The organism is Afipia clevelandensis ATCC 49720 (assembly GCF_000336555.1).
In the GTDB taxonomy this organism is placed as follows: domain Bacteria; phylum Pseudomonadota; class Alphaproteobacteria; order Rhizobiales; family Xanthobacteraceae; genus Afipia; species Afipia clevelandensis.
Map to the genome: position 1 here is coordinate 687803 of NZ_KB375281.1, position 110413 is coordinate 798215.

General features: G+C 61.8%; 112 protein-coding genes, 3 tRNA genes and 1 pseudogene (1 of these 116 only partly in view). 74 read left to right on the forward strand and 42 right to left on the reverse strand.

What is annotated here, in order from left to right:
• From HMPREF9696_RS21915 to gmk, 3 genes and pseudogenes are all read left to right on the forward strand, one after another.
• Nucleotides 1-188: pseudogene (locus HMPREF9696_RS21915) on the forward strand (endolytic transglycosylase MltG); the annotation flags it as partial.
• Between the two features lie 96 nt (nt 189-284).
• Nucleotides 285-1172, forward strand: a complete 888-nt coding sequence (locus HMPREF9696_RS03115) for a YicC/YloC family endoribonuclease (RefSeq protein ID WP_002711490.1) — start codon at nt 285-287, stop codon at nt 1170-1172.
• An 8-nt stretch (nt 1173-1180) separates the two neighbouring features.
• Nucleotides 1181-1837 carry a guanylate kinase gene (gmk, locus tag HMPREF9696_RS03120; RefSeq protein WP_002711491.1) on the forward strand — a complete coding sequence of 219 codons (657 nt, stop codon included), beginning with the start codon at nt 1181-1183 and terminating at the stop codon, nt 1835-1837.
• A 29-nt stretch (nt 1838-1866) separates the two neighbouring features.
• Here gmk and HMPREF9696_RS03125 read toward each other — a convergent pair whose 3' ends face one another.
• Nucleotides 1867-2964, reverse strand: a complete 1098-nt coding sequence (locus HMPREF9696_RS03125; protein WP_002711492.1) for a hypothetical protein — start codon at nt 2962-2964, stop codon at nt 1867-1869.
• Between the two features lie 144 nt (nt 2965-3108).
• Between HMPREF9696_RS03125 and HMPREF9696_RS03130 the strand changes: the two genes are divergently transcribed.
• Nucleotides 3109-3786, forward strand: coding sequence for a spermidine synthase family protein (locus HMPREF9696_RS03130; RefSeq protein ID WP_002711493.1), 678 nt, complete (start codon nt 3109-3111; stop codon nt 3784-3786).
• Between the two features lie 116 nt (nt 3787-3902).
• Here the strand turns inward: HMPREF9696_RS03130 and HMPREF9696_RS03135 are convergent, their stop codons facing one another.
• The 7 genes from HMPREF9696_RS03135 to HMPREF9696_RS21750 all read right to left on the reverse strand — a co-directional run bounded on the left by HMPREF9696_RS03135 (nt 3903) and on the right by HMPREF9696_RS21750 (nt 11690).
• Nucleotides 3903-4961 carry an alcohol dehydrogenase gene (locus HMPREF9696_RS03135; RefSeq protein ID WP_002711494.1) on the reverse strand — a complete coding sequence of 353 codons (1059 nt, stop codon included), beginning with the start codon at nt 4959-4961 and terminating at the stop codon, nt 3903-3905.
• Between the two features lie 14 nt (nt 4962-4975).
• The gene (rsmA, locus tag HMPREF9696_RS03140) at nt 4976-5842 is read right to left on the reverse strand and encodes a 16S rRNA (adenine(1518)-N(6)/adenine(1519)-N(6))-dimethyltransferase RsmA (RefSeq protein WP_002711495.1); all 867 of its coding nucleotides are present in this window, start codon (nt 5840-5842) and stop codon (nt 4976-4978) included.
• Nucleotides 5839-6843 (reverse strand): 4-hydroxythreonine-4-phosphate dehydrogenase PdxA, encoded by a 1005-nt coding sequence (gene pdxA / locus HMPREF9696_RS03145; RefSeq protein ID WP_002711496.1) that lies wholly within the window; start codon nt 6841-6843, stop codon nt 5839-5841. The genes rsmA and pdxA overlap by 4 nt, the downstream gene beginning before the upstream one ends.
• A gap of 37 nt (nt 6844-6880) precedes the next feature.
• Nucleotides 6881-7813: a peptidylprolyl isomerase gene (locus HMPREF9696_RS03150; protein ID WP_002711497.1), complete on the reverse strand. Its 933-nt coding sequence runs from the start codon at nt 7811-7813 to the stop codon at nt 6881-6883.
• A gap of 157 nt (nt 7814-7970) precedes the next feature.
• Nucleotides 7971-10346 carry an LPS-assembly protein LptD gene (locus HMPREF9696_RS03155; RefSeq protein ID WP_002711498.1) on the reverse strand — a complete coding sequence of 792 codons (2376 nt, stop codon included), beginning with the start codon at nt 10344-10346 and terminating at the stop codon, nt 7971-7973.
• Between the two features lie 101 nt (nt 10347-10447).
• Entirely contained in the window at nt 10448-11536 is a 1089-nt protein-coding gene (gene lptG, locus HMPREF9696_RS03160; RefSeq protein WP_002711499.1) for an LPS export ABC transporter permease LptG, read from the reverse strand.
• 13 nt (nt 11537-11549) lie between these two features.
• On the reverse strand, nt 11550-11690 hold the full coding sequence (locus HMPREF9696_RS21750) for a hypothetical protein (protein ID WP_169332499.1): 141 nt from the start codon (nt 11688-11690) through the stop codon (nt 11550-11552).
• Nucleotides 11691-12022: 332 nt separating this feature from the next.
• Here HMPREF9696_RS21750 and HMPREF9696_RS03165 point away from each other — a divergent pair, with 332 nt between their 5' ends.
• The 3 genes from HMPREF9696_RS03165 to HMPREF9696_RS03175 all read left to right on the forward strand — a co-directional run bounded on the left by HMPREF9696_RS03165 (nt 12023) and on the right by HMPREF9696_RS03175 (nt 14883).
• The gene (locus HMPREF9696_RS03165) at nt 12023-13525 is read left to right on the forward strand and encodes a leucyl aminopeptidase (protein ID WP_002711501.1); all 1503 of its coding nucleotides are present in this window, start codon (nt 12023-12025) and stop codon (nt 13523-13525) included.
• A 122-nt stretch (nt 13526-13647) separates the two neighbouring features.
• Nucleotides 13648-14100 (forward strand): DNA polymerase III subunit chi, encoded by a 453-nt coding sequence (locus HMPREF9696_RS03170; RefSeq protein ID WP_002711502.1) that lies wholly within the window; start codon nt 13648-13650, stop codon nt 14098-14100.
• Nucleotides 14101-14343: 243 nt separating this feature from the next.
• Entirely contained in the window at nt 14344-14883 is a 540-nt protein-coding gene (locus HMPREF9696_RS03175) for a hypothetical protein (protein WP_002711503.1), read from the forward strand.
• A gap of 4 nt (nt 14884-14887) precedes the next feature.
• On the opposite strand, the gene HMPREF9696_RS03180 is transcribed toward HMPREF9696_RS03175, so the two are convergent.
• The 4 genes from HMPREF9696_RS03180 to HMPREF9696_RS03195 all read right to left on the reverse strand — a co-directional run bounded on the left by HMPREF9696_RS03180 (nt 14888) and on the right by HMPREF9696_RS03195 (nt 17948).
• Nucleotides 14888-16756, reverse strand: coding sequence for an ABC-F family ATP-binding cassette domain-containing protein (locus HMPREF9696_RS03180; RefSeq protein WP_002711504.1), 1869 nt, complete (start codon nt 16754-16756; stop codon nt 14888-14890).
• A 110-nt stretch (nt 16757-16866) separates the two neighbouring features.
• Nucleotides 16867-17073 carry a hypothetical protein gene (locus tag HMPREF9696_RS03185; RefSeq protein ID WP_002711505.1) on the reverse strand — a complete coding sequence of 69 codons (207 nt, stop codon included), beginning with the start codon at nt 17071-17073 and terminating at the stop codon, nt 16867-16869.
• A gap of 215 nt (nt 17074-17288) precedes the next feature.
• Complete coding sequence (locus HMPREF9696_RS03190) at nt 17289-17534, reverse strand: hypothetical protein (protein WP_002711506.1); 246 nt, start codon at nt 17532-17534, stop codon at nt 17289-17291.
• A gap of 153 nt (nt 17535-17687) precedes the next feature.
• Nucleotides 17688-17948: a hypothetical protein gene (locus HMPREF9696_RS03195; protein WP_002711507.1), complete on the reverse strand. Its 261-nt coding sequence runs from the start codon at nt 17946-17948 to the stop codon at nt 17688-17690.
• A 311-nt stretch (nt 17949-18259) separates the two neighbouring features.
• Between HMPREF9696_RS03195 and ndk the strand changes: the two genes are divergently transcribed.
• The gene (gene ndk / locus HMPREF9696_RS03200; protein ID WP_002711508.1) at nt 18260-18682 is read left to right on the forward strand and encodes a nucleoside-diphosphate kinase; all 423 of its coding nucleotides are present in this window, start codon (nt 18260-18262) and stop codon (nt 18680-18682) included.
• Between the two features lie 38 nt (nt 18683-18720).
• Nucleotides 18721-19560, forward strand: coding sequence for a TerC family protein (locus HMPREF9696_RS03205; RefSeq protein ID WP_002711509.1), 840 nt, complete (start codon nt 18721-18723; stop codon nt 19558-19560).
• A gap of 81 nt (nt 19561-19641) precedes the next feature.
• Here HMPREF9696_RS03205 and HMPREF9696_RS03210 read toward each other — a convergent pair whose 3' ends face one another.
• Nucleotides 19642-20727 carry an autotransporter outer membrane beta-barrel domain-containing protein gene (locus tag HMPREF9696_RS03210; protein ID WP_002711510.1) on the reverse strand — a complete coding sequence of 362 codons (1086 nt, stop codon included), beginning with the start codon at nt 20725-20727 and terminating at the stop codon, nt 19642-19644.
• A 315-nt stretch (nt 20728-21042) separates the two neighbouring features.
• Here HMPREF9696_RS03210 and HMPREF9696_RS03215 point away from each other — a divergent pair, with 315 nt between their 5' ends.
• Nucleotides 21043-21246 (forward strand): cold-shock protein, encoded by a 204-nt coding sequence (locus tag HMPREF9696_RS03215; protein WP_002711511.1) that lies wholly within the window; start codon nt 21043-21045, stop codon nt 21244-21246.
• Between the two features lie 157 nt (nt 21247-21403).
• On the opposite strand, the gene HMPREF9696_RS03220 is transcribed toward HMPREF9696_RS03215, so the two are convergent.
• Nucleotides 21404-22258, reverse strand: a complete 855-nt coding sequence (locus HMPREF9696_RS03220; RefSeq protein ID WP_002711512.1) for a LysR family transcriptional regulator — start codon at nt 22256-22258, stop codon at nt 21404-21406.
• A 111-nt stretch (nt 22259-22369) separates the two neighbouring features.
• On the opposite strand from HMPREF9696_RS03220, the gene HMPREF9696_RS03225 reads away from it, so the two are divergent.
• Entirely contained in the window at nt 22370-23377 is a 1008-nt protein-coding gene (locus HMPREF9696_RS03225) for a zinc-dependent alcohol dehydrogenase family protein (RefSeq protein ID WP_002711513.1), read from the forward strand.
• Here HMPREF9696_RS03225 and purN read toward each other — a convergent pair.
• Both purN and purM read right to left on the reverse strand, forming a co-directional pair.
• Nucleotides 23370-24023 (reverse strand): phosphoribosylglycinamide formyltransferase, encoded by a 654-nt coding sequence (gene purN, locus HMPREF9696_RS03230; protein ID WP_002711514.1) that lies wholly within the window; start codon nt 24021-24023, stop codon nt 23370-23372. The two genes, HMPREF9696_RS03225 and purN, sit on opposite strands and share 8 nt — an antisense overlap.
• 1 nt (nt 24024) lies before the next feature.
• Nucleotides 24025-25098, reverse strand: a complete 1074-nt coding sequence (gene purM / locus HMPREF9696_RS03235) for a phosphoribosylformylglycinamidine cyclo-ligase (RefSeq protein ID WP_002711515.1) — start codon at nt 25096-25098, stop codon at nt 24025-24027.
• Between the two features lie 176 nt (nt 25099-25274).
• On the opposite strand from purM, the gene HMPREF9696_RS03240 reads away from it, so the two are divergent.
• The 6 genes from HMPREF9696_RS03240 to HMPREF9696_RS03265 all read left to right on the forward strand — a co-directional run bounded on the left by HMPREF9696_RS03240 (nt 25275) and on the right by HMPREF9696_RS03265 (nt 33009).
• Nucleotides 25275-25823 (forward strand): CDP-alcohol phosphatidyltransferase family protein, encoded by a 549-nt coding sequence (locus HMPREF9696_RS03240; RefSeq protein WP_002711516.1) that lies wholly within the window; start codon nt 25275-25277, stop codon nt 25821-25823.
• A 42-nt stretch (nt 25824-25865) separates the two neighbouring features.
• Nucleotides 25866-26549 carry a P-loop NTPase family protein gene (locus tag HMPREF9696_RS03245; protein ID WP_002711517.1) on the forward strand — a complete coding sequence of 228 codons (684 nt, stop codon included), beginning with the start codon at nt 25866-25868 and terminating at the stop codon, nt 26547-26549.
• A gap of 128 nt (nt 26550-26677) precedes the next feature.
• Nucleotides 26678-28864, forward strand: a complete 2187-nt coding sequence (locus HMPREF9696_RS03250; protein ID WP_002711518.1) for an RNA degradosome polyphosphate kinase — start codon at nt 26678-26680, stop codon at nt 28862-28864.
• Nucleotides 28865-28883: 19 nt separating this feature from the next.
• Nucleotides 28884-30410 carry an exopolyphosphatase gene (gene ppx, locus HMPREF9696_RS03255; RefSeq protein ID WP_040301131.1) on the forward strand — a complete coding sequence of 509 codons (1527 nt, stop codon included), beginning with the start codon at nt 28884-28886 and terminating at the stop codon, nt 30408-30410.
• A 2-nt stretch (nt 30411-30412) separates the two neighbouring features.
• Nucleotides 30413-31981, forward strand: a complete 1569-nt coding sequence (locus HMPREF9696_RS03260; protein WP_040301781.1) for a hypothetical protein — start codon at nt 30413-30415, stop codon at nt 31979-31981.
• A 92-nt stretch (nt 31982-32073) separates the two neighbouring features.
• Nucleotides 32074-33009, forward strand: coding sequence for a glutaminase (locus HMPREF9696_RS03265; protein WP_002711521.1), 936 nt, complete (start codon nt 32074-32076; stop codon nt 33007-33009).
• 137 nt (nt 33010-33146) lie between these two features.
• On the opposite strand, the gene HMPREF9696_RS21150 is transcribed toward HMPREF9696_RS03265, so the two are convergent.
• The gene (locus tag HMPREF9696_RS21150; protein WP_002711522.1) at nt 33147-33320 is read right to left on the reverse strand and encodes a DUF2735 domain-containing protein; all 174 of its coding nucleotides are present in this window, start codon (nt 33318-33320) and stop codon (nt 33147-33149) included.
• A gap of 450 nt (nt 33321-33770) precedes the next feature.
• On the opposite strand from HMPREF9696_RS21150, the gene HMPREF9696_RS03275 reads away from it, so the two are divergent.
• From HMPREF9696_RS03275 to alkB, 3 genes are all read left to right on the forward strand, one after another.
• Complete coding sequence (locus HMPREF9696_RS03275) at nt 33771-34805, forward strand: glutamine synthetase beta-grasp domain-containing protein (protein ID WP_002711523.1); 1035 nt, start codon at nt 33771-33773, stop codon at nt 34803-34805.
• Nucleotides 34806-34989: 184 nt separating this feature from the next.
• On the forward strand, nt 34990-35730 hold the full coding sequence (locus tag HMPREF9696_RS03280; RefSeq protein ID WP_002711524.1) for a 2OG-Fe(II) oxygenase: 741 nt from the start codon (nt 34990-34992) through the stop codon (nt 35728-35730).
• Nucleotides 35731-35766: 36 nt separating this feature from the next.
• On the forward strand, nt 35767-36420 hold the full coding sequence (gene alkB / locus HMPREF9696_RS03285) for a DNA oxidative demethylase AlkB (protein ID WP_174309444.1): 654 nt from the start codon (nt 35767-35769) through the stop codon (nt 36418-36420).
• A 107-nt stretch (nt 36421-36527) separates the two neighbouring features.
• Here alkB and rnd read toward each other — a convergent pair whose 3' ends face one another.
• The gene (gene rnd, locus HMPREF9696_RS03290) at nt 36528-37676 is read right to left on the reverse strand and encodes a ribonuclease D (RefSeq protein ID WP_002711526.1); all 1149 of its coding nucleotides are present in this window, start codon (nt 37674-37676) and stop codon (nt 36528-36530) included.
• Between the two features lie 186 nt (nt 37677-37862).
• Between rnd and HMPREF9696_RS03295 the strand changes: the two genes are divergently transcribed.
• The 5 genes from HMPREF9696_RS03295 (at nt 37863) to HMPREF9696_RS03315 (ending at nt 43929) form a co-directional block, all read left to right on the forward strand.
• On the forward strand, nt 37863-38123 hold the full coding sequence (locus tag HMPREF9696_RS03295) for a hypothetical protein (RefSeq protein ID WP_002711527.1): 261 nt from the start codon (nt 37863-37865) through the stop codon (nt 38121-38123).
• Nucleotides 38124-38231: 108 nt separating this feature from the next.
• The gene (locus HMPREF9696_RS03300) at nt 38232-39089 is read left to right on the forward strand and encodes a VOC family protein (RefSeq protein ID WP_002711528.1); all 858 of its coding nucleotides are present in this window, start codon (nt 38232-38234) and stop codon (nt 39087-39089) included.
• 181 nt (nt 39090-39270) lie between these two features.
• Nucleotides 39271-41043, forward strand: coding sequence for an aspartate--tRNA ligase (gene aspS, locus HMPREF9696_RS03305; RefSeq protein WP_002711529.1), 1773 nt, complete (start codon nt 39271-39273; stop codon nt 41041-41043).
• Between the two features lie 72 nt (nt 41044-41115).
• Entirely contained in the window at nt 41116-43425 is a 2310-nt protein-coding gene (locus tag HMPREF9696_RS03310) for an NADP-dependent malic enzyme (RefSeq protein ID WP_002711530.1), read from the forward strand.
• Between the two features lie 48 nt (nt 43426-43473).
• Entirely contained in the window at nt 43474-43929 is a 456-nt protein-coding gene (locus HMPREF9696_RS03315) for a DoxX family protein (protein WP_002711531.1), read from the forward strand.
• Here HMPREF9696_RS03315 and HMPREF9696_RS03320 read toward each other — a convergent pair.
• From HMPREF9696_RS03320 to HMPREF9696_RS03340, 5 genes are all read right to left on the reverse strand, one after another.
• Entirely contained in the window at nt 43926-44471 is a 546-nt protein-coding gene (locus HMPREF9696_RS03320) for a dihydrofolate reductase family protein (RefSeq protein ID WP_002711532.1), read from the reverse strand. The two genes, HMPREF9696_RS03315 and HMPREF9696_RS03320, sit on opposite strands and share 4 nt — an antisense overlap.
• Nucleotides 44472-44520: 49 nt before the next feature.
• A complete protein-coding gene (locus HMPREF9696_RS03325) occupies nt 44521-45495 on the reverse strand; it encodes a polysaccharide deacetylase family protein (RefSeq protein ID WP_002711533.1) in 975 nt (324 codons plus the stop codon).
• Between the two features lie 142 nt (nt 45496-45637).
• Nucleotides 45638-46210, reverse strand: coding sequence for a glutathione peroxidase (locus HMPREF9696_RS03330; protein ID WP_002711534.1), 573 nt, complete (start codon nt 46208-46210; stop codon nt 45638-45640).
• Between the two features lie 76 nt (nt 46211-46286).
• The gene (locus HMPREF9696_RS03335) at nt 46287-47930 is read right to left on the reverse strand and encodes a hypothetical protein (RefSeq protein WP_002711535.1); all 1644 of its coding nucleotides are present in this window, start codon (nt 47928-47930) and stop codon (nt 46287-46289) included.
• A 55-nt stretch (nt 47931-47985) separates the two neighbouring features.
• Nucleotides 47986-49716, reverse strand: coding sequence for a L,D-transpeptidase (locus HMPREF9696_RS03340; RefSeq protein WP_051053208.1), 1731 nt, complete (start codon nt 49714-49716; stop codon nt 47986-47988).
• Between the two features lie 189 nt (nt 49717-49905).
• Here HMPREF9696_RS03340 and HMPREF9696_RS03345 point away from each other — a divergent pair, with 189 nt between their 5' ends.
• The gene (locus HMPREF9696_RS03345; protein ID WP_002711537.1) at nt 49906-50439 is read left to right on the forward strand and encodes a CreA family protein; all 534 of its coding nucleotides are present in this window, start codon (nt 49906-49908) and stop codon (nt 50437-50439) included.
• A gap of 85 nt (nt 50440-50524) precedes the next feature.
• On the forward strand, nt 50525-51271 hold the full coding sequence (locus tag HMPREF9696_RS03350) for a glucose 1-dehydrogenase (RefSeq protein ID WP_002711538.1): 747 nt from the start codon (nt 50525-50527) through the stop codon (nt 51269-51271).
• Here HMPREF9696_RS03350 and HMPREF9696_RS03355 read toward each other — a convergent pair.
• From HMPREF9696_RS03355 to HMPREF9696_RS03365, 5 genes are all read right to left on the reverse strand, one after another.
• Nucleotides 51268-51516: a DUF6719 family protein gene (locus HMPREF9696_RS03355; RefSeq protein ID WP_002711539.1), complete on the reverse strand. Its 249-nt coding sequence runs from the start codon at nt 51514-51516 to the stop codon at nt 51268-51270. The genes HMPREF9696_RS03350 and HMPREF9696_RS03355 overlap by 4 nt on opposite strands.
• 8 nt (nt 51517-51524) lie before the next feature.
• Complete coding sequence (locus tag HMPREF9696_RS21755) at nt 51525-51674, reverse strand: hypothetical protein (RefSeq protein WP_002711540.1); 150 nt, start codon at nt 51672-51674, stop codon at nt 51525-51527.
• A gap of 19 nt (nt 51675-51693) precedes the next feature.
• Entirely contained in the window at nt 51694-52023 is a 330-nt protein-coding gene (locus tag HMPREF9696_RS03360; RefSeq protein ID WP_002711541.1) for a DMT family transporter, read from the reverse strand.
• Nucleotides 52024-52090: 67 nt separating this feature from the next.
• On the reverse strand, nt 52091-52282 hold the full coding sequence (locus HMPREF9696_RS21155) for a hypothetical protein (protein ID WP_002711542.1): 192 nt from the start codon (nt 52280-52282) through the stop codon (nt 52091-52093).
• Between the two features lie 162 nt (nt 52283-52444).
• Nucleotides 52445-52906 carry a winged helix-turn-helix transcriptional regulator gene (locus HMPREF9696_RS03365; protein WP_002711543.1) on the reverse strand — a complete coding sequence of 154 codons (462 nt, stop codon included), beginning with the start codon at nt 52904-52906 and terminating at the stop codon, nt 52445-52447.
• Between the two features lie 60 nt (nt 52907-52966).
• Between HMPREF9696_RS03365 and HMPREF9696_RS03370 the strand changes: the two genes are divergently transcribed.
• Nucleotides 52967-53575, forward strand: a complete 609-nt coding sequence (locus HMPREF9696_RS03370) for an NAD(P)-dependent oxidoreductase (protein WP_002711544.1) — start codon at nt 52967-52969, stop codon at nt 53573-53575.
• Between the two features lie 107 nt (nt 53576-53682).
• On the opposite strand, the gene HMPREF9696_RS03375 is transcribed toward HMPREF9696_RS03370, so the two are convergent.
• Entirely contained in the window at nt 53683-54330 is a 648-nt protein-coding gene (locus HMPREF9696_RS03375; RefSeq protein ID WP_002711545.1) for a hypothetical protein, read from the reverse strand.
• A 205-nt stretch (nt 54331-54535) separates the two neighbouring features.
• On the opposite strand from HMPREF9696_RS03375, the gene HMPREF9696_RS03380 reads away from it, so the two are divergent.
• The 5 genes from HMPREF9696_RS03380 (at nt 54536) to HMPREF9696_RS03400 (ending at nt 61394) form a co-directional block, all read left to right on the forward strand.
• Nucleotides 54536-55828 (forward strand): ArgE/DapE family deacylase, encoded by a 1293-nt coding sequence (locus HMPREF9696_RS03380; RefSeq protein WP_002711546.1) that lies wholly within the window; start codon nt 54536-54538, stop codon nt 55826-55828.
• An 82-nt stretch (nt 55829-55910) separates the two neighbouring features.
• A complete protein-coding gene (locus HMPREF9696_RS03385) occupies nt 55911-56309 on the forward strand; it encodes a PaaI family thioesterase (protein WP_002711547.1) in 399 nt (132 codons plus the stop codon).
• 200 nt (nt 56310-56509) lie between these two features.
• A complete protein-coding gene (locus tag HMPREF9696_RS03390) occupies nt 56510-59701 on the forward strand; it encodes an efflux RND transporter permease subunit (protein ID WP_002711548.1) in 3192 nt (1063 codons plus the stop codon).
• Entirely contained in the window at nt 59691-60890 is a 1200-nt protein-coding gene (locus HMPREF9696_RS03395; protein WP_002711549.1) for an efflux RND transporter periplasmic adaptor subunit, read from the forward strand. Before HMPREF9696_RS03390 ends, HMPREF9696_RS03395 begins: the two co-directional genes overlap by 11 nt.
• A gap of 48 nt (nt 60891-60938) precedes the next feature.
• On the forward strand, nt 60939-61394 hold the full coding sequence (locus HMPREF9696_RS03400; protein ID WP_002711550.1) for an MgtC/SapB family protein: 456 nt from the start codon (nt 60939-60941) through the stop codon (nt 61392-61394).
• Nucleotides 61395-61419: 25 nt separating this feature from the next.
• Here the strand turns inward: HMPREF9696_RS03400 and HMPREF9696_RS03405 are convergent, their stop codons facing one another.
• Nucleotides 61420-61734 carry a hypothetical protein gene (locus tag HMPREF9696_RS03405; RefSeq protein ID WP_002711551.1) on the reverse strand — a complete coding sequence of 105 codons (315 nt, stop codon included), beginning with the start codon at nt 61732-61734 and terminating at the stop codon, nt 61420-61422.
• A 250-nt stretch (nt 61735-61984) separates the two neighbouring features.
• On the opposite strand from HMPREF9696_RS03405, the gene HMPREF9696_RS03410 reads away from it, so the two are divergent.
• Nucleotides 61985-62236 (forward strand): hypothetical protein, encoded by a 252-nt coding sequence (locus HMPREF9696_RS03410; protein ID WP_002711552.1) that lies wholly within the window; start codon nt 61985-61987, stop codon nt 62234-62236.
• An 8-nt stretch (nt 62237-62244) separates the two neighbouring features.
• Here HMPREF9696_RS03410 and HMPREF9696_RS03415 read toward each other — a convergent pair whose 3' ends face one another.
• The 3 genes from HMPREF9696_RS03415 to HMPREF9696_RS03425 all read right to left on the reverse strand — a co-directional run bounded on the left by HMPREF9696_RS03415 (nt 62245) and on the right by HMPREF9696_RS03425 (nt 64611).
• The gene (locus HMPREF9696_RS03415; RefSeq protein WP_002711553.1) at nt 62245-62799 is read right to left on the reverse strand and encodes a cupin domain-containing protein; all 555 of its coding nucleotides are present in this window, start codon (nt 62797-62799) and stop codon (nt 62245-62247) included.
• 182 nt (nt 62800-62981) lie between these two features.
• Nucleotides 62982-64175 carry an ABC transporter substrate-binding protein gene (locus HMPREF9696_RS03420; RefSeq protein ID WP_002711554.1) on the reverse strand — a complete coding sequence of 398 codons (1194 nt, stop codon included), beginning with the start codon at nt 64173-64175 and terminating at the stop codon, nt 62982-62984.
• Nucleotides 64176-64404: 229 nt separating this feature from the next.
• Entirely contained in the window at nt 64405-64611 is a 207-nt protein-coding gene (locus tag HMPREF9696_RS03425; RefSeq protein WP_002711555.1) for a KTSC domain-containing protein, read from the reverse strand.
• Nucleotides 64612-64715: 104 nt separating this feature from the next.
• Between HMPREF9696_RS03425 and clpS the strand changes: the two genes are divergently transcribed.
• Entirely contained in the window at nt 64716-65021 is a 306-nt protein-coding gene (gene clpS, locus HMPREF9696_RS03430) for an ATP-dependent Clp protease adapter ClpS (RefSeq protein ID WP_002711556.1), read from the forward strand.
• A 99-nt stretch (nt 65022-65120) separates the two neighbouring features.
• Nucleotides 65121-66194, forward strand: a complete 1074-nt coding sequence (locus tag HMPREF9696_RS03435) for a carboxylesterase family protein (RefSeq protein WP_002711557.1) — start codon at nt 65121-65123, stop codon at nt 66192-66194.
• A 2-nt stretch (nt 66195-66196) separates the two neighbouring features.
• On the opposite strand, the gene HMPREF9696_RS03440 is transcribed toward HMPREF9696_RS03435, so the two are convergent.
• A complete protein-coding gene (locus HMPREF9696_RS03440; protein WP_040301133.1) occupies nt 66197-67438 on the reverse strand; it encodes a sensor domain-containing diguanylate cyclase in 1242 nt (413 codons plus the stop codon).
• A 144-nt stretch (nt 67439-67582) separates the two neighbouring features.
• Here HMPREF9696_RS03440 and HMPREF9696_RS03445 point away from each other — a divergent pair, with 144 nt between their 5' ends.
• The 3 genes from HMPREF9696_RS03445 (at nt 67583) to HMPREF9696_RS03455 (ending at nt 69852) form a co-directional block, all read left to right on the forward strand.
• The gene (locus tag HMPREF9696_RS03445) at nt 67583-68344 is read left to right on the forward strand and encodes an esterase/lipase family protein (RefSeq protein ID WP_002711559.1); all 762 of its coding nucleotides are present in this window, start codon (nt 67583-67585) and stop codon (nt 68342-68344) included.
• Between the two features lie 103 nt (nt 68345-68447).
• Nucleotides 68448-69230, forward strand: a complete 783-nt coding sequence (locus HMPREF9696_RS03450; protein ID WP_040301782.1) for a tetratricopeptide repeat protein — start codon at nt 68448-68450, stop codon at nt 69228-69230.
• Between the two features lie 37 nt (nt 69231-69267).
• Nucleotides 69268-69852: a hypothetical protein gene (locus HMPREF9696_RS03455; protein WP_002711561.1), complete on the forward strand. Its 585-nt coding sequence runs from the start codon at nt 69268-69270 to the stop codon at nt 69850-69852.
• On the opposite strand, the gene HMPREF9696_RS03460 is transcribed toward HMPREF9696_RS03455, so the two are convergent.
• Nucleotides 69853-70170, reverse strand: a complete 318-nt coding sequence (locus HMPREF9696_RS03460) for a hypothetical protein (protein ID WP_002711562.1) — start codon at nt 70168-70170, stop codon at nt 69853-69855.
• 250 nt (nt 70171-70420) lie between these two features.
• On the opposite strand from HMPREF9696_RS03460, the gene HMPREF9696_RS03465 reads away from it, so the two are divergent.
• Both HMPREF9696_RS03465 and HMPREF9696_RS03470 read left to right on the forward strand, forming a co-directional pair.
• Nucleotides 70421-70732 (forward strand): MliC family protein, encoded by a 312-nt coding sequence (locus HMPREF9696_RS03465; RefSeq protein WP_002711563.1) that lies wholly within the window; start codon nt 70421-70423, stop codon nt 70730-70732.
• A gap of 32 nt (nt 70733-70764) precedes the next feature.
• Complete coding sequence (locus HMPREF9696_RS03470; RefSeq protein ID WP_002711564.1) at nt 70765-71355, forward strand: NADPH-dependent FMN reductase; 591 nt, start codon at nt 70765-70767, stop codon at nt 71353-71355.
• 4 nt (nt 71356-71359) lie between these two features.
• Here HMPREF9696_RS03470 and HMPREF9696_RS03475 read toward each other — a convergent pair whose 3' ends face one another.
• Complete coding sequence (locus HMPREF9696_RS03475) at nt 71360-72661, reverse strand: multicopper oxidase family protein (protein ID WP_040301784.1); 1302 nt, start codon at nt 72659-72661, stop codon at nt 71360-71362.
• A 173-nt stretch (nt 72662-72834) separates the two neighbouring features.
• On the opposite strand from HMPREF9696_RS03475, the gene HMPREF9696_RS03480 reads away from it, so the two are divergent.
• Nucleotides 72835-72919 (forward strand) — tRNA-Leu (locus tag HMPREF9696_RS03480).
• Between the two features lie 166 nt (nt 72920-73085).
• Nucleotides 73086-74447, forward strand: coding sequence for a trigger factor (tig, locus tag HMPREF9696_RS03485; RefSeq protein WP_002711566.1), 1362 nt, complete (start codon nt 73086-73088; stop codon nt 74445-74447).
• A gap of 33 nt (nt 74448-74480) precedes the next feature.
• Here the strand turns inward: tig and HMPREF9696_RS03490 are convergent, their stop codons facing one another.
• Entirely contained in the window at nt 74481-75005 is a 525-nt protein-coding gene (locus HMPREF9696_RS03490) for a MaoC/PaaZ C-terminal domain-containing protein (protein ID WP_245259194.1), read from the reverse strand.
• Nucleotides 75006-75265: 260 nt separating this feature from the next.
• Here HMPREF9696_RS03490 and HMPREF9696_RS03495 point away from each other — a divergent pair, with 260 nt between their 5' ends.
• From HMPREF9696_RS03495 to HMPREF9696_RS03535, 9 genes are all read left to right on the forward strand, one after another.
• Complete coding sequence (locus HMPREF9696_RS03495) at nt 75266-75898, forward strand: ATP-dependent Clp protease proteolytic subunit (protein ID WP_002711568.1); 633 nt, start codon at nt 75266-75268, stop codon at nt 75896-75898.
• A gap of 269 nt (nt 75899-76167) precedes the next feature.
• Nucleotides 76168-79521: a CHAT domain-containing protein gene (locus HMPREF9696_RS03500; protein WP_002711569.1), complete on the forward strand. Its 3354-nt coding sequence runs from the start codon at nt 76168-76170 to the stop codon at nt 79519-79521.
• A 76-nt stretch (nt 79522-79597) separates the two neighbouring features.
• Entirely contained in the window at nt 79598-80050 is a 453-nt protein-coding gene (locus HMPREF9696_RS03505; RefSeq protein ID WP_002711570.1) for a hypothetical protein, read from the forward strand.
• 9 nt (nt 80051-80059) lie between these two features.
• Nucleotides 80060-80275: a hypothetical protein gene (locus HMPREF9696_RS03510; protein WP_002711571.1), complete on the forward strand. Its 216-nt coding sequence runs from the start codon at nt 80060-80062 to the stop codon at nt 80273-80275.
• Nucleotides 80275-81042, forward strand: coding sequence for a YybS family protein (locus HMPREF9696_RS03515; RefSeq protein WP_002711572.1), 768 nt, complete (start codon nt 80275-80277; stop codon nt 81040-81042). The genes HMPREF9696_RS03510 and HMPREF9696_RS03515 overlap by 1 nt, the downstream gene beginning before the upstream one ends.
• 338 nt (nt 81043-81380) lie before the next feature.
• Nucleotides 81381-82655: an ATP-dependent Clp protease ATP-binding subunit ClpX gene (gene clpX, locus HMPREF9696_RS03520; protein WP_002711573.1), complete on the forward strand. Its 1275-nt coding sequence runs from the start codon at nt 81381-81383 to the stop codon at nt 82653-82655.
• A gap of 330 nt (nt 82656-82985) precedes the next feature.
• Complete coding sequence (gene lon / locus HMPREF9696_RS03525; RefSeq protein ID WP_002711574.1) at nt 82986-85412, forward strand: endopeptidase La; 2427 nt, start codon at nt 82986-82988, stop codon at nt 85410-85412.
• Nucleotides 85413-85551: 139 nt separating this feature from the next.
• Nucleotides 85552-85628, forward strand: a tRNA-Val gene (locus HMPREF9696_RS03530).
• A 91-nt stretch (nt 85629-85719) separates the two neighbouring features.
• Nucleotides 85720-86028 (forward strand): YciI family protein, encoded by a 309-nt coding sequence (locus tag HMPREF9696_RS03535; RefSeq protein ID WP_002711575.1) that lies wholly within the window; start codon nt 85720-85722, stop codon nt 86026-86028.
• Between the two features lie 8 nt (nt 86029-86036).
• Here the strand turns inward: HMPREF9696_RS03535 and HMPREF9696_RS03540 are convergent, their stop codons facing one another.
• The 3 genes from HMPREF9696_RS03540 to HMPREF9696_RS03550 form a co-directional block, all read right to left on the reverse strand.
• The gene (locus tag HMPREF9696_RS03540; protein ID WP_002711576.1) at nt 86037-86618 is read right to left on the reverse strand and encodes a hypothetical protein; all 582 of its coding nucleotides are present in this window, start codon (nt 86616-86618) and stop codon (nt 86037-86039) included.
• Nucleotides 86615-87859: a peptidase T gene (pepT, locus tag HMPREF9696_RS03545; RefSeq protein WP_002711577.1), complete on the reverse strand. Its 1245-nt coding sequence runs from the start codon at nt 87857-87859 to the stop codon at nt 86615-86617. Before pepT ends, HMPREF9696_RS03540 begins: the two co-directional genes overlap by 4 nt.
• A gap of 254 nt (nt 87860-88113) precedes the next feature.
• On the reverse strand, nt 88114-88413 hold the full coding sequence (locus tag HMPREF9696_RS03550) for an HU family DNA-binding protein (protein ID WP_002711578.1): 300 nt from the start codon (nt 88411-88413) through the stop codon (nt 88114-88116).
• 271 nt (nt 88414-88684) lie between these two features.
• Between HMPREF9696_RS03550 and HMPREF9696_RS03555 the strand changes: the two genes are divergently transcribed.
• The 22 genes from HMPREF9696_RS03555 to HMPREF9696_RS03660 all read left to right on the forward strand — a co-directional run bounded on the left by HMPREF9696_RS03555 (nt 88685) and on the right by HMPREF9696_RS03660 (nt 109134).
• A tRNA-Asp gene (locus HMPREF9696_RS03555) sits at nt 88685-88761 on the forward strand.
• A gap of 193 nt (nt 88762-88954) precedes the next feature.
• A complete protein-coding gene (locus HMPREF9696_RS03560) occupies nt 88955-90046 on the forward strand; it encodes a tartrate dehydrogenase (protein ID WP_002711579.1) in 1092 nt (363 codons plus the stop codon).
• A gap of 267 nt (nt 90047-90313) precedes the next feature.
• Nucleotides 90314-90679, forward strand: coding sequence for an NADH-quinone oxidoreductase subunit A (locus HMPREF9696_RS03565; RefSeq protein ID WP_002711580.1), 366 nt, complete (start codon nt 90314-90316; stop codon nt 90677-90679).
• Nucleotides 90676-91266: a NuoB/complex I 20 kDa subunit family protein gene (locus HMPREF9696_RS03570; RefSeq protein ID WP_174309473.1), complete on the forward strand. Its 591-nt coding sequence runs from the start codon at nt 90676-90678 to the stop codon at nt 91264-91266. Before HMPREF9696_RS03565 ends, HMPREF9696_RS03570 begins: the two co-directional genes overlap by 4 nt.
• A 21-nt stretch (nt 91267-91287) precedes the next feature.
• Nucleotides 91288-91926, forward strand: a complete 639-nt coding sequence (locus HMPREF9696_RS03575; protein ID WP_002711582.1) for an NADH-quinone oxidoreductase subunit C — start codon at nt 91288-91290, stop codon at nt 91924-91926.
• Nucleotides 91926-93134, forward strand: a complete 1209-nt coding sequence (locus tag HMPREF9696_RS03580; protein WP_002711583.1) for an NADH-quinone oxidoreductase subunit D — start codon at nt 91926-91928, stop codon at nt 93132-93134. Before HMPREF9696_RS03575 ends, HMPREF9696_RS03580 begins: the two co-directional genes overlap by 1 nt.
• Nucleotides 93134-94105, forward strand: a complete 972-nt coding sequence (locus tag HMPREF9696_RS03585; protein WP_002711584.1) for an FkbM family methyltransferase — start codon at nt 93134-93136, stop codon at nt 94103-94105. Before HMPREF9696_RS03580 ends, HMPREF9696_RS03585 begins: the two co-directional genes overlap by 1 nt.
• A gap of 35 nt (nt 94106-94140) precedes the next feature.
• Nucleotides 94141-94779, forward strand: coding sequence for an NADH-quinone oxidoreductase subunit NuoE (gene nuoE / locus HMPREF9696_RS03590; RefSeq protein ID WP_002711585.1), 639 nt, complete (start codon nt 94141-94143; stop codon nt 94777-94779).
• Nucleotides 94776-94955, forward strand: coding sequence for a hypothetical protein (locus HMPREF9696_RS03595; protein ID WP_002711586.1), 180 nt, complete (start codon nt 94776-94778; stop codon nt 94953-94955). The genes nuoE and HMPREF9696_RS03595 overlap by 4 nt, the downstream gene beginning before the upstream one ends.
• Before the next feature lie 10 nt (nt 94956-94965).
• A complete protein-coding gene (gene nuoF, locus HMPREF9696_RS03600) occupies nt 94966-96291 on the forward strand; it encodes an NADH-quinone oxidoreductase subunit NuoF (RefSeq protein WP_002711587.1) in 1326 nt (441 codons plus the stop codon).
• Nucleotides 96292-96295: 4 nt separating this feature from the next.
• Nucleotides 96296-98374 carry an NADH-quinone oxidoreductase subunit NuoG gene (nuoG, locus tag HMPREF9696_RS03605; protein WP_002711588.1) on the forward strand — a complete coding sequence of 693 codons (2079 nt, stop codon included), beginning with the start codon at nt 96296-96298 and terminating at the stop codon, nt 98372-98374.
• A gap of 10 nt (nt 98375-98384) precedes the next feature.
• Complete coding sequence (nuoH, locus tag HMPREF9696_RS03610) at nt 98385-99425, forward strand: NADH-quinone oxidoreductase subunit NuoH (protein WP_002711589.1); 1041 nt, start codon at nt 98385-98387, stop codon at nt 99423-99425.
• Nucleotides 99426-99432: 7 nt separating this feature from the next.
• Nucleotides 99433-99921 carry an NADH-quinone oxidoreductase subunit NuoI gene (gene nuoI, locus HMPREF9696_RS03615; RefSeq protein WP_002711590.1) on the forward strand — a complete coding sequence of 163 codons (489 nt, stop codon included), beginning with the start codon at nt 99433-99435 and terminating at the stop codon, nt 99919-99921.
• A gap of 9 nt (nt 99922-99930) precedes the next feature.
• Nucleotides 99931-100569, forward strand: coding sequence for an NADH-quinone oxidoreductase subunit J (locus HMPREF9696_RS03620; protein WP_002711591.1), 639 nt, complete (start codon nt 99931-99933; stop codon nt 100567-100569).
• Entirely contained in the window at nt 100566-100874 is a 309-nt protein-coding gene (nuoK, locus tag HMPREF9696_RS03625) for an NADH-quinone oxidoreductase subunit NuoK (protein ID WP_002711592.1), read from the forward strand. Before HMPREF9696_RS03620 ends, nuoK begins: the two co-directional genes overlap by 4 nt.
• 7 nt (nt 100875-100881) lie before the next feature.
• On the forward strand, nt 100882-102978 hold the full coding sequence (nuoL, locus tag HMPREF9696_RS03630) for an NADH-quinone oxidoreductase subunit L (protein ID WP_002711593.1): 2097 nt from the start codon (nt 100882-100884) through the stop codon (nt 102976-102978).
• A complete protein-coding gene (locus HMPREF9696_RS03635; RefSeq protein WP_002711594.1) occupies nt 102978-104498 on the forward strand; it encodes an NADH-quinone oxidoreductase subunit M in 1521 nt (506 codons plus the stop codon). Before nuoL ends, HMPREF9696_RS03635 begins: the two co-directional genes overlap by 1 nt.
• Before the next feature lie 15 nt (nt 104499-104513).
• Nucleotides 104514-105941: an NADH-quinone oxidoreductase subunit NuoN gene (nuoN, locus tag HMPREF9696_RS03640; RefSeq protein WP_002711595.1), complete on the forward strand. Its 1428-nt coding sequence runs from the start codon at nt 104514-104516 to the stop codon at nt 105939-105941.
• On the forward strand, nt 105941-106744 hold the full coding sequence (locus HMPREF9696_RS03645; protein WP_002711596.1) for a biotin--[acetyl-CoA-carboxylase] ligase: 804 nt from the start codon (nt 105941-105943) through the stop codon (nt 106742-106744). The genes nuoN and HMPREF9696_RS03645 overlap by 1 nt, the downstream gene beginning before the upstream one ends.
• Nucleotide 106745: 1 nt before the next feature.
• Nucleotides 106746-108416, forward strand: coding sequence for a ribonuclease J (locus tag HMPREF9696_RS03650; protein WP_002711597.1), 1671 nt, complete (start codon nt 106746-106748; stop codon nt 108414-108416).
• A gap of 29 nt (nt 108417-108445) precedes the next feature.
• The gene (mce, locus tag HMPREF9696_RS03655; protein WP_002711598.1) at nt 108446-108850 is read left to right on the forward strand and encodes a methylmalonyl-CoA epimerase; all 405 of its coding nucleotides are present in this window, start codon (nt 108446-108448) and stop codon (nt 108848-108850) included.
• Between the two features lie 8 nt (nt 108851-108858).
• On the forward strand, nt 108859-109134 hold the full coding sequence (locus HMPREF9696_RS03660; RefSeq protein WP_002711599.1) for a DUF1467 family protein: 276 nt from the start codon (nt 108859-108861) through the stop codon (nt 109132-109134).
• A 498-nt stretch (nt 109135-109632) separates the two neighbouring features.
• On the opposite strand, the gene HMPREF9696_RS03665 is transcribed toward HMPREF9696_RS03660, so the two are convergent.
• Together HMPREF9696_RS03665 and HMPREF9696_RS03670 are read right to left on the reverse strand one after the other, a co-directional pair.
• The gene (locus HMPREF9696_RS03665) at nt 109633-110061 is read right to left on the reverse strand and encodes a copper uptake system-associated protein (protein ID WP_002711600.1); all 429 of its coding nucleotides are present in this window, start codon (nt 110059-110061) and stop codon (nt 109633-109635) included.
• 87 nt (nt 110062-110148) lie between these two features.
• Nucleotides 110149-110413, reverse strand: the 3' end of a protein-coding gene (locus HMPREF9696_RS03670) for a TonB-dependent receptor family protein (protein WP_002711601.1). The gene runs 1922 nt beyond the window's last position; the window shows 265 of its 2187 coding nt (coding positions 1923-2187); its start codon lies beyond the right edge, outside the window; its stop codon occupies nt 110149-110151.

Genomic DNA, 110413 nt, shown 5'->3' on the forward strand with positions numbered 1-110413 from the left:
CGGCGGCGGCGCCCGCGAAGCCCGCTCCATCAGCGCCCAAGGCCGCTCCAAGGGCCTCCGCGCCCAAGACATCCGCACCGCACAGCATCATTGCCAATGAACCGGCTGCGGGTCGCAAGCGCACCGCGAAGCGCGCTCCCGCGGCGGCGGAGCCGGCTGAAGCGGAGCCGGAAGAAAAGACCCAGTAACGGCTCCCAACGCCGCTGCATGATGGCTTGCACGCTGTCCCGATTTCAGGGACAAGCGGGGCATCAATTCATGCCTGCCACGGAGAAACTGTCGGAATGGCGTTGTCGAGCATGACTGGCTTTTCCCGAAGCCATGGCACCAGCGGACCCTACACCTTCGAGTGGGAACTGAAATCGGTCAATGCCAAGGGTTTCGATTTCCGGCTCCGTCTGCCGCCCGGGTGGGATGATGTGGAAGCCCCGGCTCGCAAGCGCGCCGCCGAACTGCTGTCGCGCGGCACGGTCTACGCAAACCTGAGCGTCAAGCGCACCGGTGCCGCATCCGTCGTGCGCATCAATGAGGACGTGCTGGCCTCGATCCTGAAGGTCGCGGCGGAGATTTCGGCGCGCACCGATGCGGTCGCGCCGAGTGTCGATGGCCTGCTCGGGATCAAGGGCGTCATCGAAGTGGTCGAGCCGGAAAGCGACGAGGCCGAAATGCAGGCGGCGCGCGCCGCCGTGTCCGCATCCTTCGAGCAGGCGCTGCAAAGCCTGATCGACATGCGCAGGCGCGAAGGGATCGCGCTTGGCCAGATCCTCAATCAGCGCATGGATGAGATGGAAAGTCTTGCCGCGCGTGCGGAAGCCGCCCCCGGGCGCAAGCCGGAAGCCATTCGCGCGCGGCTTGCCGAACAGATTGCCGTATTGCTCGAAACATCGGACCGTTTCGACGCCGACCGGCTCAGTCAGGAAGCGGTAATGATCGCAGCCAAGGCGGATATCCGCGAAGAACTCGATCGCATCGCCGCGCACATTGCACAGGCGCGCGAACTGCTCGGCAAGGGCGGCGCGGTGGGGCGGCGGCTGGATTTCCTCGCGCAGGAATTCAACCGCGAGGTCAACACCACCTGCTCGAAATCGAACGACATCGAACTGACCAACATCGGCCTCGAGATGAAGACGGTTGTCGAGCAGTTTCGCGAGCAGGTCCAGAATCTCGAATAGGATTGACCATGGCGGCGGGCGGCACCTTGAAAAACGGCGAACGACGCGGGCTGATGTTCGTGCTGTCGTCGCCGTCGGGCGCGGGCAAGTCCACGCTGGCGCGGATGCTGATCGAGAAGATGAGCGATCTCAGCATGTCGGTGTCGGTCACCACACGCGCGAAGCGGCCGGGCGAGGTCGACGGCGAGCATTACCATTTCATCGACAAGCCGAAGTTCGACGCGATGGTGAAGGGCAACGAATTGCTCGAGCACGCGACCGTGTTCGACAACTCCTACGGTACGCCGCGCCAACCGGTGGAGGACGCGCTGTCGTCAGGGCAGGACGTATTGTTCGATATCGACTGGCAGGGCACGCAGCAGCTTCGCGAGAAGGCGCGCGCCGATGTTGTCAGCGTCTTCATCCTGCCGCCGTCGGCCGCCGATCTGGAAAAGCGGCTGCATACGCGCGCGCAGGATTCCGACGAGGTCATTCGCGGCCGTATGGATCGGGCCAGCCACGAACTCAGCCACTGGGCGGAATACGATTACGTCGTCACCAACAACCAGTTGGACGACGCCTATGCGCAGGTCGTCACCATTCTCAAAGCCGAACGGCTGAAGCGTGAGCGGCAGACCGGCCTCTCGGCCTTCGTGCGCGATCTGCAAAAGCAGTTGGAGAAGTAAGCGGCGGGTTTCGCCCGCCGCTTGAATTCTTACGCCGCCGGGCGCTTCACGGCGCGGGCGAGCAATTCCTCAAGTTCATCGACGTCGGTGTCCGGAATGCGCGCTTCCGTGTCAAGGACACGCGCGTGCGGCAGTGCGCGGCCATAGCGGGGTTCGTTGAGGTGATGCGTTTCGTCGGAGAGCGGCGGATAGTCTTGGGTGAGCGGCCGGCCCGTCTCGTTCAGATCCCAGATCGGACGGCGCTGAACATAGGTGCGGTCGTCTTCGCGCGGCTTGGGCCGAAAATACTTGTACAGCAGCGGTCCCAGGATCGCCGCGAGCGCCAGCACACCGACAAGAAGACTGAGCAGGATACGCACTGACAGGCCTTCCTCGCCCTCGGCAGTGGCAACAGGCTTTTGCGATGTCTGTGGAGCTGCGCCCGTGACTGCTGCGGGAATGGGCGCCGCGGTTTGTGGCTGCGCCTGCGCCACGGTGCCGCTCGCCGCGAGGCGTTCGGGGGTGAGGCCAGAGACGGGCTGCGCCGGCTGTGGCGGTGTCGCCTCGGGCTGATTGCCCGCGGCCGGCGCAGCATTTGGGTCGGGCCAGCGCGTTGCGATATTCCAGCCTTGCCTGCTGGCCGTGTCAGAGGATGGCTGGATCGCTGCAGCCTGATTATCCTTGCCGATGTCAGGGTTGGTGGACCCATTCGGCATCGGTGGCCATGTCGTCTCGGCAAGTGACGGATCGTCCTCCGAGTCTGTTCTCAGTTCGGCCCGCGCATTCGCGACCGAATTCTGCATGGTTTTCTTCGTTGCTGCCTGCTTCGCAGGAGGCGTGATCTTCGCCGGCGCGGGCGTGTCTGCTTCGGCAGTGTCTGACGCAGCGGAAGCGGGCGCCGCGGCCTTTTTCGTCTTCGCTCCTTCGTCGGCGAGATACCAGCACTTGCGCCTGGTGCCCTTCTCGATGCGATAATACCAGTGCGCGCCTGCCGGTGTGGTGGCCTTCGGAGCGGCAAGGCATTCGTCAGCAGATTTTGCCGTGCTCTCGGAAGCGGCAGAGGCCGCGGTGAGCGGCGATGTGATACTGAGGATTGAAACGCAGCCGGTGACGGCGGCAAAAGCAATTGCGACTGTGCGGTTTGACATTCTGTCCCCCTTACGCAACACGAACTCATTCCCGAGCCGGGTTTTGGGCGACAAGTTGGGTGGGAATAGGCCGCAAATCCGGAGAGGCCAAGGCTTAATTCGGGCGCGCGGAACCGGGACGCAATCTACAATCGAGGACAGGCATTGATACCCTGGAACCTGCTCGGTACGGCGCAAATTCCCGGTGGCGGCGAACTCCGTCTGTTGCGGCGAGGCACGGAGTTTTCCATCAAGCTCGGCCAGAACGAGTTGATGAATAGCCGTCTTAGCGGCTCCGAAGAGGCGCTTGCGACGCTTGTTTGTGAGCGGCTGCAAGGTTGCAGGCAACCGCGAATGCTGATCGGCGGCCTTGGCATGGGATTCACGCTGCGGGCAGCGCTGTCGAAGCTCGGCGCGGATGCAAGCATCGTTGTCGCGGAGCTGGTCCCCGAGGTCGTGGCATGGGCGCGCGGGCCGATGGCGGAGATATTCGGCGACAGCTTGAGCGATCCGCGCGTCAGCATTCGCGAGATGGATGTCGGTCTTCTGATGCGGACACAGCAATCCGCCTACGATGCAATCCTGCTCGATGTCGATAACGGGCCCGAAGGGTTGAGCCGCGAAGCCAACGACGCGCTCTACAACAGCAGCGGCCTTGCGACGGCGCGCGGCGCATTGCGCGCGGGTGGCGTTTTCGCGGTGTGGTCGTCCGGTCCCGATCCGCGCTTCACACAGCGCCTGACAAAGGCGGGCTTCGGCGTGGAGGAAATCAAAACGCGCGCCAGCCGAAAGGGCGGTGGCGCGCGTCATGTGATCTGGATCGCGACCCGGTTGGGCCGCTGATAGCTGTTGTCATTGCGAGCGAAGCGAAGCAATCCAAAGCAAAGAAAAGATATGGATTGCTTCGTCGCTTTGCTCCTCGCAATGACAAAAAAGTAGCCGTATTCGCGTGTGCTAACTCAGTTCGTCAGCATGATGCGGCCGACGACCTTGCCGGCGCGCAACTGGTCGATCCACTTCTGCACGTCGCCCATCGGCTCTTCCTTCATCGGCGTCGGCTTGACCTTGCCGGCTTTCGCCAGCTCCATCAATTCCCGGCCTTCCGCGAGCGTGCCGGTCATGAAGCCTTCGATGGTCATGCGCTTGTAGATCCACTGCACCATCGGCAGGTTGAAGTTGCCACCCATCAGGCCGGACACCACGATCTTGCCGCCGCGCGCCACAACGGAGGTCGCGAACGCCATCGACTTCTCGTTGCCGGCGAAGTCGACAATGCCATCGAAGCCTCCGTCGGTTTCCTTCAGGATGCGCTTGGCGATATCGGCTTCGGTCGGATCGTAAGCGGTGGTGGCGCCGTTCTTCAGCGCGGCGTCGCGGGCCGATGCGCTGAGATCGGCCACCGAGACCGGCTGCTTGAACATCGCCTGGGCGAGCGATACGCCCATCATGCCGACGCCGCCGAGACCGATCAGCAGGATGTTGCGCTGGCGCGGGCGATCGACAAGGCGTTTCAGCGCGCCGTAAGCGGTGATACCGGAGCACATCAAGGTTGCCGCGGTATCGACCGGCACCTGACCGTAGTCGATCAGATACTTCTCGTCGGGGACGAGGACGTGGCTGGCAAAGCCGCCGTCGATGGACACGCCGAGAAAGCGGTTACGCGCGCAAAGGTTCTCGTCGCCGTTGAGGCAGTCGCGGCACTTGCCGCAACCGATCCACGGGAAGACCGCCATCTTCTTGCCGATCAGCGACGTGTCGGCATCCGGGCCGACTTCATCGACAACGCCGGCGATCTCGTGACCAAGGGTGAAGGGCAGGGTCATGCCGCGCGTGGTGTCGAGCTTCTTGCCGCCTCCGAGGTCGGCATAGCCATCCTGGATATGGAGGTCGGAATGGCACAGGCCGCAGCGCTCGATGCGCACCAGAACTTCCCGGCCTTGCGGCTTCGGGGTGTCCACGATCGTTTCGCAGAGCGGAGCATCGAACTTGACGAGGGACTGGCGGCGCATCTGGGCCATAGGGGCTTTCTCCGTTACGGTGTTTTTGCTTTTGCGGCTGTTATATCCGCCAATTCGCGAGCCATGGCAACAAAGCCGGACACCGGAATCGTCTCCGCGCGGCGGGTCGGATCGACACCCGCGGCGGCGGCAAGGAGTGCCGGATCCACGCCCAGTGACTTCAGGCTTTGCCGCAGCATCTTGCGGCGCTGGCCGAAGGCGGCCGATGCGACGCGCTCCAGCGCGCGCCGGTCGCAGGGTTCTGGCGCGGCGCGCGGGATCAGCCGCACCACGGACGAGGTGACCTTTGGCGGCGGCACGAAGGCGCTGGGCGAAATATCGAACAGGATTTTGGTTTCCGCCCGCCAGTTCGCCAGCACGCCGAGACGGCCATAAGCGTCATCCTCCTCGCCGGCCACGATGCGCTCGGCCACCTCGCGCTGAAACATCAGCACCATCATGTCGTACCAGGGCGGCCACGGTTCAGCACAAAGCCAGTCGATGAGCAAGACGGTCGCGATGTTGTAGGGGAGGTTGGCGACGATCTTCGCGCGCTCGCCGCCCAGCAGCGGGCGCGGGTCGAAGGTCATCGCATCGTCATTCACGATGGTCAGACGGCCGGGATAGCGCTGCGCGATTTCCTCAAGGGCCGGGATGGCGCGTACGTCGCGCTCGACAGCGATCACGCGCTTGACGCCCTGCGCCAGCAGCGCGCGGGTCAGCCCGCCAGGGCCGGGACCGATCTCCACGACAGTCTGGCCCTCAAGAGGACCGGCAGAGCGGGCAATTCGCGATGTCAGATTGAGATCGAGGAGAAAATTCTGGCCGAGCGATTTGCGGGCCGACAGCTCGAAGCGGCGAATGACATCGCTCAGTGGCGGCAGATCGTCGATCGTGCTCATGCTTTCGAGGCCGCCATCCGCGCGGCAAGACGCAGCGCCGCGATCAGGCTGGACGGATTGGCGCGTCCCGTGCCGGCAATGTCGAATGCGGTGCCGTGGTCGGGCGAGGTGCGGATGAAAGGCAGTCCCAACGTGGCGTTGACGCCGTCGTCGAAGGCGATGGTCTTGATCGGGATCAGCGCCTGATCGTGATACATGCAGATGGCGCAGTCATAGGTCTTGCGCGCTCCGGCATGGAACATGGTGTCGGCGGGCAGCGGTCCGCGGACGTCGATGCCGGCTTGGCGCAAGGCTGCAACGGCCGGCGCGATGATGGATTGATCCTCGGTGCCGAGCGTGCCGTCTTCGCCTGCATGCGGATTGAGTCCGGAGATCGCAAGGCGGGGGCTGGCAATGCCGAGCCGGGTCTTCAGGTCGGCAGCGACAATGCGTGCGGTCTTCACGATCAGGTCGGTCGTGAGTTGGGTGATCGCATCGCGCAGCGGCAGATGGATCGTCACCGGCACGACGGCGAGATCGGATGACCACAGCATCATCACCGGATGCGGCACGGTGCCGTTCACGGCCGCGGACAATTGCGCGAGAAATTCGGTGTGGCCGGGATGCGAGAAGCCGGCGCGGTAGAGCACGCTCTTGGCGATCGGATTGGTGACCACCGCGCTGGCGCGGTCTTCGATCACATCGGCGACGGCGTGGCGGATCGAGGCGATCGCCGACGGCGCGCTGCTGTCGTCGGGCTTGCCGGGCTGCGCGGTACTCGCGATTCCGGTTCTCACGACAGGAAGTGCGTCAGAGAAGATCGCTGAAGCATCTTCCGGCTTGATGTCCGCGACTGTGATGGTGGAGTTCAGCAGATCGCCGCGTGCCCTGATGAATGTGCTGTCGCCAATCAGATAGAACGGTGGAAGATCGAGTTCGCGCCGCTTCAGCCACGCCGCGATGGCAATATCGGGACCGATGCCGGCAGGTTCACCCAAGGTAAGAGCAAGAGCTTTGCTCATATGAACGCATGCTCATGACAGCAGTGGAAGGATCGGCTCATTTGCCGCGGATCTCGATCATCGCACCCTTTCGGACTTCCTCAAGATACGACTTCGACTTGGCTTCGTACTTCTGGTTGTAGATCTTTTCGCGAGCTTCGCGCTTGGCCGGTGTGTCGGCTTTGGTCGGCTTGCGGCTGCAGAGCGCCACCATTTCCACGCCCTGTTTGGTGACTTCCGGCGGCGTCAGTTTGCCGACCGGGGTCTTGTCCAGCAGGTCGCGCAGGTTCGGCGGCAGGTCCGCGGAGGTCTTGGTGATCTGATCACGGATTGCCGCGTCGCGCATTGAGCGGAACAGTTCCTGAGCCTCTTCGCAGGACGAAATCCTGCCGCGCAGAAGTTCAGCTTCCTTGCGGCGGGACTCGACAACGCTGGATGGCGAGCCGCGCGGTACGATCAGGACGATCGGGCGCACGAGATATTCAAAGCTCTCGTTTTCCGATTTGCCGCCGGTGCCGTCGAAACCGGCGAGATCCTTCTCCGGCACGAGCAGGTTGGACTGAAAACGTCCGCGCACAAGGTTGCCCCAGGTCATGTCCGCCTTGATGCGCAGCTTGAGCGTTTCAGGGCGAATTCCATGGCCTTCAAGCGTCTTGTTGAGCTGCTCGGGGCTCATCCGCATGCGCGAGGCCATGTTGCCATAGGCTCCGTCGATATCCGACGATGACATGTCGAGGCCGTACTTCTTGCCTTCCTTGATCTTGAGTTTGTCGTTGATCAGTTCGGTCAGGGCCTCCTGCCGCGAGATCGACTTCTTTGTCGTCAGCATCGTGAGCTTGATGCGCTGATCGACATCCAGATTGGTGATGGCCTCGCCGCTGACCATCGCGGCGACGGACTGCGCCATGACAGCCGAGCCGAATCCGGACATTGCGAGAATGGCTCCCGCGAACGAAACGGTTCGTACAAAGCGGAAAAAGGTCACGATCATGATCAGGCCCGTCTTAAATTCATCCTGGAAGGGTTCGGAGATTCCAATGCACCGTCCGTGAAATCAACCCCGGGTTTGCGGCGACAATGCGCGCTTCCAACGAATCGCCGGCTCTTCGCGCCATCGCAGCTAGCTGCGCTATTTGGATACCGGACGATTATTGCGCCGCGTTGAATGATGACGTGCCGATCGTGCGAAGGCCGATCTGCAGCATGATGCGGTGATCGGTGACCGGTGTTGTATAGCTCGTCGAGGTATACGCGTAGTCGGTGATGTAGTTCGCCGCGATGATGAAGCAGTCATCCACATAGCCCGCGCCCACGATGTACTGGTTCACGGTCTGGTTGGTAATGTCGTAGCGCAGGCCGCCGGACAGGACCCAGTTCGATGCCACCTTGAAGGTGCCGGTTCCAACGATGCCTTCGCGGCGGTTCAGGAATCCGAGTTCCGGCTGCTTGTCGTAGTTGCCATAGAGCAGGCTGACCTGGAAGCGGTCGAAGTTGGCGCGGCCTTCAAGCTCGAAGCGGCGTACGGCGCCGGTGGCTTCGTCCAGCCGCGTCCGGGCGGTCAGGCTGTAAATCCTGTTCGGCTGATAGGAGACACGGGCCACATAGTCGGAACGGGACTTGTCCAGACCGCTGCCGAGGCCGGTATTGGTCAGGTCCTGTACGGCAAACGAATTCAGGCCGAACAACTGGTACGATTGTCCGAACAGCACGTTGATGAAGCCGCCGCGGTCAAACTGCGTGGTCGCCTGAACGCCGACATTGGCGCGGCCGCCACCTTCGACACGATCGTAGCCCGAGAACTTGTCGACGCGGAACAGGTTGCTGTCGTCGAAGGTGAAGCTCTGCGCATCTTCGTTGGGAAGGCGGCCGGCGTTCGGCTCATTCGGGCGGACGATGATCTGCGCAATAGGTTCGATCGTCGTGGTGCCCCATGGCTGCACATTGATGAACGGATAGCGGTACTCGAGGCCGACCGTGGGCATCAGGCGGGCGGTCTGGGTCGAGCCAACCGGCAGATAGTTGGAGACGCCAGGCTGGTTGTCGATGTTGGCGCTGATCACGTCGCCGCGCAGCGAGGCGAACGGCGTGAAGATCTGGCCGATGGAGTCGGTGAACGATCGGCGCCATTCGACTTCGGCGGTCAGGCGGGTGTAATCGCCCGGAATGCCGCGCAACAGGCAGTTCGACGGAATTTTCTTGGTCGGATCCGCGGATGTCGGCAGGCAGAAGCCGTTGAGAAGGGCGGTCGGATTGATCGCGTCGAACGAAGCGGTCTGGCGGCTCAGGCTGGTGAAGTTGGCCTTGTAGCTGAACTCGCCGCCGAGAATGTTGCGGTTGAGCACGTTGGAGTAGTCGATCACCGGATGAATGACCGGAATCTGGCTCTGGTTGTCCGCTGCCGAATAACCGAGGAAGTGCATCACGCGCGCGTCGAAGTAGCTGCGATTGCCGACGCCGGTGAGATAGATCTGCGACAGACCCGTATCCGGCGTCAGCAGGAAAGCGTTGAGCGCGTTTTTGTACGGTCCCAAGTTGTAGTCGAAGAAGAATGCCTTGTCGGAAACCGCGACCGCATCCCAGCCCCAGACCCATTTGTCGTTGAGTGCAAACTGGCCCTTGGTGTCGATGCCGCCGCGGAACTCGCGCTGACCGGGCTGCGCGTTGAACTGGTTCGGATCGTCCTGACGGATGCCATAGGCGCGGATTTCGTAAGCGCCGTTGATCAGGCGCTGACGGAATTCACCCTGCAGCAGCAGGCCTTGTTTGGTCGTATAGCGCGGCGTCACCGTCGCGTCGTAATCCGGCGCGAGCGCGAAATAATAGGGCACCTCAATGCCAACACCGTAACGGGTGTTGGACATGTAGTTCGGGATCAAAAAGCCGCTCTTGCGCTTGACTGTCGGGTCCGGCGTCGAGAAGAACGGCAGGTAGGCGATAGGCTGACCGAAGAACTCGAGGCGTGCGTCCTCGAAATACAGCATCTTCTCGGTCTGATTGTGAATGATGCGCGCGCCCTTGACCTGCCACAGCGGCGGTTTTTTCGGATTGTCCTTACAGGCCGCGCAGGCGGTGTAGACGCCGTTCTGGAAGATCGTGACTTCGCCGCCGGTGCGCTCCGCGCGCGTTGCGGCCATGCGGGTCTGGTCGGCGGTGTCGAGCCGCAGTGAGTCGACAAAGCCGTCGCGATAATCATCCGACAGGTCGAGCAGGTTGGCGTAGGTGATCTTTCCGTCGGTATCGGTCAGACGGACGTTGCCCTCGGCGTGAAGGCGCTTGGTCTTCTGGTCGTAGATGACCTTGTCCGCCTCCAGCGTCGACCCGTTGTAATAGATCTGAACGCTGCCAACCGCCGCCACGCGCGAGTTGTTGTAGTCGTAATTGACCTCGGTAGCCTGGACCAGCATCTGCCCGTCGTTGTTTGTCGGGCGGGCCTGCTTCGGCGGTTTTGGAGGGAGCTGGTTGAAGCGGAACGATTGCTGGGCGGCTGCCGGCGTGACGTCGGCAACACCGAAGCCGACGGCCATGCACAGTCCCAGAATGGCAGACATAACCGTGCTTTGACGGCGCAAGCGTATGCGCCGCCTGAACGCAGGCGTCCGTCCTTGGAGGGCGGCGACAACGGCCACTACCCGTCCTCCTGGTACAGCAAGGCCAAAAATCCCGAGAGGCCACCCACACAGACGGGTAGCCACGCGGCAGCGAGCGGATGCATCAACTCGGCCTTGCTTAAATCCTCAGTTACTTTCGACAGGACATAGAGCAGAAACCCTGCTGCAACGCCACTTAAAACCATCTTTTGCACGCCGCCGAACCGGAAGAACCGCAGGCTGACGGCAGCCGCCAGCATGACCATCGCAGCCAGCAAAAACGGGCGTGCGATGAGCTTCTGGTATTGCAGACGGTAACCCGCTGTAGCCTGGCCGGAGTTTTCCGACGACCGGATGTAGTCGGGCAGTTGCCAGAAAGACACAGTTTCGGGGGTGGAGAAACTGTTCCGGACCTGCGCGAGGGTCAGGGTGGTGGCCAGGGTGAGTCTGTCCAGCTCTTCCAGCGGGCTATCTAGCCGGTACCGGCGCACCTGCTTGAACACCCATTGGCCGGGCTCGAGGGTGGCCTCGTTGGCCTCGATTCTTTCCTTGAAAGTGCCCGAAGGGTCGTACCTGAATACCGTGATGCCCGTAAGGAGCGACCCCTGTCCCTGGCTGCGGGCGGCATTGATAATGCTCTGTCCCTCGCTTGTGGACTGGTTGAGCCAGAAGCCCGCGCCATCCTGAGCCCGCGGTGCGCCGTCAGTGAAGATTCGGGTCTCCATGACCTTGGCGCGTTCAAGCATTTCCGCGGACAGGGGATTGTAAAGGACGGTGGCGAGCATGCCGAGGAACAGCGCGCTCAACAGGGCGGGCGTCGTGAACTGCCAGGCGGAAATGCCGGCCGCGCGCGCGATCACAAGCTCGAGCCGCCGCGACAGGGCGAGGAACGAGATCATCGCGCCGATCAGGATACAGAACGGCATCAGTTTTTCGAGCGACAGCGGCACGCGGAATAGCGCGGTCTGCGCGACGAACAGGCCCGAGACATTCGGCAGGCTTCCGGCTCGGCGCATCAGTTCGATGTAGTCGACGGTAATCACGAGCACGAAGATCGAGGCGAACGTCGCAACCGAAGCGATCACGAAGCGGGCGGCGAAATAGCGTGCAAGAATTGTCGTGACCATGCGCAGGGCCGCCTTACGCCAATGCCAGCCGCAGGACGGCTTGCGCGGTCGCGATGCTCTTGGCGGACGACAGCGCAGTCGTCCGGTCTTCGGTGGTGTCGTTCGACCCCATCAGGCAGCAATATCCCCAACTCCAGCCGGATTTCGCGCTCACCCCCACCTTTTTCCAGGTTCCCCAGGGGACGCGGAATCGCGCTGTCCGGCACATTCTTAAGTCATAGCATCCCTTTGATTGGTCAACAAAATGGCTGACCTGAGGCCGGGCGTGAAGTGTGGTTAATAAAAAGCCATCGTTGCATTGCGGCCACGCCGGATTGGCAGCGCCAGGCGGCGTGTCGCAGACCTTACCCGCAACTCGTGCGCCGGACGGCGCTTGGCACCGACCGCAGGAAAGCGCCATATAGCAAAGTCCCATGTTCCGAATCCGGATATCCCGTGGATTTGGATGTCTTTGCTCGCAATCGCGATGATCTGGAGGATTTGCCTATGACCGACGCCGTCAAGGTCGGCTTCGTACCGTTTTCCGCTGCCGCACGCGGCGTTCTGGTGGTGTTTTGCGATGATACGCTGAAATTCGGACCGGCGACGATCAAGGCGCTGGGCTCCACCGTCAACGCGGTCAAGCGCGCGGCGGCGGCGAACCAGTTCAAGGGCAAAAGCGGCGGCGCTCTGGATATCCTGGCTCCGGAAGGCTTGAAGGTGGGCCGCCTGATTGTCGTCGGTGTCGGCAAGCTCGCCTCGCTCAAGGACGGTGACTTCATCAAGCTCGGCGGCAAGGTCGCCGCCAAGATCACCGCAGGCACCGAAGCGGTGACGATTCTCGCCGAACTGCCGTCGGGCGCGATGAAGGGATCGCAGGCCGCGTCGATTGCAGCGGGTGTCCGGCTGCGCGCCTACCGGTTCACCCGTTACAAGACCACGAAGAAGGAAACGGACAACGCACCACTGCGTGCGCAGTTTTCGGTCGCCGTGGCGGACGTCGCTGCCGCGCGCAAGGCATTTGCGCCGGAAAGTCAGGTTGTGGACGGCGTGCTGGTTGCGCGCGAACTCGTCAACGAGCCGCCGAATGTGCTGTTCCCGGCGGAATTCGCGCGCCGCGCAACGCAGTTGCGCAAGCTCGGGGTCAAGGTTGAAGTCCTCGACGTCAAGGCGATGACAAAGCTCGGCATGGGCGCGTTGCTCGGCGTGTCGCAGGGTTCGGAACACGACGGCCGGATGGTCATCATGCGCTGGAACGGCGGCAAGCCGGGCGAACAGCCGATTGCCTTCGTCGGCAAGGGGGTTTGCTTCGACACCGGCGGTATCTCCATCAAGCCGGCCGGCAGCATGGAAGACATGAAGGGCGATATGGGCGGCGCAGCCTGCGTCGTCGGCCTGATGCACGCGCTAGCCGCGCGCAAGGCCAAGGTCAATGTGATCGGCGCCATCGGTCTGGTCGAAAACATGCCGGACGGTAACGCCCAGCGGCCGGGCGATATCGTCACGTCGATGTCGGGACAGACCATCGAGATCATCAATACCGACGCCGAAGGCCGTCTCGTGCTGGCGGATGTGCTCTGGTATGTCGCGAAAAAGCACAAGCCGAAATTGATGGTCGACCTGGCAACGCTGACCGGCGCGATCATGGTTGCGCTCGGCGTCGATTATGCCGGCATGTTCTCCAACGACGACAAACTCGCGGAACGCCTGACAGCCGCGGGGCAGGAGACCGGCGAGCGGGTCTGGCGCATGCCGCTCGGTCCAGAATACGACAAGCAGATCGACTCCCAGTTCGCCGACATGAAGAACACCGGAACCCGCAACGGCGGTTCGATCACGGCGGCGCAGTTCCTGCAGCGCTTTGTTGACGGCACGCCATGGGCGCATCTCGACATCGCCGGTACTGCGATGGGCGTGCCGGCGTCCGACCTCAACCGGAGCTGGGGCTCGGGCTACGGTGTGCGTCTCCTGAACCAGCTTGTGGCCGACAACTACGAGGCGAAGCGATAACGCTGTCCTCCGTCATTGCGAGCGAAACGAAGCAATCCATTCTTAAAGAAGGCAAGAATGGATTGCTTCGTCGCTATCGCTTCTCGCAATGACGAAATCAAACCCGAGGGTCACCATAGGCGATGACCGAAGTGCTGTTTTATCATCTGCAAGACATGACACTTGAAAAAGTGTTGCCGCCGCTGCTTGAGAAATCCCTCGAGCGCGGCTGGCGTGTTGCGGTGCAGACCGGATCGGAGGAGCGCGCGGAGGCGCTCGACGCGCATCTGTGGACCTATCGCGACGATTCGTTTCTGCCGCATGGCACATGGCGCGAAAGCGACGTCGCGAACCAGCCGATCGTCCTCACGGTGGATGACGGCAATCCGAACAACGCCAATGTGAGGTTCATTGTCGATACGGCAGGCCTGCCGAAGGACTGTGCAACCTACGACCGCGTGGTTCTGGTCTTCAATGGCGATGACGATGAAGCCCTGAGTGTTGCGCGGGCGGCTTGGACCGACGGTAAATCCCGCGGGCTCGATCTGACCTACTGGCAGACCGATGAACGCGGCAGATGGCAGAAGCGGGCCTAAGCAATCTGGCTGCGCAATCCGCGGCCGCGTTAAACATTACAGTCTTTTTCGTTGACCTGACCGGCGGTTAGCCACCATGGTGCCGCAAAGGGGTGTTGGAAGGCCGGGCTTGTGCCGTGATAAGGCGCATGTTCCATCAGGGCCGCCGCACGACGCGCAAATGATTGTTTAGGCATTTGCTTTAGTGGTGTCCGGGTTCCGTCATGCGCGTTCAAAGCGCCAGGTTTGTGTGAGAGCGAAGATTTGAGCGTCCAGCGTAAAAGCATCCATGTCCGGCAGTGGGTCGCCCTTCTGATTGTGGCTCCCATGGTCACGGGCTGCGGCGGTGTCGGCGCGCTGTCGGATTTCTCGCTCAAGGATCAGGAGTGGTTCGCGCGGCCAGGCAAGATTTTCAAGGCCGGCAACAGCTCGATCGAAACGCCGCCGCTTAGTCCGACCAAGGAAGTGTCTGCCAACGACCTGATTTCGTCCGACGGTCAGTGCCCTGGCGCGGTCGCGCCGGGTCCCGCGGATGCCAATGCATCGACTGAAGGTCAGATTGTCGCAGCGCCGGTCGCGTTGGGGCACACCGAATGCGATGTGGCGCGCGCAATCGCCGTTGCGCCGGACAGCGTGAATCTGACGAACAACGAGCGTGGTGATCGCGTCGCGCTCGTGACGTGGAAAACCGGACCGCGGCCCGGTGCCTACACCTTTACGTCCGGCCGCCTGACGTCGATTGAACGTGTCGACGTGCCGCCGCCGGAGAAGCCGGCGCGGGGCGCAAAGAAGAAGCGCGCATAGTCTTTCAGCCAGCCGCTTCGTCGTAGGACGAACTTGCTTCCAGCCATTCATCTTCCGCGCGTTGCAACGCTTCAGCCGCGCTTGCGCGCGCCTTGGTCAGTTGCGCGGCCTGCTTCGGGTCGCGCTTGAACAGATCGGGCAGGGCAAGAGCCGCGTCGATCTTTTCGATGATGCCGGTGATCCGCGCGATCTCACTTTCGGCCTGCGCGATCTTCTGCTTCAGCGGGACGCGCTTTTCCTTGGGACGCGGCTGCGGCTTGTCGCGGCCGGCGCTGCGCTCGCTGTTTCCACGGTCGCGCTCCGTGGAGCGCGACGAGAGAACCGATCGCCGATAGTCATCGAGGTCGCCGTCGTAAGGCGTCACGGCGCGGTCCGCCACCACCCAGAGCTGATCGGCGCAGGCCTCGATCAGGTAGCGGTCATGCGAGACCATGATGATCGCGCCGGGAAAATCGTTGATGGCCTCCGCCAGCGCCGCGCGGCTGTCGATGTCGAGATGATTGGTCGGCTCGTCGAGGATAATCATGTTCGGGCCGTAGAAGGTTGCGAGCCCGAGCAGCAGCCGCGCCTTCTCGCCGCCGGAGAGCGAACTGACCTTGGTATCGGCCGCCTTGCCGGAAAATCCGATGGCGCCGGTGCGTGCGCGGACCTTCGTTTCCGTCTCGTTCGGCATCAGCCGCCGCAGATGATCGTAGGCCGAGCCTTCGAGGTCGAGTTCGTCGGTCTGATGCTGCGCGAAGTATCCGACCGATAGATTGGCGGCGCGCACGACCTTGCCGGAAAATGGCGGCAGCTTGCCGGCGAGAAGTTTAACAAGCGTCGATTTGCCGTTGCCGTTGGAGCCGAGCAGGGCGATGCGGTCATCATTGTCGATGCGCAGCGTGACCTTGTTCAGCACGGGCTTTGCGGGATCGTAGCCGACCGACACGCCATCCACCGCGATAATCGGCGGCGAGAGTGTTTTCTCCGGCTCCGGAAATGTGATCTCGCGCACGTCCTGCGTGACAAGCGCGGTGACCGGCTTCATCCGTTCCAGCATTTTCACGCGCGATTGCGCCTGTTTCGCTTTCGAGGCCTTGGCCTTGAAGCGGTCGACGAACGCCTGCAGCCGCTTGCGTTCGTCCATCTGTTTTTTGGCGTGTTTGGCGTCGAGCATTTCGCGCGTCGCGCGCTGCTCCTCGAACGACGAATACGTCCCCTTGTAAAGCGTGAGCTTGCCGCGATCGAGATGCAGGATCTGGTCGACGGATGTATCGAGCAGGTCGCGATCGTGGCTGATGACGATCACCGTGCGGGGATAATTCGCAAGATGATCCTCGAGCCAGAGCGTGCCTTCGAGGTCGAGATAGTTGGTCGGCTCGTCCAGCAGCAGAAGATCGGGCGCTGCAAACAGCGTCGCCGCCAGTGCGACGCGCATGCGCCAGCCGCCGGAGAATTCCGAGCAGGAGCGCAATTGATCGGCAGCGGAAAAGCCGAGGCCCGAGAGAATGGCTGCCGCGCGCGCAGGGGCTGAATGAGCATCGATATCAACGAGGCGCGTCTGGATGTCGGCGATGCGGTGCGGGTCGTGTGCGGTCTCCGCTTCGTGCAGCAGCGCGGCGCGTTCAAGGTCGGCCTTGAGGACAACGTCGATCAGGCTTTCCGGTCCATCTGGCGCTTCCTGCGCGAGACTGCCTACACGCCAGCGCGGTGGAATGGTGATCGAGCCGGATTCAAGCGCCAAATCGCCACGAATGGCGTGAAACAAGGTCGATTTCCCAACACCATTGCGGCCGACAAAGCCGACGCGCGCGCCCGGCACGATCTGCACCGTGCTCTGGTCGATCAGAAGGCGTCCGGCGATGCGGATGGAAATGTCATTGATGGACAGCATGGCGGGCTTTTACGGAACAGCCCGCCGAACGCAACAGCTTTGTCGGGTAAAATCGGGGCAAATCGCGATGGCTTCCGCGCATCCGACTCCCGCTTTGGAGAGAAAGCGCGCTAGTGCGATTTCGCGTCCGGAACGAGCGGCGGTGCGGCTTCGCCATCGAGTTCGGGCAGGCGCGCGATCAATGCGTTCAATCCCTGCGGCAGTTCAGGCGGCTGGCGGTTGAGTGTATCGCGCAGCCGTTCGCCGATGCCCTGACAGACGGCTTCGCTGTGAAGGTGATCGAGATGGACACCGGGAGCATTCAATCGAGTCGCCATGATCAATTCCAATCCGGCTTGTTTCAATTGGCTTCAAGTTTGAATCAATACCACGGGACAATGCGGTGACCGCGGTTTGGGTTCGCGACTTTGCCGGGCATGGTTTGAATCCGGTAAAAATTTAAATGCTTGGGAACCGGGAACCCGAAAGAAGAAAGCCTCCGAACAGTTTCACCTGATCGGAGGCCAAGTCTGTGGGAGGAGCGATGCGTCGCTCAATAGCAGACGTTGACGACCCGATAACGCAGGCCATACCGCGTGGGAACGAGGCGCTTCACGTAGCAGCCGCCATAACCGGGGCCGTAGCCGCCGACATAGAGACCGTAACCGTGGCCCCAGTGGCCGTGATGGTGATGATGCCAGCCGCCTTTCCAGCCCTTGGCCGAAGCCTCGGTGGACATCATTGCGGTGGTGGACAGAGCAGCGACAGCAGCCACTCCAAGAACGAGTTTGCGCAACATGACAAGTCTCCTTCGGTTTGGCGCGGGGCGCCTTGATGTGTCCCTGCATGTCTGTCGATGGGTCCGGGCAAAAGGTTCGATCCGGAAGGGGTGCGACAAAAAGACCAGCCGCCTGTGGGCGGCTGGTCCGGGATGTGGGATCGGTTGTCCGGGTCAGTAGCAGCGGTTCACCAGCCGGTAGCGATAGCCCCACGGCGTCGGAACCAGACGCTTCACATAGCAGCCGCCATAACCGCCGCCGAAATAGACCGGGCCGCCGATGAAGCGCGGCCCGCCCCAGCCGCGATGGAAGCCGCCGCCGTGCCAGCCGCCATGTCCGCCGTGCCAGCCATGAGCGGAAGCGGCGGACGGACTGAACGCAGCGGCGCCAAGAGCCACGGTCGCGGCGCATGCAAGAATGAGTTTGCGCAACATGATAATCTCCTCGTGCTCGAGGCCGGTTGGGTTGACTGATCGAAGCCTCGTTGTTCTCAAGACTAGGCCTTTGATCCTGAACTTCGCCGGGACGAGCCGGTTAGCCCCGGTTCATGTCGATGGCAGGGGCGGGTCCGTCTCGCGATGCGGGAAATTTCTGCGCAGGTCTTGGCAGCGCCGCGCAGCAGAGGTATCGGGGGCAGGATGCCGCTCATCCCGGGCGGGCTGCTGGTATACCAGCTTGCCGTTGCATCACCGCGCCGTTATAAGCGCGGCAAATCATCCAACAGACATGCTTTGAGGACAGTACCATGGCGATTGAGCGCACCTTTTCGATCATCAAGCCGGACGCGACCGCGCGCAATCTCACCGGCGCCGTCAACGCGATCATCGAGAAGGCCGGACTTCGCATCGTCGCGCAGAAGCGCATCCTGATGACCCGTGCGCAGGCCGAAACGTTCTACGCCGTGCACAAGGCGCGCCCGTTCTTCGGCGAACTGGTTGACTTCATGATCTCGGGTCCGGTTGTGGTTCAGGTCCTCGAAGGCGAGGGCGCGATCCTGAAGTACCGCGACGTGATGGGCGCGACCGATCCGTCGAAGGCCGCCGAGGGCACCATCCGCAAGGCACACGCCAAGTCGATCGGCGAAAACTCGGTGCATGGTTCCGATGCGCCGGAAACCGCCGTGATCGAGATCGCGCAGTTCTTCGCAGGCAACGAAATCGTCGGCTGATCAACAGCCGGGACTAAAATGGTCGGGGGGCCACACTCGTGAACTGGATTGCGCAGATTTTCGATCCCGCCACAATCGGCGGTCTCATCACTCAGTTCGAGAATGAGATTCAGCATCCCCAGTTCTGGGTCGCCCTGACCAAGATCATCTGGATCAACGTGCTGTTGTCGGGCGACAACGCGCTGGTGATCGCGCTGGCGTGTCGCGGGCTTCAGCCCAAGCAGCGCGTCTGGGGCATGATCCTCGGTGCGGGCGTCGCGGTGTTCCTGCGCATCATCTTCACCTTCATCGTCGTCACATTGATGACGGTGCCGTTCCTCAAGCTCGTCGGTGGCCTTGCGCTGCTGTTTATCGCGGCAAAGCTCCTCGTTCCCGAGAAGGAAGACGAGGATGGCGTGCAGGCCGCCGCCCATCTCTGGGCCGCGGTTCGCATCGTCGCCGTCGCCGACATCATCATGAGCCTCGACAACGTGATAGCGGTCGCCGCGGCCGCCAACGGCAGTGCCATCCTTCTGATCCTCGGCCTTGCGATCAGCATTCCGATGATTGTCGCCGGTGCGGCGCTGATCATGGCGCTGCTCGACCGCGTTCCGGCGCTGGTCTGGCTCGGTGCGGCCTTGCTCGGCTGGATCGCCGGCGAGGTGATTGCCACCGACCCTGCCGTTGCGCCGTGGCTGCACCGCGTGCTCGACGGTCATATCGCGCTCGATGTCGACACGACCTCGGCGATGTTCGGCTTCGCCAAGCATCTCAAGTTCAATGGCGAGATTGGCGAACTGACACTCGCGGTGCTCGGCGTGATCGTGGTGCTGGTGGTCGGCTCGATCTGGCGCAGACGCGCGCTGCGTGAGCAGCACGAGGCACCGGCAACGGCGTAACACTGCGATTGAACATCCAACAAAGCAAAACGTCCCGGTGAAAGCCGGGACGTTTTTCGTTTGGGGCATTTGGTTCCGAGTTCACCACTTCAGCTCGACGCCGACGGTGCCTTGATGGGACTCGAAGCCGCTGCGGTAGCGGCCGTCGTAGTTCGCATAGAGCCTTGCCGTATTGCTCAATATCCACGACACGGCAGCGCCGGCGTCGGCACCGTTGCGGCTCTCGCGAACACCCGCGACGCTAATCGCGTTGTTGCCGAGGTTGACCTGCACCGCGCCTATGTTCTGGACGAAGTTGTCGACGAACTTGCCGTAGGCCGAGACGTCGATGGCCTGCTGGCCGATGATCCAGTAGTGGCCGACTTCGGCGCCGGCCAGCACACGGGCGCGCTCGCCATGTCCGTCCGCGACCGTGACTGGGTTGAAGCCGCCGGTTTCAGCGAAGGCGTCGGTGCGTGCCGAGACATATTCGAGCGCGACCTTGGGCACGATCCGGGTCTGGCCGAATGAATAGGTGTAGTTCAACTCGCCCAGCACGCCGTCGACGCTGCCGCGATAGTTGGCGACTGCGCCGCCAAGCGCTGTGGTCCGGATCGAGTTGATGTGGGCGAAGCCGTGAACCGCGGCCATCGCCATCGTCCAGGGTCCGGTGGAGTAGGAGGCATTGACCCCGAGCTGGGTCATGCCGAGCGTCGCGGTCTGCAGCGCAAGCGGCACGTCGATCCAGGTGTTGCTCTGATCGACCGAGAAGCCGACGTTCAGGCCGGGCGCGAGCGTCGCGCCGATGCCGCCGACAATCCCGAGCGTTCCCCGCTTGTCGCCAACGAAAGTTCCCTGCGCCGCGGTGCGGGCACGGGTACCGTAGGTTTCAGCCCAGGTCCGGTAAAGCGGTTCAGCCGTGCTTTGCGATGCGCCGCCGCCACCCGAATTGTCACGCGCCGCGTATCCATAGGTGGCTTCGCGTCCCATGCGCTGCAGGAAGCTGCTGCCGATGTCGAACTGGGAGGCATTGACCGACAACTGGGAGGCATTGTCGGTTGGATTTGGAAATACCGGCACGAACTGCGCGCGCGCGGTAGAGGTTCCGCACAGGATGGCAAAGCCGGCCACCACAGCGCACAGCGCCGTGTCTCGGTTCAGGCTCGCACGCGGCGGGGAAATTCTCATCAAGCGGAACTCAAAAGGACTTGCGGCTAAAGGTATCCGGCGATTTGCTCCGAATCCGGCGCTTGCGTCAACGCAGGCCCAGGTCCCGAGGGTCATTCCAGCAGCCTGTGGTGCTCGCGCAACAGGCCGCTTGTGGCCTCGCGCCGTCTTGCTAAGGCGAAATTTTCATGTTGGGATTGGCACAGCAATCGGATTTGGGCCATTCGGCTGTGCAATTGGACGACTTTATATCCTGCAAGACATTTGAAGCCCGCTGGCGGCGTGGCACGCGATGAGCGTGGCCGCGTCTTTTTGTATTTGAAGAGGAGACAGGCGTTGGCAAAAGGTACGGTCAAGTGGTTCAACCCGACCAAGGGCTATGGGTTCATCAAACCGGCGGTCGGTGACAAGGATGTGTTCGTGCACATCTCGGCGGTGGAGCGGGCAGGGCTTTCGACCCTCAACGAAAACCAGACGATCGAATACGAACTGGTGGAAAATCGTGGAAAGTCCTCGGCGGAGAACCTGAAGGTTTCCTGATTTCCGGCATTTGGAAATGCAAAACCCCGGCAGCCTGTGCGCCGGGGTTTTTGTTTGCGCGAGCGGTTCTGAATTCTCTAGTCCTCTGACTGTACAGCCTGCGACGTGGCGGACACTGTCGAGAACGTCATCTGACGCGCGTGATGCCAAAAACGCGTTAGTTGGCCAGCCGCTCAATCACAAGATCAACCAGCACGCGGAGGCGGTTAAGCCTCTTTAGATCGCGATGGTAGCCGAGGTATGTCTCCCTGTTCGGCGGATTTTCACCAAGATCAATACGCTCCACCGCTGCGATCGCGTCGCCGAGAGGTCTTGGTAATATTGCAAGACCTGCGCCCGATGCGCACATCCTCGCCTGAACGTCGCGGTTGTTACTCCGCGACACAATATGGGCCTTGGGCAGAATGCGCTTGAGCCACACTGCATCAGGCATGCCACCGAACGCCGTATCCATGGTGATGAGCGGCGTATCCTGGCCATTGCCCGCTTGCGGCTCGAAGCCGCTATCTGTCTTGCGATATACTCCATACGCGATGCTCATCAATCGGCGTGAGATCACCTCCGGTTCGTCGAAAGGCTTTATCCGGAAGACGACATCTGCTTCGCGGCGCGGAAGGCTATAGAAGCGTGCATCGGTCAGCAGTTCAGTAATGACGCGAGGGTTCTGCGCCGCAAATTCTGCAAGAACCGGAGCGAGCAGGTGTGATCCAAACCAGTCGGATGAAGAAATCCGAAGCAGGCCTTCGAGCTGCTGATCCTTACCGCCGATTTGACGCTCCAAAGCGAAAGCATTTTCTTCCATCCGCTCCGCGTGCGTGAAAACGACCGTGCCTTCGTCCGTCAGGACGAAGCCGTCACCCGTTCGCTGGAAGAGGGTTTGCCCCAGTGATTGCTCAAGTGCGCGGAGCCGGCGTCCCATGGTTGGCTGACTTTGCCCAAGCTGCTTGGCCGCAGCACCGAGCGAGCCTTCACGCGCAATCATCAGAAAGATCCGCAGATCGCTCCATTCCATAGAGACTGATCCATTCATTTTTGAATGGACAGAGTACATTATCTTTCAAAGCCAAACAATATTGTTTGAGATATTCAACAGACAACAGAGGTGCCACAAGAGAAAAAAGCAATGACTCGCCCAGGTATGATGAGAGCCGTGATCGCCGAAAGCGCGGGAGGGCAACCGAAGGTCGTAACAATCAATCGTCCCGAGCCCGCGCGCGGCGAAGTCCTGGTTCGGATTAAGGTAAGTGCAGTCAATCCGCTCGATCTCAAAATTCGTGCAGGGCAGGCCGCGCACGCGCGCCAATCCTTGCCGGCCGTCCTCGGAATAGATCTCGCAGGAGTCATCGAGAAGGTTGGCGAAGGAGTGACCGCCTTTAGGCCGGGCGACGAGGTCTACGGGATGACAGGCGGCGTCGGAGGAATACAGGGCTCGCTGGCTGAATACGCCGCAGTTGATGCCAGATTGGTCGCGGTTAAGCCCGCAAATCTCAGCATGCGCGAGGCTGCTGCCTTGCCCCTCGGTTTCATCACCGCCTGGGAAGGCTTGATGGATCGAGCAGCAATTCGAGCAGGTCAGAAGGTGTTAGTTCACGGCGGTGCGGGCGGGGTGGGACATCTCGCAATTCAGATTGCAACCGCTCAGGGTGCGGAGGTTTTTGCGACTGGATCGGCTGCGAGCGCCAAGGTCATTGCGCGGTTCGGTGCAACGCCGATTGATTATCGGACATCGTCGGTTGAAAGCTATCTGGCCGAGCATACCGGTGGCGATGGCTTTGACGTGGTCTTCGACACGGTCGGCGGTAAGACGCTCGATGCATCATTCACTGCGGTTCGCCATTTTGGTCACGTGGTGAGTGCGCTTGGTTGGGGTACGCATGCGCTTGCACCCCTCTCATTCCGGGCTGCGACTTATTCGGGGATCTTCACTCTGTTGCCTTTACTGACTGGAGAAGGCCGAGCTCATCACGGCGCCATAATGGGGGAAGCGACCAAACTGGCCGAAGCCGGCAAGTTGGTGCCCCTGATAGACGCTCGACGTTTCGGTTTGTCGGAAGTGAGTGCAGCACATGAGGCTGTGCGCAACGGTGATGCAGCCGGCAAGGTCGTGATTGATATCGCGGAGGTCAGCTAATCGACGGAGATATCAATGTTGCATCAGGGCTCGTACTTGCAATCTTGCACAAGCCGCTATCAAGCCGAGTTTGCCCGCTCGCTACCAGGCGCAATGAGTCCGGGTAAATGCGATGCTCGACACCGAGCACCCGGGCCCCAAGGGAGTCCGGCGTATCGTCATCGTGCACGGCGACCGCGCCCTGCATGATGATGGGCCCGGAGTCCATTTCAGGCACGACGAAATGAACCGTGGCGCCGTGAATCTTCACGCCGTCGGCAAGCGCGCGTTCGTGGGTGTGCAGGCCCTTGTAGGACGGCAGCAGCGCGGGATGGATGTTCAGCATCCGGCCGTCCCATTGCCGGACGAACCACGGTGTCAGCAGGCGAAGGAAACCGGCGAGACAGACCAGTTCAATGTCATGGGCGACAAGGATGTCATTCAGCTTGCGCTCGAAGGATTCGCGGTCCTTGCCGAACGGTTTGCTTTCGATGGTCTCGGTCTTGATTCCGGCGGCGCCGGCTTTTGCCAATCCGCCCGCACCCGCGATGTTGGAAATCACCAGCGCGATCTGCGCCGGATAGTCCTGCGCCGCCGCGGCCTCGATCAGCGCGGTCATGTTGGAGCCGCGCCCGGAGATCAGAATGGCGACACGGCGTTTTGCCATCTCAATCCGCCAGATTGAGGTGACCGGTATAGATCACACGCTCATCGCCGGACGCTTCGACGACTTCGCCGAGATCAACGACGGCCTCGCCATTCTGCGCGAACACATCCATCACCTCGACAAGCTGATCGCGCTTGACGATGGCGATCATGCCGATGCCGCAGTTGAACGTGCGCAGCAGTTCAAGTTCGGCGATGTTGCCCTCAGCCGCCAGCCACTTGAACACCGGCAGCACCGGAACGGCGTTCAGGTCGATCCGCACACCGAGATGTTTCGGCAATACGCGCGGAATGTTGTCGGTGAAGCCGCCGCCGGTGATGTGGGCGAGGCCCTTGACCGCGCCGGTCTGGCGGATCGCGGCGAGGCAGGATTTCACATAGAGCTTGGTCGGCGCCAGCAGCGCGCCGCCGAGCGTCATCACCGGTGCGAAAGGTGCGGGTGCGTCGAACGCGACGCCGGACTTCTCGACCACCTTGCGGACCAGTGAGAAGCCGTTGGAATGGACGCCCGAGGAGGCGAGGCCGATCACGGCGTCGCCGGGGCCGATATCCTTGTGCGGCAGCAGCGTCCCGCGCTCTGCGGCACCAACCGCGAAGCCCGCGAGATCGTAGTCGCCGTCCTTGTACAGACCGGGCATCTCGGCGGTTTCGCCGCCGATCAGCGCGCAGCCGGATTCCCGGCAGCCTTCGGCCACGCCGGCCACGATCGAGGCAGTGGCTTCGGGATCGAGCTTGCCGCAGGCAAAATAGTCGAGAAAGAACAGCGGTTCCGCGCCCTGAACCACAAGGTCGTTGACCGACATGGCGACGAGGTCGATGCCGATACCGCTGTGGATGCCGGTGTCGATGGCGATCTTGACCTTGGTGCCGACGCCGTCGGTGGCCGCAACAAGGACCGGATCCTTGAATCCGGCCGCCTTGAGGTCGAACAGTCCGCCAAATCCGCCGATTTCGGCGTCAGCGCCCGCGCGGGCCGTGGCTCGGACCATGGGCTTGATGAGGTCCACCAACCGGTTTCCGGCGTCGATATCGACGCCCGCGGATGAATAGGTCAGGCCGGATTTCTGATCGTTCATACCAAGGATTCCGTGAGTTAGGCGGTGGTTACGTCGGATTTTGCGCCGGCGCAATGGCTGCCGGACGCCCTTGTGCATAGCTATGAGAACGGGCTCCCTCACAGGGAGCCGTGACCCCATGTCCTTTGCAAGACCGGAGGGGCTCGCTAAAAAGACAAGGAGCCGGGAAACGTCGCGTGAATCTGCCGAACATCATTACCCTTGCCCGCATCCTGCTGGTGCCGGTCATCGTCTGGGCGATTGCGTCCAACCAGATGGCGATTGCGTTCTTTATCTTCGTCACAGCGGGGGTTAGCGACGCCATCGACGGGTTTCTGGCCAAGCGGTTCAACATGACCACCGAGATCGGGGCGTTGCTCGATCCGGTGGCCGACAAGGCGCTGCTGGTTTCGATCTATGTCACCCTTGGCATCTCGGGCGACATTCCGCGCTGGCTGGTGATCCTGGTGGTGTCGCGAGATTTCATGATCGTCGGTGCTGTGATTGTCTCATGGCTGCTGGACAACCCGGTTCCGATGAAGCCGCTGATGGTGTCGAAGCTCAACACGGTGGCGCAGGTGTCGTTTGCCGCGCTGATTTTGGCCTCGCTCGGTTTCGGTTTCAGCACAGCGCCTTACGAGATCGCGTTGATGTTGTGTGTGACGGTCTTGACGCTGCTTTCGGTGTCCTTCTATCTCGTGGAGTGGGCGCGGCACATGAGTGCGGGCGCGCCACCTTCATCTTGATGCGGCCGGTTGGCTGTTTGTTGCGCAAGTCGGAGTAGCCGCGTGGTCGTTCGCGTCCATCCCCGTCAGTTGGCCCTCGCGTTGCCGCACGCCGAAAGCCTGACGCGCGACAATTTTCTGGATGGTGCCGCCAACGCACAGGCTCTGGCGCTGATCGACGGATGGCCGGATTGGCCCAACCGCGTGATGATGCTGGCCGGGCCGGAAGGCAGCGGCAAAAGCCATCTCGCGACGATCTGGGCCACGGAGGCCGGCGCGCGATCGGTTGCGGCTCACGCCCTCACATCGGCCAATGTGCCGGGTGAACTCGCGACCGGCGCGCTGGTGGTGGACGACCTAGATCCGGCATCGTTCGACGAGCGGGCGCTGTTTCATCTCCTTAATCTGGCGCGCGAGGATGGAGCTTATATCCTGCTGACCGGACGTGTCTCGCCGTCGTCCTTCGACGTGACATTGCACGATCTGCGGTCGCGGCTGCGGGCGGTACCGGTGATCGCGCTGACGCCGCCGGACGACCAGTTGTTTCGTGCCCTGATCGTCAAATTCTGCGCCGACCGGCAAATGTCCGTGGACGAGAGCCTCGTCAGCTATCTGGCGACCCGGATCGAGCGGTCCTTCGCGGCCGCCCGCCGGTCTGTCGAGCAGATCGACGAGGAGGCGCTGCGGCGCGGGCGCCCGGTGACCCGCGCGCTTGCGGCCGAGGTCCTGAAAGATCCTGCGGCCTGACCGCGCAGGGTCTTGGTCGTTAACCGCTGTTGGCTCATCATGTCATTGAACCGTCATGAGACTGGCACATTGTCTCGGCGCAACGGACGTAAGGTCCGGCCTGATGACATGGTATAAGGTTATTCTTCATGGATGCCGCGCAAGCTGTTGTAAAAAAAGAAGAAAACATTGAGGTGGCGAACGCGCCATCAATCGGCGAAAGCCCCGAGCGCTTCATCAACCGCGAATTGTCGTGGCTTCATTTCAACCGCCGGGTGCTGGAGGAGTCGGTCAATCCGCACCATCCGGCGCTGGAGCGGGTCCGGTTCCTCTCGATTTCCGCCAATAACCTTGATGAGTTCTTCATGGTCCGCGTGGCGGGCCTCAAGGCGCAGGTGCGCGAAGGCATTACCGAGCGCAGTCCGGATGGTTCGACACCCGCAGAACAGCTCGCCAAGATCAACGAGACGGTCTCGAAGCTCGCCAGCGACCAGCAGGCGATCTGGCGTGACCTTCGCAGCATGCTGGCAGAGGTCGGCATCGTCTTGGTCGACGGCAAGGATGTCACCAAGGCCGAAGCCGCCTGGATCGAGGATCATTTCCTTCACAACATCTTCCCGCTGCTGACGCCGCTGGCCATCGACCCGGCGCATCCATTCCCGTTCATTCCGAGCCTCGGCTTCACCATCGCGCTGCATCTGGCGCGGGTCTCCGACGGCAAGGCGATGAACGCGCTGATCCGCATGCCGGGCAAGATCGACCGTTTCATCCGCATGCCCGCGGGCAAGGACGGCTCGGTGCGCCTGATCACGCTTGAACAGGCCACCAGCCTGTTCATCGGGCGCTTGTTTCCCGGCTACACCGTGAAGGGGCAGGGCGCGTTCCGCATCATCCGCGACTCTGAACTGGAAATCGAGGAAGAGGCCGAAGACCTCGTCCGTCTGTTCGAGTCCGCGCTGAAGCGCCGCCGCCGCGGGTCGGTGATCCGCCTCGAAATCGAGGCGACCATGCCGGACGAACTGCGCGCCTTCGTGCAGCGTGCACTCTCGACACCGGATGACGATGTGCTGATCGTCGATGGCGTGCTCGCCATGAACGAGTTGTCGCAACTGACGCGGCTGGATCGTCCCGATCTCGAATTCACGCCCTATGTGCCGCGTCATCCGGAGCGGGTGCGCGATCATGGCGGCGACATCTTCGCCGCGATCCGCCAGAAGGACCTGATTGTCCATCATCCCTATGAGTCGTTTGACGTGGTGGTGCAGTTCCTGCAACAGGCCGCGCGCGATCCTGATGTGGTTGCGATCAAGCAGACGCTGTACCGCACCTCGCGGGATTCACCGATCGTCCGCACGCTCGCGGAAGCTGCCGAGGCCGGAAAGTCGGTGACGGCGCTGGTCGAACTGAAGGCACGGTTCGACGAGGAAGCCAATATCCGCTGGGCGCGCGATCTCGAGCGCGCGGGCGTGCAGGTGGTCTACGGTTTTCTCGAACTGAAAACCCACGCCAAACTGTCACTGGTGGTTCGCCGCGAAGGCGCGGGCCTCACCACCTATGTCCACGCCGGCACCGGCAACTATCATCCGGTCACAGCGCGCATCTACACCGACCTGTCTTACTTTACGTCGGACCCGGTGATCGCGCGCGATGCCGCGCGTGTGTTCAATTATATCACCGGTTATGCCGAGCCGCGCGACATCGAAAAGATGGGCGTGTCGCCGCTGACGCTGCGCAAGCGGATGCTTGAACATATTCATGCCGAGAGCAATCACGCGCGCCACGGCAAACCCGGCGCGATCTGGCTGAAGATGAATTCGCTGGTCGATCCCGAGATCATCGACGCGCTCTACGAAGCCTCACAGGCCGGCGTTTCGATTGATCTGGTGATCCGCGGAATCTGCTGCCTGCGTCCGGGCGTTCCAGGGCTGTCGGAGAATATCCGGGTCAAGTCGATCATCGGCCGGTTCCTCGAACACGGGCGAATCTACTGTTTTGGCATGGGTCACGGCCTGCCGAGCGCGAAAGCCGCTGTGTATATCTCGTCGGCGGACATGATGCCTCGCAACCTCGACCGCCGTGTTGAGGTATTGTGTCCATTGCAGAATCCCACGGTTCATCAGCAGGTTCTCGAACAGATCATGGTCGCGAACCTGAAAGACAACGAGCAGAGCTGGCAGTTGTTGCCCGATGGGTCGTCAACGCGTATGAAGGCCGCGAAGGGCGAGGAGCCTTTCAACGTGCACAATTACTTCATGACGAATCCGAGTCTGTCTGGCCGTGGAAAGTCACTTAAAGAATCTTCGCCACGCCGTCTTACGCGCCGTTCGGAGCGTTAGTGGCACGAAGACCGTATCCGTGACCCCGGCTCCTGCGCGCGAGCATCACCGCCCGCGCAAGACCTCCAAGACTGTCGCCGTCATCGACATCGGATCGAACTCGGTGCGCCTTGTCGTCTATGAGGACAAGACGCGCAATCTGGCGCCGATCTTCAACGAGAAGACGTTGTGCGGTCTCGGCCGCGAAGTTCAGTCCACCGGACTGCTCGCCGCCGATGCGGTGGAGAAGGCGCTGGCCGCGCTGCGGCGGTTCAAGGCGCTGTGCAAGGTGATGAAGGTCGGTGAGGTTCACGCGATCGCCACCGCGGCCTGCCGCGACGCGAGCAACGGCCCGGACTTCATCACAAAAGCCGAGCGCATCTGCGGATGCACGATCGAAATTCTATCCGGCGCGCGCGAGGCGCGGCTGTCGGCGCTCGGCGTTGCATCGGGTGTGTACAAGCCCGACGGCATTGTAGGTGACCTCGGCGGCGGTTCTCTGGAATTGATTGACGTGCGCGGCCACCGGCTGCGTTCGGGAACGACGCTCCCGCTCGGCGGGCTGGCGCTGCAGGATGCTTCGCAGAAGTCGCTGAAGAAAGCGGAGCGGATCGTCGCCGATCAGTTGAATGATCTTCCCCAGCTCAAGGCGGGGCGCGGACGGACGTTCTATGCGGTCGGCGGAACATGGCGCGCTCTGGCGCGCATTCATATCATCCAGAGCGGCTATCCGCTGCGGGTCATGCACGGCTACACCATTCCGGCGGCAGAAGCGCTGGACTTCGTCAAGCGCCTGCGCCGGCTTGCGGCGAGCAACACACTCGCCGACATCGAGACGGTCGCCGATGCGCGCCGCCCGCTGCTGACCTATGCTGCGCTTGTGCTCGAATACATCATCCGCGTCGCGAAGCCGAAGACCATCATGTTTTCGACCTACGGTGTGCGTGAAGGCCTGATGTACGAAATGCTCTCCGAGAAAGAGCAGCACAAGGATGGGCTCATCGCCACCGCGCAGACGCTGAACGAATTGCGATCGCGCTCACCGCGCCACGCTGACGATCTGATCGTGTGGACCGACAAGCTGTTCCGTGTCGCGGGCCTGCGCGAGACCGATGACGAAAAGCGGCTGCGCCATGTGGCGTGCTGGCTGTCGGACGCGGGCTGGCGCGCGCATCCGGATCATCGCGGCGAGCAGGCGCTCGATCTCATCAGCAATGGCAATTTCGGTTCCGTGACCCATCAGGGCAGGGCTTTCCTGGCGCTGGCGATCTATTACCGGTACGCGGGATTGAACGCGGAAAACGAGGCGCCTGAATCCGTTCGTGCGCTGATCACGCCAGCGATGGTGGACCGCGCACGGCTGATCGGCGCGACATTCCGCGTCGCCTTCATGATCTCGGCCGCACAGCGCGGCGTACTCTCGCACACGCATTTCCGCAATCAGGGCCGCAAGCTCCTGCTGGTGTTCGACAAGCGCGCATCTGATCTGGCTGCGGATCGCGTCATCAACCGCTACAAGCAACTGGTGCGCCTGATCGGGCGTACCGGGGCCATTGTGAAGCCGTAGCGATGCAATCGTCTGCTGATCGCTCTGGCAGGCCAAATCCCGATCCGATGTGGTTTCTTGCGGTGATGGGCCTTGCTGCAGGCCTTGCCGTTCCTTTCTTCCTGATCGACCTTCCGCCGGTGCTGGACTATCCCAATCATCTGGCGCGCTATGTTATGCTGGCACATCCGGACGATCCCGTCCTGTCGCAGATGTACACGCCACGCTGGGGCATCCTGCCGAATATCGGCATGGATGCATTGGCCGCCGTCCTGCTGAAATTTTCCAGTCCCCATACCGGCGGCCGCTTGCTGCTGGCGCTTAGTCTGTTTGCGCCGGTGGTCGGCGTGGTTGCCTATAGCCGCGTGGCTTTCGGCCGTTTCACATACTGGCCGCTCGCCTCAGGGCTGGTGGCATGGAACGCCGTATTTTTTCTTGGCTTCATGAATTTTCTGCTGTCGGCAGGGCTGGCCTTTGGCGCGGCCGCGCTGTGGATCGCGCTGGATCGACAGGGCAGGCGGTGGCTTGCAACATTCTTGGTCGCGATTGCTGTGGCCGTGATTTTCTTCAGTCATATCTTCGGCGTGTTGCTCACCGCGTTGCTGATCGGCTCATACGAACTGTCGCGTCTTGTCGCGTTGTGGAAAGACGGAAAGCTGACGGCCGGAACATTTGCGCGAACCGTTCTGTTGGTCGCGATGATACTCGCGCCAGCGCTGGCGCTTTATCTGGTCTCGCCGCTGTCAGGCGATGCGACGCCCGGGACGTGGAACGGCTGGCAGAAGGCGCTTGTGATATTTGCGCCATTCACTGTCTACAGCACGACGCTGACCGTCACGACCGGCGTCGTGGTCTTTGCCGTTCTGGTGCTGGTCTGGCGGCAGGTGGTTTTTGCGCAGGGGATTCCGCTGGCGCTTGTCGCGCTGGGGGGCGTGTTTCTTGTGGCGCCATCGACGATCAAGGGAGGCACCTTCGTCGAGGCGCGGCTGTCGCTGATGTTCATGCTCATGATCTTTGCGGGAATACTCCCAAGGCTTACATCGCGTCAGGCTCTCGCTGTGGGCACCGTTGTCGTGGCACTGATCGCTGTCCGGACCGTCCACGTCGCCGCAGCGTGGGTGGATCATCGGCAGGATCTCGCGGCTGTGCGAGCGGCCATCGCCGAGGTAAAGCCCGGTTCGCGCGTGCTGGTGGCGCGCGGTCATCCCGGACATGAAGTCGCTGGCGTCGTGCCGCAGGAGCGTGCCCTGCCGGGCATGTACCGGCTGGATGGTCATCTCGGCGCGCTGCTCCTGATCGAGAGGCGTGCGTTTTGGCCGCTGATGTTCGCGGACCCGGCGCAACAGCCGATGACCGTGAAGCCGCCTTACGACCGCATCGCGCATCCGCTCGGCGAGCCGGTCGACTGGCCGCTGCTGCATCAGGATCGCTTCTCTGCGGCCGATCTTGCGCTGGCGCGATATCTGCCGGACTGGCGCGGCAACTTCGATGATGTCCTGCTGATTGATCCGCCAACGCCTTTGCAGCCGCCGCCCGGTTTGTCGCCGGTGGCCGCAAACAGTTATGCCGTGCTTTATCGAATCCAGCCGTGACGTTGAGCTATGGCGTTGAAGGTGGCGATTGGCACGTTTGTCGCATAAATTCCGTTGCCGATATCGGGACAGATGAACCGAACTGGAATGAAATGAGCAATGCCACCTTAAATCGCGTCGTGAAGGAAATCGCCGACGAGATGATGGAACGAAAGGACCGCGGAGAGGTCGCGACCTATATTTCGGAACTGGCCGGGGTCGATGTCAATTCATTCGGCCTCGTGGTTGTCGACTCCAGCGGGCATGTCGCGGCAGGCGGCGACGCGGACGCCACATTTTCGATCCAGAGCATCTCAAAGGTGTTCACGCTGACGCTGGCACTTGGCATGATCGGCGACAAGCTGTGGCAGCGGGTGGGGCGCGAACCGTCTGGCAGTCCGTTCAACTCCATCGTTCAGCTCGAGCGCGAGCGCGGCATTCCGCGCAATCCGTTCATTAATGCCGGCGCGATTGCCGTCACCGACGCCATTCTGTCCGGCCATCAGCCGCGCGAGACGCTCGGCGAAATTCTCCGCTTCATGCAGTTTTTGTCGGGCGATCCCTCGATCAAGATCGACGAGGCTGTCGCGGCCTCTGAGCAGCGCACCGGCTTTCGCAACATCGCGCTGGCGAACTACATGAAGTCGTTCGGTGTCATCGAAAACCCGGTGGAGCTGACGCTCGGCGTGTACTTTCATCAATGTGCCATCGCGATGTCATGCCGCCAGCTTGCTTTGGCGGCGCGGTTTCTGGCGCATTCGGGGCGCAATCCGTCCACCGGCTTCCTGGTGGTGCCGGCGGAGCGGGCGCGGCGCATCAACGCCGTGATGCTGACTTGCGGCCATTACGACGGGTCGGGTGAATTCGCTTATCGGGTCGGCCTGCCGGGAAAGAGCGGGGTCGGGGGCGGCATTCTTGCCATTGCGCCGGGCAAGGCGTCGATCGCGGTCTGGTCGCCAGGGCTGGATGCCAACGGCAATTCGCGGCTTGGGCGCGATGCGCTGGAAATCCTCAGCAAGCGGATGGGGTGGTCGATTTTCGGCTCATGACGGATGGGCCGTCTTCAAAGCAAAAGGGCCGAAGCGCTGTGCTTCGACCCTTTATTTGAACCTGGCCAGGCAGGTTGTGATGCCATCAGCCATCACCGGGCGGTCTGGCCACCCGGGCGTCGTACAGGCGGGCGACATCAGTGTTCGGTGGCCCGCTTGGCGTCTTCGATCGCGGCTTCATGGTACCAGCCGGCCCCGGAGACGGCGTAGTCGAACATCGGCTTGGCGGGCTCGGCCCGGGTTAGGCCCGAGCGGCCGCCGACCGGGAATTGGTAGATTTTGGCCGTCGGCTGGGTCGAATTAGGTGTCATTCCAGTCTCCTCTCGTTGGGCGCGTCTGCGCGTCGAGATAATGTAAGAGGAACGCACGTCTTTTGCGCGGTTTGCCCTATAAAAAGCAGGCGTTTGCATACAATTTGCGCATCCGCGATCCTGCGCCTTCTCTCAGCATGCGCTCAAACCGTTAACGCACTTCCACAGGTGGGGTTTCCGCGCCCCACGGTCGAAAACCGCCTCGCTGCCAAACAAGGCAGACATTGAAATTGATGCGAAAATACGCACGCACCTGCGAGAGGCCCGCGAATCGCCTTGGCGGAACCGTCGTGGTCCGTCCGGCGCGGAGGCTGAGGCGGCCGTCCCGCAGTGATGGCCAGTTGGCACGTTAAATGCTTATTAACGGACGCAGCCGTTTGCGGCCGGTCCTCCCGGCGGCTAAATCGGCCGGGAATTTAGCAACGCATCGTTCACTCACGAGAGATCGAAATGACCAAGTACAAGCTCGAGTACATCTGGCTCGACGGATACACACCGACCCCCAGCCTTCGTGGCAAGACGCAGATCAAGGAATTCGACGCATTTCCGACGCTCGAACAGCTCCCGCTCTGGGGCTTTGACGGAAGCTCGACCCAGCAGGCCGAAGGCCACAGCTCGGATTGCGTGCTGAAGCCGGTCGCGGTGTATCCGGATGCCGCGCGTGTCAACGGCGCTCTGGTGATGTGCGAAGTCATGATGCCCGATGGCAAGACCCCGCATTCTTCCAACAAGCGCGCGACCATCCTCGATGACGCCGGCGCCTGGTTCGGCTTCGAGCAGGAATACTTCTTCTACAAGGACGGCCGTCCGCTCGGCTTCCCGACGGAAGGCTATCCGGCTCCGCAGGGCCCGTACTACACCGGCGTCGGTTATAAGAACGTCGGCTCGGTCGCTCGCGAAATCGTCGAGGAGCATCTCAACCTCTGTCTCGCCGCCGGCATCAACCACGAAGGCATCAACGCCGAAGTGGCCAAGGGCCAGTGGGAGTTCCAGATTTTCGGCAAGGGCTCCAAGAAGGCCGCTGACGAAATGTGGATCGCGCGCTACCTGCTTCTTCGTTTGACCGAGAAGTACGGCATCGACATCGAATTCCACTGCAAGCCGCTCGGCGATACCGACTGGAACGGCTCGGGCATGCACGCCAACTTCTCGACCGAGTACATGCGCACGGTCGGCGGCAAGGACTATTTCGAAGCCCTGATGAAGCAGTTCGACAAGAACCTGATGGATCACATCGCGGTTTACGGTCCGGACAACGACAAGCGCCTGACCGGCAAGCACGAGACGGCGCCGTGGAACAAGTTCTCCTACGGCGTTGCGGATCGCGGCGCGTCGATCCGCGTCCCGCACTCCTTCGTCAACAACGATTACAAGGGCTATCTGGAAGACCGCCGTCCGAACTCGCAGGGCGACCCCTACCAGATCGCTTCGCAGATCCTGAAGACGATCTCGGAAGTTCCGACCTCGAAGAAGGCTGCGGCCTGATACCTCGCGGCCGGGTTCTCCGGCCTGGCCGCGAGTTCTCCTCTCCACAACCAGGACTTGGGCTCTCGCCGGACGGAAGCATCAGCTTCCGTCCGGTTTTGTTTTGCGGATTCGTCAAACGGAAATCGGGTGGAGCGCGTATCGCGGCTGATCTTTAGTCCGGCTCATCACACAGGAGCCGATCATGGTCGCCGCAGCAAAAGCGAAAACTTCAACAATGACCGAGCCGCCGCGCATCGCGGCGCAGGATTGGTCAGGTGTTGCCACGCATCTCGACGGCAACGGCTGGGCCGTGCTGAACGGATTACTCTCCGCCGGCGAGTGCCGCGCGCTCGCGAATATTTACGGCGAGACGGATGTCTTCCGCAGCCACATCATCATGGGGCGGCATGGCTTTGGGCGAGGCGAGTACAAATACTTTTCCTATCCGCTCCCGGATATCATCGCAGAACTGCGCACGGCGCTCTATCCGCGGCTGGCGCCGATTGCCAATCGCTGGAACGAGGCGATGGCAATAGAGGTTCGCTATCCCGCCGAACACGCCGATTTCATCAAGCGCTGCCACAAGGCGGGGCAGACGCGGCCGACGCCGCTGCTTCTTCAGTACGGTGCGGGCGATTACAACTGCCTGCATCAGGATATTTATGGCGAGCACGTGTTCCCGCTGCAGGTCGCGATTCTGCTATCGCAACCGGAGCAGGATTTCACCGGCGGCGAGTTCGTGCTGACCGAGCAGCGTCCCCGGATGCAGTCGCGCGCAGCAGTGGTGCCGCTGAAGCAGGGCGACGCGGTGGTATTCGCGGTTCATCATAGGCCCGTAAAGGGCACGCGCGGAACCTATCGCGTCAATCTTCGTCATGGCGTCAGCCAGTTGCGCTCGGGTCACCGGCACACCGTCGGCATCATTTTCCATGATGCGAAGTGAGGCGGTCCCGGCGTAAGGTCTCTCAAGCCGGGAATCATGCCGATGGATTTGTTCGACAGCATTGTCGAGAGCGAACAACGCGACGTGCAGCTCGCGCCTGGTGCGATGCTGCTTGCAGGTTTCGCACGGCCGCTTGAAGCGGCGCTGATCGAAGCCGTAGCGGCAATCATCGCGCGTGCGCCGTTCCGTCATCTGGTCACGCCCGGCGGTCACCGCATGTCGGTGGCGATGACCAATTGCGGACGGGTGGGGTGGGTCAGCGACCGCACCGGCTATCGCTACGATACGAACGATCCCGACAGCGGACTGCCGTGGCCGTCCATGCCCGAGACATTTGCCGATCTGGCGTTGCGCGCCGCGGACGGGGCGGGCTTTGCGGATTTCCGCCCCGACGCCTGCCTGATCAATCGCTATGAGCCTGGCGCGAAACTGTCGCTGCATCAGGACAAGGACGAACTGGACTTCAACGCGCCGATCGTATCGGTATCGCTGGGTTTGCCGGCGACATTTCTGTTCGGCGGACTGAACCGCAATGACAAGACAACGCGTTACAGGCTTGCGCACGGCGATGTTGTGGTTTGGGGCGGTTCGGCGCGGCTGGCCTATCATGGCGTGATGCCGCTGGCGGACGGCGAGCATCCGCTGCTCGGTAATCAGCGCATCAATCTGACTTTCAGAAAAACGCGGTGACGAATGTTGCACGTATCATTGCAAGCAGGTTTAGCGACGAAGCAATCCGTTTTTGCCTGATAAAAGACGAATGGATTGCTTTGCTTCGCGCGCAATGACGGGCAGATTCAGTCCCGATCGACCCGCACCACACGGCCCTTGTCGATAGCCAGCGCGAGGCGGCCTTTCTTCAAAGCCAGCGCGGCTTCGCCGAAAAGTTCGCGGCGCCAGCCATGGAGCGCGGCGACGTCGGCATTGTCATCCAGAGCGATCTGTTCGAGATCGTCCACAGTTGCGATAACCTTGCTGGCGACGGCATGCCGTTCGGAGGTCATGCGCAGCAGGACTTTCAGCAGTTCAACCGTCGCGCCGCCATTGGCATTGCCGCGTGATTTGTCGAGCTTTGGCAGCTTGGTCAGATCGCGCGCGATGCCGCGCTTGACGGCAGCAATGATGTCCTGCCCCCATTTGGATTTGTCGAAACCCTTCGGCAGCGAGCGCAGGTTGGCGAGACGCTCCAGCGAGGTTGGCGCGTGGGTCGCGATATCGCCGATGGCGTCGTCTTTCAGCACGCGCGAGCGGGGGACGTCGCGGCTCTGCGCTTCCTGTTCGCGCCAGGCGGCGACTTCCATCAGAACCGCGAGATCCTTCGGCTTGCGGACGCGGGTCTTGAGGCGTTCCCATGCGCGCTCGGGATGGACGTCATAGGTTTTGGGCGAGGTGAGGATTTCCATTTCCTCGCTGACCCATTCGCTGCGGCCGCGCTTCTTGAGGTCGGCGTCGAGCGCTGCAAACACATCGCGCAAATGGGTGACGTCCGCGACCGCATAGGTGATCTGGTCCTGCGTCAGCGGACGATTCGACCAGTCGGTGAAACGATGTGTTTTATCGGGACGGTGACCGGTGATGCGCTCGACCAACTGGTCGTAGGCGATGCTGTCGCCATAGCCGAGCACCATGGCGGCAACCTGGGTATCGAACACCGGATGCGGAATGATCCCGGCGCGATGAAAGATGATCTCGATGTCCTGCCGCGCGGCGTGGAACACCTTCAGCACGCTCTCGTTGGCCATCAGGTCGAAAAACGGTTTCAGGTCGATGCCGTCGGCGAGCGCGTCGATCACGACAGCTTCATCCGCGCTGGCCATTTGCACGACACAGAGCAGCGGATAGTAGGTGGTTTCGCGCAAAAACTCGGTATCGACGGTGATGACGCGGTGTTTGGCGAGGCGATTGCAGACGGAGGCGAGTTCGTCAGTGGTGGTGATCATTTCCATGCAGGGGGTTATGAACGCCTTGGGCGGAATTTTCCATGCGAAAATCGGCCCATCGGGCAAGCCCACAGGACATGACAGGTACAATTTCCGGGACAATTCCAGTACCCCCTGAACCGGCGGAACGGGAAGCGCGACCAATGGATTGGTATCGCAACGCACTATTCCAGAGGGGAAGGACCGACGGTCATGACTGGGAAACGCAGGATCGGCGTCGGAGCCGCCGTTTTCGCCACTGTGCTGATTTCCGGCATGGCGCTGGCGAACAATCTCAACGTCAACACCGGCACGTACATTCCGATCCGGCCTCACGTCAATCTCAACAACACGATTAATGCCGGGGTGAAGATCCGGACGTATCAGGATATCGACCTGTCCGAAAATTGCCGTCCCGACGAGCGCATCAAGGTCAGGGGCAAGAGGGAATGGCGCTGCCGTCAGGACCGGTGAAACAGCATTCCGCGATGTGAAATCAACCTAGCTATGCGTTGCGGCAATGGGGCTGCATTGCGCGCGGCGGCATGATTAGGTGCGGCTCCACCTGCGAGCTTCCTCACCATGATTATTGGACTCGATCACGCCGTCATTCTCGTCCGCGATATTGAAGCCGGCGTTGCCGGTTATCAGACACTGCTTGGCTGCGCACCAGCATGGCGCGCGGAGAGCAATGGCGCGGCAAGTGCAATTTTCACGCTGGATAACACGTCGGTCGAACTTATGGCGCCGTCCGGCGAAGGTGATGCCGCCGACCGGGTGCGCGCCGCGCTGGACAAACAGGGCGAAGGACTCGCCAGCCTCGCATTCGCGGTCGATGATATCGCGAAGGCGTATCATCGTCTGACGCGGCTCGGCCTTGCACCGGAGGAGATCGGCGAGGGGAGCAGCACCGATCTCGAATCCGGCCGCACGCTGACCTGGAAGCGCACCCGTGCATCGGCTGAATCGACCCACGGCATCCGGCTGTTTTTTCTCCAGCGTAACGAGAGGTTCGCGCGCTCGAAGGAGACCGCATCCGCAGCCGTCTCCATGCTCGATCATCTTGTGATCGCAACGCCCGATCCGGATCGGACCGCGGCACTTTATGGTGCGCGCCTCGGCCTCGACATGAAGCTGGACCGGACCATCCCTGCAATCGGCACGCGCTTCCTGTTTTTCAGGACGGGCGGGCTGGTGTTCGAGATCATCCATCGGCTCAAGGACGGCAGGGGCGATGGCCCTGACAAGATTTACGGGGTGTCCTGGCGGGTGGCGGATGTCGAGGCGACACGCAAGCGGCTTCAGGAGGCCGGTCTGGAGGTCTCCGAGGTCCGTGAGGGTCGCAAGCCGGGTACCCGGGTTTTCACGGTTCGGACCGGGACATTCGGCGTCCCGACCATCGTGATCGAGCAGGGACAGAGGGACGCGGACGACAACTAGCGGGCAGCCCGTCCGTCTGACGACAGATTCGTTGTTTTTATTAATCTTTTTCCCGCCATTCGGGAGGCGAGGCGGCACCATCCGGTTGCCGCGTTCCCTTCGCTCGGGTAAACCCTGCGCGCGCGGGATACTCCCCGCACTCCCTGATTCTTGCCTCTGACCGCCGATTTCCAGGATTTCCATGCATCGTTATCGTTCCCACACCTGCGGCGCGCTCCGCGAAGCCGACATCGGCCAGGACGTCCGGCTCTCAGGCTGGTGCCACCGCATCCGCGACCATGGCGGCCTGCTGTTTATCGACCTGCGCGATCACTACGGCATGACCCAGTGCGTGGTGGATCCGGACTCGAAGGCCTTCAGCCTCGCCGAGAAGCTGCGCGCCGAGTGGGTGGTCAAGATCGACGGCAAGGTCCGCCGCCGTCCCGAGGGCACCGACAATCCCGAATTGCCGACTGGCATCGTCGAGGTCTTCATCAACGAGATCGAAGTGCTGGGCGAGGCGGGCGAACTGCCGATGCCGGTGTTCGGCGATCAGGAATATCCCGAGGAAATCCGTCTCAAGTACCGCTTCCTCGATCTGCGCCGCGAAAAGCTGCACCAGAACATCATGACCCGCGGCGCCATCGTCGACTCGATGCGCGCGCGGATGAAGAAGGCCGGCTTCTTTGAATTCCAGACGCCGATCCTCACCGCATCGTCGCCGGAAGGCGCGCGCGACTTCCTCGTGCCGTCACGCATTCATCCCGGCAAGTTCTATGCGCTGCCGCAGGCGCCGCAGCAGTACAAGCAACTGCTGATGATGTCGGGCTTCGACCGTTACTTCCAGATCGCACCATGCTTCCGCGACGAAGACCCGCGCGCAGACCGTCTGCCAGGCGAGTTCTACCAGCTCGATCTGGAGATGAGCTTCGTCACGCAGGAAGACGTGTTCGCTGCGATGGAGCCGGTGATTACCGGCGTGTTCGAGGAGTTCGCCAACGGCAAGCCGGTCACCAAGAAGTGGCCGCGCATTCCGTTCGCTGAAAGCCTGCGCAAGTACGGTACCGACAAGCCGGATCTTCGCAATCCTCTGGTGATGCAGGATGTGTCCGAACACTTCCGCGGCTCGGGCTTCAAGGTGTTCGCGCGCATGCTCGAAGACGCGACCAATCAGGTCTGGGCGATTCCCGGACCGGGCGGCGGTTCGCGCGCGTTCTGCGATCGCATGAACTCGTGGGCGCAGGGCGAAGGCCAGCCGGGCCTTGGCTACATCATGTGGCGTGAAGGCGGCGAGGGCGCAGGCCCGCTTGCCAACAACATCGGACCAGAGCGCACCGCCGCGATCCGCGATCAGCTTGGTCTGAAGGAAGGCGATGCGGCGTTCTTCGTCGCGGGCGATCCGTCGAAATTCTGGAAGTTCGCAGGTCTCGCGCGCACGAAGCTGGGTGAAGAACTCAACCTGATCGACAAGGACCGGTTCGAGCTCGCCTGGATCGTCGACTTCCCGATGTATGAGTACAACGAGGAAGACAAGAAGGTCGACTTCTCGCACAACCCGTTCTCGATGCCGCAGGGCGGCCTCGAAGCGCTGGAAACGCAGGACCCGCTGACCATCAAGGCGTTCCAGTACGACATCGCCTGCAACGGCTACGAGATCGCGTCTGGCGGCATCCGCAACCATCGCCCGCAGGCGATGGTGAAGGCCTTCGAGATCGCAGGCTATGGCGAGGAAACGGTCATCGAGCGTTTCGGCGGCATGTACCGGGCGTTCCAGTATGGCGCACCGCCGCATGGCGGCATGGCCGCCGGTGTCGACCGCATTGTCATGTTGCTTTGCGGTACGAACAACCTGCGCGAGATTTCGCTTTTCCCGATGAATCAACGTGCCGAAGATCTGCTCATGGGCGCGCCATCGGAAGTCTCGCTGAAGCAGTTGCGCGAGCTTCATATCCGGCTCAATCTGCCGCAAAGTTGAATCGCATAACCGTCGCAAGACGGGACTAAACAGTCCGCCGGAAGGCGGGCTGATAAGAGACCGGGAGTGGATATGGCGTCGACGTTATCGGAAGAACTGCGCCTTGCGGCGCTGTCGTATCATCGCCTTCCACGGCCCGGTAAGCTCGAAATACAGGCGACCAAGCCTCTCGCGAACCAGCGTGACCTTGCGCTGGCCTATTCGCCGGGTGTCGCCGCGGCATGCGAGGCCATCGCGGCTGATCCGCAACAGGCTGCTGAACTCACGATCCGCTCCAATCTGGTTGCCGTCGTCAGCAACGGCACTGCTGTGCTCGGCCTCGGCAACATCGGCCCGCTTGCATCCAAGCCGGTGATGGAAGGCAAGGCGGTTCTGTTCAAGAAGTTCGCCGGCATCGATGTGTTCGACATTGAAATCGCGGCGGACACCATCGCGCGCGTGGTGGACACAGTGGCGGCGCTGGAGCCGACCTTCGGCGGCATCAACCTTGAAGATATCAAGGGGCCTGAGTGCTTCGAGATCGAGGAGCAACTCAAGGCGCGGATGAAAATCCCCGTGTTCCACGATGACCAGCATGGCACCGCCATTATCGTCTGCGCGGCGGTTCGCAATGCGCTGATGATCAACGGCAAGAAGCTGGAAGACTGCAAGATTGTGGCTTCCGGCGCGGGCGCTGCAGCGATCGCCTGCCTCAACCTTCTGGTGTCCCTCGGTGCGCAGCGCAAGAACATCTGGGTTTGCGACATCGACGGTCTTGTCTATGAAGGCCGCAACACCCTGATGGACAAGTGGAAGGCGGTCTACGCGCAAAAGACCGACAAGCGCACGCTGGGCGACGTGATCGCAGGCGCAGACATTTTTCTCGGCGTGTCGGCGGGCGGCGTGCTCAAGCCCGAGATGGTCAAGCAGATGGCGGACCAGCCGTTGGTGATGGCGCTGGCCAATCCGAATCCGGAGATCATGCCGGACGAGGCGCGCAAGGCGCGCCCCGATGCGATGATCTGCACCGGGCGCTCCGACTTTCCGAACCAGGTCAACAACGTCCTGTGCTTCCCCTTTATCTTCCGCGGCGCGCTCGATGTGGGCGCGACGGCAATCAACGAGGCGATGAAGGTGGCCGCGGTCGACGCACTGGCGCAGCTTGCCCGCGATCCACCGTCCGATGTGGTGGTCCGCTTCGATGGCGGCGAGACGCAGGGCTTCGGTCCCGGTTCGCTGATCCCGTCGCCGTTCGATCCGCGGCTGATCCTGCGCGTGGCGCCTGCGGTGGCCAAGGCCGCCATGGACTCCGGCGTTGCGACGCGGCCGATTACCGACTTCGATGCCTATATCGGTCAGCTCGACCGCTTCGCGTTCCGCTCCGGCCTTGTGATGAAGCCGGTGTTCGCGAAAGCCAAGACCCAGCCGGTGCGCGTGATCTACGCCGAGGGCGAGGACGAGCGCGTGCTGCGCGCGGTGCAGGTGGTGCTGGAGGAAAAGCTGGCGCGGCCCATTCTGGTCGGGCGTCCATCGGTGGTCGCGGCCCGCATCAAGCGGTTCGGCCTCTCGATCAATCCCGGCAGCGATTTCGACCTCATCAATCCCGAGGACGATCCGCGTTATCGCTCCTATGTGCAAAGTTATATCGATTTCGCCGGGCGGCACGGCATCACGCCGGAAGCCGCGCGGACCTTGGTGCGCACCAACGCGACCGTGATCGCGGCGCTGGCGGTGGCGCGGGGCGAGGCCGACGCCATGCTGTGCGGCGTCGATGGCCGCTACATGAGCCACCTGCGGCGCATCCGTGAGATCATCGGCGTTGCGCCGGGACTGGCAGACTATTCGGCACTGGCGCTGGTGATCACCAGCAAGGGGTCGTACTTCATTGCGGATACGCAGATCCGTCCTAATCCGACCGCCGAGGAACTGGCGGAAATGGCGGCGCTGGCCGCTGTCCATGTCCAGCGTTTCGGAATTAAGCCGAAGGTCGCGTTCCTGTCGCACTCGGATTTCGGCAGCTACGACTCGGCCTCGGCCCAGAAGATGCGCCGCGCCACCGAAATCCTGGTGAACGATCATCCGGAAATCGAGGCTGACGGTGAAATGCAGGGCGATTCCGCGTTGACAGCGCTGTCGCGCCAACTCGTGCTGCCGCATTCCCGGCTCGAAGGCTCGGCCAATATCCTGATCATGCCGAACCTCGACGCAGCGAACATCGCGTATCAAATGATCAAGGTTCTGGCGGACGCCCTGCCGGTGGGGCCGATCCTGATCGGGCCGGCGCGGCCGGCGCATATCCTGACGCCCTCGGTGACGGCACGCGGCATTCTCAACATGACGGCGGTGGCGGCAGTCGAGGCGCAGGAGCGGGCAGGACGACAGCAGCCAACGCTATTCGGCTGACGGGAACTCCTGTATAGTCCTGCTTCTGGGGATTTAACGGGGCCGCATATGCCAGCCATTGTCACGGTCGGACGTGTACTGTTCGTCGTCCTGTTTGTGTTTTCGGGCGCGTCCAAGCTGTTCGATATCGCATCGACCACGCAGGCGATCACGGACAAGGTGGTTCTGCCGTCGATGCTGATGCCCTATACGGCCCAGCTCGAGGGCGTGACAGGCATGCCGACCGCGCAACTCCTCGCGATCCTTGCAGGCGCGCTGGAAGTGATCGGCGGATTGTTCATCGCGCTGAACTTCGGCACGCGGACTTTCGCCTGGCTGCTGATCCTGTTCGTCGCGGTGACGACGTTCTACTTCCACAATTTCTGGGACATGACCGGCGCGGACAAGATCAACAACATGATCCACGCCCTGAAGAATCTGTCCCTGATCGGCGGATTGCTGTTGATTGCGGGTTATCCGCGCCCTGTGGCGATGGAAGACAGCGGCCGTTACACGGACGTCTAGCCTCGCCGCCATGCGGTGACGTCGACCCGGTTGTCCGCATCGAGCACGCGCGTTTCATCAGCCTTCAATCCGTGAGCGGCGAGAATGTCCTGTGGCGAATGCTGCGGCACGCCGGGAAAGCCGCCCATTCCGCCGGGAATGGTCAGGCCGTGCGCCTGTGACAGCCAGAATGTGTCATAGCGGTCCATGAACATCCCGAATACGACGGGCCCGCCGATAATCGCTGCAATCCCGTCCGTCACACCGCTCATCCGGCAAGCATCCTCAAACGAGGCGCCTGCGGGATTCCATAAGGTGGCCTTGGGATTCTCTGGATCCCCGGCGAGGGCCGGAATGTTCCGCGTCAGGATGATGCGCGTGCGCTCAGGCGAGCGCGGCTGATCCTCGAACGAGTTTCTGCCGTGGACGATCAGGTCGGCGGCGTCGAGCGCGGATTCAAAAAAACGCTGATCGGCCTCGAACTTGAGCGAAGCGGGCATTACGCCATTCGCATCGGCGAGCATGCCGTCGGCGGAGACAATTACATAGCCTTCAATACGCATGGGTTGCGGTTTAGCCATTTCCGGGACGACCGCAAGTGCGGGTTTGCCGCTATTCGGAGATGGTCTGCACCACGCTGTTGAGTGGCCGCGAACTGACCGTCGGCAGCTTGAGGCCCTTGACCACTTCCTCGTCGTATTGCGCGATGGTGGTCACCGGCGCTTTCGCTTTCACCTGAACGACCTTGTAGCCGCCGGCCTTCAGCCGCTTCATGAGTTCGGGCAAGGCTTCGCCTGTATGTTTCTGAAAGTCGTGCATCAGGATGATGCCCTTGCCGTTCTTGTCGAGCTTGTGCATCACGGTGTCGACGATCTTCTCGGGCTTGCTCGCCTTGAAGTCGAAGGAGTCGAGGTCGCACGACCAGATCGAGATGTTGCGTTCGCCGAGATAGGTCACCATTGCGGGCGGATGCTGGAGCGCGGGGAAGCGGAACAGCGGCGAGGGGGCTGCGCCCAGCGCCCACTTCACGGCGCTGAATCCCTTCTCGATTTCTTCCTTGCGCTGCTCGTCGGTCAGCTTCTTGTTGTTGAGATTGGCGTGCGACCATGTGTGCGAGCCGATGGTGTGGCCTTCTGCGGCCACATGCTTGAGGATTTCCGGATAGTAGGTCGCATGCTTGCCGATCGGGAAGAAGATCGCCTTGGTGCATTCCTCGGCGAGCGTCTTCAACACCGACGGCGTGTTCACCGGCCAGGGGCCGTCATCGAATGTCAGCACCACTTCCTTGTCGCGCAGAAAGTCGAGCTGCTTGAAATGTTCAAAGCCGAAACCAGGGCCGCCGGTGGTGTCGATCTGCACCACGCGCGACACGCCGATGGCATTCGGGTTGGCGCAGTTGGCTTTTGCGGCAGTCGGAGCAGGCGCGGGTGCCGCTGCTGCGGGAGTCGGGGCGGGCGCTGGCGCCGGAACGGCGGCGGGCGCAGGGGGTGGAGTGGTGCGCTGCGGGATAAGAGCCTGCGACCAGGCGCTGGTGAAAGCGCAGACCGAAATGGCGCTGGCGGCGAAAAATGTTGCCTTGATACGCATCGCAAATACCCCTGAACGCAAAATCTCCCGCGTCCGGTCCGTCGGACGCCAACGTAGTCCCCGATTGTGAGCCTAGACCCACAACGAAAATCGCGCCAACCGATTTTCCACAGGAGCGTTGGCAGGGTTAATCAGGGGGAGATCAGGTGTTTAAAGCGCGCGCGATGGCCGTGACGATACGGGTATCGGTAGGTTCGATGCGTGAGGAGAACGCTTCCGCAATATGGCCGTCGCGGCCGACGAGGTACTTGTGGAAGTTCCAGCCGGGAATATCGGACGGACGTTCGGTGGCCGCCCATTTGTAAAAGGGATGGGCGTTCGGGCCTTTCACGGACGTCTTGGCCGTCATCGGGAAGCTGACGTGATAGGTCTGTTCGGCGGTGTGGGCGATGTCGCTTGCGCCGCCCGGTTCCTGCGCGCCGAAGTCGTTCGACGGCACGCCGATCACCATAAACCCGCGGTCCCTGAATTTCGTCCAGACGTCTTCAAGTCCGGCATATTGCGGCGTGAAGCCGCAGAGCGAGGCGGTGTTCACCACCAGAAGCGGCTTGCCGGCATAGTCGGCAAGGCGGATGTCGCCGCCTTTGAGACCCTGGAAGGAAAAGCCGTAAGCCGTCATGCGGCTCATCGCGGCCTGCGCGAAGGCGGCTCGCGGCGCGAACGGAAGTGCTGCGGCTGCGGCAATGGCCGTTATCACGCTTCGGCGGTCGATCATGATGCGCTCCCTGAGGGTCTCTCGATCAAGATAACGGATCAAGGCCTTCAGGAGTTTCAAGAAGCGGTGACGATCCTCACGGGTGCTTGGGCGGCTTGTCGCACCATGGCATCGGCAGCAGCGGTTCGTAATACTCGTTCCACTCGCAGATATATTCCGGGCCGCTGCGCTTCATCACATGCTTGACCGGTTCGGCCTGGCTGATGGCGACATGAATAACGATCAGCGCCGCGCCGATCGGATAGGCCCATTTGCTGAACCGCAGATCGTTCAGCCTCTCCAGCAGAAGTGCGCCCGCCAGAATGATCAGCGGGTCGGTCAGGATGAAGTATTCGGCCTTGAGATTGCGCCGAACGCCGAGTGCGTCGATGCCGATGGCGGACAACAGAAGGATGGCGGCCTGAATGGCGGCTTGCCGCTCACCCCTGATCCAGGCGTAGACGATGCCGGGGAAGACCAGCCAGGTCAGGAACACGGTCGGTCGTGGCGACGTGAAAAGCACAAAGGTGTAGCGCTGCAGCACGGATTTGACGCCGTCGAACAGCAGGGCAATCGCCGCCCAGATCTTTCCGCCTTCGGTAGCCGATGTCGCGGGCGCGTCGGCAAACACCAGCATTTTCTCGACAGGATTGATAACGGCGACCACGTTCTGCGGATCGAACGCGATATAGAGCGCGAGCAGCCCGAGCGATGCACCGGCGGCGATTGCGAAGATGGACGCCAGCGTTTCGCTCGCGCTCACCCGCCACAGTGCCGCGAAAGCGACCATGCCGATGCCGATCCATGTCAGCAGGGCAATCTGATAGATTCCGAACCGGCCCGCGATCAGCGGGTGCAACTGGGCGATGTCGATGGACTCAGGTTCGAGGCCTGCAGCGATGAGCGGCCATGCCAGAGCAAGCATGCCGGCTGCGATCATGGCTGCAAGGAGAACCGCCGGCCATGCCGCCGGGCGGCGCCAGAACACAGCGCTCGCGCCATCCGCTGTACCGAAAGGCAGCATGATGACCGGCAGCGCGGCGATCAGCAGAATGATCTGAACCTTGTTCTCCATGCCGAGCACGCACAGCGCAGCGGCCGCGCCCATCGCCAACGGCCGCCAGTTGCCGGCGCGGCGGGCTGCCGCGATCAGCAGCATCAGCGCAAAGGTGAACAGGCATGCGGCGATCAGTTCGCTGCGCAGGATGCGCATGTGAACCGCCATGCCGCCGGAGAAGGCAAAGGCGAATGTGGTCAGTAAAGCAATCCGCCAGTCGCGGAAAACGCGGCGGGCGAGTACGGCAAAAACAGCGACAAAGAATGTCGCGGTCAGCCATGCCACGATGCGGCCCGCGCGCACGGCGCTGGTCATCGCAGCGTCGAACCCGGGCACGTTCAGCGCGGAAGGGATGGACGACAGTTTCCACGCATCGAGCAGCCCCAGCGCATGCATGAACTGAAACCAGGTCTTCACCGACAGGATAGTGAAATAGGACGGATGGTCGAAGAACGCCTGCGGCTTGCCGTCGTTCATGACGAGCGCGTTGTAGACGATCATGAAATCCATGTCGGCATTGCGCCAGTAAATGACGAAATAGCCGGCGAGGAAAAATGACAGCGCAAGCCCGATCAGGATGACGGCCATGCCGCCGTTCCAGCCGAATGGGGTCAGCCGCGCGAGCGCATCGCGGCGCGGGTCGTTGAGGGCTGGTGCGGTCTTGCTATCGGGAGAAGCTGTCATGACCGGCGCGTTCTAGCTTAACGTGCGGCTGAAAGCCAACCATGTGCTTCTTCGTTTAACGCAGTGGGACGATGAAGTCCGTGCCGCGGCCGGTTTCGTCGCCAAGGCCGCGATCCGATACCGTGATCGAGCCGCCCGGGGCCAGCGCCGAGGCGATCCGCACCATGACGTCATCGGAAATGGTCAAACGGTCGAGGGCTTCGGTGGGGGACGACGGCTGGACCGGCACCCTTGCCACCACCGGTTCACCGCGTTTGCGGCGCGGAGCGTTTTCGGCGTGTGGCTGCGCCGGAAGCGAGACCACCGACCAGCGCAATGCGTCTGCATCAGCCTTGTCAGCGCGCACCGTGAACACATGAGTGCCGAGCGGACGGTCCGAGGCGGCGATGGTCACCGGCGCTTCAAACCACGGCTCGAAGTTCTGCCGCACGAAAATCTTGTTCTCGTTGCCGCTGACGAAGACGGCAATATGCCCGCTGCGCGGCTTCACCGGGCCGATGAACTCCGCCGAGCTTTCCAGCGGCAGCGTGATATGGGCGGGGGGCACATGATCGGTGGCGCGGGCCTGATCCTTTTCGGCCTTTGGCGCGTCCGCCGCCGCTTCCTTTGCAGAATCTGCGGGGGCTTCGGTCTTCCTGTCGTCCGGTTTGGCGTCGGCGGGCTTGTCGTCAGAGTTGCTATCGGCTCTGGCCGGATCGTCCTTGGCGGCCCCGCCAGCATCTGCGCCATCTTTCGTCGAGGCGACAGCACCGTCCTTCGCGCCATCCTTTAAGGCATCCTTGTTCTCATCCTTGGCGCCTTCAGTCTTGTCCTCAGGAGCGGGCGATCCATCGCGGCCTGCGTCCCAGCGCTGCGCAACGACCACGTCGCCGGCGTCGTTCCTCTGCGGAAGCGTGCCGCTGGCGTCAGCGGTACGGATCGGCTGGCCCTCCTCAAGGGAGGTCAGGCGCAATTGCGGCTTCTCGTGAGCCGCGGCGTCGACAATCGACGCGCGATCCGCTTTTGGCGTCGTCTCGGCATGCTTCTCCGGTGCGCTCGCGGCAGCGAGAGGCTTTATGTCAGGCTTGCGTGCAATCAGCAGCGGATGGGAAATATCGGCCGGCGAGATTTCGCCCGGTGTGATGACAACGCGCGCACCCATGCGGGTCCAGCCCCACATCCGCATCGCGAAGTTCATCGGCATGCGGATGCAGCCGTGGGACGCGGGATAACCGGGCAAAACACCCGCATGCAGGGCGACGCCTGACCATGTGATGCGCTGCATGTAGGGCATCGGCGCGCCGCTGTAGATATTCGAGCGGTGATATTTGTTTTTCTGGATGATGCTGAACACGCCCATCGGCGTTGAGTGTCCGCGCATGCCGGTAGACACCGGAGACTCCGCGAACAGGCCGTTCTGGTCGTAGAGCTTCAGGGTCTGGTTCTCGATCGAGATTGCGACTGTGATCGGGCCGACCGGTTTGGCCGTATCCTTCGGCGCTTCAGGCAGTTTCTGCCTTGGGCGGGCGATCCGGTGACGGCGCGGTTCGGCGTAATGCGGCGGTTCGGCATAAACGCTGCGGCCGGGGTCCATCGGCCAATAGATCTGGGCCTCTGCGGGCAGGGCAAAACCCGTTGTCAGCACAGCGGCCAGCCAGGCCGAGTTCCGGATCGCCGAACGGGATGGACGGGAACCGAAGCCGTCGCCGGATGAAAGGATGGAGCCGGTCCGAAGGGCTTCCGAAAAGGGTAACCAATTGCCGAGCACGCGAAATTCCTCAAATGATTCCAGTATTGGTGTCGCCATCCGGCTAAATGTTCATCCGGCCTGATACCGCATTCTGCGTGATTCACGTTGCTGAAATGCTAGCCGCTCCGCCTTCAAAAGCGCTTAACGGTCACAATCCCGTGCCTTCCAACCCGGCCGAAGCACCCCACATGAGGGGCGTGGCCCGGGGCGTCTCCCGGGCCTTGTTGTGACCTGTGGAGTCTGAAGATGTCCTTCTGTTCGATCCGCGTGACCGCTGCGCTGTTGGCCGCCGCCCTGACCGCCCTGGCCACCGCACCCCCGGCTGCTGCGGCTGAAGAGCCGGACCTGATCTTCCGTCGCTCCACGGTGTTCAAGCTCCTGAGCCCGGACGACAAGCTCGCGACCTACGGCGTGGATGATCCCGCCGTGGAGGGCGTGGCGTGTCATTTCACCGTGCCGGAGAAGGGCGGCTACAAGGGCTGGCTGGGATTGGCCGAGCAGGTCTCGGACATCTCGCTGGCCTGCCGCCAGATCGGCCCGATCCGTTTCAAGGCCAAGGCCAGCCAGGGTGAGGATATGTTCCGCCAGCGCCGCTCGTTGTTCTTCAAGAAAATGCAGATCGTGCGCGGCTGCGACGCCAAGCGCAATGTGCTGGTCTATATGGTCTACTCGGACAAGCTGATCGACGGCTCGCCGAAGAACTCGACGTCCTCCGTTCCGATCATGCCGTGGGGCGCCAACGACACTATCCAGAAATGCGGAGACTACATTTCGGGCTAGTGGCTGTTGAGATGCCCGGCTTGCCTTTGCCGACCGTTTGATCGACGCTTGCGGGCAACGACAACAAACATCAAAGGGCGGACACATGCGTCTCAAGGACAAGGTTGCGGTGGTCACCGGCGGCGCGTCGGGCTTCGGTGCGGCCATCGCCCGGCATTTCGTGGATGAAGGCGCCAAGGTCGTCATCCTCGATCTGAACGGCGAGGGCGCGGCGCGCGTTGCGGCGAATACCGGAGGCGCGGTCGCGATGGCAGGCGATGTCTCCAAACGTCCCGATATCGACAAGGCCGTTGCGATGGCGCTCGACAAATTCGGACGGCTCGACATCGTCGTGAACAATGCAGGCTGGTCGTTCCGCAACAAGCCGATCATGGATGTGACGGAGGACGAGTTTGACCGCGTGTTCGCGGTCAACGTCAAATCCATCTTTCACATGACCAATGCGGTTGTGCCGGTGATGCGGAGGCAGGGCGGCGGCTGCATCATCAACATCGGCTCGACCGGCGGCATCCGCCCGCGGCCGGGATTGACCTGGTACAACGGCTCCAAGGGCGCGGTGAACTTGCTGTCCGGCGCGATGGCGGCGGAGCTTGCGCCGGACAGAATCCGCGTCAATTGCGTCGCGCCGGTGATGGGCGAGACGGCGCTCCTCGAAACCTTCATGGGCGTGCCCGATACGCCGGAGAACCGCGCAAAATTCATCGCGACCATTCCGCTCGGCCGCATGTCACAGCCTGACGATATTGCAAAAGCGTGCGTTTATCTGGCGTCGGACGATGCGGATTTCGTCACCGGCGTAGTGTTGCCGGTCGACGGTGGGCGAACGATCTAGCGCTTTCCCTTGCGATCGACGCATTTCTTGGTGCGCTCGACGCCTGTTGCGCCGAGGCGCAGGCCGCTGATTTCCTTGATCTGGCCCGCGGGGCAGGAGCCATCGTCGACATACACCTTCTGGCCGAGCCGCAGGTCGGTGATGTCGGATTCGCGGCCGACAATGTCGGCGCGCGCGGTGGCGGCAAGAGCGGCTGACAGAAATACGCCAAGCAGCAGCGTCCGTGACGACGAAAATGCAGTCATGCAGCAACTCACTTGTTCTGAATTTTCACTCCGCCAGGGCCGACATTGATCTGCAGGCCCTTCGGTTCCCGGTTGTCCTGATAGACCTTGTAGCCGAGCACGGCGACCGCGATCACGAGGGCGCCGACCACGGCGTAGAGAATGTTGCGATTGTCCATGCGTGATCTCTCCAATGCATCAATGCGAAACGGTCGATGAAAACAGGTTGATGGTGCCGACGCCGGCGATGATGAGCGCAAGCCCGATGACGGCTGGCATGTCGAGCTTTTGGCCGAACCAGACGAGGCCGACGAGGGTGATGAGCACGATGCCGAGACCGGACCAGATTGCGTAAGCGATCCCGACCGGCATGGTGCGCAACACCAGCGACAGGAAATAGAACGACGCCGCGTAGCCGAGCGCGGTCAGGATCAGCGGCTTGGGCCTGGTGAACTGCTCCGACGCCTGCAGCGCGGAGGTTCCGATCACCTCAAGGATGATCGCGGTGATGAGGTAGACATAGGTCATGCCTCACCGTAGTCGGACCACCCTGATTCTCATAGGCGCGGGCGCCCCCCGCGGAAGTGCGATGGGATTAGTGCTTTGCCACTGTTTCCCGGACTTCGGTGCAGCAGGCGGGGCATTCATAAACGAAGTCGACGCGCGCCAGATCCCAATGAGGCTGAACCTCCGTGATCTGCATGGGACGGCTCAGACAGCTTGGACACACGGCCATCGCCGCGTGGAAAATCTGACGCTTTTGGTGATGCTGTGCATAGGCTGGCATGATTGCTCTCCTTGATCTTGGGAGCTCGAAGTTTCATCGCCGGCGAAGTCTCATCGATTGTCGCCGATGATGTGCCATCCTAACGCGCAAGCCGAAAACGCTTCATCAACTCTTGCGAACGCACGCAGAACATTCGCACAAAGCCCGTGCGTGTGACTAAATCTACACAGTTCCTGCCTTGGTTCGGTCATATTGCACTTGAGCTTTCGCGACATCACCCATGTGCCGCTCGGCCCAGATGCGCAACGCATCGACGGTCTCGCTCAAGGTCCGCCCCAGCGGCGTGATCGAATACTCGACTGTCACCGGAACAGTCGGCGTGACCTTGCGCGAGACAAGGCCATCGCGCTCAAGACCCTTCAGGGTTTGTGACGCCATCTTCTGCGTCAGTCCGCCGATCTCCCGGCGCAGCTCGTTGAAGCGCCACGGCCGCCTGGACAGCAGGATCAGCAGCAGCACGGTCCATTTGTCCGCGATGCGATCGAGCACCAATCGCGTCGGACAATCGTCCGCGTAGGGATTGGCGGGCCAGCTTCCACGCGCAGCCTTCGCTGCCCGGGGTTTCTCCGAAGGGACCATGTCTCGGAAAAGTGCCTTCTTCACAACGGCGCTGCCTGGGGGCATCTGATGTCCATTCGTTAGTTGGTATCCATTAGATACCACATCAGCCAAGGGACGCAAATCATGAAGATCGCACTGATCGGAGCCACCGGCCGCGCAGGCTCGGAAATCCTCAAGGAACTCGTTCGCCGCGGCCATGCGGTTACCGCCATTGTCCGCAATCCGGAGAAGGTGCCGCCCGCGGCGAACGTCACCGCGACGAAAGGCGACGTGTTCGACACGGCCGGACTCACGGAATTGCTGAAAGGGCACGACGCCGTCATCAGCGCGGTGCACTTCCTGCAAAGCGATCCGCAGAAGCTGATCGACGCCGTGAAGGCGGCGGGCGTGAAGCGTTATCTCGTGGTTGGCGGCGCGGGCAGCCTCGAGGTCGCTCCCGGCGTTGCGCTGGTGACGACGCCGGAGTTTCCGGCTGCCTACAAGGCCGAAGCGCTCAAGGGCGGGGATTTCCTCGCGCTGCTGCGTCAGGAAAAAGACCTCGACTGGACGTTCTTGTCGCCCTCGGCGTTGTTTTTTGACGGGCCGCGCACCGGCACGTTTCGCCTCGGCAAGGATCAGCTTCTGAGCAACGAGAAAGGCAGCAGCATTTCGTTCGCGGACTATGGCATTGCGATGGCTGATGAAGTCGAGAAGCCCGCGCATTCGCGGCAGCGGTTCACGGTGGGATATTGATCCTTGCAGGTCATCCTTCGGCCGCCGCACCCGGCGTGGCGGCCGAATGATTGAGGATGTGCGGACTCTTTGCAGAATGACTGGCCGGAGACTTTCGGAGCGGTGCGTTACGACCGCGCAGATCTCCCATTCGGAGAACTGACAATCCCTCCGATGAACTGTGCACCGATCCAGCAGACCAAACCTGCGAGCGGTATGGGTGCAAGCGGCGCGAAGACCAGAAGACCCAGCCCGGAGTCGGGATTAAGAAAGCTGGGATATGAACCGAACCAGAGCGGCATGCTGAGCACGGCCTGAACGACGCCGATGCCCTGGCCGGCGTCGAAGACGTTGGACACCATATCGGGAGCCAGAAAGAACAGCGGAACATTGAGCAAGGACATCGCTGCTGCGGAAAACCACATCGCAGACCGGGAAGACCGAAAGTTCGGTGCCAGCCGTGAAGCTACATACAAAGCAACGAAACCCCAATTCATAAGAGCGAAATCGAGGGGGAGCTGAAAAATGAATGACGAAAATTGGTATCCGGCTTTTCCGGCCTGCAACAAACCGGATTTGTAACCAAGATAAATGAGCGCAGCGATTGCGCTTGGACCAATAGAAACTGCCAAGAACGCAATCAGAGGAACTTGAGTCCAGGCGATCGACCGGCCGTTTGCAGAAGCAGCATATCGTCCCTTGAACCAGGCGAGCAGGATCGCCACCAGCATCAGGGTGAGGGCGGCATACTTTAACCGGTCGGACATCAGGAGCATTGTGTCACGCTTGTCTTTGAGAAAGATCTGCCTTGAGCAGGGAAATCATTAGTCGCTGCTGCGCGGGCCGAGGTTCAACCGGCCACTCTCCATCGTAGCGATGCCTACCTGCGAGGTCATCGCGTCCCTTCCAGTCGCGCCCTAAAGTTGGCTACACTCATGCCCATCATCCGCGCGGCAGACGCGGGCATGAAGGGACGGAACAATGGACGCCAAAACCACCTCGAACGAGGTTCAGCGCCGTATTCTCGATGCGGTGGACGACGCTTTCGACCGGCAGCTTGAGACTACAAAACAGTTCTCGGCCATTCCCTCGACGCGCGGCGCGGAAGGCCCCTGCCAGGACATGATGCACGGCCTGCTGCGCGAGCGCGGCTTTGAGGTCGATGACTGGCATATCAATGTCGATGACCTGAAGGACCTGCGCGGCTTCGGCTCGATCGAGCATGATTTCTCCCGAGCGCGGTCGGTGGTCGGCACGTATCGCCCGGCGCGTGAGGCGGGGCGCTCGCTGATCCTGCAGGGGCATTGCGATGTGGTGCCCGCCGGTCCGCTCGACATGTGGGACACGCCGCCGTTTTCGCCGACCGTCAGGGACGGCTGGCTTTATGGCCGTGGCGCGGGTGACATGAAGTCCGGCACCATCGCCGCGCTTTATGCGCTCGATGCGCTGGGCGCGGCGGGGCTGAAGCCGACGGCCAGGATTCATTTTCAGTCCGTCATCGAGGAGGAGAGCACCGGCGTCGGCGCGCTTTCCACGGTGCAGCGCGGCTATCGCGCCGACTGCTGCTTTATTCCGGAACCCACCAACGGCAAGCTGGTGCGCTCGCAAGTCGGCGTGATCTGGTTTCGCCTCAAGGTGCGCGGCAAGCCGGTGCATGTATTCGAGGCGGGGGCGGGGGCCAACGCCATCAAGGCCGCCTATCATCTGGTTCAGGCGCTTGAAGGGCTCGAGGAAGACTGGAACGGGCGCGCCGCCAGCGACCGGCATTTCAAGGTCGTGAAGCACCCGATCAATTTCAATCCCGGCATCATCAAGGGCGGCGACTGGGCCTCATCCGTGCCGGCCTGGTGCGACCTCGATTGCCGGATCGCGGTGCTGCCCGGCTGGTCCATTGCCGATCATCAGGCCGAAATTGTCGCCTGCGTCGAAGCCGCGGCGAAGCAGCACCCATTCCTGGCGAAGAACCCGCCGGTGGTGGAGTGGTCCGGCTTCCTGTCGGAGGGCTATGAACTGACCGGAGCAGAGGACTCCGAGGCCGTGCTGCGCTCGGCCTACGAGACGGTCTATGGCGGGCCGATGAAGGAGCTGGCTTTCACCGCCCTGACCGACACCCGGTTCTATGGCCTCAACGCCGGCATCCCGAGCCTTTGCTTCGGGGCCAATGCGGAGGCCATGCACGGCTTCAATGAGCGGGTGGAGATCGAATCGCTGCGCAAGACCACGCGGGCCATTGCGCTGTTCGTGGCGAACTGGTGCGGGGTGGAAGCGGCATGAATCGGCTCTTCATCCATGACTTTAAGCGGCTTGCCGCTCCGGCAGCCGCTTCATGTATCGCATTAACAATCGGAGGGGCCGCGTGACCCTGCTTGAAAAGATTCAGTCGCGGCCGATGCCGCTCGCCGTCCTGATGGGCGTGACCTTTACCGAGGCCGAGCCGGGCAAGGTGGTGGCGACCATGGTGGTGCGGGAGGACCTCTGCACCCTCGGCCACACCATCCACGGCGGCGCCGTCATGGCTTTCGCGGATTCCGTCGGGGCGGCGGCGACTGTCATCAACCTGCCGCCGGAGGCCAAAGGCACCACCACCATCGAAAGCAAGACCAACTTCGTGGGCGGGGCCAAGGCGGGCATGACCGTCACCGCGACCGCGACCCCGGTTCATCTCGGGCGGCGGACCCAGGTCTGGCAGACCCGGCTGGAAACGGGCGAGGGCAAGCTGGTGGCGGTGGTGACCCAGACCCAGATGATCCTGTGATAAATTGGCCGCGAACATCGGATTATTGACCAAAAACCGGATCCGGAACCGCTTGAACAAGCGACTGTGAGCGTTGCGGCGTTGCGCAATCGCTCCGGATTCGGATAGATCAGCCCAGATTAAAGCGTGAAGAAAACAGGGCTTTTCCTGCGTGGGCGGCTGCCGCGCGCCCTCGACCGAGAAAACAAAGAAAACATAAAATGAATGCGCTTGTCCGGATTGCCCTGAGCCGACCCTATACGTTTGTCGTGCTCGCGCTCCTGCTGCTGATTGTCGGCCCGCTGGCCGCCTTGCGGACGCCGACGGACATCTTCCCGGAAATCCGGATTCCGGTGATCGGCGTGGTGTGGCAGTACACCGGCCTGCCGCCGGACCAGATGTCGGGCCGGATCGTGACGCCGTTCCAGCGCGCGCTGACCACGACAGTGAATGACATCGAGCACATCACCGCCAACTCCTACACCACCTACGGCGTCATCAAGATTTTCTTCCAGCCGAATGTGGATATCCGCACGGCGAACGCGCAGGTCACGGCGATCGCGCAGACCATGCTCCGGCAATTGCCGCCGGGATCGACGCCGCCTTTGATCCTGAACTACAGCGCCTCAACGGTGCCGATCATCCAGCTCGCACTGGGCGGTGAGGGGCTGACCGAGCAGAACATGTTCGACATCGCCACCAACCAACTGCGCACGCCGCTGGTCACCGTGCCGGGCGCCGCGATCCCCTGGCCGTTCGGCGGCAAGCAGCGCCAGATCCAGCTCGACATCAATCCGGACGCGATGCAGGCCCTCGGCCTGTCCGGACAGGACGTCGCCAACGCGCTCGCTGCGCAGAACCTGATAACGCCGGTCGGCACGCAGAAAATCGGGAATTTCGAATACAACATCCAGCTCAACAACGCGCCCCGCAAGATCGAGGAACTCGGCAACCTGCCCATCAAGGTGGTCAACGGCGCCACGGTCTATATCCGCGATGTGGCGCAAGTGCGCGACGGCAACCCGCCGCAAACCAACATCGTCCATGTCGACGGTACGCGGTCGGTGCTGATGATGGTATTGAAGGCAGGTGCGACCTCCACCCTCGACATCATCGCGGGCATCAAGCAGAAGATCATCGACACCAAGGACCAGTTGCCGGAGCAATTGCGTGTCAATCTGCTCGGCGATCAGTCAATCTTCGTGCGCGGCGCCATCGCCGGCGTCGCCTTCGAGGGCGTGCTGGCCGCGGCGCTGACCAGCGTCATGATCCTGCTGTTTCTGGGAAGCTGGCGCTCGACCCTTATTATCGCGATCTCGATTCCGCTGTCAGTGTTCGGTGCGATCATCTGCCTTTCGGTCGCCGGCGAGACGCTCAACATCATGACGCTCGGCGGTCTCGCGCTCGCGGTCGGCATTCTGGTGGACGACGCCACCGTGACCATCGAGAACATCAATTATCATCTCGAACACGGGATGGAGGTCGAGCCCGCCATTCTGGAGGGCGCGCGGCAGATCGCGACCCCGGCCTTCGTCACGCTGCTCTGTATCTGCATCGTGTTCGTGCCGATGTTCTTCCTGACCGGCGTGTCGCGCTTCCTGTTCGTTCCGATGGCGCTGTCGGTGATGTTCGCGATGACGTGGTCGTTCATCCTGTCGCGCACGCTGGTGCCGACGATGGCAAAGTATCTGCTGCATCCCCATCCACATGACGAGAACGGCAATCCGCTGCCACCGCCGCCGACCCGTAACCCGCTGGTGCTGTTCCAGCGCGGATTTGAAAAGCGGTTTGAACGGGTGAGAGACGTCTATCACGGCCTGCTGCACATGGCGCTCGGCCATCGCAGGATGTTCGTGATGGGTTTCCTCGGCTTTATCGGGCTGTCGTTCCTGCTGGTGCCGTTCCTCGGCCGCAACTTCTTCCCGGCTGTCGATACGGGGCAGATCCTGATCCACGTCCGGACCCAGATCGGCACCCGCGTGGAGGAGACCGCCAACAAGCTCGCCGACATCCAGAAGGTGATCCGGCAGATTATCTCCGCCGATAAGATCGACACCATGGCCGACAATATCGGCATGCCGATCTCCGGCATCAACCTGACCTATAACAACACCGGCGTGATCGGCCCGCAGGATGGCGATATCCAGATCAAGCTGAAGGAAGGCCACAAGCCGACCGAGGAGATTGTCCGCGAGCTTCGCGAGAAGCTCCCGCGCGAATTTCCGGGCGTTTCGTTCGCCTTCCTGCCGGCGGATATCGTCAGCCAGATCCTGAATTTCGGTTCGCCCGCACCGATCGACATTCAGGTGCGCGGTGCCAACACGGCCGAGAATTTCAAGTACGCAAGTAATCTTTTGCGCCGCATCCGGCTGATTCCGGGCGTTGCGGATGCGCGCATCCAGCAGTCGCCAAGTGCGCCCGCCTTCAATGTGAATGTGGATCGCACGCGCGCGCAGTATGTCGGTTTGACGGCCCGCGATGTCACCAACAGCATGGTCGTGAATCTCGCGGGCAGCTCCCAGGTGGCGCCGACCTTCTTCCTCGATCCGAACAATGGCGTGTCCTATTCCATTGTGATGCAGACGCCGCAGTACCAGATTGACTCCTTGAGCAAGCTGGAGGCGCTGCCGATTTCCGCCACCGGCGCACCGACGACGCCGATGCTCGGCGGCATCGCGGACATCAAGCGTTCAAGCTCCAGTGCGGTGGTGTCGCAGTACGATATCCAGACCATGGTGCAGATTTTCGCGACGCCGCAGGGCCGGGACCTCGGCGCTGTGTCGAAGGATATCCAGCAGGCCATCAGCGAGACGGCGAAGGACCTGCCGCGCGGCAGCCGCGTTGTCCTGCTCGGGCAGGTCGAGACCATGAACAGCGCGTTCGCGGGCTTGCTGTTCGGTCTGCTCGGCGCGATCGTGCTGATCTATTTTCTGATCGTGGTGAACTTCCAGTCCTGGTCCGATCCGTTCGTGATCGTCTCAGCGCTTCCGGCGGCACTTGCCGGCATCATCTGGATGCTGTTCGCGACACACACCACGCTATCGGTGCCGGCGCTGACCGGCGCGATCATGTGCATGGGTGTCGCCACCGCGAACTCGGTGCTGGTGATCGCCTTCGCGCGTGAGCGCTACGAACAGCTCGGCGATCCCGTCGCCGCCGCGCTGGACGCGGGCTTTGTCCGCTTCCGCCCGGTTCTGATGACGGCGCTTGCCATGATCATCGGCATGACGCCGATGGCGCTCGGCATGGGCGAGGGCGGCGAGCAGAATGCGCCGCTCGGGCGCGCAGTGATCGGCGGACTGATTTTCGCGACCACGGCGACCTTGATCTTCGTTCCCGTGGTTTTCAGTATGGTTCACAAGAAGCAGTCGGCGGAAGCCGCGTCTGCTCCGGAGCTCGTTCATGCAACCTGACAAGAATCCTTCGGTGTCGCCCGGCAGGCTCAAGCTGTACGGCGCTATCGGCGCCGGCGTGCTTGGTGTGGTTGTGGTGACCGGCATCATCAGCCGCTCGAAGGGCGACGCGGACCTGAAACAATGGACCGACGCACAGGCGATCCCGTCGGTCGCCGTCGCCTTGCCCGGCACCAAGCCGCTTAACGCGACACTGGACCTGCCGGGACGCCTTGAGGCCTATTCGCGTGCGCCGATCTATGCGCGCGTCAGCGGCTATCTGAAAAGCTGGAACGCTGATATCGGCGCGCAGGTGAGCGCGGGGCAGAAGCTCGCCGAAATCGAGGCGCCCGATCTCGACCAGCAATTGTTGCAGGCTCGCGCCGATCTGATGAACAGCCAGGCGGCGGCAAAACTCTCGGCCGCGACGCTGGCGCGCCGCAAGACCCTGCAAGCGTCTAACTTCGTGTCGCAGCAGGAAATCGACGAGCGTTCGGCCGATCTTGCCAGCAAGGAGGCGCAGGTCCGCGCCCAGCAAGCGAATGTCGAGCGGCTGGAAGCACTCGCCAACTACAAGAATGTCACGGCGCCGTTCGATGGCGTTGTCACCGAGCGCAACACCGACGTCGGCGCGCTGATCAATGGCGGCACCGGGTCGGGCGCCGCCATGTTCGTCGTGTCCGATGTGAAGAAGCTGCGTCTCTATGTGAACGTTCCGCAGAGTTATCTCCCCGGCATCCGGATGGGGTCCAAGGCAACGGTCACCGTGCCGGAATATGCGGGCCGCACGTTCCCGGCGACCGTCGAGGCCTCGGCGCAGTCGGTGGATATTTCCTCGGGCACGACCCGCATGCAGCTCGCGATCGAGAATCCGAACAAGGAGTTGCGTCCCGGCGCCTTTGCCAATGTCAAAATCACGCTGACCCGGGATGCGCAGCCTCTCAGCATCCCGTCGAGCGCGCTGATCTTCAATGCCAGCGGCCTGCGTGTCGCCACCGTCAGTGCCGGTGACAAAATCCTGTTCAAGGCCGTCACGATCGCGCGCGACCTTGGCCGTGAGATCGAGATCGCCACGGGGCTGTCGCCGGACGACCGGATCATCCTTTCGCCGCCGGACGGCATCGCCGACGGTGATGAGGTCCGCATCGCGGGCGCCGGCAAGGACGGAATGCCGCGGACAAGTTCCAACAGCAACACCAAGACGGAGTAGCGGAACTTCTCTCCAACGTGTCACGTTGTGACCATCGCTGGAGGAACAATGCAATCACTCTTGGAAGCGGCGGGCAGCTTTCGGCTTGGCCCGCATCTCATTGCGCTGGCAGTCGCTTATGTGCTGGCGCTGCCAATCGGCTGGAACCGCGAGAAGGCGGAACGGAGCGCGGGCCTGCGGACATTTCCGCTGGTTGCTCTGGCGACCTGCGGCATCGTGCAGGCGACAGAGCACATTCTCGCAGGCCATCCCGAAGGCACCGCGCGGATCATCGAAGGGCTGATGACCGGGATGGGCTTTATCGGCGGCGGAGCGATCCTCAAGACCGAGAATTCGGTGCGGGGTACGGCGACGGCCGCCAGCCTCTGGGCGACCGGGGCCACCGGCGCCGCCGTCGGCCTCGGAGCCTACGACGTCGCCGTGGTCATTTCCCTTTTCACCTTCCTGACCCTGTGGCTGCTCGTTCCGTTCAAGCAGGAGGGGGGGTCCGACGCGGCCAAGTAGCTATCCTCGCTTGTCCCGTCGCTAGCTACTTTCCGACCTTGTCCGGATAGCCGGGGCTGGACGGGCTGTCGCCGGGCAGGCCGCTCGGCGTCGCGCCAGTCCCGATCTTGCCGGGCGTCGAAGTGTTTGGCACGCCCGGCTGGTTGATGCCGGTGCTGCTGCCGGTTGTGGCTGGCGATGACGGAGCCGCTGCTGGTGGTGGTGTTGCCGGAGAAACGCCGGGTGAACCCGCAGCCGAGCCGCCGGGCGAGGACGGCGGCGCGACCTGCGCCGATGCTGCGAGCGTCGACGCTGCCAGTAACGCCGTCGTCAAGGTGGTGAAAAGCAGTTTACGTCGCATTAGAACCTCCACGGTTATGGGAGGCACAACACGCCGCAGTGTCAGCCGTTCCGGCTTTCGCTATGATGTGTGGCATAGGCATGCTTTCAAAATGATCAGCATGCCGTTGTTCGCGTCTTGGAACATTCACGGAAACCGCGCATTGTGTTGCCTGTTAGTGGAAGGGATTTGACATTCGCAACCCATTAACCGATGCGAATGTGAGAATTGGACCACTAGGTTTGTTCGGCCGGCCTTTGGGATGAGCGTCATGCGTACCGTCGTCGCCCTCGTGTTTCTCGCTGCCATGTCCGCGCCGAGCCTGGCGCAGGAAATCACCCCCAACTTTCTGAAAAAAGAACCATACTTTCTCTCCCCGTGGTCCGTGGTCTATGTCGACAACGGCACATGCGGCGTGGGCAAAGTTCTGAAGGTGACCGGTGGAACGGGTGCGCTTCGCCGTAAGAAGGCCTGTGTGCCCATGGGGCCGGAGCAGGCGTCGCGCGTGGTCGCCATTCCGTAGTTTGCGGACTATCGTCGGCCTTTCTTCCAGAGTTCAACCAGCGGCCCCGATTGTCCGTAGACTGGATCGCTGTCCGGCAAAGCGACACGCGGGATGATCCTGATTGCCAGCCGGTAGTTCTCCGGCGTTGGCCGCGTGACCTGCATGGGCGGACCGGGCGGATAGGCGCCGATCACTCTAAAGTCGTCGCTGGATGAGAGACATTGATGGCCGGTCCCCGCAGGCAGGATCGCCACGTCACCCTTCCTGATCTCGAAATCCTCGCCATGACTGCCGCCGAACCGGACCAGCGCGCGACCGCGCGCAACGCCGAGAGCCTCATGCACCGTCGCGTGATAGTGGAGGTAATCGTAGACGCCGTTGCGCCACATCTGTCCCCATCCGTTTGCCGAGAACAGATTCTCGATGGCTTCTTCGGGATGCCCATCGACCTCGATCGCGCTCTTGTAGAGCAGGAAAGGCAGCGGGCTGTTGGGGACGAGACCGTCATCGGGAAAAATGAAGGAGACGGGTGTCGTTTTGAATGAGGGTGTCGATGGATCGGAGTTGTAGTTCGCCATCATGGAAAATCGTTCCACGGTTCCGTCATGAATACAGGATTTCGCCGGCGGCCAAGCCTGCGCGGCAGGGGTTATCCCGATAATGCGAATGCGGCGAATACGTTCCATGGCGGAGCCGCGGCCAAAAAGCCGAAGGCGCCGCGATGGGTCGCGGCGCCTTGCCGATAATCAACAGAGGGTAGAGGTCAGTCGGCTTTTACGACGTCGCCGAGCTGATCCCAGCTCTTGCCGTTCCAGCGCTGCATCTGCATCTGCGTGTAGGCCTGGTTCACAGCCGCGGAGGTATTGATCTTGATGCCGGGCAGCGTGGTGGGCAACACGAAGTCCTTGAAGCTCTTGCTCTGCTTCAGGATGTTCTCGCGCGACAGGTCATTGCCGGCCTGTTTCAGAAGCTGCTCGAGGATCATGCCCTGCTGGTATCCGTACAGGTAGTTCTGGTCAGACAGGTCCGCGCCCGGAAGATACTTCTGCGCGAAAGCAGTGAAATCCTTGACGCCCTGATCGTCCTTCCACTTCGGATCGGTGGCGTCCTTCTGAAAGCCCGCCGTCATGACGCCGGTGACCTTGTCGAGGCCGACCGGAACGAAGGTGTTTCCGATTGAAGCGGCGACGAAATTGACCAGCGTCAGCGGCTTCCAGCCCATTTCGTTCATCTTGCGCAAAGCCTGCGCTGCGAACTTCGGTGTGCCTGCGATCAGCAGCGCCTCGGGCGCGGCGGCCTTCAAGTTGACGACCTGCGAGTCGACGGTGGGATCCGCGACTTCATAGGCCAGCGCCACGACCTTGCTGGCGAACTCGTCCTTGTATATCGGCTTGAATGCATTGACGAAGTCCTTTCCGAGATCGTCGTTCTGGTAAAGGATGCCGACTTTCGCGTTCGGGAGCTGCGCCTTGAAGTACTTCGCGTAAACCTTGCCTTCGGTGTCGTAGCTCGGCAGCGATGTCGTGGTCAGCGGGTATTCCTTGGAATCTGTGAACTTGGTGGCGCCGGTGGTGATGAACGTATCGGGCACCTTCTTGCCGGTGATGTACTTGATCGTTGCGGAGTTCGACGGTGTACCGAGCTGTCCGAACATGAAAGCAACCTCGTCGCTCTCGATCAGCTTGCGGGTATGTTCGACCGCCTTCGGCGGGCTGTAGGCGTCGTCATAGGTGATGAGATTGATCTTGCGGCCGTTGATGCCGCCGCGATCGTTGATCTGGTTGACGTAGCCGATCAGGCCCTTGCCGGTGTTCCCGAGCGAGGAGGCGGGGCCGCTGAAGGGGAAGGTGGCGCCCACCTTGACCTCGGTGGCGGTGACGCCGGGGGCATCGGCTGCAACCGCGCCAGAGGTCAGTGCGAGCGAAGCGGCCAGTGCAGCGAACAGTATTCTCGACATTATGGTCTTTCTCTCCCGTATGCCGCTGATTCACTTGCGGCGATTATAAGTTCAATTTCAGAACTATAAATTAGCTTCCGCGAAAAGGTCGCGCAAGCAGAAAGAATCCATATTTCATGGGGACTACTGCGGCATAAGTGACGTGATCGGCTTTCTGAGCCGATCATAAGTATCGATTTTAAACTTAATCTCCACGCCACGGGGCGATGGCTGATTCCGGCCGCCGGCGTCAGCGGCGTTCGGTGAATGTGTAGCGGTCGCGGATCATGCTGTTGAAAAACTCGCCCTTCGAGGCGGCCCGGCAGAACTGGAAGTAAACCTCGCCCGGAACATCGGAATAGACATATGTCCGCCCGCTCGCGAAAGTGACGTGAAGCTGGCGCGCAGCGGCGTTATAATCAATCTGCGAAATGACGCTGGATGCGACCTGCGGCATGTCGGCCTCGTTGCGTTCACCCCTTGAAATCATATGGGGGCAGAGTGGCGATGCCCAACCCTCACATTGCAGCGTCTGCCTGGTGTGACACCAAGAGAGCGCCGATGAGCCCCACGACCGTCAAACCGAAAACCAGTACAAAGATCAAACTGCAGCGTCCGCCGCTCTACAAAGTGATCCTGCTCAACGACGACTACACGCCGCGCGAATTCGTGGTCATGGTGCTCAAGGCCGTGTTCCGGATGGGCGAGGAGACCGCAAGCCGCGTGATGCTGACCGCGCATCAGAAGGGCGCGTGTGTAATCGCGGTCTATACCCGCGACGTGGCGGAGACGCGGGCGAAGGAAGCCACCGAACTCGGCAAGGCCAAGGGCTATCCGCTGTTTTTCACCACCGAGCCGGAGGAGTAGGAGCCATCGCGTCTGCCGTTGCGCGGGTCGGGTGAAAATCATGACAGCCAATCGCCGCCCGAGCCTTGCCAGTCCGGCTCTGGCCACTAACCTGCGCCGATGACATCCCATCCTTCCCAAAGCGTCCTGCCTTTGCTCACCTGCATCGAGACCCTCGGCCTCGTCGCTCGGCATTTGGATCCATCGGCATTCGGCGAAGTGATGGAAGCCATCGGCGCGCCTGAAACCGCGTTGCGGTCTGTGCGTCCGCAATTCGACGACAATGGCGGGCCGGACAGCATTGGTGGACTCCTTGCGCGGGCCAGCGATGAAACACTGGCGGGATTTGCCGAACTGCGCGAGGCCGCCGGACAAGGCGACGTGCGCGCGGTGTTCAAGGCCTTGCGGCATCTGCCCCGGGCGCAGGAGGCGCTGTATCCGCTTGCATCCCTGATCCCGGTGGTCAGCGCCTTCTTTCTCGATCCGTCGCTGCGTTCGGACGCTGATGCCCTTCGGGCCGCGATGCAACAGCCACGGGAGAACGAAACCGGCGTGTTTCATGTCGAGAACGAGCCGCGCACGCGCGGCGGCTTCTCGCTCTATGTGCCGGAAAACTACACGCTGGATCGCGCGTGGCCGCTTGTGGTCGCGCTGCATGGCGGCAGCGGTCATGGGCGCGGCTTTCTCTGGAGCTGGCTGCGCGACGCGCGCAGCTTCGGCGCGATTCTCGTTGCGCCGACATCCTCGGGCAATTCGCTGGGCTCGACATGGGCGCTGATGGGTGACGACAACGACACGCCCAATCTGGCGCGGATTGTTGAGGGCGTGCGCGGGCGATGGAATATCGACCCCAAGCGGCTGTTGCTGACCGGCATGAGCGACGGCGGCACGTTCTGTTATGTCAGTGCGCTCGACGGCGCGTCACCCTTCACGCATCTCGCGCCAGTCTCCGCGACGTTCCATCCGATGCTGGTCTCGACGGCCGATCCCCAGCGGTTGCAGGGGCTGCCGATCTTCCTCACTCATGGCGCTTTAGACTGGATGTTTCCGGTCGAGGTGGCGCGGCAGGCGCAGCGCGCGCTCTCCGGCGCAGGTGCTAACGTGACCTATCGCGAGATCGACGATCTCAGCCATACCTATCCGCGCGAGATCAACGCGCAGATATTGGAGTGGCTGAAGACGACAATAAGTTGAGGTTAGTCGAATTCGACCTCAAGGTGCTTGTCAGTCTTCCGCGCGACCTTGCACAGCCGGTAGATATCGTCTGCTGAAATCTGCAACTTGAACTGGTCGGGAATATCGGCGCTGCTGGAAACATGCAGGATCGCACCGGTGTCGGAGAGACCACGCACAGTGCAATCGATGGTCGATCGTCCGGCGTTGAACGTGATGTTGCCGGCCTTGAACACGCGGCGCAGGATGCCATTCAGGGCAGATTCGGGCTGCCAGGCCATGCAGGTGTTTCGTCCCGCATTCTTGGCTTGATAAAGCGCGGTGTCCGCGCGCGCGAGCATGGCATCGATATCGGTCACCGACAGATCGAGCGATGCGACGCCGAAGCTGGCGGAGACCTTGACCGCGCCCGACTTGCCCTGCACATAGATGCGGGTCATTGCAGAGCGGACCTTCTCGACGATTCGCATCGCGGCGTCGCGGCCCGTATAAGGCAACAGGATCGCAAATTCTTCACCGCCGATCCGCCCGACGAGGTCGGTTTCGCGAAGCTCCTGCTGGCAAACCTCGACGCAAGCCTTGAGAACGAGGTCGCCGACGGCATGACCATGTGTGTCGTTGACCGACTTGAAATGATCGAGATCGAAAATCACACAACTCATGTCGTGCTTGTGACGTGTCGCAAGGGTGAGCGCACGCATGGCCTCTTCGCGGAACGCACGGCGTGACAGCGCGCCTGTCAGGCCATCGCGCATCGCAAGCTTGCGGAGCTGAAGCTCGCTCATGACGATGGCGGCGAGATCCGACAGCATGGCGAGCTGTGTCTTGTCGAAATTGCGCGGCTTGGTGTCCATCGCACAGAGTGTGCCGATGGGGTGACCTCCTTCGCAGAGCAACTGAACGCCCGCGTAGAAGCGGATATACGGCGCGCCCGTCACGAAGATGTTCTCGCGGAAGCGGCTGTCCGACAGCGTGTCCAGAACCACCAGCGGCTGGGTCTGCTGAATTGCGAAATTACAGAGCGCCGGAGTTTTCGGTGTTTCGCTGTCCGCCATACCCTGCCGGGACTTGAACCATTGCCGGTGGCCGTCGATCAGCGTTATCGTGGACATCGGCACGCCGAAGATTTGTTTGGTCAGACGGGTGATGCGGTCGAAGGCTTCTTCAGGCGGGGTGTCCATCACGTCCAGCCGCGCCAGCGCATCAAGGCGCGCTTCTTCGCGATGGGTGTCGTTTTTGTTGGCTGCTGCAGTCGGCGTAAGCATGAGATCCCCAATCTTTGGGAGACTCATACCGCCCGACATTTGACAAAGGGTTTTACGCTATCCTTACGAAATTCTTAGCGAATTCGGCTTGATTGCGCATTGTTCGCCGCGCGGGCATGATCCTGCGACAGGGGGACGACGCTCATGACCAGCGATCCGATTGCCGCGCCATCCAGACTTCAGCTTGCGCTTGAAGGGCGCGGGTTGTTCGACATCGCGGGCCTGATGGCGGCCGCGCCATTTCTCTCCACTGCGCCGCGCGGCGCGCGTCATCCGGTGATGGTGCTGCCGGGACTGGGCGCGAATGACAATTCGACCTTCGCGATCCGAGGATTTCTGGGCATGCTCGGTTATGACGTGAGGGGCTGGGGGCGCGGGCGCAACATCCGGCTTCCGCAACTCGAAGCGCCGGCGGTGGCGCAGACGGTCCGCGACCTGTCGCGAAACACCGGCCAGCGCGTCAGCCTGATCGGCTGGAGTCTCGGCGGCATTCTCGCGCGTGAAGTGGCGCGCCGCAGCCCCGACCATGTCCGCCTTGTCGTGACGCTTGGCAGTCCCTTCGCTGCGCCCAACGCGAACAACCTGCGGACGGTGTGGCGTCTGCTCACCGGCCAGCCGTCGAGCACGGTCACGACATCGCGCATCGCCGAACTGTCCAGGCCGCTGCCGATGCCTGCGACCGCGATTTACACGCGCTCCGACGGGATCGTGGCCTGGCAGGCGTGTCTTGAGCAGGAGCATCCGACCAACGAGAATGTCGAAGTGCGGACCACGCATCTCGGTCTCGGCTTTCACGCGCCCGCGCTGTGGGTCATCGCGGATCGTCTGGCGCAGCCGGAAGGTCAGTGGAAACCATTCAAGCCGTCGCTTCTGGTATCGCCGTTCTTCCCGCAATCGCGGCAGTGATCCTTCGCATCGGCTGTATTGCTTTGCGCGAAGGCGCTATAGTGCCGGGATGAAGAGCCTTCTCAGGACTGTCTATTTTTTCAGCATCACGGCCTTTGCGCTGATGGCCGCTGTCCCGCAACTTCATGCGCAGTCAGCCGATCTCGTGTTGTGCGACCGGCTTGCCGCCGATCCGGCCGATCCCGACAAGCCGTCGGATGTCAAAGGCGTTGCGACCGTCGCGGCCGGCGATGTCGCCACCGCGATCCGATTTTGCAAGCAGGCCTCAAGCACACGGCGCGCGATGTATCAGCTCGGCCGCGCCTACGCCGCCAACAGGCAGACTGGCGAGGCGATCGGTGCCTGGCGCAAGGCCGCCGACAAGGGCAGCACGTCGGCGATGGTCGAACTCGGTGTCGCTTACGCCACCGGCGCGGGCGTTGCGAAAGACGAAGCCGCGGCGGCCAAACTGTTCGAGCGCGCCGCTCAGGGCGGCAATCCGCGCGGTGTCAGCAATCTGACGGCCCTGACAGGAAAAGGCGCAGCGCCTGCGGATGCGGCGCGGTCGCGCGCGCTGCTCGCAAAAGCCGCCGAGACCAATGCGGAGGCGCAATTCCAGCTCGGCCTCATGCTGCAGGATGGGGTCGGTGGGCCGAAGGATGACGCCGGCGCGCGCAACCTGTTCGAGAAAGCCGCGGCGCAGGATCACCCGGGCGCGCTGGAGCGGATGGGCGCATTTGCGAAGGCGGGACGCGGCGGTCCGCAGGATTCGAGCGCGGCGAAATCTTACTACGAAAAGGCCGCGGCGTTGGGCAACGATGAGGCCAAGGCCGCGCTCAAGCGCGCCGAATGTCCTTACGTGCTCAAGGACAAGTCCGGCAAGGTGATGACCAATCTGTGCTTCTAGGCTTGATGGTATTCTGGCATTCTTTGAACTAGAACAAATGACCATTTCGGAAGATATACGCTCCCTCGCACAACAAGGACTTGGTGTCGCCGAGATCGCCCGTCGCGTCGGAACAAGATACCAGCACGTCTACGGGGTGCTGAGAGATGCGGGCTTGCTGGAAGGGCGGCGACAAGAGCGCGGCACGTTGTCGGTGCCCGTTGCGGTTAAGCCATTGAAGGCGGCATTGACTCGGGATGTATTGTTGAGCTCTGGTTTTGCGAGTTCCGATAACTGGACTCTTTCACGAGATGGCGAAATCGTTTCCAACGCTTCGTTGCCAAAGCATGTTGGAGTTTATGCCTTCGTCAGGGCCGATGCTGTCCTGTATGTTGGTGTCGCGACAATGGGACTCGCGAAGCGTCTGTATTTTTATCGAAAACCCGGCGCTACCCAGATAACGAGTCTCCGCATCAATGCTTTGATAAAAGAAGAATTGACGCGGATTTCAGCCATTGAGGTTCTTACAGCAAGTCCAGAGGATACAGAGTGGAATGGACTTCCTGTTCACGGAAGTGCGGGGTTGGAACTTGGGTTGATCAAAAAATTCGATTTGCCTTGGAATGTCAGAAGCGCTCGATGATCAATCCAGGCGCCGTTCGCGCACGACCTGCGTGCTGATCGCCGTTTCGGCTGCGCGATGGTGGGGCGTCTTTCCTGCATCGGGATCGAAGTTGAAAATCTCGAGACTGCGCAAGTGCGTCGATGCGCGCGAGACGAACACCGGCGTATCGCCCGCGATGGCGCGAATGGTCTGCGCGCCACACCCCGTGCAGGCATAAGTGAATTCCAGTTTGGTCATCGCCCAGCGCACATCCATCACCTCCATGAGATGACGTCTGCACTCGGGACATACGATCACGGCCGGTCTGGCATCCCGGAGCGGCACATTCTCAAGCATCTGACCCTCCCTCCGGGCTGAATCGGCAGGCGGCGACCGGCCCGCAGGCCGAACGAAAGATGCCGAAAACACAATCATTTTAAATGCTTGTGATGGGACGTCCGCCGGTGGCTGAGGCACTTTACTCCCGCGCGCCGGATGGCTCCCGCCCGCCGTCGCGATATGCACAGGAAAGGTGACCCTGCTAGATTGGCGCGGTTCCTTGCTCAGGCCGCAGGCTTTGGCGAGATCACATTCGGAAGGACTGAAGATGACACGGCATTCTCTCTCGTTCGCAGCCTTTCTCGCCGTGCTGGCGGGCATCGGCGCGTCACCTGCTGCTGCCCAGCAAACCTTCCAGAGTTTTGTCTGCGCCGACGGCGCACAATTTACCGCGGCCTTCCTGAAATACGATCCGAAGCAGGCGCACCTGCAGATCGACGGCAAGGCCGTGACCCTGCGAAAGCGCTTCACGCTTTCGGGGGCGCGTTACACAGGCCGGGGCATCACGCTCACGATGAACAAGAAGGGGACATTCCTTCGCCATGGCAAGCGAGGTGTGACAGCCTGCACCGCGACCTGAACGTCTGACGAGTCCTCGCAGGAGTTATCTTCATGGCCGACCGTATTCTTGTGTTCTATGGCTCTTACCGTTCCGACCGGATGGGCATTCGTCTTGCGGATTTCATTGTCCGGAATTTTCGCGAGCGCGGGGCGGACGCCGAACTGATCGACGCCAAGGCTGTCGATCTGCCGATGCTGGACAGGATGTACAAGGAGTATCCGAAGGGGCAGGCGCCTGCGGCTCTCGAGGAACTCGCGCAGAAGATCATCGGCGCGGACGGCTTCGTGTTTGTCACCGGCGAATACAACTGGGGCATCCAGCCGGGCCTGAAGAATCTCACCGATCATTTTCTGGAGGAATGGTTCTGGCGGCCGGCGGCGATTGCAAGTTATTCGGCGGGACGATTCTCGGGCGCGCGCGCCGCGCTGGCTTGGCACGGCACACTTTCCGAAATGGGAATGGTGGTGACATCCCAGACCATCGCTGTGGGCCCCATTGGCCAGTCGCTCTCGGAAACCGGAGAGCCGATCGGCGAAGGCGGCAAGGCGCTGGTCAGGGCGTTTCCGCGTTTCGCCGACGATCTGACGTGGTGGGTCGAAGCGGCACGGATGCAGCGCGAACGCAGGAAGCCCCCGTATTGATAGTTTACTCCACGACGTAGGTCCGCACGAGTTTCGGCGCGGCCCAGTTGATCGCGGCGGATTCCATCAGCCAGCGGCCGGGATACTCGGCGAGGAACGCGATGCGCTGGGTCTGGCCCTTGTCCAGCATCAAGGTATCGAGCCAGAACGGTTTCCAGCCGTCGTCGAGCCGGTCGAGCAGGCGGAAGTGATGTCCGTGCAGGCGAAAGGCGATGGGTGTCGCGGTCGGATTGCTGATCGCCATCACCACGGTGCGTCCGCGCTTGACACTGTAGGCAGGTTTTGCGGCGGCATCGAACGTCGATGGAGTGATCCATTGCGCATTCGGATCGAGCGACAGATCGCCACGCAATGCGCCCTGCAAGTTGAGCCGCTCCGGCAAGCCATTCGACGGAAACGCCGATGCGGCGGGCAATGTGGCGGGGCGAACAGGCGCATCGTTCGACATGGTGATCTGCGCCGCCGTGCGCGGGCCGGTGCCGTCGTGCAGGATGATTTTTGACACCGTGCCCGGTGCGCGGGTCGCGTCGATGAAGGCGTCGATCCGCGATCCGGGTGCGAGCACAAGCTGGCCGTCGCGCGCCAGGAACGGTTCGGCCGGCAGCCCGTCGATGGCCATGACGCGGACGTCATGGTTTTCGATTCTGAGGCCGAGCGGGGAGCGGGCGCATCCGTTGATGAAGCGCAGGCGCAGCCTTTCATTCAGTTTCGCCGCGATGCTAAGTGCCGCCTGTCCGTTGACGGTGTAGGTGGCGGTGGTGCCGTCCGGCGCGCTTCCCGGAGCGATGGCGCTGCCATCGGCCTTCATCCGCCAGTCCTCGATCAGCAGGACCTCGTCGCGGTCCACGGCGATAGGTGGACTGTCCTCGACAATCAGGGCGCGGCCCGCCGACGGGCGGCCGGAGGTATCGCTCAGGAACTGCGCGCTGATCAGCGCCGTTCCGGCCTGACGCAGGGGCAGCGTGAAAGTTGCCCGGCCTCCCGGCGGCAGGGGAGCCCGACCGGTCAAAGGTTCCGCCGCGGTTGCTCCATCAATCCCAAGCCAATTCAGTACGATAGATGATGGAAGTTCGTTCACCAGTGTAACGGAGAGGTCGCCCTTGGCGGCCCGAATGGCGCCTGCATGGCCGGTCTCAAGCAGCCAGACCCCTTTCGCAGGACCGGATTCCAGCTTGCCCGGCCGGGCGTGCAGGCTGAGACTTGCCGGGACCTGCGCCAGCGCAGGCAGCCCCATACCGGAGGCAAAAGCTCCGCCCAGAGCGGTCAGCAGGGAGCGCCGCGAGGGCGAAAAAACCTGATTTGTCATGGTGTTTTTCGTCAAGTCTTTCATGGCCCATGCGGACCATTTTCCGCAAGCCCTGTCCAGTCGGCCCCTTGTCGCTAAGACCGCGTTGCAAAAGCCATTTTTTTGCTGCGAACCGGTTGCCTCATGTTATAAGCCCGCCGCTCGCGGCTGTGCCGCTGGACGACAATCACTGCGCGCTCGTGGCGGAATTGGTAGACGCGCTGGGTTTAGGTTCCAGTGTCGAAAGATGTGGGGGTTCGAGTCCCTCCGGGCGCACCACGCGCGATTTTCGTTTGCGCAAGGAATTCTGGAGGAGACATCCCTCGCGGGAACGTGTCCGCCGCACCACCGATACATGCCGAACGGCTCCGTGGCCTGACGGTTTGTATCCACAGATTGACAACGACCCGGTCTCGCCGGGCCAAGCTGGAAGAAGATAGACGTCATGCAGGTCACCGAGACCCTCGCAGAGGGACTGAAGCACGAGTTCAAGGTCAGCGTTCCCGCGTCGGATATTGATGCCAAGGTGGATGCCCGTCTTGTCGACATGAAGGACAAGGTGAAGCTGAACGGTTTCCGTCCGGGCAAGGTTCCTGTCGCCCATCTCAAGAAGGTCTATGGCCGCTCGGTTGCCGCCGAGACCGTCGAGCAGCTTATTCGCGACACCAATGCCGGTATTTTCACCGAGCGTGGTTTCCGCCTTGCGACCGAGCCGAAGGTCACCATGCCGACCGAGGAAAAGGAAATCGAGGCGATCCTCGAGGGCAAATCCGATCTGAACTATTCGGTCGCCATCGAAGTCGTCCCGGCGATCGAACTGGCCGACTTCAAGACCTTCAATGTCGAGAAGCCGGTGGCCGACGTCACCGACGCCGACGTCGACGAGGCGCTGAAGCGCATCGCCGACCAGAGCCGTCCGTATGAAGCCAAGGCCGAGGGCGCGAAGGCGGAGACCGGCGACCGCGTCACCGTGGCGTTCAAGGGCACGATTGACGGCGTGGCATTCGACGGCGGCACCGGCGAGGGCATTCAGGTCGTGATCGGCTCCGGCACGTTCATTCCGGGCTTCGAGGACCAGCTCATCGGCATTGCCTCGGGCGAGACCCGCACCGTCAAGGCCTCGTTTCCCAAGAACTACGCCGCGCCAAACCTTGCCGGCAAGGATGCCGAGTTCGAGACCACCGCGAGCCTGATCGAAGCGCCGCAGGAATCGAAGGTCGATGACGAGTTCGCCAAGAACCTCGGCATGGAATCCCTCGACAAGCTGAAGGAAGCGATGCGCGAGCGCCTTGTCGCCGAATTCGCCGGTGCGTCGCGCCAGCGCGTGAAGCGTGTCCTGCTCGACAAGCTCGACGAGGCCCACAAGTTCGGTCCGCCGCCGTCACTGGTCGAGGAAGAGTTCAAGCTGATGTGGAACTCGATCAAGGCCGAGATGGAATCCACCGGCAAGACCTTCGCCGATGAAGACACCACCGAGGAAAAGGCCAAGGAAGAATACGAGAAGATCGCGGACCGCCGCGTGCGCCTCGGCCTCGTGCTCTCGGAGATCGGCGAGAAGAACAAGATCACCGTCACCGACGACGAAGTCAGCCGCGCGCTGATCGACCGTGCCCGCCAGTCGCCGGGCCGCGAGAAGGAAGTCTGGGACTTCTATCGCAGCAACCCGAACGCGCTGGCCCAGCTCCGCGCGCCGATCTACGAAGACAAGGTTGTCGATTTCATTCTCGAGCTTGCCAACGTGACCGAGAAGAAGGTCAGTCGCGACGAGCTGGTCAAGGAAATCGAGGATGACAAGACGGCGGCCTGATAAGGCCGCTGCAAAAAGATCGGTCATCGCCAGCTAGAACTGGCGGTGACCCGCCCTCGAATGGATCACCGCATCGAGCGAAACCGACAGCACCTGCTCGGTCCCGTCCGTGATCTGGCTTTTCACCGTCACAATCGCGTTGTTTCGCTCCGGCCTGTGCCGCAGCGCTGCGATCTCCGCATGCCCTGTGAGCGTCATGCCCGGGCGCACCGGCCGCAGAAACCGGGATTCGATCCCGGCGCCCGCGACGCCAGCCACCTGCGTCCACATCGCTTCCACAACCAGCCGCTGATAGATCGCAAGCGTCTGCAGGCCGCTGGCGATCAGCCCGCCGAACGGGCCGTTGGCCGCGGCCACAGGGTCCATGTGGATGGAGAGGGGATCGTACCTTTTGGCGAAGTCGATGATCTCGGCTTCTTCAATCGGGTAATCGCGAAAGGCAAAGCGCTGGCCGATCGCAAGGTCTTCGGCGTAAAGCATTCCGGTCCGATCCTCATTGCGGTGTCCGTGCGGGACGATAGCAGGTCCGGAATATCCGGCCATGACCTCGCGGGTCATGGCGGAAATGGCTTAAACCATTAACGATGTGTGCCGAATAAGGCCCCGGAGCCTGCCTGGGTCGCTTTTCGCCACAAGCCGAATCGGCTTCAACTGGACGGACTTTGAGGCCGTTGCGGCCTTTTCCCGCTCTTGTGGCAGGCTTCTCCTGCTATATCTGTAGGGTCCGACCTTTCTGCATCACGAGGCCAACCGTCCGCCGGAACTCTCCACGTCCTTCAAGCTGTCCGGCTGCGCCTCAGCTAACCTTCAGGTGATAAATGCGCGATCCCGTTGAAACCTACATGAACCTCGTGCCGATGGTGGTTGAGCAGACCAATCGCGGCGAGAGGGCTTACGACATTTTCTCGCGCCTCCTGAAAGAGCGCATCATTTTCGTGACCGGTCCGGTCGAGGACGGCATGTCGGTGCTGATCGTCGCGCAGCTCCTGTTCCTCGAAGCCGAGAATCCGAAGAAGGAAATCTCGATGTACATCAACTCGCCGGGCGGCGTGGTGACATCGGGCCTCGCGATCTACGACACCATGCAGTTCATCCGTCCGCCGGTCTCGACCCTGTGCACGGGGCAGGCCGCGTCGATGGGGTCGCTGCTGCTCGCAGCGGGTGAAAAGGACATGCGCTTCTCGCTGCCGAATTCGCGCATCATGGTCCACCAGCCGTCGGGCGGTTTCCAGGGCCAGGCCACCGACATCATGCTCCACGCGCAGGAGATCCTGAATCTCAAGAAGCGGCTGAACGAAATCTACGTCAAACACACCGGCCAGCCTTACAAGGCTATCGAGGACGCGCTGGAGCGTGACAAGTTCCTGACCGCCGAGATGGCGAAGGAATTCGGCCTGGTCGACAAGGTGATCGACAAGCGCCCTGAGGACACCGGCTCCAAGGCCGCCTGATCCGCGATCGCTTCAATCGCAAATTGCAAACGGACGCCCGCGTAGGCGTCCGTTTTCTTTTTGGGCGTCACCCATTTGGGGGAGGGCCGGCTTTTTTCGGTTCCATCCCCGCATGTACTTGACCTCGTATCGTTCCTTGACGCTAATCACTGCAATTGATCCGGGACGATGTGGGCCCGTCTATTTTCGATCTTTCTTTTTGGACGGCATCCCATTGCGCTCCGGTCACACCGTGTTTCGGTGGCAATGATGATGACCGGGAGCAGGCCATGACAACGGGCGCACGAAGCGGCATCGCCGCAATTTTCGTTTTTCTTGCAGCGGTCGCTGCCAGCCCGGAAGCCTTCGCCTTCAACAAGGAAGCGGCCCTTGAGCAGTGTCGCGCCTCGGTCGGCAGGCCAACGTATCAGGCGTGCAGAGGGAGCGGGGGCGATCACGAGAGGTGCTTCGCCAGGGCGCGCGCCGCTGTGCAGCCGTGCATCAGAGCGAAGATGCCGACGGCAGCACTGTTCGATGCTGCGAAGGTCTCTGCGCCGAAGAAGGAAGACATTGCCGCGGGCGCAGCAGCGTTGGCCAAAGGCAATGTGCCATTGGTCGCGCCGCCGCGCACGGTGTCCGACATCACGGCCATTCTCGACCAGCAGAAGCCGGACCCGGCGAAGATCGCGGAATTGACCGCAACCGCCGGCGCCCCGGTGCCTGCCGGATTGAAGGGCAGCGAGCTTGCGGCGTTTCATTACAAGCGCGGGCAGGCGCGAACGCTTCTCGGCCGCAGCAACGAGGCTCTGGCCGATGCCGAACTCGCAGTCACCCACAGCAAAGGCGACGATTACCAGAATGTCGTGAGCCGTCATGAGAGTTTCCTGATCCACCGCTTGCGCGAGAAGGGTGAGCGCAAACGCGCCATGGCGATGTACAACAAGCAGGTCGCCGCATTCTCCAGCGGGGGAAAGGGCCGCCTGTTCAGCCTGCATAACGCGCTGACGATTCTCGCGCTGCAGTCCGGTGACGTGAATGTGGCTGAGTCCTATGTCGCGCGAAATCGCAGCCTGATGAACGAGGCGCGGCGCTGGCCGATATTCCCGACTTACGGCATGGTCTGGCAGGCGACGCTGGAAGACGGCATCGGGCGCGTTGCGGAAGCGCGGGGCCGATACGCCGATGCAGAAGCCGCATATCACAAGTCGGCGGTGTTCTATGCCAACGCCATCCCGACCATGTCGAAATGGGAGAGCAAGCCCGCCGAAGGCGAGATGGAGCGGTTTGTCGACTGGGCCACGGCCTTTGAGGGACGCACGAAGGTCAAGCAGGGCCGTGTTGGCGAGGGTGAGGCCGATGTTCGCCGCGCTCTTCTCAGCCGCCTCAGCAAGTCCGGAAAATTCCATGCCGATACGGCCGGAATCCTCGCCGTGTTCGTCTACGTGATCCAGGAGCAGGGACGTTACGCCGAGGCCGAGCAGCTTCAGCGTCAGGTGGTCGAGATTTATAGAGGTCTCGGCTATGGCGACGACTCCAACCAGATCGTCAACGCCAATGTTTTCCTCGCGCAGATCCTGAATCTCGAGCGCAAGTACGACGAGGCGACCAAACTCTACGATCAGATAGATGTCTGGACCGCGAAATGGGAGCCGGAGCGCCGCGAACGCATCAGCGGCGGACTGGCGCGTGTCTCGGTCATGCTGACCCAAGGCAACTACGACAACGCGCTGGAGATTGCGCAGCGCTCTTATGAGCGCGAGAAGGCGCGCTCCGGCGACAAGAGCCTCAATACCGCGGTGTCGCGCGGCTATTACGCCGTGACGCTGGCGCGCAAGGGCCGGACGGCCGAGGCGTTGCAGGCTTTCAAGGAATCCATTCCAGTCCTGCAGACCACCGTCGGGGGCAGCGATGACGACAGCGGCTCCACGGCTGCAGCGCGCGAAGGCCGTACACGGTTCGTCATCGAGGGCTATCTGCGCACGCTGGCGCTCAATCCCGCAGCGGCGCCGCCGAATGTCGCGGAAGAAACCTTTGCCTTCGCGGACCTGCTGCGCGGGCAGGCGGTGCAGCGTGCGCTGCAGGCCTCGTCGGCGCGGGCCTCCACCAGCAATCCAGAACTTGCTAAACTGATGCGCGCGTCACAGGACACCGAGAAGCGGATCGGCGCTGCGGTCGCGACATTGAATAACCTGCTGACGCTGCCGCCTGCCGAACGCGAGGAGAAGGCCCTGAAGACCACGCAGGCGGAAATCGCCGCGCTGCAGGCGTCGCGCAATCAGACCATGAGCGAGATTGCGAAGAAGTTTCCGGACTACGGCAATCTGGTGAACCCGCCGCCGCCGAATGCCGGCGATCTGCAAAAGCAGCTCTCCGATGACGAGGCGCTGCTCTCGTTCTATTTCGGCCGTTTCGACAGCTTTGTCTGGGTGGTGCGCAAGGGCGCGCCGGTGCAGTTCGCCCGCCTCAAGATGACGCTGGGCGATCTGAACACGACGGTGACCAAGCTGCGCGATGCGCTGGAGCCGAAGGCGGCGATGATCTCGGATATCCCTGCGTTCGATCTGAAACTTGCGTCGCAGCTTTACGACGATCTGCTGCGGCCGCTCGAAAGCGGCTGGAAGCCGGCGAAGAGTCTGATCGTGGTCACGAACGGTGCGCTCGGCCTGCTGCCGCTGTCATTGCTGCCGACGGCGGCAGCGGAGGTGAAGACCGACGACGATCCGCTTTTTTCCAGCTACCGGAATGTGCCGTGGCTGGCGCGGACCCATGCGGTCACGCTGGTCCCGTCCGCGGCGGCGTTGCAGACCCTGCGCAAGCTGCCGGCCGGCAAGGACTCCCGGCAGGATTTGGTCGCCTTCGGCGATCCGTACTTCAGCAAGGAGCAGGCCGACGATGCGGCGAAGACAGACAAGCCGATGCAGGTCGCCGATGCGTCGAACGTTACGCGGGGCGTGCCGCTCAAGCGTCGCAACAGTCCTCAGCTTGAGGGCGTCGACAGTGTGCAGCTCGGTCAGTTGCCGCGGCTGCCGGACACCTCGGATGAGTTGACCTCCATCGCGCTGGCCCTGCAAGCGGACCCGACCAAGGTTCTCAATCTCGGCAAGGATGCGAACGAGAAGAAGGTCAAGTCGATGGACCTTTCGGGGTTCAAGATTGTCGCCTTCGCGACCCATGGTCTCGTGCCGGGCGAACTGGACGGCCTGACGCAGCCCGCGCTGGCGCTGTCCGCGCCAGGCGTGTCGGATTCCGACGGCGATGGCCTGCTCACGATGGAGGAAATCCTGTCGCTGAAGCTCGACGCCGACTGGGTTGTGCTGTCCGCCTGTAACACGGGTGCTGGGGCAGGCGCGGGGGCTGAAGCCGCATCGGGCCTTGGCCGCGCGTTCTTCTATGCAGGCACCCGCGCGCTGCTGGTGACGAACTGGTCGGTGCATTCACAGTCCGCCCGGGAACTCGTGACCGATCTGTTCAAACGGCAGGCCGCCGATCCGAAGCTGACCCGTGGCGAGGCGCTGCGGCAGGCGATGATGGCGCTTGCGGACGGCCCCGGCTATCTCGGCGCTGACGGCAAGACCGAATTTGCCTACGCGCATCCGCTGTTCTGGGCGCCGTATTCCATTATCGGAGACGGTGGCGGCCGTTAAGGACGCGCAAGGACGAGTCTTTCGGACGGTCCCGCCATACGATAGAACAGGGCATTGCGCGGAAGGAGATTTGAGAATGCAACGGTCGCTTTTGACAGCCGCCATTCTGGCAACTGGATTCACCCTGATCGCCGGCATGCCGGCCAGCGCCGGAACTGTGTTGATTTCCGCCGATGAAGCCAAGCTGCCGCCGGCGAAGGGCGCTGTCGGTGTCGCGACGCGCGGAATTACGCGCGGGCCCAAGGTCGCCTATGTCAGCGCCGCGGATCCGGCGAAATCGCCGATGCGGCTGCAGTTGAAGTTCGAGTCGTTTGGCGGCGCCAAGATCGACACGGACTCGCTGAAGGTGACTTACGTCAAGACCCCGTCCGTTGACCTAACGCCACGCCTCAAGCCCTTCATCAAGCCGGACGGGATCGACATGCCCGATGCCGAATTGCCGGCGGGCGATCACCTGATCCGTGTCGACGTGAAGGACTCGGACGGGCGCACGGCGACGACGAGCTTTACCCTCAAAGTCGCGCCCTGAGCGCGCGGCATGCCGCCCGATTGCCCGTTCTGCGCGCAGCCACTCGTTTCGCAGGCGCTCGTCTGCAGTTCGTGTTCGCGCGACGTCACGATCCCGGAAACGCTGATCGCGGAGCGGGATGATCTCATCCGCAAGCGCGCGCAGGCCGCTGAGGAACTGGCGCAGGCGAAGGCCGAGCTCGAGGCGCTGCGGCGGGGTCAACGTCTCTCATTGCGGCGAAACTGATGGAGTGTCCGTTCTGCGCCGAGAAGGTGAAAGACGAGGCGCTGGTGTGCAAGCACTGCTCGCGTGACCTTCGTCTGGTGCGCCCCGTGCTTCGCGAGATTGAAGGCATTGTCGCCGATCTTGAGACCATCCGCCGCGAATTCGACAATGTCAGCGCTCGTCTTTATCGAAGGCGGCATCCGGTCAGATCGTTCGCCCTTCACAGCATCGCCTACATTCTGATTCCGGCAATCCTGCTTGTCGCGGCGCATGTCATCATCACTATCGTGCTGAACGTGTCGCCGCTCTACCTGCGCATCGCGTCGGTTCTGATCCCGCTGCCATTCGGTGTCGCGATCTATGCCATCCAGAAGGTTGGATGGCGGGGCGCTATCATCGTTGGAGTAGCCACCGCGCTGCTCAGTGTACTCTGCATGCTGACGGTGACGGGCCTGAACGACCATGTTCCGATCCTGCCTGCATCCTGGATCGAATGGCGCGAGGTGCTGGAATATTCGGCCAGTATCGCGCTGGCGTTCCTGACCGGAAACATTCTCGGCATTCTGATCCTGCGGCTGGTCGCCAGTTCGCTGTCACAGGGCGACAAGCCCAATGCCGCCGCCTATCGGGTGGCGAAACTGCTCGGTCCCTATGTCGGCGATGACGAACTCCGGCGCCGGGCCAGAATTATCCAGGATTTGATCAAGACAGTGGGCCCGTTGCTCGGCATCTTGTCCACAGCCGCCGGGTCGATATATGCGGGCCTCAAGGGCATTCTGGGGACATAACTGTCCCGCAGCCGATACCCGTGAAGTTCCGCAGGTCAAAACCGCGTGTCATTCCCGCAACGCTGGGATGAATTCGGTGTCCCGATCGCCTGAAAACGCGCAAAATTGGGCCAAGATCACGGAGTTGAGTGGTTGGGCGATTAGCGAATTCTTGATAGTCGGGTGTCACCATGGTTGGCTAGGGACCATGGATCGGGATTCGATTGAGCCCTGATTCGGGTGGTATCTGAGGTTACGGGTCTTTTTTGGTACGCTTCTTGCCCCTATCTACACACCGTTCCGGTGTGTGCCGGGATGGGGCGACCCCTTAAGAGATCGAGCTGCGGACGGAGACAGGAATGAGCAAGGTCGGTACGAGCGATTCAAAGAACACTCTCTATTGCTCGTTCTGCGGGAAGAGCCAGCACGAAGTCCGCAAACTCATTGCTGGACCGACTGTCTTCATCTGCGATGAATGCGTCGAACTGTGCATGGACATCATCCGCGAGGAGAACAAGTCCTCGCTGGTGAAGTCGCGCGACGGCATTCCGACGCCAAAGGAAATTTGCAAGGTTCTGGACGACTACGTGATCGGTCAGCAGCACGCCAAGAAGGTGCTCTCGGTCGCGGTCCACAACCACTACAAGCGCCTCAACCATCAGACCAAGCACAACGATGTTGAGCTTGCGAAGTCGAATATCCTGCTGATCGGTCCGACCGGTTCGGGCAAGACGCTGCTCGCGCAGACGCTCGCCCGTATCCTCGACGTGCCGTTCACCATGGCCGACGCGACGACGCTGACCGAAGCCGGTTACGTCGGTGAGGACGTCGAGAACATTATCCTGAAGCTGCTGCAAGCTGCCGACTACAACGTCGAGCGCGCGCAGCGCGGCATCGTTTACATCGACGAAATCGACAAGATTTCGCGCAAGTCTGACAACCCGTCCATCACCCGCGACGTGTCGGGCGAGGGCGTGCAGCAGGCGTTGCTGAAGATCATGGAAGGCACCGTGGCTAGCGTTCCTCCGCAAGGCGGAAGAAAGCATCCACAGCAGGAGTTCCTGCAGGTGGACACAACGAACATCCTCTTCATCTGCGGCGGTGCTTTTTCGGGTCTCGAGAAGATCATCTCGGGCCGTGGCCGCACCACCTCGATCGGCTTCGCTGCTCAGGTGCTCGCACCGGAAGACCGCCGCACCGGCGAAATCTTCCGCGAGGTCGAGCCGGAGGATTTGCTCAAGTACGGCCTGATCCCGGAATTCGTCGGGCGTCTGCCGGTCGTGGCGACGCTTGAAGACCTGGACGAGGCATCGCTGAAGAAGATTCTGGTCGAGCCGAAGAATGCTCTGGTGAAGCAGTACCAGCGGCTGTTCGAGATGGAGAATATCGAGCTGACGTTCGCCGATGAGGCGCTTGGCGCGGTGGCCCGCAAGGCCATTGAGCGCAAGACCGGCGCGCGCGGGTTGCGGTCGATCCTCGAGAGCATTCTGCTCGAAACCATGTTCGATCTTCCGGGTCTCGAAGGCGTCGAGGAAGTCGTCATCTCGCGCGAAGTGGTCGAGGCGACGGCGCGTCCGCTCTACATCTATGCCGACCGGACCGACCGGGCGACGGAGACCAGCGCCAGCGCGTGAGCGCGGACGCCGGAACCTTAGAGATGCTCTACGGAAAAGGGCCGCCGATACCATCGGCGGCCCTTTTCGCTTCTTGCGAGACGTGAGAAAAACCCCGATTCACAGGGGTTTTTGGCTCCCTTGACACCCCCCTGCGCCATAGCCACCTAATGGTGTGCTGCGAAAGGAAAGTCTTCCGAGTCGCGACACAAGACCCGGGCAGGGAGAGGCCGTTCACCACGGCCATTGGCTCAAGAGAGCTCTTCTTTACCCGGTACACAAGGCACCTTGTGGCATTCGCGTCAGATCGGCGGATTGCGTGCAAGGGGGCGCAACAAAAGGATGATGGGCATGACAACTGCCTCAAAGCCTCGGCCAAATATCGTTCACGGCGAAAGCCACTCCTATCCGGTGCTGCCGCTTCGCGACATCGTCGTCTTCCCGCATATGATCGTGCCGCTGTTCGTCGGCCGCGAGAAGTCGATCAAGGCGCTTGAAGAGGTCATGAAGAATGACGCGCTGATTTTCCTCGCGACGCAGAAGAATGCGTCCGACGACGATCCGGCGCCCGATTCCATTTACGAGATCGGCACGCTCGCCAGTGTGCTGCAGCTCCTGAAACTTCCCGACGGCACCGTGAAGGTGCTGGTGGAAGGTCTCGAGCGCGGCAAGGCCGGCAAGTACACCGACCGCGCCGAATTCTACGAAGCCAGCGTCACGGCTCTCGCCGATCTCGATGCCACGAGCGTCGAGGCGGAAGCGCTGTCGCGTTCGGTGATCTCCGATTTCGAAAGCTATGTGAAGCTGAACAAGAAGATTTCCGCCGAAGTGGTGGGCGTCGTTCAGCAGATCACGGATTTCGCCAAGCTGGCGGACACCGTGGCCTCGCATCTCGCTGTCAAGATTTCCGACCGCCAGACCATCCTGGAAACACTGTCCGTCTCCCAGCGCCTGGAGAAGGTGATGGGCCTGATGGAGAGCGAGATCTCGGTGCTGCAGGTCGAGAAGAAGATCCGCTCGCGCGTCAAGCGCCAGATGGAGAAGACCCAGCGCGAGTACTATCTCAACGAGCAGATGAAGGCGATCCAGAAGGAGCTCGGCGACGACGAAGGTCGCGACGAACTTGCTGATCTCGAAGAGAAGATCAACAAGACCAAGCTCTCGAAGGAAGCCCGTGAGAAGGCGCAGCACGAACTGAAGAAGCTGCGGCAGATGTCTCCGATGTCAGCCGAGGCAACGGTCGTGCGCAACTATCTCGACTGGCTGTTGTCGATTCCGTGGGGCAAGAAGTCCAAAGTCAAGAAGGACCTCGTTGCCGCGCAGGAAGTGCTCGACAGTGATCACTACGGGCTTGAGAAGGTCAAGGACCGCATCGTCGAGTATCTCGCCGTGCAGTCCCGCGCCAACAAGCTGACCGGACCGATCCTGTGCCTTGTCGGCCCTCCGGGCGTCGGCAAGACCTCGCTTGGCAAGTCGATCGCGAAGGCGACCGGACGTGAGTTCGTGCGCGTGTCGCTGGGCGGCGTGCGGGATGAAGCGGAAATCCGCGGACACCGCCGCACCTATATCGGCTCGATGCCCGGCAAGATCATCCAGTCGATGCGGAAGGCGAAGACCTCGAACCCGCTGTTCCTGCTGGACGAGATCGACAAGATGGGAGCGGACTTCCGCGGCGATCCGTCGTCGGCTTTGCTTGAGGTTCTCGACCCCGAGCAGAACCAGACGTTCAACGATCACTACCTCGAGGTGGATTACGACCTCTCCAACGTGATGTTCATCACGACCGCGAATACGCTCAATATTCCCGGACCCCTGATGGACCGCATGGAGATCATCCGCATCGCCGGCTACACCGAGAACGAGAAGGTTGAGATCGCCCGCAAGCATCTCATCCCGGCAGCGATCGCCAAGCACGGCCTGAACTCGAAGGAATGGTCGATCGACGACGAGGCGCTGCAGTTCCTGATCCGCCGCTACACCCGCGAAGCGGGCGTGCGTAACCTCGAGCGTGAGATTTCGACACTCGCCCGCAAGGCGGTGAAGGATCTCATGATCTCGAAGAAGAAGACGGTGAAGGTGACGGCGGCTGTGGTCGAGGAATATCTCGGCGTGCCGAAGTTCCGCTACGGCTCCATCGAGACCGACGATCAGGTCGGTGTCGTGACGGGTCTGGCGTGGACCGAGGTGGGCGGCGAGTTGCTGACCATCGAAAGTGTCATGATGCCTGGCAAGGGCCGCATGACGGTGACCGGCAACCTGCGCGACGTGATGAAGGAGTCGATCTCGGCTGCTGCGTCCTACGTCCGCTCGCGGGCGATCAACTATGGCATTGAGCCGCCGCTGTTCGATCGTCGCGACATCCATGTGCACGTGCCGGAAGGCGCGACGCCGAAGGATGGTCCGTCGGCCGGTGTTGCGATGACGACCTCCATCGTCTCGGTGCTGACCGGCATCCCGATCCGGCACGATGTCGCCATGACCGGCGAGATCACGCTGCGGGGCAGGGTGCTGCCGATCGGCGGTCTGAAGGAGAAGCTGCTTGCGGCCGCGCGTGGCGGCATCAAGACGGTCTTCATTCCGGAAGACAACGCCAAGGACCTCACGGAGATTTCCGACGCCATCAAGGGTGGCCTGGAGATCATCCCGGTCTCGCGGATGGACGAAGTCCTGGCCAAGGCCTTGGTTCGTGTTCCGACTCCCATCGTGTGGGAAGAGGACACCAAGGTGCTTCCGAAGCCCGACGCGGACGAAGCTGCTGGCGGCCTGACCGCGCACTGAGCGAATGAACTGATGACAAGGAAACGGCGCCCTTCGGGGCGCCGTTTTCGTTTGGGTCACCCTGTCGCGCCAAAGGTTCGGCCTAATTGTCCGAATGGCTTGCGCCGGAGGCCGTGGCAGGGCACATACAGGTCTGGACGGGCGGCTAGCTCAGCTGGTTAGAGCATCTCGTTTACACCGAGAGGGTCGGGAGTTCGAATCTCTCGCCGCCTACCATCCATGCAGCGGCGCCGTCACGCCGCCGCCATGTTGGCTGCCTATTCATCGCGAACGCTTTCACCTCACTGCTGTCAGGGCGGAGTGTCCGATGAAGTATTTCCTGTGCCGTTTCGTTCCTCCGGGGCCGGATTTCCTCAAGACCATGACGCCCGAGCAGAAGCAGCTCATGAAAGCGCATGGCGAGTTCCTGCAGGCCATGTTGGAGCAGGGCGGCGTTGTCGCCCACGGCCCCGTGGCCGATCCCGCCGGTGGCTGGGGCATGTCGCTGTTTCAGATGGCCGATAACCAAAGCGCCGACGATGTGCGCGCCATTATCGCTGAAGACCCGATGATCAAGGCCAACATCGGCGCACGCTACGAGGTGCTGCCGATGCTGCAGCTAAGGATGCGGGGGTAAGTCCAAACCTATCTCTTCGTCAGCACAAATTGCGACTGCGTCAGCCGGCATGGCTTGCCGCCTGTGCAGTCGGCGAGGGGCAGCAATTTCGCGGCGCGGACGAGATGTTCTTTGGTATCCTCGGAGCGGTGCGGCGTCAGCACGCTCATGGCGGTGCGCAGCGAGTCCGCGATCTCGTCGTTGGCCTTCGCGTCGTCCCTGTCAGTGAGCATGACAAGGTCGATGATGTCGTGATTGCGCGCGTCGATATCGACAAACACAAGGCCGATCGGCAGCGGCCCGAGAGCGATATTATCGAACTTGCAGGCCCATGCGTTCTGGCATTGCGAGAGCAGGCGGCGTCCCTGCGGCTTCCACAGGCAGTCCGGTTTTGCGTTGGCGCGCACGAGACAGACCGCGATATCCGGCGCGGCATTGAGATTGATCTTTGAATTGCCGAGCCGGGGCACGCCATCCCACGGACTGCCGTTGGTTTTCGTGGCATCGGCAGTCACGGTGATGTCGAAGCGCTGATCCTGGGCCTTCGCATTCGTCAGGGCAAGGAGCGCAACGACACAACCTGCGCCGAGGTGTTTGAATAGCCGACTCATGCTTTTTCTTCCCAGATCGCTGCAAGGTTGACGATGGTGCGGACCGCAGCCTCCATGTCGCGGACGCTGACCCATTCGAGACGCGAGTGGAAGGAATGTTCGCCGGCGAAGATATTCGGGCAGGGCAGTCCCATGAAGGACAAGCGCGAGCCGTCGGTGCCGCCGCGAATGCTGCTCAGCACCGGTTGAAGGCCTGCACGTCCGATCGCTTCAAGCGCGTATTCGACCACCTCGGGATGACGGTCGAGCACTTCCTTCATGTTGCGGTACTGCTGCTTCACCTCGAATGTGTAGGTCGAGTGCGGAAAGTCCTTGATGACGTCGCGCACGATGTCTTCAAGCAGGCTTTCCTTGTAATGCAGTCCCTGCTCGGTGAAGTCGCGCACGATCAGCGAGAGACTTGCGCTGTCGAGGCCGCCTTCGAGCCCGACCGGGTGCAGGAAGCCCTCGCGGCCTTCGGTGGTTTCCGGCGCAAGGTCTTTCGGCAGCCGGTCCACGATCCGGCACGCGATTTTCAGCGCATGCTCCATCTTGCCCTTGGCAAAGCCGGGATGAATGCTGACGCCCTGGATGGAGATGGTGACGCCGTCCGCCGAGAATGTCTCGTCTTCGAGATGGCCCGCGCTTTCGCCGTCGATAGTATAACCGAAATCGGCGCCGAGCTTCTTCAGGTCCACCTTGTCGGCGCCGCGGCCGATTTCCTCATCCGGTGTGAACAGGATCTTGATCGCGCCGTGCTTCACTTGCGGATTGGCGAGCAGAATCTGCGCCGCGTCCATGATCTCGGCAACGCCGGCCTTGTTGTCCGCGCCGAGCAGCGTGGTGCCGTCGGTGGTGACAATGTCGCTGCCGATCTGTTCGGCCAGCGCCGGATTGTCGGCTGCGCGGATGACCTGCGTCGGATCAGCAGGGAGCACGATGTCGCCGCCGCGATAGTTTTTGACGATCTGCGGTTTGACATTCTTGCCGGTGCAATCCGGCGAGGTGTCCATATGCGAGCAGAAGCAGATCACCGGCACGATCTTGCCGGTGTTCGCCGGGATCGTGGCGTAGACATAGCCGTGCTCGTCCATATGCGCGTCGGTAAGGCCGAGATCGCGCAACTCCTGGGCCAGCAGGCGGCCGAGGTCTTTCTGCTTTTCGGTGGAAGGGCAGGTGGGGGATGACGCATCCGACTGCGTATCGATTCGCACGTAACGCAGGAAGCGGTCGAGGACGGTGTGGGTGAACTCGATTGCCAATACTTTGCTCCGTCATCCTGAGGTGCGAGCCGCACTTGCGGCGAGCCTCGAAGGATGAGCGACCATAGTGGTCGCGCCGTCGCCCTTCGAGGCCTTCGCTTCGCTACGGCACCTCAGGGTGACGGCAAGCGCAGGCAAGAACGGAAAAACACAATGCGTCTTAGTCCAGAAATGTAAACGCGCCACCACAAAAAGAAAAACGCCACCCCGCGGAGCGGGATGGCGTTTTGGCAGTCACGCCGGAAAGGCCGGTATCAGACAGCTTCCTTCAATTCCTTGGCAGCGCGGAAGGCGACCTTCTTGCTGGCCTTGATCTGGATCGCTTCGCCGGTGGCGGGGTTGCGGCCCATGCGGGCGGCGCGCTTGCGCACCTGAAGGATGCCGAGGCCGACGATGCGGATGCGCTCGCCCTTCTTGAGGTGCTTGGTGATCTTGGTGACGAGGTCGGTCAGAATCGCTTCGGCGGTCTTCTTCGACAACTCGTGTTCTTCGGCCAGGGCCGCGGCAAGGTGCTTCAGGGTGATGGTCGCTGGGGTCGCTGCTTTCTTAGCCATTTTGGGCCTCCTCGTGGGTCGCAGTGTGAAGAACTTCCGATAAATCAGGGCTTATTTGATTCGGAGCCGGTCTGCACACGAGTTTTGCCCGTAAATAGCGCCTTTTTTGAATCGACAAGCCGGAAATGACTATTTTTAAGGGAAATCGGGAATCGAACTCCAGAAAAGCGACGGGACCGGGCAGGCGATGTCGGCGCCAGAGAGGCTGCGCTTGACTTGGCAGTGCAGCACCTTTAAGTCCGGGACCCTGCAGCCCGCTGATGCGGTCTTTGCGGGAGTAGCTCAGTTGGTTAGAGCGCCGGCCTGTCACGCCGGAGGTCGCGGGTTCGAGCCCCGTCTCTCGCGCCACTTCAAAGATCATCACATTATTTCAAGTGCTTAGGCCCGGGGTCGCGATCCGGTGTCACTGCGGGGCTGTGTCTGTTCCAGACTCCAGCGGGCTGGCCGCCGGGAATTGAGTCCTTTGGCGGGAACGTGCTCTCTTGTATGGCTATGGCTGTCCGCTTCGGACGCCCAGCCCACCATCAATGAGACACACAACATGTCCGCCAACAATCCCGGAACCAACCGCAAATACCGACTGGCTGTGATCCCTGGTGACGGGATTGGCAAGGAAGTCGTGCCCGAAGGGATTCGGGTGCTGGAAGCGGCGGCGAAGAAGTTCAATTTCAAACTCGAACTGGACGATTTCGATTTCGCATCGTGCGATTACTATCAGAAGCACGGCAAGATGATGCCGGATGACTGGAAGGCGCAGATCGGCAGTCATGACGCAATTTTCTTCGGTGCGGTGGGCATGCCGTCGATCCTGCCGGATCACATTTCCCTGTGGGGATCACTGATTCAGTTTCGCCGTGAGTTCGACCAGTATGTGAACCTGCGTCCCGTTCGCCTGATGCCCGGCGTGCAATCGCCGCTGGCGGGCCGCAAGCCCGGCGATATCGACTTCTTTGTCGTGCGCGAGAACACCGAGGGCGAGTATTCATCCATCGGCGGGCGGATGTTCCCGGGGACCGACCGCGAGGTGGTGATTCAGGAAAGCGTCATGTCGCGCACCGGCGTCGACCGGATCCTGAAGTTCGCCTTTGAGCTTGCGCAAAGCCGCCCCAAGAAGCACCTGACCTCAGCCACGAAATCCAACGGTATCTCGATCACGATGCCGTATTGGGACGAGCGCGTGGAGGAGATGGCAAAGGCCTATCCGGGCGTGAAGTGGGACAAGTATCATATTGATATTCTGGCCGCTCACTTCGTCCTGCATCCGGACTGGTTCGATGTGGTGGTCGGCTCCAACCTGTTTGGGGATATCCTGTCGGACCTCGGCCCGGCCTGCACCGGCACCATCGGCATTGCGCCCTCCGGCAGTCTCAATCCGGAACGGAAGTTTCCCTCGCTGTTCGAGCCGGTTCATGGCTCCGCGCCGGATATCGCCGGGAAGGGAATTGCCAATCCGGTGGGTCAGATCTGGTCGGCGGCGATGATGCTGGATCATCTCGGCGAGCCGGAAGCAGGCAAGGCCATTGTGACGGCCATCGAAACCGTGCTGGCCGATGAAAAGCGGCGCACCCGCGACTTGGGCGGCAAGGCCAACACGGTCGAGTGCGGCAAGGAAATCGCGCGATTGCTGGCCTGACAGAGGCCTGCGACACGGCGTGATTGCCGGTTCGGCCGGCCGGAACGGGGGCGTGATCGGCGCCTTTGCGCACGGGTAATGTGACTGCGCGGGCCCTCTTCTAAGGGGCGCTCCCGCGTGGTTCGCATGGCGCTATGCCGAATTTGACGAAATCCCGAGCAATAAAAATAGCTTGTCTTGCCCTGCGTGTTGCGCTGCGCTATCCCTTCGAACCATTCCAATGTTCCGCGAATCCCCGGAACAAAGCCGACAGCATAAGGGTCGCCGATGGGCGGAATTTTGCAGAACTATCTGCCACTTGTGGTGTTTATCGGTGTTGCGACCGTGATCGGTCTTGCGCTGCTGATTGCACCTTTCATCGTCGCCTATCAGCAGCCCGATCCGGAAAAGCTGTCCGCCTATGAGTGCGGCTTCAATGCTTTCGACGATGCGCGCATGAAATTCGACGTCCGGTTTTACCTGGTCGCCATTCTTTTCATCATCTTCGATCTGGAAGTCGCCTTCCTGTTTCCGTGGGCCGTCGCGTTCGGCAAACTCGGCCTCGCCGGATTCTGGTCGATGATGGTGTTTCTCGGCGTGCTGACCATCGGCTTCGCCTATGAGTGGAAGAAGGGAGCGCTGGAATGGGATTGAGCCCGAACACGGCGCCTTCGATCATGCAGCCCGCAGTCTCGCAGGCGGCTACGGGGATTCTCGACCCGCGCACCGGCCAGCCGGTCGGCGCGGACGACAGGTATTTCCTCGAGATCAACAGCGAACTGTCCGACAAGGGCTTCTTCGTTGCGGCGGCTGACGATCTCATTACGTGGGCGCGCACCGGCTCCCTGATGTGGATGACGTTCGGCCTCGCATGCTGCGCTGTCGAGATGATGCAGGGGTCGATGCCGCGCTATGACGTCGAGCGTTTCGGCTTCGCACCGCGCGCTTCGCCGCGCCAGTCGGACGTCATGATCGTCGCCGGCACGCTGACCAACAAGATGGCTCCCGCGCTCCGTAAGGTCTACGACCAGATGCCGGAGCCGCGTTACGTGATCTCGATGGGGTCGTGCGCCAATGGCGGCGGCTACTATCATTATTCCTACTCGGTGGTGCGCGGCTGCGACCGCATCGTGCCTGTCGATATCTATGTTCCGGGTTGTCCTCCGACGGCGGAAGCGCTGCTTTATGGCGTGCTGCTGCTGCAGAAGAAGATCCGGCGCACCGGCACCATTGAACGGTAAGGCTGCGAACGGTAAGCACACATGGACGACGCGAAACTCAACGCACTTGGTGAGACGATCGTGGCCGCGCTGCCCGGCGCGGCTCTCGGACACGCGGTGACGTTCAACCAGCTTGCGATCTCGGTCGACCTCTCGAAGATCGTCGACATCGTGCGTGTGCTGAAGACCGATCCGCGCTTCCGCTTCGTCAATGTGACGGACGTGACCGCGGTGGATTATCCCGGCCGCGAGAACCGTTTCGACGTGGTCTACCACTTCATGTCACCGGTGCTGAACGCGCGCATTCGCCTCTCCGGCGAAGCGAATGAGACGACGCAGGTGCCGTCGATCATCGGCGTGTTTCCCGGCGCGGACTGGTTCGAGCGCGAAACCTATGATCTCTATGGCGTGATTTTTGTCGGTCATCCCGACATGCGCCGTCTGCTCACGGACTACGGTTTCGACGGCCATCCGCTGCGCAAGGATTTCCCGCTCACCGGTTTCGTCGAGGTTCGCTACGACGACGCCGAGAAGCGCGTCGTCTATGAGCCGGTGCGGCTCAATCAGGAATTCCGCAAGTTCGATTTCCTCTCGCCATGGGAAGGCGCTGACTACGCGCTGCCGGGCGACGAGAAGGCCGCTGCGCCCGCGTCGGCGCCAGCACCAAAGGCAGGTGGCTGATGAGCGAGGTTCTCAACGCCGAACAGACCGGCATGCGCAACTTCACGATCAACTTCGGCCCGCAGCATCCGGCGGCGCACGGCGTGTTGCGCCTTGTGTTGGAGCTTGACGGCGAAGTGGTCGAGCGCGTGGACCCTCACATCGGTCTGCTTCATCGCGGCACCGAAAAGCTGATCGAGCAGAAGACCTATCTGCAGGCGATTCCTTACTTCGACCGGCTCGATTATGTCGCGCCGATGAATCAGGAGCATGCGTTCTGCCTGGCTGCGGAAAAGCTGCTCGGCATTCAGGTGCCGCGCCGCGGCCAGTTGATCCGCGTGCTTTATTGCGAGATCGGCCGCATCCTGTCGCATCTCCTCAACGTCACCACGCAGGCGATGGACGTCGGCGCGCTGACGCCGCCGCTCTGGGGCTTCGAAGAGCGCGAAAAGCTGATGGTGTTCTATGAGCGCGCATCCGGCTCGCGCATGCATGCGGCGTTCTTCCGCGTCGGCGGCGTGCATCAGGACCTGCCGCCCGCGCTGATCAACGACATCGAGGCGTGGTGCGATCCGTTCCTCAAGGTCGTGGACGATCTCGAAACGCTTCTCACCGACAACCGCATCTTCAAGCAGCGCAACGTCGACATTGGCGTTGTGACGCTCGAGCAGGCGTGGGAATGGGGCTTCTCCGGCGTGATGGTGCGCGGCTCGGGTGCTGCGTGGGATCTGCGCAAGTCGCAGCCTTACGAGTGCTACGACGAAATGGATTTCGATATTCCGATCGGCAAGAACGGCGACTGCTACGATCGCTACTGCATCCGCATGGAAGAAATGCGCCAGTCCGTGCGCATCATGAAGCAGTGCATCGAGAAACTTCGCGCGCCCGAAGGGCAGGGGCCGGTTGTCGTCGACGATAACAAGATCGCGCCGCCCCGCCGCAGCGAGATGAAGCGCTCGATGGAAGCGTTGATCCATCACTTCAAGCTCTACACGGAAGGCGTCCACGTTCCGGCCGGCGAAGTCTATGCCGCGGTGGAAGCGCCCAAGGGTGAATTCGGCGTGTTCCTGGTCGCCGACGGCACCAACAAGCCCTACAAGTGCAAGATCCGCGCGCCGGGCTTCGCTCACCTTCAGGCGATGGACTTTATCTGCAGGGGACATCTGCTTGCGGACGTCTCCGCCATTCTGGGTTCACTCGACATCGTGTTCGGCGAGGTGGATCGCTGATGGCGCAGCAGCCGATCATCTTTGACCGCACTACCGGTGAGATGACCGGTGCGTCTCCCTGGGAGCGCACCATCGGCTTTGCATTGCTCGCGGGCTCGAAGGTCGGCGCTTACATGTCCCATCGCGGCTACAACAGCGCCGCCAATCTTCTGAAGGCGTTGTTTCTGTCCGAGCGCGACATCAATGTCATGCTCAATCAGGATGCCGCGTTCTCGTTTCCGTATGGAGACGGGTACTGGAGCAAGCTGCTCAACCGCACCTTCAAGTATGAGGACGAGCTTGAGCTGTTCCTGCTCGATTCCAGGGACGTCAATTACACGCTGATCGATTGCGGCGCGAATTACGGCTACTGGTCGGTGATGGTGTCCAGCCAGCGGTTCGGCGCGCGCCCGTCCATTGCGATGGAGCCGTCATCGCGGAATTATCCGCGCCTTGCACACAATGCGAAGATCAATGGCGGCCGGTTCGAGGCGATCAACGCCGCGATCGGTTCAGCACGCGGCACCGCGCGTCTGTCGGGCAATCGTCACGAAGCATTCAGCATCGCCGGCGCTCCGGAAGACGGTGGCGAGGAAGTGCAGGTGCTGGCGCTCGATAACCTGATCGAGGACGGCAAGATTCCGGCGCAGGGCCGCTACATCATCAAGCTGGACGTCGAAGGCGTCGAGATCGACGCCATGAAGGGCGGCAAGCGCATTCTGGAAACGGATTCGGTCGTGGTCTGCGAGGAGCATGGCAACGATCCGACCCACAGCGTGTCGCGCTACATCCTCGAACAGACGCCGATGAAAGCGATCATCCACGATCCGGCGACGGACCGGTTCGAGGAACTGACCAAGCTCTCGACGCTCGATCGCATCAAGGTGGCTTCGCATGTTGGCTACAACGTGTTCGCAACGTCGAGCGCGTTTTGGGAACAGCGCATCTACAGCATGAATTCTGGCAACGCGCGCCGCGCCATGACGACTTAAGGAAGTGGCGCAATGAAAGACCGAAAGATTTAACGATGGCCGTTCGCCGTTTGGCCCCTAAAGAAGTGCAGCCCACCAGCTTCGCGTTCACCGCGGAGAATCTGGAATGGGCGAAAGCGCAGATTGCGAAGTATCCGCCCGGCCGTCAGGCCTCTGCGGTGATCCCGATCCTGTGGCGCGTGCAGGAACAGCATGAAGGCTGGGTCTCGGAAGTCGCGATCCGTGCGGTCGCGGATCTCCTCGACATGCCGTATATCCGCGTGCTCGAAATCGCGACCTTCTACACGATGTTCCAGCTCGAGCCGGTCGGCAAGAAGGCCCATGTGCAGGTTTGCGGCACCACGCCGTGCATGCTGCGTGGCTCGAAGGACCTGATCGAGGTCTGCAAGAGCCGCATCCATCACGATCCGTTCCACGTCTCGGCTGACGGCAATTTCTCGTGGGAGGAGGTCGAGTGCCTCGGCGCCTGCGTGAACGCCCCGATGGTGATGATCTGGAAGGACACCTACGAAGACCTGACGCCCGAAAGTCTGAACAAGGTTCTCGACGGTTTTGCGTCGGGCAATCCGCCGAAGCCCGGCCCGCAGATCGACCGTCAGTTCGCCGCGCCGGCCAGCGGGTTCACGTCGCTTAAATCGGACGATGCAGCCAAGCCACCGAAAGGTGCTTCATGAGCGCAGATCTGATCAAGCACATGGCGTTTCATGCCGTTTGCGCGGCGGTGTTCATCTTTGTGCTGAACTTCTACATCCTGAAAACCGAACTTCAGTCCGCCGTGTTCTGGGCCATCGGCTTCGGCGTCATGGCGGCGGGTCTGGCGTATCAGCAATCCAAGCGTTCGGGGTCTTAAGGTAGCGATCATGCTCGACGACAAGGACCGCATCTTCCGCAATCTCTACGGCCAGGGCGACTGGGGCCTGAAGGGCGCGCGTGCGCGCGGCGCGTGGGATGGCACCAAAGCGATCATCGACAAGGGCCGTGACTGGATCGTCAATGAGATGAAAGCGTCCGGCCTGCGCGGCCGAGGCGGCGCGGGATTCCCGACCGGCATGAAATGGTCCTTCATGCCGAAGGACAATGCCGATGGCCGTCCGAGCTATCTCGTTGTCAACGCCGACGAGTCAGAGCCCGGCACCTGCAAGGACCGCGAGATCATGCGGCACGATCCGCATCTGCTCGTCGAAGGCTGTCTGATCGCCAGCGCCGCCATGGGCGCGCATGTCTGCTACATCTATGTGCGCGGTGAGTTCATCCGCGAGCGCGAGCATCTGCAAGCCGCGGTCGATCAGGCCTATGAAGCCAAGCTGATCGGCAAGGACAACGTCCACGGCTATCCGTTCGATCTCTATGTTCATCACGGCGCGGGCGCATACATCTGCGGCGAGGAGACTGCGCTGCTCGAAAGCCTCGAAGGCAAGAAGGGTCAGCCACGCCTGAAGCCGCCGTTCCCGGCGAATGTCGGTCTGTATGGTTGCCCGACCACGGTGAACAACGTGGAGTCGATTGCGGTAGCGCCGGACATTCTGCGCCGTGGCGCGGCATGGTTCTCGTCGATTGGTCGCGCCAACAATGTCGGCACCAAGCTCTATGGCATCTCAGGTCATGTGAACACGCCGTGTGTCGTTGAAGATGCGATGGGTGTGACCTTCCGCGAACTGATCGAGAAGCACGGTGGCGGCATTCGCGGCGGCTGGGATAATCTTTTGGCGATCATTCCCGGCGGCGCATCGTGTCCGCTGATCCCCGCTGCGGATTGTCAGGACCTGATCATGGATTTCGATGGCACCCGCGCGGTGAAGTCGAGTTTCGGTACCGCCGGCATGATCGTGATGGACAAGTCGACCGACGTGGTCGCGGCCATCGCGCGTATTTCCTACTTCTTCAAGCATGAGAGCTGCGGCCAGTGCACGCCGTGCCGCGAAGGCACCGGCTGGATGTGGCGCGTGCTGTCGCGCATGGTCGAGGGCCGCGCCCACAAGCGCGAGATCGACATGCTGCTTGAGGTCACCAAGCAGGTCGAGGGTCACACTATCTGCGCGCTCGGCGACGCGGCGGCGTGGCCGATCCAGGGCTTGATCCGCGCCTTCCGTCCAGAGATCGAACGGCGCATCGACGATTTCACGCGCAAGGCCACGCTGGATGATCAGGGCGTCCTCGATCCATTCCACATGGTCGCGGCGGAGTAATACGATGACCAAAATTCTCGTCGACGGCAAAGAGATCGATGTTCCGGCCGAATACACGCTGCTTCAGGCGTGCGAGGCGGCGGGCGCTGAAATTCCGCGGTTTTGCTATCACGAACGTCTGTCCATCGCCGGCAACTGCCGCATGTGCCTGATCGAAGTGAAGGGCGGTCCGCCGAAGCCTGTTGCATCGTGCGCGCAGAACGTGCGCGACTTGCGGCCGGGTCCGAACGGTGAACTGCCTGCGATATTCACCAGGTCGCCGATGGTGAAGAAGGCACGCGAAGGCGTGATGGAGTTCCTTCTGATCAACCATCCGCTCGACTGCCCGATCTGCGATCAGGGCGGCGAGTGCGATCTGCAGGATCAGGCAATGGGCTACGGTGTGGACACCACCCGTTTCGCCGAAAACAAGCGCGCAGTCGAAGACAAGTATCTCGGCGCGCTGGTGAAGACCTCGATGACCCGCTGCATTCAGTGCACGCGTTGCGTTCGCTTCTCGACCGAAGTGTGCGGCGTGCCGGAAATGGGCCTGACCGGCCGCGGCGAGGACGTCGAAATCACGACCTATCTGCAGACCGCACTGACGTCCGAACTGCAGGGCAACCTCGTGGACATCTGCCCGGTGGGCGCGCTGACCTCGAAGCCTTATGCGTTTGCCGCGCGTCCGTGGGAACTCGGCAAGACCCAGTCCATCGACGTGATGGATGCGGTCGGCTCCAATATCCGCGTCGATACGCGCGGCCGCGAAGTGATGCGCATTCTGCCGCGCGTCAACGAGAACGTGAATGAGGAGTGGATCTCCGACAAGACGCGCCACATCGTCGATGGCCTGCGCACGCAGCGTCTCGACCGGCCGTACATTCGCGAGAACGGAAAGCTGCGGGCGGCATCGTGGTCCGAAGCATTCGCGGCGATTGCTGCAAAGACCTCGTCGCTTCACGGTCCGCGCATCGGCGCGATTGCCGGCGACCTTGCCGCAGTCGAAGACATGTACGCACTCAAGGAGCTTCTGGCGCGGTTCGGATCGAACAATGTCGCGACACAGGATGGCGCAGCCTTCGATCCGAAGGCCGGACGCGCGTCCTACATCTTCAACCCGACCATTGCGGGGATCGAACAGGCCGATGCGCTGCTGATCATCGGCTCCAATCCGCGCAAGGAAGCGTCCGTGCTCAATGCACGCATCCGCAAGCGCTGGCGCTCGGGTGCACTCAAGGTCGGCCTCATCGGCGACAATGCCGATCTGACCTATGACTATGAGCATCTCGGTGCAGGCGCCGAGACGTTGAGCGATCTTGCCGCGGGCAAGCACTCGTTCGCCGACGTGCTGAAGAACGCAAAGAATCCGATCGTGCTGGTCGGCGCGGGCGTCGCCGCCCGTCATGACGGCGCGGCTGTGCTGGCGCTGGCCGCAAAGCTCGCATCGGACTTCGGCGCGGTGAAGGACGGCTGGAACGGCTTCGCGGTTCTCCAGAAGGCCGCCTCGCAGGTCGGCGCGCTGGATATCGGCTTTGCGCCGGGTGCAGGCACGTTGACCGTGGCGCAGATGAGCACGTTCGGCACGCTCGATGTGTTGTTCTCGCTCGGCGCTGACGAGGTCAGCCCGGCGGACGGCACCTTCGTTGTCTATATCGGAACGCACGGGGACAAGGGCGCGCACCGCGCCGACGTCATACTGCCGGGTGCGGCGTATACCGAAAAGACCGGCATTTACGTCAACACCGAAGGCCGTGTGCAGATGGCCAACCGCGCTGCGTTCCCGCCGGGTGACGCGCGCGAGGATTGGGCGATCATCCGTGCGCTGTCCGAAGCGGTCGGCAAAAAGCTGCCGTTCGATTCATTGGCGCAATTGCGTCAAGCCTTGTTCAAGGCCGTGCCGCACCTGATGCGGATTGACCAGATCGAGGCCGGCGATGCGGCGGGCGTGAAGGCGCTCGCGGTGCGTGCCGGCTCGGTCGAGAAGGGCGCGTTCAAGAGCCCGATCGAGGATTTCTATCTGACCAATCCCATCGCGCGGGCCTCCGCGGTGATGGCCGAATGTTCCAGACTCGCCTCCGGGCGGATGCTGACGGCGGCGGAGTGAGCGTGACCCGATGACCGAGTTTTTCGCAAGCGAACTCTGGACCGGCTATTTGTGGCCGCTCATCATCATCGCGGCGCAGAGTGTGCTGCTGCTGGTGGTGCTGCTGGTCGCGATTGCCTACATCCTGCTGGCCGACCGCAAGATCTGGGCGGCTGTGCAGATCCGTCGCGGCCCCAATGTGGTGGGTCCTTGGGGCCTGCTGCAATCCTTCGCCGACTTGCTCAAGTTCGTGCTGAAAGAGCCGACCATTCCGGATGGCTCTAACAAGGCCGTGTTCCTGCTCGCGCCGTTGGTCACCTGCGTGTTGGCGCTGGCGGCTTGGGCGGTGATCCCGGTCAATCTCAACTGGGTGATCGCCGACATCAATGTTGGCGTGCTCTACATTTTCGCGATCTCGTCGCTCTCGGTCTACGGCATCATCATGGCCGGCTGGTCGTCGAACTCGAAGTATCCGTTCCTCGCCGCGCTTCGTTCTGCCGCGCAGATGGTGTCTTACGAAGTCTCCATCGGCTTCGTGATCATCACTGTGCTGCTGTGCGTCGGTTCGCTGAATCTCAGCGCCATCGTGGCCGCTCAGGATACCAAGCTCGGCATTCTCGGCTGGTACTGGCTGCCGCTATTCCCGATGTTCGTGGTGTTCTACGTATCGACGCTGGCGGAAACCAACCGTCCGCCGTTCGATCTCGTGGAAGCGGAATCCGAACTGGTCGCGGGCTTCATGACCGAATACGGCTCGACGCCGTATCTGCTGTTCATGCTCGGCGAATATGTTGCGATTTGCACCATGTGCGCGCTGGCGACCATCCTGTTCCTCGGCGGCTGGCTGTCGCCGATCCCGTTCGCGCCGTTTACCTGGGTGCCGGGCGTGATCTGGTTCGCGCTGAAGCTGTTCTTCATGTTCTTCCTGATCGCGATGGCGAAGGCGATTGTGCCGCGCTACCGCTACGACCAGCTCATGCGGCTGGGCTGGAAAGTGTTTCTTCCGTTGTCGCTGGCGATGGTGATCATCGTCGCGGGCGTGCTGCAGTTCGCCAACCTGGCGCCGAAGTGAGGGCATCATGGGCATAGCATCCACAGCCAATTCGCTTCTGCTGAAAGAGTTTGTCTCGGCGTTTGTCCTCGCCATGCGTTACTTCTTCAAGCCGAAGCCGACACTGAACTATCCCTTCGAGAAGGGACCGATCTCTCCGCGCTTCCGCGGCGAGCATGCGCTGCGCCGTTATCCGAACGGCGAAGAGCGCTGTATCGCCTGCAAGCTGTGCGAGGCGATCTGCCCGGCGCAGGCCATCACCATCGAGGCTGGCCCGCGCCGTAACGACGGCACCCGCCGCACGGTGCGTTACGACATCGACATGGTGAAGTGCATCTATTGCGGTCTCTGCCAGGAAGCCTGTCCGGTCGATGCCATCGTCGAAGGGCCGAATTTCGAGTTCGCGACGGAAACGCGCGAGGAACTTTATTATGACAAGGCGAGGTTGCTCGCCAACGGTGACCGCTGGGAGCGCGAGATTGCGAAAAATATCGAACTCGATGCGCCGTACCGGTGAGGTGAGAGTATGATCGGTCCCGCGCTCTTCTTTTATCTGTTTGCCGGCGTGTGCGTGGCGTCCGCGGTCATGGTCGTGACCTCGCGGAACCCGGTTCACTCCGTGCTGTTCTTGATCCTCGCGTTCGTGAACGCGGCCGGGCTGTTCATGCTGCTCGGCGCGGAATTCCTCGCGATGATCCTTGTGGTCGTTTACGTCGGCGCGGTCGCGGTGCTGTTCCTGTTCGTCATCATGATGCTGGACGTGGATTTCGCAGAGTTGCGTCAGGGCTTCATCGAATATCTGCCGTTCGGGCTTCTGATCGGCGCGGTGTTCCTTGCCGAATTGCTGCTGGTCGCGGGCGGGTGGGTTTTGAACCCGAATATTGCGAAAGCGATCACGGCTCCGATCCCGGGCGGCGTCACCAACACCGAGGCGCTCGGCCTCGTGCTCTATACGAAGTATCTGCCGTACTTCCAGCTTGCGGGCCTCGTGCTGCTGGTCGCGATGATCGGCGCCATCGTGCTCACGCTGCGGCACAAGCCGAGCGTGAAGCGTCAGGACATCAATGTCCAAAACGCCCGCACCAAGGCGGCTGCGATGGACGTGCGCAAGGTTGCGGTTGGGCAGGGCCTGCAGGATGCGGATTCCGGGGAGTGGGTGAAATGACGATCGGTCTCGGTCATTATCTCGCCGTCGCGGCGATCCTGTTCACGCTCGGCATTCTCGGCATCTTCCTGAACCGGAAGAACGTCATTGTCATCCTGATGTCGATCGAACTCATCCTGCTCGCCGTGAACATCAACCTCGTGGCGTTCTCGGCATTCCTCGGCGACATCGTGGGACAGGTTTTCGCGCTGCTGGTGCTGACAGTAGCTGCCGCGGAGGCCGCCATCGGTCTCGCGGTGCTGGTGGTGTTCTTCCGTAATCGCGGGTCGATTGCGGTCGAAGACATCAATCTGATGAAGGGTTAACGGGGCGATGATCCAGGCTATCGTATTCCTGCCGCTCATCGGCGCGCTGATCGCGGGCGCGATCGCGCTGCTCGGTGCGCACGGGCGCAATCCGAGTGGCGATGAGATGGATCATGCCCACGGGCATGATGACCATGGTCACGGTGCTGCTCATGCCCATGCGGCCCACGATGATCATGGTCATGATGCGCATGGCCATGACGATCACAGCCATGACGATCACGGTCCGGTCGAGCCGCCTGCGGCGGGCTCCCGCGCCGCAGAGGTTATCACCACCGCATTGCTGCTGATTTCGGCTGCGTTGTCATGGGTGACGCTGGTCGATGTCGGACTACTGCATCACGATGCGCGCGTTCAGCTTTTCAACTGGATCGGCTCCGGCAATCTCGTGGTCAACTGGGCATTCCGGGTCGATACACTGACCGCCGTCATGCTGGTTGTTGTCACGTCGGTGTCGTCGCTCGTGCACCTTTATTCGATCGGCTACATGCACGAAGATCCGAACCGTCCGCGGTTCATGGCCTATCTGTCGCTGTTCACCTTCATGATGCTTATGCTGGTGACCGCCGATAACCTCGTGCAGATGTTCTTCGGCTGGGAAGGCGTGGGTCTCGCCAGCTACCTCCTGATCGGATTCTGGTTCCAGAAGCCATCGGCCAACGCTGCCGCCATCAAGGCGTTCGTGGTCAATCGTGTCGGCGACTTCGGCTTCCTGATCGGTATCTTCTCGGTCTTCCTGATGGTCGGCTCGGTGGATTTCGACACCATCTTTGCCGCGGCTCCCGGCCTGACCGGCAAGACCATCCATTTCTTCCACTGGAACATCGACGCGCTGACGCTGATCTGCCTGTTCCTGTTCATGGGCGCGATGGGCAAGTCGGCGCAGTTTCTGCTGCACACCTGGTTGCCGGACGCGATGGAAGGCCCGACGCCTGTGTCGGCGCTGATCCACGCCGCGACCATGGTCACCGCCGGCGTGTTCATGGTGGCGCGTCTGTCGCCACTGTTCGAGCTTGCGCCGAATGCGCAGGCCTTCGTGATGCTGATCGGCGCGACGACGGCGATGTTCGCCGCGACCGTCGGCCTCGTGCAGAACGACATCAAGCGTATCATTGCCTATTCGACCTGTTCGCAGCTCGGTTACATGTTTGTCGCGATGGGAGCAGGGGCCTATTCGGTCGGCATGTTCCACCTGTTCACGCACGCCTTCTTCAAGGCGCTGCTGTTCCTCGGTGCCGGTTCGGTGATCCATGCGATGCACCACGAGCAGGACATCCGCGCCATGGGTGGCCTGAAGGACCGCATTCCGTTCACCTACATCACCATGGTTATCGGCACGCTGGCCCTGACCGGATTCCCGCTGACGGCAGGTTACTTCTCCAAGGACGCGATCATCGAATCCGCATTCGTGGCGCACAATCCGTTCGCGCTCTACGGGTTCCTTTGCACTGTGGTCGCTGCGGGCCTGACCTCGTTCTACTCATGGCGTCTGATCTTCAAGACGTTCCATGGCGAGCCGCATGACAAGCATCACTACGATGCCGCGCATGAAAGCCCGTACACGATGCTGATCCCGCTTGGCGTTCTCGCCATGGGTTCGATCCTGGCCGGTTTCCCGTTCAAGGAACTGTTTGCAGGACATGGCGTCGAAGAGTTCTTCCGCGAGTCGCTGAAGAACCATCCGCACATTCTGGAAGAAATGCATCACATCCCGGCAATGATCGCGTTCCTGCCGACGGTCATGATGGTGATCGGCTTCCTCGTCTCGTGGCTGTTCTACATCCGTAAGCCGTATCTGCCGGTCGAACTCGCGAACCAGCAGCCGCTGCTCTACAACTTCTTCCTCAACAAGTGGTACTTCGACGAACTGTACGAGGTCATCTTCGTGCGTCCGGCGAAGTGGCTCGGCCGCTTCCTGTGGAAGAAGGGCGACGGCTTCATCATCGACGGTTTCGGGCCGGACGGCGTGTCGGCGCGCGTGCTTGACGTGACGCGCAACGTCGTTCGTCTGCAGACCGGCTATCTCTATCACTATGCCTTCGCGATGCTGATCGGCGCAGCCGGTCTCATCACGTGGTTCATCTTCGGTCTCGGGGGCCAATAATGACAAGCTCGGTCATGACCTGGCCCATCCTTTCGGTCGTCACCTTCCTGCCGGTTGTCGGCGCGATCCTGATTTATCTCAGTCGCGGCGATGACGAGGCCGCACGGCGCAATTCCCGCTGGATTGCGCTGTGGACCACAATCGTCACCTTCGCGGTGTCGGTCATTCTGGTGCTGCGCTTCGATCCGGCCCAGCCGGGCTTCCAGTTTGTCGAGAAGACGGCCTGGCTCGCCAATGGCATCGGCTACCACATGGGTGTGGACGGCATTTCGTTGCCGTTCGTGATCCTCACCACCGCGCTGATGCCGTTCTGTATTCTGGCGAGCTGGAAGTCGGTCACGCTGCGCGTGCGCGAATACATGATGGCGTTCCTGTTCCTGGAAACGCTGATGGTCGGCACGTTCTCTGCGCTCGATCTCGTGCTGTTCTATCTGTTCTTTGAAGGCGGCCTCATTCCGATGTTCCTGATCATCGGTGTGTGGGGCGGTCCGCGCCGGGTCTATGCCAGCTTCAAGTTCTTCCTCTATACGCTGCTCGGCTCGGTGCTGATGCTGCTCGCCATCATGGCGCTGTATCTGAACGCCGGAACCACCGACATTCCGACGCTGATGACCACAGCCGTGCCGCGCAATCTGCAGACATGGGCGTGGCTGGCTTTCTTCGCCTCGTTCGCGGTGAAGATGCCGATGTGGCCGGTGCATACCTGGCTGCCGGACGCGCACGTCGAAGCGCCGACCGCTGGCTCCGTGGTGCTGGCTGCGATCCTGCTGAAGATGGGCGGCTACGGTTTCCTGCGGTTCTCTCTGCCGATGTTCCCGCTGGCGTCGCATGACTTCGCGCCGCTGGTCTGGACGCTATCGGCCATTGCGATCGTCTATACGTCGCTGGTCGCGCTGATGCAGGAAGACATCAAGAAGCTGATTGCTTACTCGTCTGTCGCGCACATGGGCTTCGTGACCATGGGCATCTTCGCGGGCACCACGCAGGGCATCGCGGGCGGCGTGTTCCAGATGATCTCGCACGGCATCGTGTCCGGCGCGCTGTTCCTCTGCGTTGGCGTGGTCTACGACCGGCTGCATACCCGCGAGATCGCGGCCTATGGCGGCCTCGTGAACCGGATGCCGCTCTATGCCTTTGTATTCCTGGTATTCACCATGGCCAATGTCGGCCTGCCGGGCACCTCGGGCTTTGTCGGTGAATTCCTCACATTGATCGGCACCTTCAAGGTCAGCATCCCAACCGCGTTCTTCGCGACCACAGGCGTCATTCTCTCGGCCGGCTATGCACTGTGGCTCTACCGCAAGGTCGTATTCGGTGTCCTCGACAAGCCGTCGCTGGCCGGCATCAAGGATCTGACGCTGCGGGAAGGGATCATTCTCGCGCCGCTCGTGATCCTCACCATTCTGTTTGGTGTGTATCCGAAGCCGGTCCTCGACATGTCGGCCGCTTCGGTGCAGCAGCTTGTCACCAACTACAACACCGCCATCACCGCCGTGAAAGCGGCGGCGCTGGTTCAGTAACAACGGGATTGGTTTATGACTTTCGCAGGATATTCGCTGCTTCCCGTGCTGCCGGAACTGGTGCTGGCGGTTGGCGCCATGGCGCTTCTGATGCTCGGCGCGTTCCGCGGCCCGCAGACGACGCAGCTTGTGACGGCCATTGCGGTGGTGCTTCTTGCGGTCACCGGTGCGCTGATCTTCTGGCTGCCGGCTGGCAAGCTGACCACGTTCGGCGGCAGCTTCATTGTCGATGACTATGCGCGCTTCCTGAAAGTGCTGGCGCTGATCGGCTCCGGCGTGACGCTGATCCTGTCGCGGTCTTACCTCGCCGAACAGGCGAAGATATTTGAATACGCTATTCTGGTGCTGCTCTCGACCACGGGCATGATGGTGCTGATCTCGTCCGGGGACCTGATCATGCTCTATCTTGGGCTCGAACTGATGAGCCTTGCGCTTTACGTCGTCGCCGCGAGCCATCGCGACGACACCAAGTCCACCGAAGCCGGCCTGAAGTATTTCGTCCTCGGCGCGCTGTCCTCGGGCATGCTGCTGTACGGGGCATCTCTGATTTACGGCTTTACCGGTACGGTCAGCTTTGCCGGTATCGCGGCTGAGGCGAAGGGCGGCAATATCGGCCTGCTGTTCGGTCTCGTGTTCCTGCTCGCGGGCCTGTGTTTCAAGGTCTCCGCCGTGCCGTTCCACATGTGGACGCCGGACGTCTATGAGGGCGCGCCGACACCGGTCACCGCGTTCTTTGCCTCCGCACCGAAAGTGGCGGCATTGGCAGTGTTCACCCGCGTGGCGCTGACCGCATTCCCCGGCATCGTGCCGCAGTGGCAGCAGATCGTGGTGTTCGTCTCTATCGCCTCGATGGCGTTGGGTTCGTTCGCCGCCATCGGCCAAAAGAACATCAAGCGCCTGATGGCCTATTCGTCCATCGGTCACATGGGTTTTGCGCTGGTCGGACTTGCCGCCGGAACGCAGCAGGGCGCGCAGGGCGTGCTGGTTTACATCGCAATCTATGTCGCGATGACGCTGGGCACCTTCGCGATCATTCTGGCGTTCAAGCGCAACGGCCGTCCGGTCGAGACCATCAGTGACTTCGCAGGGCTTTCCCGCACCAATCCGGTGCTGGCATTCTTCTTCGCCATGTTCCTGTTCTCGCTGGCGGGCATTCCGCCGCTCGCAGGGTTTTTCGCCAAGTTCTACGTGTTCCTCGCGGCCGTGAAGGCCGGGCTGTTCACGCTTGCGGTGCTCGGCGTGCTCTCCAGCGTGGTGGGCGCGTTCTACTATCTCACCATCGTCAAGGTGATGTACTTCGACGAGCCAAAAGAGGCGATGGAGCCGATGCGCCCTGAACTGCGGGTGGTGCTGGCAGTGGCCGGTATCTTCAACCTGCTGTTCTTTGTTTATCCAGGACCGCTGGTGAATGCGGCGACCACCGCCGCGAAGTCGCTATTTTAATGACGTTCGCTCTCGGTCCACGGGCCAGAGCCCAGAACTATCGTGTGCAGGCTTTCGACAGCATCGGCTCGACCAATGCCGAGGCGCTCGAGCGCGCGAGGGCAGGCGAGCGCGGCCCGCTCTGGCTGGTGACCGATTTGCAGACCGCCGGACGCGGACGCCGCCAGCGCGAATGGGTGTCGCCACGCGGCAATCTCGCAGCCACGATTCTCGAAAAGGTCGATGTGCAGCCACCGGTCGCTGCCACGCTCGGATTTGCGGCGGGGCTTGCGCTTGAAGCGGCGCTGCAGACGGTGAGCGTGGAGCACCGCATGCGCTCCGGCACGCCGGTCCAGTTCCTGCTTAAATGGCCGAATGACGTGCTGGCCGATGGCAAGAAGCTATCCGGTATTTTGCTCGAAGCGGAAACCCTCGGCAGTGATTTGTGTGTCGCCGTCGGCATGGGGACCAATGTCGTCTCTTCGCCCGAAGGCACGCCTTATCCGGCGTCGTCGTTGTCGGCCCTTGGGATTACGGCCAGCGCGAGCGACCTGTTCGCAGCGCTATCGGATTCATGGGCCGAGTTCCGCGGCATCTGGGACAATGGCAGAGGCTTTGCTGAAATCCGCCGCCTGTGGCTGGACCGCGCCGCCGGGCTGGGGGATACGGTCTCGATCCACTCGAACGGAACGGCAGTTGAGGGTATCTTTGAGACCATCGACGACACAGGCTGCCTGATCGTCGCCGGATATGACGGCAAGCGCGCGCCGATCGCGGCGGGCGACGTTCATTTCGGCTCAACCAAATCGTCCGGAGCAACCTGATATGTCGCGACCTGACGAACTGACTTTCGCGCCGCTTGGCGGCATCGGGGAGATCGGCATGAACCTGTCGATCTACGGCCTCGGCAATCGGCATCAGCGAAGCTGGCTGGCGGTCGATCTCGGCGTGTCGTTCGGCAACGAGGAACACCTGCCGGGCATCGATGTGGTGATGCCGGATATCCGCTTTTTGGTGAAGGAGCGGAAGAATCTGGTCGGGCTGGTGCTGACCCATGCCCATGAAGACCATTTCGGCGCGATCATTGATCTGTGGCCGCAACTCAAGTGTCCGATCTATGCGACTCAGTTCAGCGCAGCGTTGTTCGAGGCGAAATGCGCCGGCGAGCGCAATCCGCCGAACATTCCTGTGACCGTGGTGCCGTCGGGCGGCACCGTCGAGATCGGCCCTTTCAGCGTCGAGTTCATTCCGGTGGCGCATTCCATTCCGGAGTCGCATGCGCTTGCGATCCGCACACCGGTCGGCACCGTGCTTCACACCGGCGACTGGAAGATCGACCCGACACCGATCATCGGCAAGCCCACCGACGAGAAGCGGCTGCGGGAAATCGGCGATGAGGGCGTGCTGGCGCTGGTCGGGGATTCCACCAATGCGGTGCGCGAAGGCCGCTCGCCGTCCGAGCGCGAAGTCGCCAAGAACATTACAGAGCTTGTGAAGGCCGCGAAAGGCCGTGTCGCGGTGACGACATTTGCGTCCAACGTGGCGCGGCTGCGCGCCGTGGCAGACGCCGCGAAGGCTGCAGACCGCGAGGTCGTGGTGGTCGGCCGTGCGATGGAGCGTGTGGTGCAGGTCGCGCGCGAAACGGGTTATCTCGACGGCGTGCAGAATTTCCGCAGCGCCGACTATTACGGCAGTTTTCCGCCGGACAAGGTGCTTGCGCTGTGCACAGGCAGCCAGGGCGAGCCGCGTGCGGCGCTGGCCCGCATCGCCAACGACGATCATCCGCAGGTGACGCTCAACAGGGGCGATACGGTGATCTTCTCGTCGCGGACTATTCCCGGCAACGAGAAAGCGGTCGGTGCGATCATTAACGGGCTGGTGGAGCAGGGCATCGAGATCATTACGGACCGCACCCATCTGGTTCATGTCTCCGGCCATCCGCGCCGGGACGAACTGCGCGACATGATTTCCTGGGTTCGCCCGCAACTGCTGATCCCGGCGCATGGTGAGGCGCTGCATCTGGCCGAGCATGCTAAACTCGCGCGGGCCTGCGGCGTGCCGAAAGTCCTGGTCTGCAAGAACGGCGACCTGGTGCGGCTCGGGCCGGGCGATCCCGCGATCATCGAGGAACTGCCGCACGGGCGTATCTACAAGGACGGGAACATCCTCGAAACCGAGAAGGCGCAGGCCGTCACCGAGCGGCGGCGGCTATCCTTCGCAGGCTGCGCATTTGTGGCCATCGCGCTCACGGACAAGGGCGAACTGGCCGACGATCCGGAGGTCGAGCTGGTGGGTGTTCCCGAGAAGAACAAGAACGGCGAGGTGATCGCCGACGAGGTGTTCGATCTGGTCGTCTCCACTGTCGAGAACCTTCCGCGTGCGCGGCGGCGCGATCCCGATGCGGTGGCCGAATCCGTGCGGCGCGCGGTCCGCTCCGAGATCAACGACCAGTGGGGCAAGAAGCCGCTTTGCGTCGTTCATGTGCTGATGGTTTGATTTCGCTCGATAGCGTGAGGGAGTAACAGATGCTGGGCCGTCTCAATCATGTGGCGATTGCGGTGAAGGACGCCGAGAAGGCTGCGAAGATCTACGGCACGGCGTTCGGCGCTGAAATCTCGGACGCGGTGCCGCTGCCCGAGCATGGCGTGATCACCGTGTTCGCGACCCTGCCGAACACCAAGATCGAGTTCATCCAGCCGCTCGGTGAGGATTCGCCGATTGCAAAGTTCGTCGAGCGCAATCCCGACGGTGGCATCCATCACGTCTGCTACGAGGTGCCGGAGATCATCGCCGCGCGCGACAAGCTGATTGCGGAAGGCGCGCGCGTGCTCGGCGACGGCAATCCGAAGATTGGCGCCCACGGCAAGCCGGTGCTGTTCCTGCATCCGAAAGACTTCTCCGGCGCGCTTGTCGAAATCGAACAGTCCTGAGAATCGAGATGGTCTATTCGCTCTCAACCGCGTTCGCGATCTACTTCGTGCTCTGGTGGGTGGTGCTGTTCGCGGTGCTGCCGTTCGGTGTGCGGAGCCAGATGGAAGAGGGCGAGGGTGCCGCGGGCACGGACCCCGGCGCGCCAACGGCTGCGCGGATGGGGCGCAAGCTGCTGTGGACCACGCTGATTTCGGCCGTGCTCTTCGCTATCGGAACGTGGGCGTTCAGGGCCGGCTACCTGAATGTCGAGCGCCTGACGCAACTGATGGGCATTCCGCTCTAGGCAAGACAAGCTGCGATATAGTGCATATGGGCCGCGTCGGCATTTGCCCGCGAGGTGAACGCAGTTCGTGCGGATTCCGCGACAAACCAAACCGGACAATCGCGAAACACATCGCCAAGAAAAAAGAGCAGGGCCAAAGCCCTGCTCTAAAAATTGTGTCGACCCTATTTTCCCCGAAAAGTTGGATTTATCCTTTGTTAGACGGGGTGACGCTGCTTGTGCGCGTCAGGGCTCCTCCCGAGACTTGGACCACCAGCCGATGCGGCGATAAGCCGTACCGCGCTGACGCGATTTTGTAGCTGAACATTCCTTGATTGTCACGTTTTTCAGCATTAAATGTCCATTTTTGCGGCAGTGCACCATTTGCATTTTCGAGCTGAAAACTGGCCGTTTCACACGCATTTTGAAACGGCCTGCATTATTCATCCGATCAATGGTGCAAAACTACCGTTCAGGAATCCGTACACGCTGGTCCCCGAGCGATCCGTTGCACCTAAATCAGTGGTGGTTCGAATCGTGCTCCATCATCACGAGTCCTTCGAACCTCGAAAACGAAGCGCGTTGCTTCGGGTCGAGCAAGGCCTCCGCGCTGGCGAGACCGGACGACAGGCGCGAGGCATCGGAGGCGGGCACACCAGCTTTGATCATCGCGTCTTGCGCCTTGATCTGATCGCCAGCGCACAGGACGATACTCCATTCATTGTGCCGCCGCCGTAGCAGCGCGCGGCCACCCATCTCGCCCTGCGCCCAATCGGCAATGGCATGATCGCCTGAGACCACGACGGGACCGACCGCCAGTCTGGATTCGGGCTTGTCGAACATGCGCACGAGCATGTTCGAGATCGCAGTTTCTTCCGGTCCCGCATATGCGTTTCCCGCCGCAATGATCAGCGCCAATATCAGCACCGCTCTGGAAAGTTTCTGCATTGAGAATCCGTTTCACTTGAAAACCCGCTTTCCCGGCAGAAAGTAACTGCCGGGAAAGATTTGGCATCAGTTATTGGCGCGGAAAGCTCACCACCGCACTTTCATGCCGGCATAGACGGCGCGGCCGGTACCGGGTTCGAATAGCGGCATGGTAGCATTTGCCTGATTGATGATGCTTGCGCTTGCGATGTATGAGGTGTTCGCGATGTTGCGAGCTTCGAGATACATCGAATACTTGCCATCATCGACGCCAGCCTTGAGGCCCCAGATTGCATAAGCCTGTGTGGTCAGCGAATTGGCGCTGTCGACGTAGTAAGCCTGCGGCACCCATTCCACATTTGGACCGATGTAG

Excerpts from the sequence above, each read along its gene's own strand:
- lon (WP_002711574.1), top strand. The coding sequence starts at position 82,986 with ATGACAACTGCCTCAAAGCCTCGGCCAAATATCGTTCACGGCGAAAGC.
- HMPREF9696_RS03370 (WP_002711544.1), top strand. The coding sequence starts at position 52,967 with ATGAAGATCGCACTGATCGGAGCCACCGGCCGCGCAGGCTCGGAAATC.
- HMPREF9696_RS03495 (WP_002711568.1), top strand. The coding sequence starts at position 75,266 with ATGCGCGATCCCGTTGAAACCTACATGAACCTCGTGCCGATGGTGGTT.
- nuoK (WP_002711592.1), top strand. The coding sequence starts at position 100,566 with ATGACGATCGGTCTCGGTCATTATCTCGCCGTCGCGGCGATCCTGTTC.
- HMPREF9696_RS03350 (WP_002711538.1), top strand. The coding sequence starts at position 50,525 with ATGCGTCTCAAGGACAAGGTTGCGGTGGTCACCGGCGGCGCGTCGGGC.
- HMPREF9696_RS03380 (WP_002711546.1), top strand. The coding sequence starts at position 54,536 with ATGGACGCCAAAACCACCTCGAACGAGGTTCAGCGCCGTATTCTCGAT.
- HMPREF9696_RS03440 (WP_040301133.1), bottom strand. The coding sequence starts at position 67,438 with ATGCTTACGCCGACTGCAGCAGCCAACAAAAACGACACCCATCGCGAA.
- clpX (WP_002711573.1), top strand. The coding sequence starts at position 81,381 with ATGAGCAAGGTCGGTACGAGCGATTCAAAGAACACTCTCTATTGCTCG.
- HMPREF9696_RS03455 (WP_002711561.1), top strand. The coding sequence starts at position 69,268 with ATGACCATTTCGGAAGATATACGCTCCCTCGCACAACAAGGACTTGGT.
- HMPREF9696_RS21150 (WP_002711522.1), bottom strand. The coding sequence starts at position 33,320 with ATGACACCTAATTCGACCCAGCCGACGGCCAAAATCTACCAATTCCCG.
- HMPREF9696_RS03390 (WP_002711548.1), top strand. The coding sequence starts at position 56,510 with ATGAATGCGCTTGTCCGGATTGCCCTGAGCCGACCCTATACGTTTGTC.
- lptG (WP_002711499.1), bottom strand. The coding sequence starts at position 11,536 with ATGGTCACGACAATTCTTGCACGCTATTTCGCCGCCCGCTTCGTGATC.
- HMPREF9696_RS03150 (WP_002711497.1), bottom strand. The coding sequence starts at position 7,813 with ATGATCGTGACCTTTTTCCGCTTTGTACGAACCGTTTCGTTCGCGGGA.
- HMPREF9696_RS03315 (WP_002711531.1), top strand. The coding sequence starts at position 43,474 with ATGCCAGCCATTGTCACGGTCGGACGTGTACTGTTCGTCGTCCTGTTT.
- HMPREF9696_RS03295 (WP_002711527.1), top strand. The coding sequence starts at position 37,863 with ATGACTGGGAAACGCAGGATCGGCGTCGGAGCCGCCGTTTTCGCCACT.
- gmk (WP_002711491.1), top strand. The coding sequence starts at position 1,181 with ATGGCGGCGGGCGGCACCTTGAAAAACGGCGAACGACGCGGGCTGATG.
- HMPREF9696_RS03275 (WP_002711523.1), top strand. The coding sequence starts at position 33,771 with ATGACCAAGTACAAGCTCGAGTACATCTGGCTCGACGGATACACACCG.
- HMPREF9696_RS03435 (WP_002711557.1), top strand. The coding sequence starts at position 65,121 with ATGACATCCCATCCTTCCCAAAGCGTCCTGCCTTTGCTCACCTGCATC.
- HMPREF9696_RS03335 (WP_002711535.1), bottom strand. The coding sequence starts at position 47,930 with ATGACAGCTTCTCCCGATAGCAAGACCGCACCAGCCCTCAACGACCCG.
- HMPREF9696_RS03575 (WP_002711582.1), top strand. The coding sequence starts at position 91,288 with ATGGACGACGCGAAACTCAACGCACTTGGTGAGACGATCGTGGCCGCG.
- nuoL (WP_002711593.1), top strand. The coding sequence starts at position 100,882 with ATGATCCAGGCTATCGTATTCCTGCCGCTCATCGGCGCGCTGATCGCG.
- aspS (WP_002711529.1), top strand. The coding sequence starts at position 39,271 with ATGCATCGTTATCGTTCCCACACCTGCGGCGCGCTCCGCGAAGCCGAC.
- pdxA (WP_002711496.1), bottom strand. The coding sequence starts at position 6,843 with ATGAGCAAAGCTCTTGCTCTTACCTTGGGTGAACCTGCCGGCATCGGT.
- HMPREF9696_RS03165 (WP_002711501.1), top strand. The coding sequence starts at position 12,023 with ATGACCGACGCCGTCAAGGTCGGCTTCGTACCGTTTTCCGCTGCCGCA.
- HMPREF9696_RS03355 (WP_002711539.1), bottom strand. The coding sequence starts at position 51,516 with ATGACTGCATTTTCGTCGTCACGGACGCTGCTGCTTGGCGTATTTCTG.
- HMPREF9696_RS03365 (WP_002711543.1), bottom strand. The coding sequence starts at position 52,906 with ATGCCCCCAGGCAGCGCCGTTGTGAAGAAGGCACTTTTCCGAGACATG.
- mce (WP_002711598.1), top strand. The coding sequence starts at position 108,446 with ATGCTGGGCCGTCTCAATCATGTGGCGATTGCGGTGAAGGACGCCGAG.
- nuoI (WP_002711590.1), top strand. The coding sequence starts at position 99,433 with ATGGGCATAGCATCCACAGCCAATTCGCTTCTGCTGAAAGAGTTTGTC.
- HMPREF9696_RS03650 (WP_002711597.1), top strand. The coding sequence starts at position 106,746 with ATGTCGCGACCTGACGAACTGACTTTCGCGCCGCTTGGCGGCATCGGG.
- HMPREF9696_RS03595 (WP_002711586.1), top strand. The coding sequence starts at position 94,776 with ATGAGCGCAGATCTGATCAAGCACATGGCGTTTCATGCCGTTTGCGCG.
- HMPREF9696_RS03490 (WP_245259194.1), bottom strand. The coding sequence starts at position 75,005 with ATGACCCGCGAGGTCATGGCCGGATATTCCGGACCTGCTATCGTCCCG.
- HMPREF9696_RS03125 (WP_002711492.1), bottom strand. The coding sequence starts at position 2,964 with ATGTCAAACCGCACAGTCGCAATTGCTTTTGCCGCCGTCACCGGCTGC.
- HMPREF9696_RS03115 (WP_002711490.1), top strand. The coding sequence starts at position 285 with ATGGCGTTGTCGAGCATGACTGGCTTTTCCCGAAGCCATGGCACCAGC.
- HMPREF9696_RS03585 (WP_002711584.1), top strand. The coding sequence starts at position 93,134 with ATGGCGCAGCAGCCGATCATCTTTGACCGCACTACCGGTGAGATGACC.
- HMPREF9696_RS03475 (WP_040301784.1), bottom strand. The coding sequence starts at position 72,661 with ATGACAAATCAGGTTTTTTCGCCCTCGCGGCGCTCCCTGCTGACCGCT.
- HMPREF9696_RS03280 (WP_002711524.1), top strand. The coding sequence starts at position 34,990 with ATGGTCGCCGCAGCAAAAGCGAAAACTTCAACAATGACCGAGCCGCCG.
- HMPREF9696_RS03400 (WP_002711550.1), top strand. The coding sequence starts at position 60,939 with ATGCAATCACTCTTGGAAGCGGCGGGCAGCTTTCGGCTTGGCCCGCAT.
- HMPREF9696_RS03460 (WP_002711562.1), bottom strand. The coding sequence starts at position 70,170 with ATGCTTGAGAATGTGCCGCTCCGGGATGCCAGACCGGCCGTGATCGTA.
- HMPREF9696_RS03250 (WP_002711518.1), top strand. The coding sequence starts at position 26,678 with ATGGATGCCGCGCAAGCTGTTGTAAAAAAAGAAGAAAACATTGAGGTG.
- HMPREF9696_RS03535 (WP_002711575.1), top strand. The coding sequence starts at position 85,720 with ATGAAGTATTTCCTGTGCCGTTTCGTTCCTCCGGGGCCGGATTTCCTC.
- HMPREF9696_RS03180 (WP_002711504.1), bottom strand. The coding sequence starts at position 16,756 with ATGCTGTCCATCAATGACATTTCCATCCGCATCGCCGGACGCCTTCTG.
- HMPREF9696_RS03635 (WP_002711594.1), top strand. The coding sequence starts at position 102,978 with ATGACAAGCTCGGTCATGACCTGGCCCATCCTTTCGGTCGTCACCTTC.
- HMPREF9696_RS03425 (WP_002711555.1), bottom strand. The coding sequence starts at position 64,611 with ATGCCGCAGGTCGCATCCAGCGTCATTTCGCAGATTGATTATAACGCC.
- clpS (WP_002711556.1), top strand. The coding sequence starts at position 64,716 with ATGAGCCCCACGACCGTCAAACCGAAAACCAGTACAAAGATCAAACTG.
- HMPREF9696_RS03450 (WP_040301782.1), top strand. The coding sequence starts at position 68,448 with ATGGCCGCTGTCCCGCAACTTCATGCGCAGTCAGCCGATCTCGTGTTG.
- HMPREF9696_RS03155 (WP_002711498.1), bottom strand. The coding sequence starts at position 10,346 with ATGGCCGTCGGCTTCGGTGTTGCCGACGTCACGCCGGCAGCCGCCCAG.
- HMPREF9696_RS03210 (WP_002711510.1), bottom strand. The coding sequence starts at position 20,727 with ATGAGAATTTCCCCGCCGCGTGCGAGCCTGAACCGAGACACGGCGCTG.
- HMPREF9696_RS03565 (WP_002711580.1), top strand. The coding sequence starts at position 90,314 with ATGGGCGGAATTTTGCAGAACTATCTGCCACTTGTGGTGTTTATCGGT.
- alkB (WP_174309444.1), top strand. The coding sequence starts at position 35,767 with ATGCCGATGGATTTGTTCGACAGCATTGTCGAGAGCGAACAACGCGAC.
- HMPREF9696_RS03645 (WP_002711596.1), top strand. The coding sequence starts at position 105,941 with ATGACGTTCGCTCTCGGTCCACGGGCCAGAGCCCAGAACTATCGTGTG.
- ndk (WP_002711508.1), top strand. The coding sequence starts at position 18,260 with ATGGCGATTGAGCGCACCTTTTCGATCATCAAGCCGGACGCGACCGCG.
- HMPREF9696_RS03225 (WP_002711513.1), top strand. The coding sequence starts at position 22,370 with ATGACTCGCCCAGGTATGATGAGAGCCGTGATCGCCGAAAGCGCGGGA.
- HMPREF9696_RS03420 (WP_002711554.1), bottom strand. The coding sequence starts at position 64,175 with ATGTCGAGAATACTGTTCGCTGCACTGGCCGCTTCGCTCGCACTGACC.
- purN (WP_002711514.1), bottom strand. The coding sequence starts at position 24,023 with ATGGCAAAACGCCGTGTCGCCATTCTGATCTCCGGGCGCGGCTCCAAC.
- HMPREF9696_RS03265 (WP_002711521.1), top strand. The coding sequence starts at position 32,074 with ATGAGCAATGCCACCTTAAATCGCGTCGTGAAGGAAATCGCCGACGAG.
- nuoH (WP_002711589.1), top strand. The coding sequence starts at position 98,385 with ATGACCGAGTTTTTCGCAAGCGAACTCTGGACCGGCTATTTGTGGCCG.
- HMPREF9696_RS03470 (WP_002711564.1), top strand. The coding sequence starts at position 70,765 with ATGGCCGACCGTATTCTTGTGTTCTATGGCTCTTACCGTTCCGACCGG.
- HMPREF9696_RS03300 (WP_002711528.1), top strand. The coding sequence starts at position 38,232 with ATGATTATTGGACTCGATCACGCCGTCATTCTCGTCCGCGATATTGAA.
- HMPREF9696_RS03660 (WP_002711599.1), top strand. The coding sequence starts at position 108,859 with ATGGTCTATTCGCTCTCAACCGCGTTCGCGATCTACTTCGTGCTCTGG.
- HMPREF9696_RS03185 (WP_002711505.1), bottom strand. The coding sequence starts at position 17,073 with ATGGCGACTCGATTGAATGCTCCCGGTGTCCATCTCGATCACCTTCAC.
- tig (WP_002711566.1), top strand. The coding sequence starts at position 73,086 with ATGCAGGTCACCGAGACCCTCGCAGAGGGACTGAAGCACGAGTTCAAG.
- HMPREF9696_RS03340 (WP_051053208.1), bottom strand. The coding sequence starts at position 49,716 with ATGGCGACACCAATACTGGAATCATTTGAGGAATTTCGCGTGCTCGGC.
- HMPREF9696_RS03260 (WP_040301781.1), top strand. The coding sequence starts at position 30,413 with ATGCAATCGTCTGCTGATCGCTCTGGCAGGCCAAATCCCGATCCGATG.
- HMPREF9696_RS03405 (WP_002711551.1), bottom strand. The coding sequence starts at position 61,734 with ATGCGACGTAAACTGCTTTTCACCACCTTGACGACGGCGTTACTGGCA.
- HMPREF9696_RS03560 (WP_002711579.1), top strand. The coding sequence starts at position 88,955 with ATGTCCGCCAACAATCCCGGAACCAACCGCAAATACCGACTGGCTGTG.
- HMPREF9696_RS03410 (WP_002711552.1), top strand. The coding sequence starts at position 61,985 with ATGCGTACCGTCGTCGCCCTCGTGTTTCTCGCTGCCATGTCCGCGCCG.
- nuoN (WP_002711595.1), top strand. The coding sequence starts at position 104,514 with ATGACTTTCGCAGGATATTCGCTGCTTCCCGTGCTGCCGGAACTGGTG.
- HMPREF9696_RS21155 (WP_002711542.1), bottom strand. The coding sequence starts at position 52,282 with ATGCCAGCCTATGCACAGCATCACCAAAAGCGTCAGATTTTCCACGCG.
- HMPREF9696_RS03170 (WP_002711502.1), top strand. The coding sequence starts at position 13,648 with ATGACCGAAGTGCTGTTTTATCATCTGCAAGACATGACACTTGAAAAA.
- HMPREF9696_RS03580 (WP_002711583.1), top strand. The coding sequence starts at position 91,926 with ATGAGCGAGGTTCTCAACGCCGAACAGACCGGCATGCGCAACTTCACG.
- HMPREF9696_RS03195 (WP_002711507.1), bottom strand. The coding sequence starts at position 17,948 with ATGTTGCGCAAACTCATTCTTGCATGCGCCGCGACCGTGGCTCTTGGC.
- HMPREF9696_RS03360 (WP_002711541.1), bottom strand. The coding sequence starts at position 52,023 with ATGACCTATGTCTACCTCATCACCGCGATCATCCTTGAGGTGATCGGA.
- HMPREF9696_RS03375 (WP_002711545.1), bottom strand. The coding sequence starts at position 54,330 with ATGCTCCTGATGTCCGACCGGTTAAAGTATGCCGCCCTCACCCTGATG.
- HMPREF9696_RS03415 (WP_002711553.1), bottom strand. The coding sequence starts at position 62,799 with ATGATGGCGAACTACAACTCCGATCCATCGACACCCTCATTCAAAACG.
- HMPREF9696_RS03550 (WP_002711578.1), bottom strand. The coding sequence starts at position 88,413 with ATGGCTAAGAAAGCAGCGACCCCAGCGACCATCACCCTGAAGCACCTT.
- HMPREF9696_RS03445 (WP_002711559.1), top strand. The coding sequence starts at position 67,583 with ATGACCAGCGATCCGATTGCCGCGCCATCCAGACTTCAGCTTGCGCTT.
- HMPREF9696_RS03190 (WP_002711506.1), bottom strand. The coding sequence starts at position 17,534 with ATGTTGCGCAAACTCGTTCTTGGAGTGGCTGCTGTCGCTGCTCTGTCC.
- HMPREF9696_RS03395 (WP_002711549.1), top strand. The coding sequence starts at position 59,691 with ATGCAACCTGACAAGAATCCTTCGGTGTCGCCCGGCAGGCTCAAGCTG.
- rnd (WP_002711526.1), bottom strand. The coding sequence starts at position 37,676 with ATGGAAATGATCACCACCACTGACGAACTCGCCTCCGTCTGCAATCGC.
- HMPREF9696_RS21755 (WP_002711540.1), bottom strand. The coding sequence starts at position 51,674 with ATGGACAATCGCAACATTCTCTACGCCGTGGTCGGCGCCCTCGTGATC.
- nuoE (WP_002711585.1), top strand. The coding sequence starts at position 94,141 with ATGGCCGTTCGCCGTTTGGCCCCTAAAGAAGTGCAGCCCACCAGCTTC.
- HMPREF9696_RS03620 (WP_002711591.1), top strand. The coding sequence starts at position 99,931 with ATGATCGGTCCCGCGCTCTTCTTTTATCTGTTTGCCGGCGTGTGCGTG.
- HMPREF9696_RS03665 (WP_002711600.1), bottom strand. The coding sequence starts at position 110,061 with ATGCAGAAACTTTCCAGAGCGGTGCTGATATTGGCGCTGATCATTGCG.
- HMPREF9696_RS03220 (WP_002711512.1), bottom strand. The coding sequence starts at position 22,258 with ATGGAATGGAGCGATCTGCGGATCTTTCTGATGATTGCGCGTGAAGGC.
- HMPREF9696_RS03330 (WP_002711534.1), bottom strand. The coding sequence starts at position 46,210 with ATGATCGACCGCCGAAGCGTGATAACGGCCATTGCCGCAGCCGCAGCA.
- HMPREF9696_RS03515 (WP_002711572.1), top strand. The coding sequence starts at position 80,275 with ATGGAGTGTCCGTTCTGCGCCGAGAAGGTGAAAGACGAGGCGCTGGTG.
- nuoF (WP_002711587.1), top strand. The coding sequence starts at position 94,966 with ATGCTCGACGACAAGGACCGCATCTTCCGCAATCTCTACGGCCAGGGC.
- HMPREF9696_RS03540 (WP_002711576.1), bottom strand. The coding sequence starts at position 86,618 with ATGAGTCGGCTATTCAAACACCTCGGCGCAGGTTGTGTCGTTGCGCTC.
- HMPREF9696_RS03310 (WP_002711530.1), top strand. The coding sequence starts at position 41,116 with ATGGCGTCGACGTTATCGGAAGAACTGCGCCTTGCGGCGCTGTCGTAT.
- HMPREF9696_RS03465 (WP_002711563.1), top strand. The coding sequence starts at position 70,421 with ATGACACGGCATTCTCTCTCGTTCGCAGCCTTTCTCGCCGTGCTGGCG.
- HMPREF9696_RS03325 (WP_002711533.1), bottom strand. The coding sequence starts at position 45,495 with ATGCGTATCAAGGCAACATTTTTCGCCGCCAGCGCCATTTCGGTCTGC.
- HMPREF9696_RS03500 (WP_002711569.1), top strand. The coding sequence starts at position 76,168 with ATGACAACGGGCGCACGAAGCGGCATCGCCGCAATTTTCGTTTTTCTT.
- HMPREF9696_RS03345 (WP_002711537.1), top strand. The coding sequence starts at position 49,906 with ATGTCCTTCTGTTCGATCCGCGTGACCGCTGCGCTGTTGGCCGCCGCC.
- HMPREF9696_RS03510 (WP_002711571.1), top strand. The coding sequence starts at position 80,060 with ATGCCGCCCGATTGCCCGTTCTGCGCGCAGCCACTCGTTTCGCAGGCG.
- HMPREF9696_RS03135 (WP_002711494.1), bottom strand. The coding sequence starts at position 4,961 with ATGGCCCAGATGCGCCGCCAGTCCCTCGTCAAGTTCGATGCTCCGCTC.
- rsmA (WP_002711495.1), bottom strand. The coding sequence starts at position 5,842 with ATGAGCACGATCGACGATCTGCCGCCACTGAGCGATGTCATTCGCCGC.
- HMPREF9696_RS03320 (WP_002711532.1), bottom strand. The coding sequence starts at position 44,471 with ATGCGTATTGAAGGCTATGTAATTGTCTCCGCCGACGGCATGCTCGCC.
- HMPREF9696_RS03505 (WP_002711570.1), top strand. The coding sequence starts at position 79,598 with ATGCAACGGTCGCTTTTGACAGCCGCCATTCTGGCAACTGGATTCACC.
- purM (WP_002711515.1), bottom strand. The coding sequence starts at position 25,098 with ATGAACGATCAGAAATCCGGCCTGACCTATTCATCCGCGGGCGTCGAT.
- nuoG (WP_002711588.1), top strand. The coding sequence starts at position 96,296 with ATGACCAAAATTCTCGTCGACGGCAAAGAGATCGATGTTCCGGCCGAA.